This is a genomic window from Serratia sp. ME47 (assembly GCF_903970925.1).
In the GTDB taxonomy this organism is placed as follows: Bacteria; Pseudomonadota; Gammaproteobacteria; order Enterobacterales; family Enterobacteriaceae; genus Serratia; species Serratia ureilytica.
This window is the reverse complement of the sequence record NZ_CAJCKE010000013.1, coordinates 1-112,400: the sequence shown is the minus strand read 5'-3', so window position 1 is coordinate 112,400 and position 112,400 is coordinate 1. Positions and strand designations below refer to the sequence as shown.

Genomic DNA, 112,400 nt, shown 5'->3' with positions numbered 1-112,400 from the left:
CGCCACCATGGTATGGATGTTCCCGGCCGCCAGCGCGGCGAAAATCTGGGTGATCGTGTTGATGACCTACCTGGTGGCGATTTGCGATTTGACGCATATCGTGGTCGGCTCGGTGGAGATCCTGTATCTGGTGTTCAACGGCGCGATGGGATGGCAAGCATTCGTTTATCCGTTCGCCCTGCCGACGCTGGCGGGCAACATCATCGGCGGCACCTTTATCTTTGCGCTGATAAGCCACGCGCAAATCCGCAACGATTTGAGCGCCAAAAATAAGGCGGCGCGCCTGCAAGAGGAAAAACGGCGCCACGGCGGGGAAAAACCGTGATCGCCGTCGGTTAGCCGAGGAAATTTCGGCGCGAACTGGCGAGGTATTGAGCAAACGCGCCGCTAAGCGCTTATTCTGCGGGTAAAAAAAGGTATAATGCCCCGGCAGCTTCGGTTGCCGGTCCGCAGTGTCCCCGTAGTTAAACGGATATAACAAGCCCCTCCTAAGGGCTAGTTACTGGTTCGATTCCAGTCGGGGACGCCATTTTTCCTTATCGAGCCAATGCGCATCGACCGCCCGCGGCCCCTGCTCCAATCCCTTATTCAGCCCTAATTTCATCCCTGCAGGTGCAGGCACGCCATCCAGGTCATTCCTGCCAACACGATTGGCTGATGTTCCCAATTATTGGCCATCGCATTTCCTGAAAACATGAACAGAATAAATGCCAGCATGAATTGAATGGCCCGTTTTCCTAAACCGGCGACGATGATTCGGCCAAAGGCAGACAGCCTTAAATACAGTAGCAGGAGTGCGTGGTGCCGTTTATTCATCGAATCGGGGCGATTTTCTCTATTCATGACGTCTCCTTTTCCATCACTACGTCACAGGAATAAGTATATCGACATTGATAACCTTACTATTTGAACTTTCATCTCTATATAGCTCGATAAAGAAGCTCTCCCTCATTTTGACGTTGATAGCCGGCAAGTAAGCATCATATATCCCCTCAAAAAAATTAACGTACTCAGGCAACTCGCCCATAAAGGGAATAACAATATATTTGCCCATTGGGATATAGAAGTTGAAGATGGAGTGAAAAACCGCCTGCTCCTTGCCGTTGGCATGGCATTTATTCCCCCTGCTTTTCTCTACATTATATGCCCCCCAATTTTTGCTTAGCCGTTTCTCATTAGTCTGCGCAATATCATTGGCATCTCTGTATTTCCTTATAGAATGGAAAATTAATGTTTTGTAATGCTTCAGCATCTCGATGTCATCCGGCATGACCGTATGATAGAAATAGGGTTTATTATCGTTGCCGTACGGGGGGATCTGCGTGGAAAAATCCCATCCCCGGCTGTTTCTAAAGCTGTTGGGCGTTTCGCCAAAGAAACGTTTGAATGCCCGGGTGTAGCATTGCTGAGAGGCAAACCCCGATGCCAAGGCGACATCCAATATGTTCCCTTGATGCTGTTTGAGCAAGACAGCCGATCGGCTCAGCTTTCTATTCCTGATATACGTCCCGAGCGTAATGCCAAAATAATGCTTAAACAACCGCTGTAAATGCCATTTAGAGTAACCCGAGATAATTGAAACCTTCTCAACCGAAAGCCCCTCCACAATATTCTTTTCCATATACTCCAATACTTGTAAAAGAATATCTCTTCTGTAATCCATGTGCGCTCCTTGCATTTATAAAAGCCGTATCCTTTTCATTAAAATCGTTAAGCAAAGAAATTAAGTCATTAAGATTAATCCTAAAAAATCACGCCCTCTTCTTTTTATTCTCACACCCTCCAAGAGGTCATTATATAAATAACTGAAAATGATCATGTTATATAAATCCACCCACAAGAAAATCGAAAAACAAAATTTAACGACACAAAGTGCATCTATTGAAGGAGCACTTGCGCCGCCAGTGAGAATCACACTTTCTGTTAAATTTTTTATCTTAAAGTGTTTTTTATCGCATCAATTGCATGGCCGAATAGGAATTTCATCATCAGAAATGAAATCGCATTTTATAGCCTTGATTGTTGATAACACTTATTGCAGCTAATGGGTAAAGCCTGAGCCGTGGCTAAGGAAGCTGAGAGGAATTAACGCAAAGCCTGAACATCAGGCTTAATAATCACGTGTCGCAACAGTGAGTTTCTTTTTTATCTTTCCCTGCACAGAAAAAGCGGATGCATCAACAAATCATGTTAGAGGTCATATATTGCCTTCCCGTCCCGGGGGCATTGATGCTCCCGCACCGCGCCAGCCTCTCCGCCGTCAAGCGCCAAGCCGATACGCGCCATAGTTTGTTACCGTAACCGCCCGCTCCTCAAAAAAAAGCCCAGCACGCAAAGCTGGGCTTTTCATCCAATGAGCGGATTAGTCCGTCAGGTTGTCGATTTCTGCCGCTCTGTGCTTACGCAACAGATACAGCAGCAAGGACACCCGTCGCTCGGTCCGTTCCGGGGTATCCGGCGGCAAGTTATAGCGCAAGGTGTAACGCTCGTTGTTCTCGTTGCAAAAATCGATGACCAGTACGGGCGCGGACGCTCCCGCCACTTTTCGATAATTCAGCGAGATGCACGACAGGTTTTTGCCCATCTCAACTCACCGCGACGGTACGGCGGGTTGACTCGGCAATTCGCCCCACGCCGGCGCTCAACGCAGCGCCCAGCAACAGTATCAGCAGTGAGCCCCACGCGGCGCGAGAGAGTTGCTTGGCCGCTTCATCAGCCGCTTCACGCGCTTTCTGCTCGGCCTCGGCCTTGAGTTTTTCCACCTTCTGCACCGCCTGCTGATAAGCCTGGGCGTAGTTATCGACGATTTGGCTCGCTTCATCACGGCTCTTGCCGGTACGCGCCGCAACAATATTCACCAGCGCGTCCTTATCGGCGGCGCTCAACGTCGGCTCACCGGACTGCTTAACGCGCTCGAACCACTGCTTAAGCTCGGTGGCGGCCTGCGCCGGATCGGCCGCGGCATCCACGGCCGACTGTTTGCCGTCGGCGGCCGCCCGATTGGCTTTCTGCTCCAACCGAGCCGGATCCAGCTCCGGCTTACCGCTCTGCTTAAGCGTTGCGTTCAACTGGCTTTCCAGGTTTCCCCAGTCCAGGCTGATGCCCTTTTTATCCAACTGTTGCTTCAGGCTGTCGCCCACGCTTGGCGCCGCCGCCAGGCCGCTGCCCGCCAGCGAGAGCCCTTTGCCAACCGCGTTGCCAGCCAGCCCCACCACGCCGCTCGCCAGTGACACCATCAACCAGGTGGTCAGCAAGGTGGTGATCGCCCAGCTCAGCAGGCCATGCAAGCCGCCGCGATTCGGCGCGGTGCGGCCGGCGACGAATGCGCCCGCGGCCAGCGACGCCAGCGTTGAAACCAGCAGCCAGATCCCGGTGCCGGTGCCAAATCCGCTCAGCGGGTTGCCCTTTTGCATCATATCCACGGCCTGGGCGCCGATCGCCGTCCCCAGCACGCTGAATATCAGATAAGTCACCAGCGCCACGGCACTCCCGGCCAATATAGAGCCCCATGACACCTGAAACGCAAAGCGATTTGATTCATAGACAGTGGTCATCGTTGTTCCTTATATTTTCTGGACAAGTGATTGCACGCACGGCAGAAAACCGCGCAGACAAATTCAGTCTGCCGCGCGGCATCATCGGCCGTCCCGGTTCATTTGCGCCAGAACGCCTGGTGCATTCACACCCTGCGAATACGCACGTTATGCACTAAGCTGCTCAGCGAGTAGCGTAACCCGCGGCCCCTAAAGCGGCCGCTCCCCTTCTGTCTAGCGGAGAACACATGAGCCAATCCGTCTTGGCCAGCGAAACCAACCGCGGCCACCTGCAGCAAATCATCTCCGGCTTGTCCGACGGCGTGATCCTGACGGATACCGATCAAACCCTGCTATGGGCCAACGAGGCCGCGTTAGCCATGCATGGCGTGAGCCACCAGCAAGCCCTGGGGGCCAATGCCGGCGAGTACGCGGCGCGTTTTGCCCTGCGCTATCGCAACAACCATCCGCTGGCTTTGGAGCAGTACCCTTTGAACCGGGTTGCCGATGGCGAGACCTTTACCGATGTGGTGGTGGAAGTTCGCCAGGTCGACGATCCGGACAGTTTCTGGGTGCACCGCCTGCGGAGCCTGATCGTCACCGATCCGCAGGGGCAGCCGGAGCTGCTGGCGCTGATCATGAGCGACGCGACGGAGTGGGCCAGCGCCGAACAGCGCTTTGAAAAAACCTTTAACGCCAATCCGGCGCCGGCGGTCATCTGTCGGCTCAGCGATCTGCGCTACGTCAAGGTCAATCAAGGGTTCCTTGATATGACCGGTTACCAACGTGAACAGGTCTTGGGGCGTTCGGTTTATGAACTGGACGTCCTGCAACAGGCCGAGCATAAAGAGCTGGCCGTGCAGCGCCTGGGGGAAGGCGCCACCATTCCGCAGATGGAGGCCGAGCTGAAACTGCCCGACGGAGGCAGCAAGCTGGTGGTGGTTGCCGGTCAGCCGTTGGACATCAATGAAGACGACTGCATGCTGTTCACATTTACCGATCTCGAACCCCGGCGCCAGGCTGAATCGGCGCTGCGAGAAAGTGAAGAGCGGTTCGCCAAATCTTTCCGCCTGAGCCCGGTGCCAACGCTGGTGTGCACCGCAGACGGGCGGCGCGTGCTGGATGTTAACGAAGCCTTCGTCCGCGCCATCGAATGCGACGCCGAAGCCTTAGTCGGCAAATCGGTCGACGAGATCCCGGTTTTTGACGATCCCGAGGCGGGCAGCCGTTTGTTTGCCGCCCTGGAAAAAACCGGCAATGTCGAAGGGATGGACATCCGGGTGCGCAAGAAAGGGAGCGAGTTAATCGACTGCGTGGCCTCAGCGGATGCCGTCAGCATCCATAATGCGCCCTGCTATCTGTTGGTGCTCATGGACATTACCGAACGCAAGCGCTCGGAGCTGGAGCTGGTGAACGCCATCGAGGAAGTGATGCAGGACGCCTCGTGGTTTAGCCAAACCCTGATCGAAAAACTGGCTAATGTGAAAAGCATCAATCGGTCCAACCAGGCCGGGTTTGCCGCCAGCGATCTCACCCCGCGCGAGCGCGATGTGCTGGGTTTGATCTGCGAGGGACTGCCGGACAAGAAAATCGCGGCGCGCCTCAATCTGGCGCTCAACACCATTCGCAATCATGTCGCGACGGTCTATTCCAAACTCGGCGTGCACAGCCGCAGCGAAGCCATCGTATGGGCCAGAGAACGCGGGCTGTTTACCGGCGGACCGGCCTCGATGAATGGCAAGTAGCCTGCAAATGCACTAGCCATACCGATGCAAACGCCCCTTATGAGCACCGAGTGAAGTGCATAACATGGCGGTGCAAATGCAGGCTTTCGCCCTGTGCGAACGCCAAACGGATCGAACCTAAGGAGCGCATCATAATGAACAGCGAAAAAGCCAATGGCATGATGGAAAAAGTGGCGGGCAAAGCGCAGGAAATCGCGGGCGACGTCAGCGGCAACGAACGTTGGCAGGCCGAAGGCGTCACGCGCCAGGCAGTGGGCGCGCTGCAAGAAAAATACGGCGACGCCCTGAGCTGCGCCGGCAGCATGATGAAGAAAAACCCCCTCGCTGCATTAGCCCTCATTGCCGGCGCTGGCCTGTTGGCCGGCCTGCTGCTGCGCCGCCGTTGATGCGCGCCGACCAGCACACCGTTTTTCCCTGAATGCCGCGCCCGGAGGGTCACACCGGGCGCGGTTCTTTTCGGCGATGCAATAAAGCCGGGCGAGATGAGCGACCTTATCGATTTATTCAATCAATATTCATAGAAATCCATGGCTCGCCTTTATTTCAATACAGGAAAAAGTTCTTCCATATCCTATCTATCACAGCGTCCGAAAATTATGACCTCGGCCATTTCACCCCACGTTCGATCATCATTTTTTTGATGGTCAGACATTCGTCATTATACTCCCCGCCTTCTTTGCTGCTTTTTATTTCTTTACTGACCATCTCAACTAAGGAAACGCCTTTCTTATTTATGGGGTTAGGATTAGCGCCGTTATTAAGAAGATACTTAACATTATCAAATGATGAATACCTAAAAGCATCCATCACCACGGTTTGGCCAAGAATATCTCTTGCTTCTAAGTTCGCACCATGTGCAACCAGAACCTTCAGGGTTTCTGAGTTACTGGCTTTTGACGTTTGAAATATGATAGGTAACTCGTCTACCTTGCCCCGAGCATCTGGAGACAATCCCCCATCAAGCAATGCCTTTAACCAAATACCGTTGTCTAATTTTGCCATCCATTCAGCAGGACTGGCACCGCCATTGGGGCGAGGTTGCAGTGGATCGGCTCCGGCCTTTACCAACTCAGTCGCAATCTGCAGCCGTTCCGGCGTGGCATTGTCATGAGTCGACGTCGCCAGAGCATAAAACAATAATGTCATATCGTGTTCACCGGGGCTGTTCATATCCGTCTCTTTCGCCAGCCGTTTGATGTCGCCGATATTCCCATCGCGGATAGCCTTAGCCAACACAAGCTGTTGACCTGTAAAGTAACCTTCTGGCGGCAAGTCCATTCCTTTCTCCTTACATCCGGTTGTAAGCATCAATCCAATCGCGATGAACAGCGCTGCGAACACGTTAAAAACTTGTCTCATTAAGCTTCTATATCCTGTGACCGATTGTGGCGATATCATCGTCTTTTTCCTGTTCGATACAGTCTATCACTTGTTGGATGCCATGTCGGTCACCCATATTGCCCACACCGCCATCAAGCGTGTGTTTAACACCAACGGCATCTGGCAAATGCGACGATAATTTTTCCTTCGCGGCCAATAACGCAAGGTTGCCATTAACGTCGATAAAATCTTGCCTGAGATCGACTTCCTGTAACCTCGTCAAAACTTCGCCCCTCACCCGGTAGGCGTTGATAATATCTTCACGGCCCACCAAGGAACCGCCATATTTTTCCACGGTACTCGAATTCAACCCCGCAGCATTAAATGTCCACCCTGGCTTACCACTAGCAATGGATGCAGCAGAAGCCAAACCGCCCCCCAGAGAATGCCCTGAAATATCGATTTTTGTTGTAGAGCCATCTAACCTTTTACCTATAGCAACAGCCTTTTTATAATATTCAGAGTCAGCCCCCCGACCTTGATTGAAATTATTCGTCCAGTCTTCCAGATTTTTTATCTCCGGCAGTTCACGATCGATAAATAGCTTCTTCGCCGCATTCAATTTGCCATTAGGGAGCTCAGGCATTCTTGAACCGCGGAAGACGACTGTCGGATTCATATCATCGCCAAACACGGCTCTATCAGGTGCATAAATTCTCGACAAAAAGTTTGCTTCGATCTCATTATCAAAAAGCATGTCCCTGCGAAGTTCCAATTTTTCCAAAAAACCGCCGTCATTACTCACATCCCGCCATCCTTCCGGCACGCCAGGCGTAGCCGCCAACGGATTGGTCGTGTTATAGACATTCTGCGCCAGCTTGGCCTTTTCCACCGCGACGTTATTTTGCGCCAGGCGTTGCGCCGCAATCCGCGCATCCGGATAGATACTTCGCTCCCCCCGACCAATCAGATATTTTCTCGCCTGCCAACGCTCCTGTTTGCTCATTGGGCGAGCGACCTCTTTGATAACGGTAAGGCTTGAGCCAACGGCGGCGGCCACCGCCTGCATCAGCGGCGGATTTTTAGCGGTGTTTTGTCTCGGGGGCAAGGACGTTGGTTTAGGCCTGGCGGCATATCGGCTGATCATCTCTTCATAACGTTGAATTATACGTTCGACTGGGTACTGCGGCGGCAATACACTGCCGGGATAGCGCTGCAGGCGCCCTTGCGCATTGATGAAAAACGGATATTTGACGGGGCTCCAGGCGCCGATACTTGCATCGACGGCCAGCAAACTGCCGCGTTTTAGTTCGTCAAACACGCCGCGCTTCATGCCGCTATCTTCCCGGTAACTCGATACGCCAATACCGGACTGCGTATTGCGCGTGATAGTGTGCCTGCTCGATATCGACGACATGGACGAACCGCCGAACAGGTAATGTCGCTCCAGCTCATAACGCGCATCGGCGGGATTGAGGATGCGGGCGAATTTCTCCGGCGCCAACGATTCCGACATAAAATAAATCAACTGCACAATGGCCTCCCTTCGGCTTGCTACTGGCTTTCCCTTCGTCTGTCAGTGAACGTCACTGGACGAGCCAGTTTTTCATCATACCTACAGCTCTACTTGACCGATACGTGCGTAAGAAATAACGGCCTTATTTTTCACCGTTTCTCCTTCTACGTCACATTTATCTTTAACAGATTTATGTCAGACCTCGTCAATTTCTAATTTCAGTCTGCCAGCAGACAAGTCATTTACCGATTCATGTTATCTCATCATCTTAATCCTTAAAATCTATGACGGTAATCAGTAAACAGGGTCCTGATATATAACCTGAACATATTAATCAACTTGGGTTTATCACTCATGCCATTAAGTGTTAATATTGGCGCATTGCGCGCACGGAGAAATAGCATGTTCCCCAGTAAAAAACATTCACAGCGGGCCACCCCGCTGACCAGCTATCAATTTTCCCGGCTGCATACTTTCGAATGCGTCGCCCGTCATTTATCTTTTGCGCTGGCGGCACAAGAATTGTCGATCACCCCCAGCGCCGTGAGCCACCGCATTAATTTGCTCGAAAAGGAATTGGGGTTTCTGCTATTCCAACGCTTTCATCGCAGAATTACGCTGACGCCGGAGGGCGAACGCATGCAATGGGCGCTGGACAGCTCCTTCAACACCTTGAATCAGGAAATTCTGGACATTAAAAATCGCGAGTTGACGGGAACATTGACCCTCTACTCGCACCCGTCCCTGGTGCAATGTCTGCTGCTGCCGCGCATCGGCGACTTTATCGCCCAGCACCCCACCATTCACCTCAACATTTTGACCGGGCAGGAAATCATCAACCTGGCCAACCGCGGCGTGGACCTGGCGATGTACTTCGGCAAACTGCCCTCGGGGCGGCATCTGGACGAGGCCTTTATGCAGGAATCGATGGTGCCGATTTGCACGCCGCAGTACGCCGCTGCACATAACCTGTACGATGCGCCGGAAAACCTGGCTCACTGTACGCTGCTGCACGATCGCTACAACTCCGGCGAAGATGAGTGGCAAACCTGGTCACAACACTTTGCGTTGGGGCTGGATACCGACAGTAAAAGCATGGAGTTCGACCGTTCCGATCTCGCGGTACTGGCCGCCACACGGCACCTTGGCGTCGCCATGGGGCGGCTTAATCTGGTGCAGGACTGGATAAAAAGCGGCGAACTGATCATTCCGTTCACCAACATGACCGTGCCCTGTGAGCACTGCTATTTTACCTCGACCATTTCCGAACGGCAGTGGCCCAAGATCCTCGCGTTTAAGCAGTGGATCATGAAAATCTCCCCTCTGGTCTGATGGCCAGAGGGTTAGCGCTCTACTTTGGGGGAATAAGAAAAATGCAGCGCGCAGGCGTAGAGCCGGCCGGCCTTTGAATAAGAAATATATTTTCGACTTTTATCCCAGGTCAGCAGGGAATTATTGGCAAAATAATAAACCTCCAATCGCATCCCATTCGCCAACCTCGACCAGCCTCGGCTTCTTATCACGGTAAAATCACCGTTATCGCTGAGCGTAATCAGCGGCACGCCCCAAGCATAGCGGGATATTTGCAACTGAATAATGAATTGGCTTTCGCAGCTTATTTGGTAATTCTGTACATCAACATCCATAATTTATATTTTTGGTGCCACCCTACGGTCAAAATAAATAAGATATGAACAACTCACCACGATTAACCCCAGCACGATCAGCACGGCACCCAATACAAACTCAATTTGCAGCGGCTCGCCGAGCATGACGACGCCGGCCAGGATGCCGAATACCGGCGTCATAAAGGTGAGAATGCCCAGCGAGGACGCCTGATAACGACGCAACAGTGAAAACCAGATCAGGTAACTGAAAAACGACACGATCACCGTTTGGAACAGCAGGCTACTCCAGGCCACCCGGCTCAGAACGACGTGCAAATTGCCCGACGCTATCGCCAGCAACGACAGCAGCACGCAGGCGCCCGTCAACTGGAACAGCAGCGTCTGTTTAGCCGGACACTCTGCCAGACGCGAGGTACGGATCACCAGCGTAGAACCGCCCCAGGCGATCCCCGCCAGCAGGCCGTAGAGATCGCCCTTCAACCGAGCTGCGTCGCCGCTGCCCTCAGCCATGCCCGATATGGCCAACACCACGCCGCCAAAGGCGATGAGCATGCCAAGCCACTGCACCGACGACAGGCGTTCCTGGCGAATCAGAAAATGCAGGCCGAGAGCGGAAAACAGCGGCGCGGTGTACAAAAACACCGCCATATGCGAAGCGCTGGTATAGCGCAGCCCTTCGGAGACAAAAAAGAACTCCAGCGCGAACAATGCCCCTACGCTCAAACCGGCGCTCAGCGTGGCACGATCCCAGGTGAAGCACTCGCCGCGGCAGCGCGCCAGCAGGTAAACCCCCAGCGCGGCAAGACCAGAGCGAATGGCAATTTGCAGCACCGCCGACACATCCGGCTCGGCGGCCTTGATCGCCACCTGCTGCATTCCCCAAATGGCGCATAGCATCACCATGGCGGCGGCAGCCCTGCCGTCGATACCGATTCTTGCATTCATAATAGGGTTCCCGCCGCCGTTGAAATAATCACAGGCTGCCGTCGCGTTATTCTTTATACACCACGATTTCCTGATAAAGCTTAATAACTTCGCCATCGCTGTCGACGGAGTCGGTATATTCAGTTTGCTGCGCCAGGTGAATCACCTTCCAGCCTTTTCGCGCCAATTCCGGGATCGTCAGGCGCCCCACGCCGCGGCAGAAAAACAGAGTGTCGTCAGACAACCTTAGCTTACTAACCTCTGCATAATCATAAGCTTGAGAATGGCAGACGTGCGACTCCGCCGCCATCGCCGGTAATGAAAACAGCCCCACCAACAACATTAACAGGTTTCTCATGGCGACCTCCCAATCGCTTATTCCTGCCAACCGATTACGCAAAAATGCCTCACGTTAATACGGCGGTGACAGGCTGGAATTAATTATCTCTTGCATGGCTGAAATTACAGGCTGGGGTTGGTGACTGACAAATGAAAAATATAAACCTTGGCGTTAAATGAATTCATCCGAGTGGAGAGAGAGGCAGAGCGGCCACTTTCACCGCACGAAATGGTCAAAAACCGGCCAATAATTAGCAAGAAAAGTAATTATTTATTTCACCGTTTATGCTACAAATGCCGCCCGCCGCTAAAACACCAAAAAAACCGTCAAAATGCGCAAAAACGCAGCTTTCTGCGCAAAACATCGGCATGGCGGCGCTGATGAGGGCGGTCATACCTAAAACAGGGATAACACATGGCAATGAAATTGCGCGTAATGACTCAAGCGGTGGCGCTGGGTCTGGCGATCGGCAGCGCGTCGTTCGCCGCTCAGGCGGAAATCACCCTGCTGAAGCAAGATCCACAGGCCGGCGATCCGCTCAGCCGCCTGAACTTCACCGTTGGCGGCAGTATTCGTCCGCAGTTCAACAACATGACGGGCGACGGTGACAAGGGCTCGTACAAGCGTAACGGCTTCGACGGCGGCACCCGCTTCCGTTTCGCGGCGGACTACTATCTGTTCGACGATATCAGCTGGATCAGCTACTACGAGCTGGGCGTGAACATTCCGGCGCTGTTTGACTGGGATCATCACTATGCCGACGGCGCGAGAAACACCAGCCGCCGCATGCTGTACACCGGCCTGAAAAGCAACACCTGGGGCCAGATGACCTTCGGTCAACAGAACAGCGTTTATTATGACGTGGTGGGCGCCAAGACTGATATTTGGGACTACGACATGCTGGCCCAGGCGCCGGGCAACGGCATTAACGGCGACTACGACGGCTCTTACCGTTCACGCAAAATGCTGAAGTACAAGAACCGCTTCGGCGATGCAGACGTTTACGCTTCGTATCTGTTCAGCGACAGCGACTATCTGCCGGGCAACGGCCTGCGCTACAAGCGCAAAGGCGGCGGCTCTCTGGGTGTGGATTACCATATTACGCCGGATCTGACCTGGGGCACCGCCTGGAACTACACCCGCGCCGAAATGCGCAACCCGTCCACCAGCGGCAGCAAAAGCTACGATCAGAACATTTTCGGCACCGCCATCAGTTGGAAACCGGACAACTGGACCCTGACCTTCGGCGGCGGTTACTACAACGACTTCCTGACCACCAAGAAAGCCGACGTCAATAATTACTTCGCAGGCGATGCGTGGGGTATCGAATACCTGGCCGGTTATACCGTGCCGGTAGGTCAGTACGCGGTGAAATCGGTGATGCCGTACTTCATGGGCGACCGCCTGGAATACATCACCGGCCGCAACTACCAGCGCATCGATAACGGCCTCGGGGTAACCGTACAGTTTGACTACGGTTTCCGCGTTGACGTGGAGCACGTGCTGACATCGAGCACCGACAACCTCGGCGATATGACCGTGGTGCGTCTGCGCTACGATTTCTGATTGCTCAGAATGCAAAAAAGGCCGCGCAAGCGGCCTTTTTCGTTTATTGACGCAGCGTCAGAAGCCGCCGCGCGCCGAGCGCCCGACCGCTTCGCCCAGTTGCCATACCGCCATGGCGTAATGGGTGCTGTGGTTATAGCGCGTGATGACGTAGAAGTTCGGCAGACCGTACCAATACTGGTAGCCGGTGCCGACATCCAGCCGCAGCAGGCTGGCCTCTTGGTTATCACCAAGCGAACCCTGCGGGCTCAGGCCGGCTTCGGCCAGCGCGGCGACCGAGTAGCGCGTCTTGAAGCCGTTTTCCAACCCCGGCGCCTGGCCGTTGGCCTGAATGGCGACCGGCTCGCCTTTGGACCAGCCGTGCGCTTTGAAGTAATTGGCCACGCTGCCGATGGCATCGACCGGATCCCACAGGTTGATATGCCCATCGCCGTTGAAATCGACCGCATAGCTTTTGAAGGAAGAAGGCATGAACTGCCCGTAGCCCATCGCACCGGCGAAGGAACCGCGCAACTCGAGCGGATCGTCGCCTTCGGTGCGCGACATCAGCAAGAAGGTTTCCAGCTCACCGGCGAAGTAATCGGCGCGGCGCGGGTAGTCGAAGGCCAGCGTCGCCAGCGCATCGATAATGCGGGTTTTACCCATTACGCGGCCCCAACGGGTTTCCACGCCGATAATCCCCACGATAATCTCCGGCGGCACGCCGTACACCTGCCAGGCGCGCTGCAGCGCATCCTGATATTGATTCCAGAACACTACGCCGTTTTGCACGTTATCCGGGGTGATGAACTTGTTGCGGTAGCGCAGCCAGGAGCCATTCGGCCCGGTTGGCCCCTGGGTAGACGGCGTCGGCGCCTGCCTGTCCATCAGCCGCAGCACCGAATCCAATCGCCGAGCCTGCGCCAGCACGTCGTGCAGCTGCTGCCGGTCAAAACCGTGTTCCTGCACCATCTTCTCGATAAAGCGCGCGGTATTCGGGTTATTGGCGAAATCCCCACCCAGCGGCGCGCCGCTGTGCGCCGGGCTCAGCAAAAAGCCGCCCTTTACCGGGGCGCTCTGCGGCGTAGCGGTGGTACTGGGTTTCGGCGTGCTGCTACAGGCAGCAAGCAAGGTAATCAGCGGTAAAAGCGCAACCAGGTGACGCATCGGATATCCATATAGCCATGCAAGAGATAAGTGGGAGTTATGTTAATGCATTGTTCAACGCGAACAAACAGGATTATGCCGCCAATGACCGCGTCAGGTAGCCAAACGTGCCAAATTGTGACGTTTTGCACGGGCAAAGAACGCCCGGTGCGGCCGCGCTGAATCTCAACCGCAACTAAATGAGAAAAGTTATCACCTTGACGCCCACGTTTGCCCCGATAAAATGCCCGACTGCTTGCCACCCGGCTATCGCCGCAATGATCACGACAATGGACTGTGATGGAATCTCTCGGACAACTCGCCAAAGACCTGTACCGTGGGCGCATCTCGCGCAAACCGTTTATTTTCTCGCTGGCGATCTTCGCCATCGGTATCGTGCTGCTGTCGTTTCTGTCGACCTATCTGGATAAAAACCATTTTCGCGCCTACGCGCACGGCGACGGCGCCGAATTCGTCTCGGTGCTGCTGTATCTGCTGTGCATTATGGTGTGGGCGTTGTTCTATTTCGGCCTGGTCACGTGGTTCATGGCCAAAACCGCGTTCCGACTCAACGATATCGGCCTGCCCGGTTGGGCGTTGGCCGTCGCGTGCTATGTTTGCTCGGTGCTCAACAACTACTCCCCCGGCCCGGTAGCGCGCTGGCTGCCGCTGTTCAGTCTGGCAGTCATGCTCTGCGCCCTGCTGTTGCCGCCCGACGGGCTGCGACGCAAGCCGCGTGAACAGACTGATTGAGCGCCATTCCGCTCAAGGCTATGGCTATCCGCCGGCCGTGCCGTCACAATAGCGCCTCATTCAGGTTTTAATCAGGGATCGCCATGTTCAGCCATTACTTCGCCCATTACGCCTTCGATCGCGACAGCGACGCCTGGCAGATCGGTTTTCGCGACTTCCCCGAGTGGCAAACCGCCTGCTATAAACGCGAAGACATCGAACTGGAGGCACAGGAAAGCCTGTTGGCCGCCATCGCCGCCACGATGGATGAAGGTTTGCCCCTGCCCGCCCCTTCCCCTCTGCAAGCCGATGAGTTGAGGGTACACCTGCCGGCGCTGGTGGCGCTGAAAATCGAACTGCACAACGCCATGCTGCGCAAAAACACCGGTAAAGCGGCGCTGGCGCGCAAGCTGGGTTTCAACGGCGGGCAAATGGAGCGGTTGCTGGATATCGGTTACGCCTCGAAGGTGGAAGCGTTGGAGCAGGCGCTGTATCTGTTGGGCTACGACGTGCGCGTGACAATAAGTGAAGTTTGCCAATAAGTTAGCAACAGGTAAGCAAAATATTATCCGCAGGGGCTAAATTTTCCTCCATTCGCGCCGATGTGATCGTTACCTAATCCTCTGTCGCAACAACGAAGGCTAAAAATGGAGTGGAGTCGCCGTCATATTTGGGCCGTTATTCTGCTGTCTTGTCTCGTTTTTTGGGTCATTCTGGCGACCGGCATCAACGCCGTCGCCTGAGCGCCTGCCGCTGCATTGCAACACATAACGCTTAACATCGCCTATGACTGAAGGATTTCAGCCATTGGCGATTAAACAGAAACTCATGCAGACCCCAAAGACTAAACCGCTGTGTTAAGTGAGGGTAAAATATAAAAATATTTTTATATCAATAAACTAATTACCTCAACCTTCTTTCAATAACACGAATGACTAATGGGCTGACTATAAGCGTAATAACCAAACAGCCAATAAGTAGCGCTATACCTACAAATCCCTCAATATCGCGTTCACCGAACAGGTTTGCTGCTTTTATCCAAAATTCACGCTCTCCCTGCGTCGAAGGGTCTGAAGGCCTCGCAAGCAGAAATGTCAGTATATAAATGCCAGCCCCTATCAGGAGTTTAATTCCCATCGGGACACGTCTGCTTTCCATTAAGAATGACCTCAATCGTTCCATAAGACATCAGGTCGTTAACTAACCTGACTGGCCGGGTGGAGAGTAATGCCTGACGAATAGCTAAAAAGTCAGTCCGATGCTGCAATGTAATACAGCCCAAAGAGATACCTAAAGGGCCTGATGGATGCAAACGGAAATTTCCCCGTTTTACCCCATTAATCCATGTATAGTCGTCAATTTTCCCATCTTCACGATAAAGGGCAAACCACTCATATTTGATAACCGGCGTCGATGTCGGCCACGAATAGAAATCATGAAGATCGGTTCTCAGCATTCCTTTCCAGCCACCCGTTATCCTGTTGACGATGTGATAGCGGCCTTGAGGGATTGGGCCACTGTCTGGAACAGCCACGCAACCGGCTTGATTACGATATATTCCATTGCCCGAGTAAGCCAGAAAAGTGCCAACACCGTATATGAGCAAAGGGGAAAACTGTGCATCATTAACGATAAACTCTCCATGTAGCGGCATAGGTAAAACTCCTTTTTACCGTTCGTTAGTATAAAATTAACACTAACACAAAAATCATTTATCGAAAAAGAGTACCTGCGGCTATCGTGGGTCAGAGAGTTGGTCTATCCCGACTTAAAAAGCGTTATAAAACAGCGCGCACTGTTCAAAAAACAGCCGAAAATTGTGATCAAAAACACAGTATTGAAATCAGACCAGTATTGAGAGTACATTAGCGCCGATCCTGTCGCGGTTCGGATTTTACCTCACGGAGCATGAGGCGCGACAACCGGACAACCCGCGCGCGAGGACGTTGTTCTTTCGTTTGGAAGAACCCGCCCGACAAACAGGTTGCCCATAAAACACTCAGCACAACAATCGGGATCATTGCTGGCGAGGACTCCAGACAGGAGTTGTTCAGTGAAATATTTTTTGATGGGCGTGTCATTCATGCTGGTTGCCTGGGTTGGCACCTTCATGTTGATGGTTGCCTGACCGGGAACACAGCCAAAGGGACGCGCGAGCGTCCCTTTGTCGTTTCCGTCGTTCGCCGTTATTTGCCCGGCATCATGCGGCGCAGGGTGTCGTCCTTGCGCAGGTAGTGGTGATACAGCGCCGCCAGCGCATGCGCGCCAATAATAAAGTAGCCGATATTCGCCAGCGTCTCATGAACCGTTTTAACCAGCTTGCGCATCACCGGATCCGGCGTCACCCATTGCGGTACCGGCCACCCCAGTAAAGTCCACGATTTCCCGCCGTAGGCCAGGGTTAACACGCCCAGCAGCGGCAACATCAGGAATACCACGTACAGCAGCCAATGGAAGATCTTGGCGCCCACTTCCTGCCATTCCTCCAGCGGCGGCGTGGTCGGCGGCGTCGCGTGGAGGGTGCGCACCGCCAGCCGAATCAGCATCAGGGCAAAAACCGAAGCCCCAAAATTAAAGTGCAGATTTTTGACCAGCGGCGCCCACGCCTCCGGCACCGAATCCTTCAGCAACATCGCCGCGTAGGTGAGGATCACCATCAGCAGCGTCAACCAATGTAAAACGATTTGCGATCGCGCGTAGCGGTTGCTCATACACTCTATCCAAAAAATAAAATTCAGCGTAGTCGAGCATAATGGGGAAATAATGAAGAAAACCTTGGGACGGGAAAAAATAAGGCCGGACAAACGTCCGGCCTGACAGGATTATTTGGCGCCGCCGCCTTTGCCCGACATCAGCAACCCGTCCGCGCGGAACATGGCCTTGATGCCGCGCACCGCCTGGCGAATACGGTCCTGATTTTCGATCAGCGCGAAGCGCACATGGGTATCGCCATAGTCGCCGAAGCCGATGCCCGGCGAAACGCAAACCTTGGCTTCCGCCAGCAGGCGTTTGGCGAACTCCAGCGAACCGAGATGGGCATAAGGTTCGGGAATTTTCGCCCAGACGTACATCGACGCCTTCGGGTTTTCCACCATCCAGCCGGCCTCATGCAGCCCTTTCACCAACACGTTGCGGCGCTGCCGATACTGCTCGGCGATATCGCGCACGCACTGCTGATCGCCTTCCAGCGCGGCGATGGCCGCCACCTGCAGCGGCGTAAAGGTCCCGTAGTCGTGGTAGCTCTTGATGCGCGCCAACGCGCTGACCAGTTCGGGATTGCCGACCATGAAACCGATGCGCCAGCCGGCCATGTTGTAGCTTTTCGACAGGGTGAAGAACTCCACCGCAATGTCTTTCGCCCCCGGCACCTGCATGATCGACGGCGCTTTCCAGCCGTCATAGACGATATCGGCATAGGCCAGATCGTGGATCACCAGCACGTTGTACTGCTTAGCCAGCGCCACCACCCGTTCGAAGAAATCCAGCTCCACGCACTGCGCGGTCGGGTTGGACGGGAAGCCGAGGATCATCATTTTCGGGCGCGGAATGGTTTCCCGAATGGCGCGCTCCAGCTCGCCGAAGAAATCCACGCCGTCCACCAGCGGCACCGAGCGCACCTGAGCGCCGGCGATCACCGCGCCGTAAATGTGGATCGGGTAACTGGGGTTCGGCACCAGCACGGTATCGCCGTGATCGAGGGTCGCCAGCATCAGGTGCGCCAGCCCCTCTTTCGAACCGATAGTGACGATGGCTTCGCTTTCCGGATCGATATCCACCTGATAACGATCGGCATACCAGCGCGAAATGGCGCGGCGCAGGCGCGGAATGCCGCGCGAGGTGGAATAACCGTGGGTGTCGTCGCGCTGGGCGACGGCGCACAGTTTTTCCACGATGTGCGGCGGCGTCGGGCCGTCGGGGTTACCCATGCTGAAGTCGATAATATCCTCGCCGCGACGGCGTGCGGCCATCTTCAGTTCGGCGGTGATGTTGAATACGTAAGGGGGAAGGCGTTCAATGCGCGTGAAACGGCGCTGTGGACTGTTATCAGCCATAGGGGATTCCTCGATAGACGTTAGCGCCCGGACCGTCCGAGCGACGCTGGCCAGCGAACTGACCGAATATCGAACATAGCGCAGCGCCGACGAGCTTGTCGATACCCTGCGCGATATTTTTATTTAGCGCCCTGAAACTCTGCCGCCAGCAGCCCGAACAGCCAGTCGTCGCACCACTGATCCGCCAGACGGTAGTTGTCGCGCAGCGTGCCCTCCAGCTGGAAACCGCACGACTCCAGCAGGCCGCGCGAGGCGAGGTTGCCGGCGGTCACGGTAGCGGTCAGCTTGTGAAAACCGCAGACGTTCACCGCAAAATCCAGCACCGCCCGCAGCGACTCCTTGCCATAGCCCTTGCCCTGCCCGGAAGGCAAACTCCCATATCCCACTTCCGCCTGCCGATACGGCGCCCAGTGCGGGCGAAAGCCGGTAATGCCCACCGCCTCTCCGCTGTGCTTCTCACGCATCACCAGGCACAGCCACTGGTCGCCGTGTTTGTCCCAGACCGGCAGGCGCTCCTCGAACCGTGCGCGGATCTCCGCTTCGCTGCGCGGATCGGAGATGTAACGGATCACCTCGGGATCTTGGTACAGGCGCAGAAACAGCGGCCAATCCTCGGCGGTTACCGACTGTAACTGCAGACGTTCAGTGACCAGCTTCATAAAATCTCCGAAAAACGAAAAAGAGGAACTTACGAATGAAAGATATCTCTTTATTTTCCCCGATTGGTTGCCGATAATCATTTACGTTAAAACCACAAAACCATAACGTCTTGCCCGATTCCCTACAACTGCCCGCCGCCGTTACCCACGCGGCATCAGGAGAACACCATGGCCTCTTTAGTCATCGACGATATTCCGCTGGCGATCGTTAACGTCAAGCGTCAGCTGCGCCAGGCATTGCCCAACTATCGCGACGTATTCCAGGCGCTGGAAGAGAACATCCGCGGCCAGGTCGAACAGATTCGCCGCGAACTGGCCGCCGGCCACAACCCGGTGCCGCAAATTGACGCGGAAGATATCCTGCAGCAGCGCGTCACTGAACAACAAAAAGCGCTGATCAAACAGCGCGGCGCCTGCGCTATTCGCGGGGTGTTTCCGCGCGCCAAAGCCGAGGGCTGGAACCGCGAAATCGGCGATTACCTCGATCGCAACAACTTCGTCGAGCGATTGAAGAACGCCGCCGAAGACAACTATTTCGGCAAGCTGGCCGCCAGCAAGCCACAGATCTACGGCATCTATTGGTCAAAACCGCAGGTTGAAGCGCGGCAGGACGCGCGCATGCATGCGGTGCAGGTGTTCCTCAACAGCCTGTGGGCCACCGAAAGCAACGGCAAACAGCATTTCGATCCGACTCGCGTCGCCACCTACGCCGATCGCACCCGCCGCCGCCCGCCGAACTCCTCGTCGCTGGGCCTGTCGCCGCACGTCGACAGCGGCACCATCGAGCGCTGGCTGGACGAGAACTTCCGCTATGTGTATCGCCACGTCTTCTCCGGCGACTGGCAGCAGTACGATCCCTTCGCCGCCGACGGCCGCACCGAAGTGCGCGAGATAGCCTCTCCGGCGGTCTGCTCGATGTTCCGCACCTTCCAGGGCTGGACGGCGCTGACGCCGCAGCGCACCAACGCCGGCACGCTGAACCTGGTGCCGATCGCCAACGCCATGGCCTATGTGCTGCTGCGCGCGCTGCAGGACGACGTCGCCGATGACGATCTGTGCGATGCGGCGCCGGGTCGCGCGCTGTCGATCTCGGAAAAATGGCATCCCCTTTTATTAAGCGGGATTTCCCCTATTCCCGATTTGGAGCCGGGCGACACGGTCTTTTGGCACTGCGATGTGATCCACGCGGTGGAGAACGAACATAACGGCGAGTTCGACAGCAACGTGATGTACATCGCCGCCGCGCCGGGCTGCGAGAAAAACGACGCCTATCTGCAGCGCCAGCTGCCGAGCTTTATCGACGGCAGAACGCCGCCGGACTTCGCCCCCGACGACTTCGAGGTGGATTTCGACGGCCGCGCCACCGTCGAGCTGCTGACGCCGCTGGGCAAAGCGCAGCTCGGCATGCGCTGACCGCCGCCTCCAGCCACGGGCCTCTCTCGCTGTGGTATACTGCCGTCATCCGTAGGCCGCAGCGAGAACCCGTCGTGCACCCTTTTTTTGAAATGCTGTTGGCGGTGTTTGATCGCGCCGCGCTGATGTTGATCTGTCTGTTTTTCCTGACCCGCACCCGGCTGTTCCGCCAACTGCTGCAAAAAGAAGACCATACGCCGCTTGAGCTCGGCATCGTCACGGCAATCTTCTCGCTGTTCGCGCTGTTCAGCACCTACTCCGGCATCAACGTTGAGGGCTCGCTGGTCAACGTGCGCGTCATCGCCATCATGGCCGGCGGCATCCTGTTCGGCCCCTGGGTGGGGATCGTCACCGGCATCATCGCCGGGGTGCACCGCTATCTGATCGACATCGGCGGCATCACCTCGGTGCCCTGCCTTATCACCAGCATCATCGCCGGCATCAGCGCCGGTTACATCAACCTCAAGGTCAAAAAAGAGCAGCGCTGGCGCGCCGGCATCGTCGGCGGCATGCTGTGCGAATCCCTCACCATGCTGCTGATCGTGCTGTGGGCCAAGCCGACCGAGCTTGGGCTGGACATCGTGTCGCAGATCGCCCTGCCGATGATCCTCGGCACGGTGTGCATCGGCCTGATCGTGCTGCTGGTGCAGAGCGTCGAAGATGAAAAAGAAGTGATCGCCGCGCGCCAGGCCAAGCTGGCGCTGGATATCGCCCACAAGACGCTGCCCTATTTCCGCAACATCAACAGCGAATCGCTGGCCACCATCTGCGATATCATCCGCCAGGATATCCGCGCCGACGCGGTGGCGATCACCGATACCCATCAGGTGCTGGCTTACGTCGGCGTAGGGCGCGAAGCCTACCCGATCGGCCGCGAAGGGCTGAGCCGCGTCACTCGCGAAAGCATTCGCCACGGCAAAATCATCATCAAAAACAACCTGGAAAACCCGGCCGCGCCGCAGATCCATTCGCAGCTGGTGGTGCCGCTGTGGGAAAAAGGCGAAGTGACCGGCGCGCTGAAAATTTACTACTGCCACGCTCACCAGATCACCAACACGCTGAAGGTGATGGCGGTCGGGCTGTCGCAGATCATCTCCACCCAGATGGAGGTTTCGCGCATCGAGCACCTGCGTCAGATGGCGGATAAAGCCGAAATGCGCGCGCTGCAGAGCAAGATTAACCCGCACTTCCTGTTCAACGCGCTGAACGCCATCTCTTCCTCCATCCGCCTGAATCCGGACACCGCGCGCCAGCTGATCATCAACCTGTCGCGCTACCTGCGCTACAACCTGGAGCTGAACGACGAACTGATCGATATCCGCAAGGAACTGCATCAGATCCAGGACTATATCGCCATCGAACAGGCGCGTTTCGGCGCCAAGCTGACGGTGATTTACGACATCGACGACGACGTCTCGGTGCGCATTCCGAGCCTGCTGATCCAGCCGCTGGTGGAGAACGCCATCGTGCACGGCATCCAGCCCTGCAAGGGCAAAGGGGTAGTGGTGATCGCAGTGAAAGATCAGGGCGACCGGGTGAAAATATCGGTGAAGGATACCGGCCACGGCATCAATCAGGAAACCATCGATCGGGTGGCGCGCAACGAGATGCCGGGCCACAATATCGGCCTGCTCAACGTACACCACCGCGTGTCGCTGTTGTACGGTGAAGGGCTGCATATCCGCCGCCTGGAGCCGGGCACCGAAATCGCGTTCTACATCAGCAAAAACGGCGGCAAGCTGCATCAGGAGCCGAGCGCGCCGCCGGTCGGGGAGGCCTCATGAAAGCCATTATCGTGGAAGACGAATTCCTCGCGCAGGAAGAACTCAGCTACCTGATCAAGAAACACAGCAATATCGATATCGTCGCCACCTTCGAGGATGGCCTCGACGTCCTCAAATACCTGCAGACTCACCAGGTCGACGCCATTTTCCTCGACATCAACATCCCGTCGCTGGACGGCGTGTTGCTGGCGCAAAACATCAGCAAATTCGCGCATCGCCCGTCTATCGTGTTCATCACCGCCTATAAAGAGCACGCGGTGGAAGCGTTCGAGATCGAAGCGTTCGACTATATCCTCAAGCCCTATCACGAGGCGCGCATCGTCACCATGCTGCAAAAGCTGGAGGCGCTGCATCATCGCCCCGCCGGCGCGACGGAGCCGGCCAGCGCGCCGAGCCGCGGCAGCCACAGCATCAACCTGATCAAAGACGAGCGGATTATCGTTACCGACATCAACGACATCTATTACGCCGCCGCCGATGAAAAGGTGACGCGGGTCTATACCCGCCGGGAAGAGTTCGTGATGCCGATGAACATCACCGAGTTTTACGGCCGGCTGCCGGAAGAGCATTTCTTCCGCTGCCACCGCTCTTACTGCGTTAACCTGGCGAAGATCCGCGAGATCGTGCCCTGGTTCAACAATACCTACATTCTGCGGCTGAGCGATCTCGAGTTTGAAGTGCCGGTCAGCCGCAGCAAGGTGAAAGAGTTCCGCAAGCTGATGCGCCTGTAAGCGCTTACCAGCGCGGGCCCGGACGGTAGTAATACCCCGGCGGCGGCGGTGGCGGCATGCGGTAATGCGGCCGGTCGCGCCAGTCGCGCCGCGGCGGCCCGTAGTAAATCACCCGGGGCGGCGGCCCGTAGTAAATCACCCGGGGCGGCGGGCCGTAATAGTACCCGCGCGGGCGTTCATACCGGCGGTGATCGGCCCACCAGCGCGGATCGCGCCAGCGATAGCCGTCCCAGTAATGGCCGCGATTGTCGCGATCGCCGATATGCAACGACAGGCCAGGCACGTTCACGCCGATGGAGACGTCGGCCTGGCTCGCCAGCGGCAGCGCCAGCAGCGCAGCCAGTAACAACAGCGTTTTTTTCATTTCATGGCTCCTGCTGAGCGGACCTTGTCCGATCGCAGATAACATAGCCCCGCGCTCACCGCCGCTCTATAGGCGCAATGCCGATTTACGCCTTTCAGACGCATCCTTCACAATTCCACCACAATCGTTCACCGGCGATTAACAACAAATCGTTGATATCTTTGATGTAGATCACGTGTCACCCCCGGCATTTCACGGGCTTTCAGGCGCAAAAACGGCAACTCACGCCGCATAAAATGCATTTCATTCCTTCCGTCGTGCAACTCATTCCCGATCCGCCGCCCGCCGCAGGGGCCGGCCATATAATAAGCCCATACCGCGGGAACGCTGATTCACCCCGCAAATTTCAGCCAACGGCTCACGCCCGGCAACGCACACACAGGAAGGAGACCGGCCATGAACACCAAACCGGCAAATCGCAGCTTAATCGTTCTCGGCACCATCATCTGTCAGATGGGTCTGGGCACCATCTACACCTGGAGCCTGTTCAACCAGCCGCTGGTCGACAAGTTCCACTGGGGGCTGGCGGACGTCGCCACCACCTTCTCCATCACCAGCTTCTTCCTGGCCTTCGCCACGCTGTTCGCCGGTAAGCTGCAAGAACGCTTCGGCATCCGCAACCTGACGCTGTGCTCCGGCATCCTGGTCGGCCTGGGCCTTATCGCCAGCGCCCACGTCAGCTCGCTCGACATGATCTACCTGCTGGCCGGCGTGGTGGTGGGCTTTGCGGTCGGTATCGCCTACATCTCCACCCTGTCCAACCTGATCAAATGGTTCCCGGCCAACAAAGGCCTGATTTCCGGCATCTCCGTCGGCGCCTTCGGCAGCGGCAGCCTGCTGTTCAAATACGTCAACGCCGCCCTGATCGCCGACGTCGGCGTTTCCGGTGCCTTCTTCTACTGGGGTGCCATCGTGATGGGCCTGATCGTCGTCGGCTCCCTGCTGCTGAAAGAGCCGGTGCTGGCGACCAACGCCGCACAGCCAGGCGCCAACGGTCTGGGCAACGACTTCAGCGTGCGCCAGATGCTGGCCACCAAAGAAGCCTACCTGCTGTTCACCATCTTCTTTGCCGCCTGCATGAGCGGTCTGTATCTGATTGGCATCGTGAAAGACATGGGCGTTCAACTGGCCGGGATGGACTTGGCCACCGCCGCCAACACCGTGTCCGCCGTCGCCATCTTCAACACCGCCGGCCGCATCATCCTGGGGACACTGTCCGATAAAGTGGGCCGTATGCGCGTCATCAGCTTCACCATGCTGGTTACCGTACTGGCGATTGTCGCCCTGAGCTTCATGACCCTGAACCACACGCTGTTCTTCATCTGCGTCGGCGCAGTGGCCTTCTGCTTCGGCGGCAACATCACCGTGTTCCCGGCGATTGTCGGCGACTTCTTCGGTCTGAAAAACCACAGCAAGAACTACGGCATCATCTACCAGGGCTTCGGCCTGGGCGCGCTGGCCGGTTCGTTCGTCGCCAAATACTTCGGCGGCTTCCACGCCACCTTCATGGTGATTGGCGTCCTGTCCGCCGCCTCCTTGCTGATTACGCTGTTCATCAAAGCGCCGAAAGCCGTGGAAGTGGAAAGCGAAGAAACAGCACAGGCGGCAGAGCTGGCCAAAGCCTGATACCCCGCGAAAACGACAAGGGGCGCAACCTGCGGGTTGCGCCCCTTTTTTTTATCGTGCCGCCGCGTTGCTTACAGCTGCATGCCCAGCGTCTGGCGCAGATGCGCGCCGGCTCCCAGCAGGCCCGGTTGGCCATGGGTTATCATGAACACCGGAATGTCTCGCACATAGTCACGGAAACGCCCTTTATCTTCGAAGGCGGCGCGGAAGCCCGAGGCCTTGAAGAATTCCATAAAGCGCGGCACGATGCCGCCGGCGATGTACACGCCGCCAAAGGTGCCCAGATTCAGCGCCAGGTTGCCGCCGAAGCGCCCCATGATCACGCAAAACAGCGACAGCGCACGGCGGCAGTCGATGCAGCTGTCGGCCAGCGCCCGCTCGGTAATGTCCTTCGGCTCCAGTTTCTCCGGCAGGCGGTTGTCCGCCTTGACGATGGCGCGATACAGGTTGACCAGGCCCGGCCCGGACAGCACGCGCTCGGCGGAAACGTGCCCCACTTCACCGCGCAGCACCTCCAGAATAATGTCTTCTTCTTCGCTGTTCGGTGCGAAATCGACATGGCCGCCCTCGCCCGGCAGGCTGACCCAGCGGCGATCGACCTGCACCAGGTGGGCAACACCCAGCCCGGTGCCGGCGCCGTACACCGCGATCGGTTTGCCCGGCTGCGCATCGCCGCCGCCAAACTGCAGCACGTCGTCCGGCGAGAGCATCGGGATCGCCATCGAGACGGCGGTGAAATCGTTGATCACTTCCAGATGACTCAACCCCAGGTTGGCCTTCATTTCTTTGATAGAGAACGCCCAGCTGTGGTTGGTCATCGCGACCCAGTCTTCCGTCACCGGGCAGGCGATCGCGATACAGGCGTCCTGCACCTCGATATCGCACGCTTTCAGATAGTGGCGGATCACCGCCTCCAGGCTGTCGAACTCCAGGCCGGAATAGGTTTTCGCCTGGGTAATCTCACCCGTCGCAACAGTGCACAACGCCAGGCGGGCATTGGTGCCGCCAACATCACCTACGAGGGCATAGGTCATTGATTTCGTCTCCGCAAAATGAAAAATAAAAAGCTGCCCACACTGTAAAATCCTGCTGCGAAAACAACAATCACCCGACTCGGATCTGCGCCCCAATAGCGATCCGGATCACAAAAAACGTTTCAGCTGGCCCGCCAAGCCGCGATTTGAAACAAATTGCGGCAAAAAACGCGCCGCCGCGACTGTTAACCGTCATCGACGCCGGGCAATATCAATGCGTGCCTGCTCGCCGATAGTCTGGCAAGCTGTGGTCACTGTCCAACCACCTGCTCTCCCTGCCCTGCATGGAGGCATCGACAAGGGATTATCCATGCTGCATCCGCGCGCCAATGCCATGTTGGCCTTTGCTTTGCCTGCGCTGATTATCGGTTCCGCCTCCAGTCTGGTGCTGCTGTTGATGATGAAAGTCGCCGCTACGCTGCAGCAATGGCTGTGGGTGACGCTGCCCGACGCGCTGAGCCTGGACGCCCAGGCACCCTGGTGGCCGCTCGGCATGCTGACGCTGACCGGCGTGGCGGTCGGCCTGATCGTGCGCTATATGCCGGGCCATGCCGGGCCGGATCCGGCGACGGAATCGCTGATCGGCATGCCGCTGCCGCTCTCCGCCCTGCCGGGGCTGGGATTGGCGCTGATCGTCGGCCTGGCCGGCGGCGTCAGCCTGGGGCCGGAGAACCCGATCACCGCCATCAATATCGCGCTGGCGGCGGCGGCGGGGGCGCGCCTGCTGCCTAAGGTGCCGCGCATGGACTGGATCATCCTGGCGGCCGCGGGCACCATCGGCGCGATGTTCGGCACGCCGGTCGCCGCCGCGCTGATCTTCTCGCAAACCCTGGCGGGCAATAACGAAACGCCGCTGTGGGATCGGCTGTTCGCCCCGCTGGTGGCCGCCGCCGCCGGCGCGGTCACCACCCAGCTGTTCTTCGTGCCCAATTTCGCCCTGCAGCTCGACGCCTACGACGTAACGCGACTGCCGGACATCTTCAGCGGCGCCATCGTGGCGCTGATCGCCATCGCGCTCGGCATGGTGGCGCTGTGGTGCTTCCCGCACGTTCACCGCCTGTTCCATTCGATGAAGAATCCGGTGTTGATGCTAGGACTGGGGGGCTTTGTGCTGGGCCTGCTGGCGCTGGTGGGCGGTGAGATTACCCTGTTCAAAGGGCTGGATGAAATGAAGCGCCTCGCGGCAGACGGCAACTATTCGGTGCCGGCGCTGTTGGCCGTTACCCTGACCAAGCTGGCGGCGCTGGTGATCGCCGCCGCCTGCGGCTTTCGCGGCGGGCGCATCTTCCCGGCGGTGTTCGTCGGCGTGGCGCTGGGGCTGATGCTGCATCAGCACGTTCCGGCGGTGCCGGCGGCGATCACCGTCTCCTGCGCCATCATGGGGCTGGTGCTGGTGGTCACGCGCGACGGCTGGCTCAGCCTGTTTATGGCAGTGGCGGTGGTGCCGGATCTGCACCTGTTGCCGATCTTGTGCATCGTGATGCTGCCCGCCTGGCTGGCGCTGGCGGGCAAACCCTTGATGCTGGTGAACCGCCGGCAACCGCCGCACGACGATTAGGCCAGCGCGAACGCCGCGGCGGCGCGAGCGTGGATCGCGGTGGTGTCGAACACCGGCACCGAGGCATCCCGCTCGCTCACCAGCAACCCTATCTCGGTGCAGCCGAAAATAATCCCCTGCGCGCCCTGTTGTTCCAGATCGCTGATGATCCGGCGATACTCGTCGCGCGAGGCGTCGCGAATTTTGCCGAGGCAGAGTTCGTCATAGATGATGCGGTGCACGATGTCACGATCGGCGCTGACCGGCGTCACCACATCGATGCCGTGCAATTCCTGCAGGCGGCCGCGGTAGAAGGTCTGCTCCATGGTAAAACGCGTGCCCAGCAGCCCGACGCGGCGAATGTTTTTCTCCCGCACCTGCAGCGCCGTGGCATCGGCGATGTGAATCAGCGGCAGGCCGCTGGCCTGCTCGACCGCCTCCGCCACCTTGTGCATGGTGTTGGTGCAGATCACGATAGCTTCGGCGCCGGCGGCGCGCAAAGCCACGGCGGCGGCGGCCAGCAGCCGGCCGGCGCCATCCCAATCGCCCTGGTGCTGCAAGCGTTCAACCTCCTGAAAATCGACGCTGTAGAGCACGATTTTGGCCGAATGCAGCCCGCCGAGGCGCGCCTTTACCTGCTCGTTGATGGTGCGGTAATACGGAATGGTGGATTCCCAACTCATGCCGCCCAGCAGACCCAACACTTTCATCCTTCATTCCTCAGCATTTTCCGACGATCCTCTGACCTTACCTGAGAATCGCCGGGCTGACGACGCCTTATTTGGCGCCGGAATTGATCGGCTGGCGCGCTTCGAACCAGCGCTGGCGCAGCGTGTCGTACAGCCAGTTGTAGGCCATGGTGTACGGCAGGAAGAACAGGAAGAAACCGATTTCCAGCATAAACGCCTGCGCCCAGGAAATGCTCAGCATCCAGGCGGCGATCGGCACGCCGATCAGAATAAAACCGGCTTCAAAGCCGACGGCGTGCAGCGCACGCACCTTCAGGTTACGCACCACCCGGCTGACCGGCCACAGGCGGTCGAACACCGTGTTGTAAACCATGTTCCACAGCATCGCGACGGTGGACAGCATCACCGCCAACGCACCGACCTGCACCATTGAGCGGTTCAGCAGCCACGCGCCCAGCGGGGCGCAAACCATCACGGCGATGGCCTCGAAACCGACGGCGTGGACGATACGTTCAATGAGAGACTTGTTTTGCAGTTGCATACATCACCTTTTTTTCAACAGTTGTTGCGAAAGCCAGGTGATTATCATCGCTTTTTTGGGTAGATTAAAAATAGGTTCCATCTATAAAGTAGATATATGCACTATTCACCGGAAGCGTTACAGGCGTTCGTTGAAGCCGCCGCCCTCGGCTCATTTTCCGCCGCCGCGCGCAAGCTGCGCAAAAGCCAATCCACCGTCAGCACCGCCATCGCCAATCTGGAAGCCGACCTGGCATTGACGCTGTTCGATCGCAGCGCGCGCCAACCGGTGCTCACCGCTGCCGGCCGCAAGGTGCTGGGGCACGTGCAGGAGATCCTCGCCGCCAGCGAGCGGCTCGACGCGCTGAGCATTCAGCTGGCGGGCAATGTCGAACCGCGCCTGAGCATGGTATTTTCCGATACCTACCAACCGAAGCATCACGACAGCCTGATGCAGCGGTTTGAACAACGTTACCCGGAGATTGAGCTGGAATGGATGATCGCCGAGGAAGGCGACGTCATCGATCTGCTGCAAAGCGGCCGCGCACAGCTGGGCATGGTGGAAGTGCAAAAAACCTATCCGCCGGATATCGCCTTCTCCCGCCTGCCTGAGCAGACCGAAATGGGGTTGTTCGTCGCCCATCAGCATCCGCTGGCGCAGGTCGCCGCGCCGACCCCGGAGCAATTATCCAGCACCCGTCAGCTGATCCTGAACACTTACACCGGCGCCGAAGCGGCCAGACAAGGCGGGCTGGTCTGGTCGGCGCCCAGCTATCTGCTGTTGCTGGAGATGGCGGAACAGGGATTCGGTTGGGCGGTGCTGCCGCACTGGCTGGTGCAACAATACGGCCACGGCAGGCTCACCCAGCTGCGCCCGCGCGGCTGGCCCAAACTGATTTCGGTGGATGCGGTATGGTCCAAACTGACCCCGCCGGGCCCGGCGGGGTACTGGATGCTGGAGCGATTGCTGGAAGACGACGCGGCTCAGGCGGCGGCGTTGCGCGACTGAATAACGCGCGAGATCGTATCGAGCAGTTCGGGAATATCCATCTTCGGCAGCATCACTTCGATGAAAGCCAGCCGGTCGCCCTGCGCCGCCTCACTCAGCGCCTGGCGCAGCGCCTCCGGCTGACTGACCCGCAACGCCGTCACCGGCCGCCCACCGGCCAATGCCGTTGGCAGCTGCGTCCAGTTCCACCGGGCGATGTCGTTGTAACTCTGCTCCGGCCCGTGGATAGCGCGTTCAATCGTGTAGCCCTGATTATTCAGCACGAAGATCACCGGTTTAAGCCCGTCGCGCAGCATCGATCCCAGCTCCTGCACGGTCAATTGCGCGGCGCCGTCGCCGATCAACAGCACCACCCGGCGCTGTGGTTCGGCGGTTTGCACCCCGAAAGTCGCCGGTAAGGTATAGCCGATCGAGCCCCAGAGCGACTGCACGATCATCCGGCTGCCGCGCGGCAGCGTCAAGGTCGCGGCGCCGAAACAGGCCGTGCCCTGCTCGGCCAGCACGATATCCCCCGGCCGCAGGAAATCCTGTATCTGCCGCCAGAAGGCGTGCTGATCCAACCCTTCCCCATCGCCTTCCAGCAGCGCCGGACGGCCGATCGTCGGCAACGGCCAGCGCGACGCCAGCGACAGAGTCAGGCGGTGCAGCGCCTGCACGGCGGCGCACATCGGGATGCGGCTGAACCGTTGACGACCGACCCAGGCTTCGAACGGTTGGATATCGATGCATTTTTCCGCCGGCAGATGATGCGTGAATCCTCCGGTAATGGTGTCGGTGAGACGCACGCCAACGGTGATCACGACATCGGCATTTTCAATCAGCGCTTTGGTCGCCGCAGCGCTGGCGCCGCCGCTGTAGGTGCCGACAAAACCGTCGCGGTTCTCATCCAGCACGCCCTTGCCGAGCAGCAGCGTGGCGTGCGGGATAGCCACCTCCTGCATCCAGTTATCCAGCGCCGTTTCAACACCAAAGCGGTCCGCCAGAAAGTCCGCCAACAATGACACTTGCCGCGCCGATTGCAGCTTTTCACGCGCTGCGGCGATAAACGCCTGCAATGCGCTCCGCGACAGCCTGGCCTGGCGCAGCATCAGCGGCGCCGGTTTGGCCGGCAGCGGCGCTTCCGCTACGTCGCTGGGCAGCATCAGATAAACCGGACGATGCTCCAGCAAGGCGGCATCGATCAGGCGGTCAATCTCCCTGGCGGCGTTGTCGGCGGTCAGGTTGGCCTGTGCGACGCTGACTTCTTTGGCTATCCGCGCAAAGTGAGTGAAGTCGCCATCGCCCAGCGAATGGTGCAGCAAATCGCCGGCGCGCTGGGCACGCTGCGCCGGTGTGCCCACCACGTGGATCACCGGCAGGTATTCGGCATAACTGCCGGCCACGCCGTTCAGCGCGCTCAGCTCCCCGACGCCGAAGGTGGTGAGCAGCGCCGCGGCCGGTTTGCAACGCGCATAGCCGTCGGCGGCGTAGGCGGCGTTCAGTTCGTTGGCGCAGCCTACCCAGGTGATTTGCGGATGAGCGATGACGTGATCGAGGAATTGCAGGTTGTAATCCCCCGGCACGCCGAAGACGTGGCGGATGCCAATCTGGGCCAGACGATCGAGCAGATAATCGGCCACCGTGTAGATCTGAGTCATGATCATCACCTGTCTGCAGCTGAAGCGATTATCTTTAAGTATCGAAGATGCCGGTTAATTTTCGAACAGCGCTTTCCGTGTCGAGCGGCAACCTGGCGTTACATGCCGGCCTTGTGATCGCCCCCTCGACGGCACGTTGTGAAAACGCATACACTCAAAACACGCCACTTCTTCGCCGACAAAGGATCACGATGTCCTACTCAGCCTCCCCCTCGCGTTATCAAGATATGGAATACCGGCGCTGCGGCCGCAGCGGATTGAAGCTGCCCGCCGTCTCGCTCGGGCTATGGCACAACTTTGGCGACGCCACGCGGTACGACAACGCCCGCGCCCTGATCCGCTGCGCCTTCGATCGCGGCATAACCCACTTCGATCTGGCCAACAACTACGGCCCGCCGCCCGGCGCCGCCGAGGAAAACTTTGGCCGCATTCTCAACGCCGATCTGCGGGCCTGGCGCGACGAGCTGATCGTCTCATCCAAAGCCGGTTACACCATGTGGCCCGGCCCCTACGGCGATTGGGGCTCGAAAAAGTACCTGGTCGCCAGCCTCGATCAGAGCCTCAGGCGCATGGGATTGGAGTATGTGGATATCTTTTATCACCATCGGCCGGACCCGGACACGCCGCTGGAAGAAACCATGGCGGCGCTGGATCTGTTGGTGCGCCAGGGCAAAGCGCTGTATGTCGGTTTGTCCAACTACCCGGCCGAGCGCGCGCGCCAGGCGTTCGACATCCTGCAGCGGCTCGGTACGCCGTGCGTGATCCACCAGCCCAAGTATTCGATGTTTGAACGCGGGCCGGAGGCGGAATTGCTGGATACGCTGGCGGATCATGGCGTCGGCGCGATCGCCTTCTCCCCGCTGGCGGGCGGCCTGCTGACCGATCGTTATCTGCACGGCGTCCCGCAAGATTCCCGTGCCGCCAGCGGCAGCCGTTTCCTGCAGCCGGAACAGCTGACCGCCGACCGACTGGACAAGGTGCGCCGCCTCGATGCGCTGGCGCGGCAACGCGGGCAGAAGCTGTCGCAGATGGCGCTGGCCTGGGTGCTGCGCGGCGATCGCGTCACCTCGGTGCTGATCGGCGCCAGCAAGACTGCGCAGATAGAAGACGCGGTGGGCATGCTGGCCAATCGTCACTTCACTGAAGAAGAGCTTGCGCAGATCGAGAACATTTTATTGTAATCGCTTACAAATTCCGCCGCTCAATTGAGCGGCGATGCCCCAGAAAAATCTCAAATCTCGACCTCCGGCGCCCTTTTCAGAGTGGCTCTCAGATTCAACCCCATGCGCCGGCGCTATGATGCCGATATTGCAGTAAAAATAACGATAAGGCCGTTTTTTAAACTGATGAACGCGCTTCATAAAGTGATCAACGGCCAGGCCGCGCAAGCGGAAAGGAGAAGTCATGTTTAAACCTCTGCTCTTGGCCGCCATCTTGGCGGCGACGGTACTGCCCGCCGCACAGCAGGCGCACGCCGAAGGGATCAGCATCGATCTGATGCCGGGCGTTTCATTGCGCATCGGCGATCAGGACAATCGCGGCCGTTACTGGGACGGTTACGACTGGCGCGATCGCGACTGGTGGCAAGGCCATCAGGGACGCTATCTCGGCGATCGCAGCCCGCGCGGCTATTACTGGGATGGCTATCGCTGGCGCGACCGCGACTACTGGCGCAAATATTACTACTCGCGCGACGGGCGCTATTACAAATGCGACCATCATTGCGACAAGCATTACTGGAAGAAAGAGAAAAAACACCACCACGATCATGACCGCGATCGCTGGCGCCGCCACGGCGATGACGACCGCGATTAACGACAACGGGCCGGCGCAACGCCGGCCCGCACTGTTTTCGCCTACAGCACACTGCCGATCAGCAAGTAGCCATTCAACCCCACCACCACCAACACGATCAGCTTGCCCAGGTTTTGCACCACGGGGCCGTTAACCATCTCCCCCATCAGCGCCCGATTGCCGGTGAAAGCCAGCAGCGGCACCAGCGCCAGCGCAATGCCGAAGCTGAGCAGCACCTGGCTCAGCACCAGAATGCGCGTGGCGTCCACTCCCAGCATGATGACGATAAACGACGGCAGCATGGTCACCGCTCGGCGCAGCCACAGCGGGATATGGAAATGCACGAACCCTTGCATCACCACCTGCCCCGCCAGCGTGCCCACCACGGTGGAAGAAAGACCGGCGGCCACCAGGCTCAGGCCAAACACGGTGGCGGCGGCTTGCCCGAGCAGCGGTTGCAGCGTCAGATAGGCCACGTCAAGATCGGCGATGCCGCTGTGGCCGCTGAAATGAAACGCGGCGGCGGCAGTGGCCATCATCGCCAGGTTAACGAAACCGGCGATGGTCATGGCGACGGCGACGTCGACTTTGGTGGCGGCATAGCGCTCCGCCTTATCGTGCTCACCGCCAACTTGGGTGAGCGACGAATGCAGATAGATCACGTGCGGCATGATGGTGGCACCCAATACCCCGGCGGCCAGGAATACCGCGTCGCCGTTGGGCAAATCGGGCAACGCCATGCCTTTCAGCAGCGGCGCAAGCTGCGGCTGGGAAAACGCCAGCTCGACGATGTAAGCGGCGGCGACGAACAGCAGCAGGCCGCCGATCACCCATTCCAGCGGCTTTTGTCCACGCTTTTGCAGCATCAGAATTAAAAAGGTGGCGATGCCGGTCAGCACCGCGCCCTGCAACAAGGAGACGCCGAGCAGCAGTTTGAAGCCGATCGCCGCGCCGATGAATTCGGCCAGATCGGTCGCCATGGCGATAATCTCCGCCTGAACCCAATAGGCCCATACCGCCGGCCGCGGAAAGCGATCGCGAATATGCTCGGCCAGGTTTTTTCCGGTGGCGATCCCCAGCTTGGCGGACAACAGCTGGATCAGCATCGCCATCACGTTGGCCCAGACCACGACCCACAACAGGCTATAGCCGAACGAGGCGCCGGCCTGGATATTGGTGGCGAAGTTGCCGGGGTCGATGTAGCCGATAGCGGCGATGAAGGCGGGCCCCATCAGCGAGAGTTTGATTTTTCTGGCGGAGCGACCGGAGGTGGTTTCAACCACGCGACTGTTCAGCATATGTTGAACCCTTACTGAAATTACGTTTATCTCCACTCTATATAAATGATAATAATTATCAAGCGCATTTAGAGTGGTAAAACTTATCTCTGCAATAGCCAACATTAACGGTTTTATCGAAGGGTTCGACACCGTACTTGCCGATTTCCGTGCTTTTGGGTTGGGATTTTGGCTGCAATACCCCTGAAAGACAGGTTAGCACAAGAATACGAATTTCCTATGTCTGAGTTAACATCTTGATTTTTTATGCTTTTGCGCAACACTTTAGGAGAACTCCCACTATGATTTTCCATATTTGCAATAGAAGTCTCGTTTTTAAACGTAGCGTTACATAAAATGACAGCCGAAATTCAGCCTGCCTCAAATTTGGAGCAAACATGTCCCATATTGCGCACTTTGCGTTGGCGATAGTGGTGGTGGCGATCCTGGCCCTGTTGGTGTGCCGCGATCGCAAAAGCATCCGCATTCGCTATGTTATTCAATTATTGGTTATCGAAGTACTGCTGGCCTACTTTTTCCTGCATTCGGAAGCGGGTTTGGGCTTCGTAAAAGGATTCGCCGCGCTGTTTGACAAACTGCTCGGGTTTGCGGGACAAGGGACTGATTTCGTGTTCGGCGGCATGGGCGACAAAGGCCTGGCGTTCTTCTTCCTGAAGGTGCTGTGCCCGATCGTCTTCATTTCGGCGCTGATCGGTATTCTGCAGTACATCAAAGTGCTGCCTTTCATCATCCGCATTATCGGTACCGTGCTGTCGAAAGTGAACGGCATGGGCAAGCTGGAGTCGTTCAACGCCGTCAGCTCGCTGATCCTGGGCCAATCCGAAAACTTCATCGCCTACAAGGATATCCTGGGCAAGATGTCGGAAAAGCGCATGTACACCATGGCGGCTACCGCGATGTCTACGGTGTCCATGTCCATCGTCGGCGCCTACATGACCATGCTGGACGCCAAGTTCGTGGTGGCGGCGCTGGTACTGAACATGTTCAGCACCTTTATCGTGCTGTCGTTGGTCAACCCGTACGACACCAATAAAGAAGAAGAGCTGCACCTCGGCAACCTGCACGAAGGCCAGAGCTTCTTTGAAATGCTGGGCGAATACATCCTGGCCGGCTTCAAAGTAGCGATTATCGTCGCCGCGATGCTGATTGGTTTCATCGCCCTGATCGCCGCGCTTAACGGCGTGTTCAGCGCCATCTTCGGCCTGAGCTTCCAGGAAATCCTCGGCTACTTCTTCTATCCGTTCGCCTGGATCATGGGTATTCCTAAGCACGAAGCCCTGCAGGTCGGCAGCATCATGGCCACCAAGCTGGTTTCCAACGAATTCGTGGCCATGATGGAACTGCAGAAAGTCTCTGCCGAGCTGTCGCCGCGCAGTCTGGGGATCCTGTCGGTGTTCCTGGTGTCCTTCGCCAACTTCTCTTCCATCGGCATCGTGGCCGGCGCGATCAAGGGCCTGAACGAACACCAGGGCAACGTAGTGTCCCGCTTCGGTCTGAAGCTGGTCTACGGCTCTACGCTGGTCAGCATCCTGTCCGCTTCCATCGCGGGTCTGGTGCTGGGCTAAGCCTGAAATTTACAGCAATGATAAGGCGCCTGCAGGCGCCTTTTTTATTATTCTTCAGCCCTTAGTAACTCGTCCTTCCGCAAAGCGGAAGTCAATCTCAAAATCGGTTAGCGCCAAGCCATAACGCCGCTTATGCCGGTTTATATACAAAGGCAACGCGTTGAAAGAATCGCTTCTCCCGTTAATTTAGAGCCTGCGCGTTCCCATATCGCAATGAGATAAACGCTATATCATTGCAATGGCGATGAGCACATCCTTTCGGCTATGGACAAGGCGTGTCTTTATTCTGAGTTGATTTTATGAAATAACGTTAGTTGAAGGAATTCGCTAACAGCGTTGTAATTTCCTCAGAAATAATTGGCGACGCGTTGTAATAAGAATCTACACTTTCAACAACCACGATTTTTTTATTATCCTCACTCGCCGTCCAACAGGGTACGACCGCCAAGGTTCCTTCCGCATAGGAAAAGGAAGAGATAATGGTAAACAATGATTCGGATATAATGTCCAACTTCCTGCGATCACAATAAGCATCAATATCTAAACTTCGCATCAGCAAGTCAGCGGATTGCGGGACATGCACATCAGCCCCCACTCTAATGACAGTCCCATCAACAGAAGGGACAACCCATAGATTGTACTCTTTTTCCGTTATCAGTATCGGCGAGAGAAGATTTCCCACCGAGTGGGAAAGATAATAATCTCTAAATACCCGATTCACGGCAGGGCAAACTTGATAAATTGAACTTATCTCATTGATCTTATAGCCATTTGTGAATTTTATAATAGTGTCATATATACGCTTGTTTTCATCAAAAAAAATCACACCACTTTCAATGCTGTTTAAGTCTCCAATGTTTTTGTTTCTAAAAACATTGACACTGGTAAAGAACGCCAGCTCATCCTGAAAGTAGGAAAAAATCTCTGCCGTGTTTAGCAGAATGGAGTCATAACTCACAAAAACAGATTTGTTTTTGCAGTTAATGAAAGAGGGAAAATTGATGGCCCCATCATCACCACAATTCTGCACCTCATAGGGCAAGTCATGCTGTTCGTAAAGGCGGGCAAGATGAGCGACTTCTGATCTTTCGATAATACGAATCATTTTCTCTTTTCTGCCAAACTCTCCGCTGGAGGACAGAATAAACTTTTCCCACATCCATTGTGACTGCGTGGAAAAACGGCTGAGGCGTTGATTATTCTCGTGAATGCGTCGCCACAGACAATGATTTCCAAAGGAGGTTTTAAAGTCATCATAATCACTGTCATCAAGGAAGAAATCGACGGAAATTCCTTTTCTGGCGCAAGCCAGGGCCGTCATTACCGCAGTTACCCCGCCGCCACCCACAATTGCGATATTTTTATTTTTTTTCATGGATAACCTCATCCAATAGTAACGAAACACTAACAATAGTTTCTTCAAGAAAACAACATCAATGTCAATAGATACAAACAGTCAACATTAATTAGCATATTAACTATCACGCAGTTAATCAGAATATAAAACTATTCACGTTGCTGAAATTTGAGATGAATTCGCAATCACTTAGCATAAAAAACCATATGTGTAGAATTATACTCTAAAAATATCGATATTGGCGCACATTAAGACTGCTGATTTTTTTTTCATGTAGACTGAATTTCATTAACAAATCACACCCGCAAGGAGGTCTAGTGACAGAATAAAAATCCAATAAAAAAACAAAAACAAGAATGTTATAAGAACTTAACATGTTAATGATGGCATCAATCACCTGAAAAGAGGGGGTTTATCACCCATTTACATATGATAGCGTGATGGTTGAAAATTTATAATTTACGCGCAGTTACTATACAAGGATATTTATATGAATAAGCATATGCAGAGATCCCTACTGCTTGCCGGCATTCCTTTGGCAATGTCCGTCATTGCCACAGCTACCGCAGCAGACGGCACCATAAACTTTACCGGTAATGTCACCGACCAAACCTGCACAGTTGAAGCAGGCAGTGCCAACCAAACCATTCCAATGGGCAACATCAGCGCTAAGGCATTCAAGACCGCTGGCGATACCGCTCTGCCGACAAAATTCAGCATTGCCTTAGCCGGCTGCCCTGAATCGGTAACAAAAGCGTCGGTAAAATTCGACGGCGCATACGCACAAGGCAATTCGACATTGTTGTCACTCAATGCGGAGAAAGGCGTGGCCACGGGTCTTGGCGTAGCCATCTATGAGGCCGATGGCACCACGCAAATTCCAATGGCTTCATTTTCTACAGCGCAGAGTGTGCAAAAAGATATCAGCAATGTCTTTACCTATGTCGCGAAATACATGGCGACATCAGACACCGTCACCGTCGGACCGGCGAATGCCACGACACAATTCAGCATCTCTTATAACTGATCATCTTAGTCTATCAGGTCAGCAAATATTGCCGGCCTGATAGCACGCGCCATCAAGGACGGCTTGCTTATGAAACAGAGTAAATATTATTTGCTGGCAATATTATTTTTTTCATACGGCGCCTCGGCAAGCGTAACGCTAGGCGGTACTCGTATCGTATACGAAGAAAGTAAAAAAGAAGCGAACATTTCAGTCAGTAATCAAGATAAAAATAGCCCCGTACTTATTCAAACATGGGTAGAAAGTTTCTCATCTGACGATAAAAAAGAGGTTCCATTTATTGTTACGCCCCCCTTATTCAGGTTGGAGGCAGAGCAAGAGAACATCCTTAGAATTATTTATTCTGGAGATAACCTGCCGCAGCATAAAGAATCAATATATTGGTTAAGCGTAAGATCGATACCATCAACCCAAAAATCAAAAGAGAACAAGTTACTCATTACCGTTCAAAACAGAATAAAAATATTTTACAGGCCTAAACATCTATCAAAAGATGAAGCCATTGACGCCTACAAAAAAATTCGTTTCTCACTGAAAGGAAAAACCTTAGAGGCAAAAAACCCAACGCCATTCCACGTCTCTTTTTACTCTGTAAGCATCGATGGTAAAGAAGTGAAAGAGGCCGACATGATTGCGCCGCAGAGCACTAAGAAGTGGTTATTGCCAAAAGAAATTCATGGTAAAGAAATAAGATGGCAAGCGATCAATGATTATGGGGGAATAACTCAGGCGATAAGCGCACCACTATAGTAAATTTGCAAGGGGATGCAAAAATGATGATAAGAAATAATACCACTCATAAAACATCGGTGTTGTTCTTTTGTGTTCTTTCTTCACCTGCGGCTCTCGCTGAAGATTATTTTGACCCCTCGGCATTAAACAGGAATCATCAGACTATTGTTGACTTATCCAAATTTAATAACGCGAGTCATCAACTGCCGGGCGATTACTGGGTAGATATCTATGTGAACAACGTGTTTTTTGCCAATCAAAAAGTGTCTTTCTATCATGCAGAAGGCATTTTGCAGCCCCGCATCCATCGCAGCGATCTCGATTCTTGGGGGGTTCGCATGGATAAAATAAAAACAGTCAATGACAGTGAACTGGCGGCATCCCCCATCAGTGAAATTATTCCTGGCAGCCAGGCTGTTTTTGATTTTAACAAACAAAGATTGGATTTAAATATCCCACAGGCATACATTGAAAATCATCCCAGGGACTGGGTTAACCCTGCACTTTGGGATGATGGCATCCGCGCCTTTTTGTTAGATTACAGTTTTAGCGGTACCGAGACGCGGAAAGCGAAAAATAAAGATAATCAATACTTAAATTTGCGCAGCGGTTTCAACTATGATGCCTGGCGCTTTAGAAACTATGCCACCTACTCAAGCCAAAACAGCGCCAAGTGGAAAAGCATTAACACCTATGCCGAACGCAGCTTTAGGGACAGTAAAAACACGCTGACCATTGGCGATAGTTCAACATCCGGCGACGTTTTTGACAGTTTCCAATTTCGCGGAGTGAAACTGGCAAGCGATCCGAGCATGTTGCCCGATAGCCAGAGAGGGTTTGCCCCGACGGTGAGAGGCATAGCGCAAAGCAATGCAGAGATCACTATAAAACAAAATGGCTATATGATTTATCAAACATATGTGCCTGCGGGGAGTTTTGAGATAACTGATATTTACCCTACCACTTCCAGCGGTGGGTTACAGGTGATCATCAAAGAAGCGGATGGTTCAGAAAGGAGTTTCTTTCAGCCTTTTTCCTCCGTTCCCATTATGCTCAGGGAGGACATGAAAAAAAATGAACTCACAATCGGAGAATATCGCTCTGCACGGGACGATAGCCAAAATGCTAAGTTCCTGCAGTCATCCGTAATTTATGGTCTTAAAGATGATAAAACACTCTATGGCGGTGCCATTATTTCAGAAAAACACCAGGGAATCTCTTTCGGCATTGGCAGCAGTCTGGGGTTGCTGGGCTCCCTCTCTGCAGATGTCACGCATAGCAAAAGCCGGTTGGTCACCGGGCAGGATCGTAATGGGCAACAATATCGTATCCAGTATGCAAAAAATATTGAAACAACGGGTACCAACTTTACGCTGGCCGGCTATCAATACTCAACGTCAGGCTACTTAAGCTTTTCGCAACTAAATGATATGAATGCCAATCTTAAAAGAAAGTGGCTGACACGCGGCGTAAAAAGAAACAAGTTGGTTATCAATATTAATCAGCCTATACGAGACTTTGGCAGTTTATATATCAATGGTTACCAACAGAGCTATTGGCACAGCGACGCCGTTGAACGAAACGTTCTAATGGGATTCTCCACGAACCAATTTGGGGTGAGCTGCAATATTGGGTTCGGCTACAATAGCAGCCGCTATACGGACAGGCCCGACAAGATCGCCACGCTCAATGTTCAGATCCCACTGAACAAATGGCAATCAAACAGCTGGGTAAATTATACCTCGAGCAAGAGCAGCAAAGGAAAACTCAATCAACAACTGGGGTTAAGCGGAACCGCGCTGGAAAATAATCAGCTCAGTTATAACGTTTCTGCATCCCAAAGCAGCAATCGCCCCGGCAACGCTGGCAACAGCTCTGTTAATTATCGCAGCAGATATGGCGAAATTGGTGCCGGATACAGCTTTGATAAAGATATGCAGCGAATAAACTACAGTCTGCGAGGCGGCGCGGTGGCTCATCGCAACGGCATTACATTGTCCCAATCGCTGGGTGACACTATTGCTTTAGTTGAGGTGCCAAATGCACGCGATGTTGAAGTCATCAACAGTACCGGTGTAACGACTGATTGGCGAGGTTACGCCGTGGTGCCCTATATCAGCAGCTATCATAAGAATCGAATTAATTTAAATCCGCAATCCTTTGATGACTCTGTTGAAATAGAAAAAAATAGCCAAACGGTCATCCCGACGAAAGGTGCGATTGTTGTTGCCAACTTTGCCTCTCAAATCGGCAATCGCATTATTTTTAACGTTGCCCACCAGAGTACAGCGATTCCTTTCGGCGCCGTTGCGACATTGCTTACCGACCGAGGAAAGACGGGCATCGTCGGCAATAACAACACGGTTTATATGAGCGGCATGCCCGACTCAGGAACAATAGCGTTGAGCTGGGGAGCAGAAAGAGGTTGCCAGGGTAATTACAATATTGCCCCTAACACCCCTACCTCAAGAATTAAGCGTATTAACTTGCAGTGTGAATAAGACAAACACGATAAACCACTATCGCTTGCCATATTAAATTTTAGAACATGGTAGCCAGTAACAAGCAGACTGATAAATCATCTGCGAGAGAACATCGCCAAAGGACATCAGCATGACGACATCAAGGCTAATCACAGCCGCACAGATCGCCAAAACCGTAAGCATTCTGGTCTTGTTATTTTCTTTTTCAGCCAAGGGAGACGGTGATTGCCGTGCAATATGGCACAATCCACTACGCATCGAGCAATCCGGCATTACCGTCCCGGCTGGCGCCCAAATAGGCGATCTTATCGGCCAGGGAGAATCTTACTTTTCAGTAAAATTACTGGAAAATAACACGGGCTTCTCCTTGGGTGAGCGTGGCGACTTGGTTATGCAGCCCTTCTCCGACCTGACTGCGACAGACTTAAAGTACAATGGCATCACTGTCTATCAAACGAGTTGGAAGGGCGTCGGCATTGCCATGTCGCTTAATGACAAACCGGGCCTCATCGAGTTCTATGGCCCCCGTGAGACGCCTGTCGGCTATATCCTGGGCGCTAACTTTAAACATTATCTGATCAAGACAGGCGATATACAGCCTGGCACCATGCCCTCGTTCGCGCCTTTCTTTTTCAACTATGCCTGCTTAAGAGCCTCAAATGCCAGGAGATTGGGTCACGTTTATTATCCTGCCGTCAATATTGCCGTCGAGGGCTGTCGCCTGAACACGCCGTCGAAACAGGTTATTTTAGACAAGGTTAATCGGCGGGTATTTTCCGGTCCCGGCAGCGTGGCCGGGAATACTCCCTTTAACATCGCTCTAGAGTGCAATGCCAACACAAAAGTTGATTTGGAAATACGCGGGGAAACGGTTAATGGCCATCATCAAGTCTTGGCGATTACGCCCTCCACAGAGTCCGCCACCGGCGTGGGCCTACAGATTCTGCACAACGGCGTTCCCTTTGAACTGGGTTCCGCAACCAACGTATTAAACGAAACATTAATAGGGATGAATGAAATCCCACTCAGTGTGCAATATTACCAAACTGAAGAGAAAATCACGCCGGGAGAAGTCAATGGCATCGCGCATTTCACCGTCTCATATCGCTGATTTTAGTATTGTTATGACGTGCCAAGACAAAAGCGGACGGAATAGTGGCAACGTCTAGCGAGGGTATCAAGGAAAAATTTTGCGTAAAAGTAGCGGACAAAGGCAGCTAAAAGGATATAAAGCAAAAAGCCGACCCTAAGGTCGGCTTTTCAAATGGTGGTGGAGCTAGACGGGATCGAACCGTCGACCTCTTGCATGCCATGCAAGCGCTCTCCCAGCTGAGCTATAGCCCCACAAAAGTGGTACGCGTTGACCGGCGTTACGGTATTCCCCAACCTCTCTGAGAAGAAGGTTGGTGGAGCTAGACGGGATCGAACCGTCGACCTCTTGCATGCCATGCAAGCGCTCTCCCAGCTGAGCTATAGCCCCGTTCCACAATCACTTTGTGCTGTGAACGGGGCGCATAATATGAAACCCGCTCAAAGCTGTCAACGGCTAAATTGAATTACTGAATCAAGCGTTGAAAAAGCCGCCAAATCAGCATCTTTGGCGCCAAAAAATCATCACTTTGCGCAGAGTTCATCCATTTTGCGCGCTACTTCTCAAAATGGCAAAAGACCCTGCATATCACGTTGATTTTTAATTAACGGAATGTTAGCGAAATGCGCTTGAGTCGGGCTCCCGAGCGGCATAGACTGCCCGCGCCATAAACTTTATTACTATAAACCGAGTCCGTCATGTCTTTGCATTCACCAAAAGAAATCGCCGCCCTCGCCGTTCAGGCCGGGGTAAACAAAAGCCGCGCCCCTCTCGCTAATCTGCTGATTCTGGGCTTTCTCGCCGGCGCCTTTATCGCCACCGGCTTCCTGCTGGATATTCACGTCATCGGCACCCTGCCGGCCGAATGGGGCTCTTTCGGCGCGCTGTTGGGCGCCGCGGTCTTCCCTATCGGTTTGATCCTGACCATTCTGGCCGGCGGCGAACTGCTGACCGGCAACATGATGACCTTGCCAATGGCCTGGTTCGCCCGTGAAATTCCCGCCATCGCCGTGCTGCGCAACTGGTTTTGGGTCACCCTGGCCAACTTCGCCGGCAGCGTGGCCGTCGCCTACTTCTTCGGCCACCTGCTGGGCCTGACCGAAGGCGCGTTTTCACATAAGACGCTGGCGATCGCGCAGGCCAAAGTGGATGCGGACTTCCTGCACGCCTTCATTTCCGGCGTCGGCTGCAACTGGCTGGTATGCCTGGCGGTGTGGTTAGCCTTCGCCAGCAAAGATGTGCCGGGCAAAGTGATCGGCATGTGGTTCCCGGTCATGGCTTTTGTCGCCATCGGCTTCCAGCACGTGGTGGCGAATATGTTCATCATCCCGGCGGCCATCTTTGCCGGCGGCATGGGCTGGGAGCAGTATCTGCCTAATTTCGTCGCGGTATTTCTCGGCAATGCGCTGGGCGGCGCCGGCTTTGTCGGGTTGATGTATTTCCTCGCCTACCGTCCGGGTTTGCCGGCTAGCGAACAAGCCTGACAAAGCGCAATAAAAAAGCCCCGGGATCGCTCCACGGGGCTTTTTCTTTAAGGCGTATCAGCCTAATCAGGCTTGGGCTTCACGCTCGGCGATGTAAGCCAGCGCCATATCGATACGCTGCAGCGAACGCTTCTGGCCGATCGCATGCACGGTCACGTCCATGCCCGGCGACTGGCCGGCGCCGGTCACCGCGACACGCAGCGGCATGCCGACTTTACCCATGCCGACGCCCAGCTCATCCGCCGTGCCCTGAATGGCGTCGTGCACGTTTTCCGGCGTCCAGACGGTGATGGCGGCCAGCTTGGCGCGCACCGCTTCCAGCGGCTGACGCGCGACCGGACGCAGGTGCTTCTTGGCGGCGTCGGCGTCGAACTCGCTGAAGTCTTCGTAGAAGTAACGGCAAGACTCCGCCATCTCTTTCAGCGTCTTGCAGCGCTCGCCCAGCAGCTTGACGATGTCCTTCAGTTCCGGCCCGTTGCGGGTTTCAATGCCCAGTTGCTCAACGTGCCATGCCAGATGCACCGCCACTTCTTCCGCCGGCATATGGTTGATGTAGTGGTGGTTCAGCCACTGCAGCTTCTCGGTGTTGAACGCGCTGGCGGATTTGTTGATCGCTTCCAGCGTGAAGAACTCTTTCATCTCGTCGATGGAGAAGATCTCCTGATCGCCGTGGGACCAGCCCAGACGCACCAGGTAGTTCAGCAGCGCCTGCGGCAGATAGCCGTCGTCGCGGTACTGCATCACGCCCACGGCGCCGTGACGTTTGGACAGCTTTTTACCGTCGTCGCCGAGGATCATCGACACGTGCGCGTATTCCGGCACCGGCGCGCCCAGCGCTTTCAGAATGTTGATCTGGCGCGGGGTGTTGTTGATGTGGTCTTCGCCACGGATCACGTGGGTGATTTCCATGTCCCAGTCATCGACAACGACGCAGAAGTTATAGGTTGGCGAACCGTCGGTGCGGCGGATGATCAGATCGTCCAGCTCCTGGTTGCTGAATTCGATCGGGCCGCGAATTTTATCGTCGAAGATCACCGACCCTTCCTGCGGGTTGCGGAAGCGCACCACGTGCGGCTCGTCGTCGGTGTGGCTGCACTGGCTGTCGCGGCAGTGGCCGTCGTAACGCGGCTTCTCGCCGTTTTCCATCTGCTTCTCGCGCAGCGCTTCCAGGCGTTCCTTGGAGCAATAGCATTTATAGGCCGTGCCCTGCTCCAGCATTTCGTCGATGACCGCGTTGTAGCGATCGAAACGCTTGGTCTGGAAGTACGGGCCTTCATCCCAATCCAGGTTCAACCAGTTCATGCCATCCATAATTGCGTCGATCGCGTCCTGGGTAGAGCGTTCCAGATCGGTATCTTCGATACGCAGAACGAACTCACCGCCCGCATGGCGGCTGAACAACCAGGAATAAAGTGCGGTACGCGCGCCGCCGACGTGAAGATAGCCGGTCGGGCTCGGTGCAAAACGGGTTTTGATTTTCATTGGGTTCACTGCCTTATTACGCAACGCGTGTCGGCGATGGCCGACGATTGCTCGGAATTGAAAAAAGAGTGGACGACATTGTATCACCACGCGCTAATTCCTCAACGCCGACACGATATTGCGCCGGTCGATTTCGCGCGTTTTGCGGCGAGTTTCGCATAGCGTTGCGCAAAGAATCGGCGCCGTTGGCGATAATTATCGCGCCCTGCCTAAATTTGCGGCGAACGATTGAAATCATTTTAAAAACCGTTGACTCACTTTGAACTATCCCTATAATGCGACTCCAACAAGACGGGGCGATTAGCTCAGTTGGTAGAGCATCTCCTTTACACGGAGGGGGTCGGCGGTTCGAGCCCGTCATCGCCCACCATCTTGTTGAGAAAAATGAGAACGAATGAGGGTGATTAGCTCAGTTGGTAGAGCATCTCCTTTACACGGAGGGGGTCGGCGGTTCGAGCCCGTCATCACCCACCATCATTCTCTCGTTTAGCAGTGCCTGGAAGTCCTGAAGTGGGTGATTAGCTCAGTTGGTAGAGCATCTCCTTTACACGGAGGGGGTCGGCGGTTCGAGCCCGTCATCACCCACCACTTCTGCGGGTCGTTAGCTCAGTTGGTAGAGCAGTTGACTTTTAATCAATTGGTCGCAGGTTCGAATCCTGCACGACCCACCAATTCAGAAAAAAGCGCCTTTTGGCGCTTTTTTCGTTTCTGCGCCATCTGAATCTGCTTTTATCTTCTTACTGACATGGCCCACTGAGTCGTGCGGGTGAGATCCTGCGTTCAGGTTCGAGCATCGCGCAGCGATACGACAACGCGCAGCGTTGCCCGCAGGGTGAGGCCACAGGCCGAATCAATCCTGCACGACCCACCAATTCAGAAAAAAGCGCCTTTTGGCGCTTTTTTCGTTTCTAAAGACCGTATTATACAGCCCTCTTTATCTCTCGTCAGTGAACGCTCATCCGCCATGGCCCTTTGTCAGATCAATTAAACCTGCAGCGGTAGGGCGAAAACCGCACCCGCAATAAAAACCGGTCAGATGGGGTTCGTAATCGACGTGCAGCCAGCTTGCTCCACGCATTTTTGCGATCGCTATCGCCGCTTGAACCAGCCCGGTCGCCACCCCCTGCCGTTGATAATGACGATGGACGCAGGTATCTAAAATAAACGCGTGCTTGCCACCGTCCCAAGCCACATTCACAAATCCAATCATCACATCTTCTGCGTAAGCGCCGATATGGGCCAAACTGCGGGATAATATCGCCGGCATGTCAGCCGGTAGCGGTTCTCCCCAAGCGGATAACCATAGCTCGTTCAACACAGGAAAAGCCGGATGAGGATCCGTTCGAAACTCAACATCCCGAACCATACGCCCCCTCTTAATCGATTAAGTCGAAACAGGAAACTTCTATCATCTCTCTATTATGGACAGGCCTCGTTAAAGCTGCCTGCGGTTGCCTGGGAAACACGAGATACGAATGGTTATCATTTTGACGGCTTGAATGGTAAATTAGCGGGCAAACACTCCCCAGCGATCCGCACGCGGATTGATACGCCTTTGTGCAAGGAAAGAAAGAGCCCGCTCATGACCCTATCCTTACGTCAGCTGTTAATTGCATTCATCGCCACTTCCAGCCTGTTGCTCAGCGGCTGCGGCCCGGACGACAAGAGCGACGGGCAGAAACCGTCCGCCCCCGCTGCCGACAGCAGTTGGCCGCGCACCATCGATAGCGCCAAAGGGAAGTTCACGCTGGAAAAACCGCCGCAGCGCATCGTATCCACCAGCGTCACCATCACCGGCACGTTACTGGCTATCGACGCCCCGGTGGTCGCCAGCGCCGCCACCAGCCCAAATCCCCTGGTGGCCGATCAACAAGGCTTCTTTACCCAATGGAGCGAAGTGGCCAAACAGCGCCACGTCGAACGGCTGTATCAGGTGGAACCCAATGCCGAAGCCGTCGCCGCCGCTGCGCCGGATTTGATCGTCGTCGCCGCGACCGGCGGTGATTCGGCGCTGAAGCTGTACGATCAGCTGTCCGCCATTGCGCCGACGCTGGTGCTCGATTACGGCGACAAAAGCTGGCAACAGCTGGCCAGCGAGCTCGGTGAGATCACCGGTCACGAAGCCGGCGCCAAACAGGCGGAAGATCGTTTCGAGCAGCGCGTGGAACAAGTGAAGCAGGCGATTACCCTGCCGCCGCAGCCGACCACGCCGCTGGTGTATGCCGACAACGGCCGCGAAGCCATGCTGTGGACGCCGGGCTCCGCCCAAGGCAAGCTGCTGACCCAGCTCGGTTTCCAGCTGGCTACCCCGCCGGAAAGCGCCAAAGGCAACGCCAGCATGGGTAAACGCCATGACATCATCCAGATCTCCGGCGAAAAAATGGCCGAAGGCCTGAACGGCAAAACCCTGATCCTGTTCGCCACCAATGAGCGCAAAGTGCAAGAGGTGCTGGCCAACCCGTTCCTCAAACATCTGGAGCCGGTGGAACAGCGGCACGTCTACGCCGTCGGCAACGATACCTTCCGCCTCGATTACTACAGCGCCACCAACATGCTGAACCAAATCGAACGGCTGTTCAAAAAGCCCTGAATCACGCCGTCGGCAGGCCAGTCCCCTGCCGACGCTTTTCGCAAACGGGGCAACCATTCACATTCAATCAATTGAAATATCAATAGTTATTAACATCGTCCACGCGCCTTCGCCACCAACCGGCGGGTGCATGCGGGCGTAAACTCGTGTTACTATTGGCGCCCTTCACGAACGCAAATAACAATGAGAATAAAAATCATAAAGGAGTTACCGGTGTGAACGTACCCACTCCGACTGAGCGGACGCTTTCGTCCGCACCGCACGCAGCTTACGCCAGTGGCTTCAAACGCATCGCCGGGTTCGGTATCGGCTTGGCGTTGTTGTTGCTGTGCATCATTGCCAGCCTGATGCTGGGTTCCAAAGCCATCCCCTTCCATACCGTCTGGCTCAGCCTACAGGGCGCCGCGAGCGGCTCCGACAGCACCATCATTCTCAACGCCCGGGTGCCCCGTACGCTGGCGGGCATTTTGGCCGGCATGGCGCTCGGCGCCGCCGGCGCGCTGATTCAGGCGCTGACGCGCAACCCGCTGGCCGATCCCGGCGTGCTCGGCATCAACGCCGGCGCCAGCTTCGCCGTGGTGATCGGCATCATGTTTTTCGGCGCCGCCACCACCGAAAGCTATATGGCCTATGCCTTTGTCGGCGCCGCCCTCACCACCCTGCTGGTCTACCTGATCGGCACGCTGGCGGGCGGGCGCATCAACCCGGTGCGGCTGACGCTGGCCGGCGTGGCGATCGGCGCGGTGTTGCTCGGCATCACCACCGGGCTGTCGCTGATCGATCCGCAAACCTTCGACCAACTGCGCTTCTGGCAGGCCGGCACGCTGGATATCCGCACGCTGGCCACCCTGCCGGTGACCGCCCCCGCCATTTTGCTCGGCTGCCTGCTGACGCTACTCATCGCCCGGCCGCTGAATACCATCGGCATGGGGGAAGATCTGGCTATCGCGCTCGGCGCGCGCGTAGTGCTGACTCAGGCGATCGCAGTGCTCGCCATTACGCTGCTGTGCGGCGCGGCGACCGCCACCGTCGGCCCGATCAGTTTCATCGGCCTGATGGTGCCGCATATCGCCCGCTGGTGGGTCGGCCCCGACCAACGCTGGATCCTGCCCTACTCCATGCTGCTGGCGCCGATTTTACTGCTGTGCGCCGACGTGGTCGGCCGCTTGCTGGCGGCCGGTGAGCTGCGGGTTTCCATCGTGGCGGCCTTCATCGGCGCGCCGGTGCTGATCTGGCTGGTGCGCCGCAAGAAAACGCTGGGGGGTCTGTGATGAGTCTGCCGCACACGCTGCATATCGGCCGCCCGGACGGCGTCATCAACGGGCGCCTGCCGCTGCGCCTGCTGCTGGTCAACCTTTCACTGTTGGCGCTGTGTCTGGCGATGGCCGTCGCCGCCCTGTGCTACGGCACGCTGCCACTTTCGCTGGAGCAGGTTTTTGCCGCGCTGACCGGCGAGGCGCCGAAAAACCTGGTCACCGTGGTCACCCAATGGCGCTTGCCGCGCATCGCCATGGCGCTGCTGTTAGGCGCCGCGCTCGGCATGAGCGGCGCCATCTTCCAGTCGATTATCCGCAACCCGCTCGGCAGCCCGGACGTGATTGGCTTTAACATGGGGGCTTACACCGGCGCGCTGATCGCCATCACCCTGTTCAACGGCGGCTATTACTACATCGCCGGCGGCGCGTTGGCCGGCGGCATTCTCGCCGCGCTGGCCATCTACCTGCTGGCCTGGCGGCAAGGCATCGCCGGCTTCCGGCTGATCATCGTCGGCATCGCCATCAGCGCGGTGCTGGTCTCCACCAATACCTGGCTGATCATCACCGCCTCGCTCGAGCGCGCCATGGACGCCGCCATGTGGCAGGCCGGCTCGCTCAACGGCATGACCTGGCAGAAAGCCCAGCCCGCCACGGCGTTCATCCTGCTGGCGGCCGCGGCCGCGCTGTTGATGGGCAAACGGCTGCAGCTGCTGGAAATGGGCGACGACACGGCGCGCGCGCTGGGCGTGAACGCCGAAGGCAGCCGGCTGTGGCTGATGCTGTTCGGCGTCACCCTCACCGCCGCCGTCACCGCCACCGCCGGGCCGATTTCCTTTATCGCGCTGGCGGCGCCGCAAATCGCCCGCCGCTTGGCCGGGCAATCCTCGGTCACCCTGACGTCCTCGGCGCTGATGGGCGCGGCGCTGCTGCTCGGCGCCGACGTGGTGTCCCAACATCTTTTCGCGCCGATCCAACTGCCGGTCGGGATCGTGACCGTCTGCATCGGCGGCCTGTACCTGATTTGGCTGCTCATCCGTGAGGCCCGCAGATAGATAATGAAGAGTGATAATGCCATGAGCCACCGCCTGCACGCCTCGCACCTGAAGCTGGGCTACGACAATAAAATCATCGCTGACGATCTGAGCGTGGCGATCCCCGACGGCGCCTTTACGGTGATCGTCGGGCCGAACGCCTGCGGCAAATCGACGCTGTTGCGCGCCCTGTGCCGCCTGCTGAAACCCAGCGCCGGCGAGGTGATGCTGGACGGCAAGAACATCAGCAGTTTCGCCACCAAGGCGCTGGCGCGCGAGCTTGGCCTGCTGCCGCAAACCTCGATCGCACCGGACAGCATCACCGTGGCGGACCTGGTGTCGCGCGGCCGCTATCCGCACCAGAGCCTGCTGAAACAGTGGACACAGGCCGACAAACAGGCGGTGGAAGCCGCCATGGCGGCCACCAACGTCAGCCAACTGGCGGATCGCAGCGTCGACGAGCTGTCCGGCGGGCAGCGTCAGCGCGTCTGGGTAGCGATGGCGTTGGCGCAGCAAACGCCGCTGCTGCTGCTGGATGAACCGACGACGTATCTGGACATCGCGCACCAGATCGAGCTGCTGGATCTGTTCCGCCAGCTCAACCGCGAGCGCGGTCAAACCTTGATCGCGGTGCTGCACGATCTCAACCACGCCTGCCGCTATGCCGATCACATCATTGCCATGCGCGATGGCAAGATCGTGGCGGAAGGGAAACCGGCGGAGATCATTACCGCCGAACTGGTGGAGCGGGTGTTCGGCATGCCGTGCATGATCATCGACGATCCGCTGTCCCACACGCCGCTGGTGATCCCGCGCGGCCGCTATCACTGCGACGCGCCGCAGGCATGAAAAAGGCCGGGTTAACCCGGCCTTGTCGTTACTTCTCCAGCGACACCTGTTTGAAAATGTGTTTGCCGAACGGGTCTATCTCGTAGCCTTTCACTTCCTTGCGCACCGGTTCGAAGATAGTCGAGTGCGCAATCATCAACGCCGGCATCTGATCGTGCATCATCACCTGCGCCTGCTGATACATCGCCACCCGTTTGGCGTGATCGTTCTCCTCACGCGCCTGCAGGATCAGCTGGTCGAACGGTTTATAGCACCATTTCGCCGAGTTGGAGCCGCCGAGCGAAGCGCAGGTGAACAGCGGGCCGAAGAAGTTGTCCGGATCGCCGTTGGCGGTGGTCCAGCCCATCAGCGCGGTCTGGTGTTCGCCGTTTTTAATCCGCTGTAAATACTCGCCCCACTCGAAGGTGACGATTTTGGCGCGCACGCCGATTTTGGCCCAGTCGGCCTGGATCATCTCCGCCATGCGCTTGGCGTTGGGGTTATAGGGCCGCTGCACCGGCATCGCCCACAGATCGATGTCGAAGCCCTGCCCCAGCCCGGCCTCCTGCAACAGCTGCTTCGCCCGCTCCGGTGAATACGGGTAGTCTTCAAGCTGCGCGTTGCTGCCCCATTGAGCCGGCGGCAGTAGGTTCTTGGCCGGCTGACCGGCGCCGTGGAACACCGCGTCGATGATCGCCGGCTTGTTGACCGCCAGCGCCAACGCCTGGCGCACCTTAACGTTATCCAACGGTTTCTTCTGGGTGTTGAACGCCAGGAAGCCGATATTCAAGCCGGATTTTTCCATCACCTGGATGTTGCCGTCCTGCCGCATGCGCGCCAGATCCGCCGGATTGGGGAACGGCATCACCTGGCATTCGTTCTTTTGCAGCTTGGCGTAACGCACCGCCGCATCCGGCGTGATCGAGAACACCAGCCGATCAAGCTTCGGCTTGCCTTCCCAGTAGCGGTCGAACGCCTTATAGAGGATTTTCGCGTCCTTCTGGTACTGCACCAGCTGGAACGGCCCGGTGCCGATCGGATCGTTGTCCACCCGCTGCGGCGTGCCGGCCTTCAGCATCGCGTCGGCATATTCCGCCGATAAAATGGTGGCGAAATACATGCCCAGATCGGCGACGAACGGCGCCTCGGCGCGGGAGAGCTCAAAGCGCACGGTGTGGTCATCCACCTTGACGATCCGGTCAATCAGCGTGCCGAACTCCATCGACTCGAAGTTGGTGTAGGCGCCATTGGAGACCTTGTGATACGGGTTGTTGGCGTCCTTCTGGCGCATAAACGAGAAGATGACGTCATCGGCGTTGAAATCGCGGGTGGGCGTAAAATATTTATTGCTCTGGAATGCCACGCCCTTGCGCAGATGGAAGGTATAGCGCTTGCCGTCTTCGCTCACCTCCCAGCTTTCCGCCAGGCTGGGTTGCAGCTCGACGGTGCCGGGTTTGAAATCCACCAGCCGGTTGTAGATCGCCGCCGAACTGGCGTCTACCGTGGTGCCGGAGGTGAACAGCTGCGGGTTGAAGCCTTCCGGCGAGCCTTCGGAACAGTAGACCAGCGTATTGGCCCGCGCGCCGCCGGCAATCGCCAACGCCAGCATCCCGATCGTTATTGCTTTTCTTTTCATTGCGCTATCCCCAGTGGTGAAAAAACAGCCGAATGGATAGCAATAAATCATGCAATTAGCGATGTAAAGGACAAATTCCGCGCATAAAAACGGGCAGGCGCGCAAGCGGCCTGCCCCGGTGAAACGGCGCGAGGATGATGAAATTAAATCATCTGGCTGAAGTTCATCTGCGCCATCAGCTTATAGTTATCGGCGTAGTCGACCGGAATGGCCACCACCACCGGCCCCTGGATCTCCATCGCCTTGCGCAGCATCGGCCGCAGATCTTCCACCGACTGCACGGCGAAACCGACCGCGCCGCAGGATTCCGCGTAGGCCTTGAAGTCGATCGGCCCGAACTCCACGCCGGATTTGCGCTGGTATTTGTTCACTTCCTGCATTTCCACCATGTTGTAAGCGTTATCGACCCAGATCACGTGCACGATGTTGTTTTTCAGCCGCACCGCGGTCTCCAGCTCCATGCTCGACTGCATGAAGCCGCCGTCGCCGGAGATTGACACCACCTTATCGCCGGGGCGCACCAGCGCCGCGCCAATGGCCCACGGCAGCGCTACCCCCATGGTTTGCTGGCCGTTGGAGATCAACAGCTGGCGAGCGCGGAAGCTGTAAAGATAGCGGGCTATCCAGATGTGGAAACTGCCCATGTCCACGCACAGCGTCACGTCGTCGCTGACGATGTCCTGCAGCTCCTTGACGATGCGCAACGGATGGATCGGCATGCCGCCGCGGCGCGCGGCGCGTTCCGCCAATTCGGCGCGCTGGCGGCCGAGATCGGTCAGGATCAGTTCCACCTCCGCCGGGACGCAGACCGCCTCATTGAACGCTTCGGTCATCATGTTCAGCGTGGCGCTGATGTTGCCCACCAGCTCGACGTCCGGCCGATAGCAGGTATCGATGTCCGCCGGCAGCACGTCGATATGCACCAGCTTCAGCCGCCCGTGGCTGTTCCACATGCACGGATCGTATTCGATCGGATCGTAGCCGACGCTGACCACCAGATCGGCCTTTTGCAACAGCTGATCGGCCGGCTGGTTGTTGAACAGGCCGACGCGGCCGGCGAAACGGGCAAAGTGATTGACGTCAATCACCCCCGCCGCCTGATAGGTGCCGACCACCGGCATATGGGTGCGGTACAGCAGATGGCGCACCGCCTCGCTGTTCTCCGGCCGGCTGGCCTGCAAACCCAGCAGCAGCACCGGGCATTTGGCCTGGCGGATCAGTTTCACCGCCGCCTGAATGTCGTCCGCCGCCGCGGCCCCCATGCGCGGCAAGCGGCAGCCCGCCAGCACCGGCGCCGTGACCGGCTCATTGACGATATCCATCGGCAGGCTGACGAACGACGCCCCCGGCCGGCCGAACTCGGCGCGGCGGAAGGCGTTGGCGATCACCTCGGAAATCGCCGAACCGGCATGCACTTCGGCGCAGTACTTGGTCACCGGCCGGAACATGCTGACGGTATCCATGCTCTGGTGCGTCTGCTTCAGGCTGTCGGCGCGCTTCACCGCGCCGCCGAAGGCCACCACCGCATCCCCTTCCGAGGTGGCGGTTGCCAGCCCGGTGATCAGGTTGGAGCTGCCCGGCCCGGAGGTGACCAGCGCCACCCCCGCCTTGCCGGTCAGGCGGCCGACCGCCGCCGCCATAAAGGCCGCGTTGGCCTCATGGCGCACCACTACCGTTTCGATCGACGGCGCATCTTCCAGCGAATCGAACACCCGGTCAATCTTGGCGCCCGGAATGCCGAAAACGTGTTTGACGCCCTGCGCTTCCAGGTTTTTCACCACCAAGTCGGCGCCGCATTGCCAGTCATTGCCTGTTTTTTCCTGTGCCATGGTTCCACCTCCTAAGAAAACGATCGCCGGGATTAGCCCTCGGCGGAACGAATCGCGCGATCCAAATCCTCTGGACAGAGGTTGGCGCGCAAGAAATCCGCATCATGCGGCAACTGAAGATTGAGACGGGTGATGACGCCGAACTGCAGGCGGCCATGATCGAGCTGGTAATCCAGCACGTGGCCGCCGCCGCTGCGGTCGTCGGTAACGAAGTGTTCGTGATAGCCGGCCACGCCGATGCCCTGCATGTAATCGGGCGAGCGGAAGCCGACCAGCGTGCCGCGCCGCTGATGGAACGAGAAGGTCGGCTGCTCTTCTATCGCTTCCAGCATTGGGCGGTAAGGCCGTTCCTGACGCGGCACGGTGCGGGTTTCGACATGGCTGAACTCACCGTCGACCCGCACCGCGCAGAACAGGTTCGGCGAGGCGACCTGTTCATTGATGCATTGGTGCAGTTGCGCCTTGGTGATCGGCCGATCGAATTGCTGGCTGACGCTGGGCTGGAAAAAGGTGACGACGGCGAAAGGGGTTTTCTGTTGCAAACCGGCCGGGCGGGCGCTGCCGTCGGCGCGCAGCTGGTGTATTTCCTGATCGAACGCGATCAGTTCGCCATCCAGATGATTGAAGGTGCCGAGGCCGAAATCGCCGTGTTTCAGCAATTCGGCGATGGTGGTCTCCCCTTCATAAACCCCGTCGATGAGCGCGCTCATCAGCGAGATTTGATAGATTTCGCCCTCCCCGGCGTTGATCGACTGCCTGGCGAAACCCTGCGCCAAATGGCGCGCACAGGAACACCCGTGTTTTTCGTTCATGCTGACTCCTCCACCAGCGCGGAACTGCGGTTCCACGCGTTCAAAAGACCCGCCGACGGCGGGCCAAGATGCCCCTCAGGCGCGTTCATCAGTTGGAACGATTCAGCCTGAGGTGACAAAAAAACCGGCACGGCTGGCCGGCCGATATCCAGAAACAACAAGAAGATAAGTGAAAGTAAAGACTCACTAATCATTAAGGTTGAGTCGGATATCAAATTGAACGGTTAATCTGGTGTTGGAGCGACAATCAACGCCACAGGCGGCTCACGCAGCCTGGGAAAAACATCTGCTATTTGGTGCTAAACGCCGCGAGGTTTATGCGTTTTCTCTCTATACGGCCGGGATGCGGCGGCGCTGAAGCCCGTCGTCAACCCGCAATCAGAGTAGCCGCAGCATCGCCAACAGAGAAGCGGGTATTCATAAGAAACGCTTTTGCATATAATGCAAAAATGAATGACGCCCGCTATGTAGAACATCTGCCAATCTTTCTCGACGTGGCCCGCCTGGGCAGCTTTTCCGCCGCCGCGCGCCAGCTGGGTATGGTGCCTTCTTCGCTGGTGCGCCATATCGATGCGTTGGAAAGCGCGCTCGGCGCGACGCTGTTCGTGCGCTCCACCCGCGGCCTGTTGCTGACCGACGCCGGCGAGCTGCTGCTGGCACGCGCCGCCGCGCTGATGACGGACATTACCGGCATTCGCGCCGAGCTGAACGCGCTGAACGAAACGCCGCAGGGCACGCTGCGCATCAGCTGCCTGCCGACCTTCGGCAAAACCTATGTGCTGCCGCTGCTGCCGACGCTGGCGGAACGTTACCCTCAGCTGTGGGTCGATCTCGATCTGACCGAACGCCAGACCGATCCGACCCAGGAACGGCTGGACGCCGCCATCCGCATCGGCGAGCAGAAGGACAGCGCGCTGTACGCCAGCCGCATCGCCACCCAACGCTGGGTGATGTGCGCCAGCCCCGGCTACGTCGCCCGCTATGGCCTGCCGAGCGATCTGGAGGCGCTGCCGCAGCACCGGCTGATCGCCCGCTACCACAAACAACAGCCGGCCTGCTGGGCGCAGATCCTCGACGCGGCGTTGATGAACCGCTGCACCATGGCGCTGCGTTGCGATGACTTCACCGCGCAGCGTCAGGCGGCGCTGCTCGGCCTCGGCATCGCCTTTCTGCCCAACTGGGTGGTGGGGCCGGACGTGCAACATGGGCGGCTGGTGCAGATGCTGGAAGATCCGCGCCATGAACAGCAAGGCATCTATCTGCTGCGGCCGGTGGCGAAAGTGTCCGCCCGCCTGGCGGCCTTCACCGCCCTGCTGCAGCAAACCATCGGTCAACCGCCCAACTGGGCGTAAAGCGGGGTGACGCGGCCGCGCAGCGCCGGGTTGTCGCTCTCGTCTTTCAGTTCGACGCCGGTCAGCCTTCGCCGGCACGCCTGTTCCAGCAGCCAGGCCAATTTGAACGCCGCCTGCGGATAATCCAGCCCCTCCGGCCGCACATTGGAGATGCAGTTGCGCTCTGAGTCCCTTCTGCGCGCGTTCGGCTCCCAGGTCAGATAAACCCCCAGGCTGTCCGGCGACGACAGCCCCGGCCGTTCGCCGATCAGCACCGCCACCGCCCGGGCCTGCAGGCACTCGCCGATCTCATCCCCCAGCGCCACTCGCGCCTGATGCGCCAACACCACCGGCGCGATCGCCAGCCCCAACGTATCGAGATAGGGCCGCAGCGCCTGCAGCAGCGGCAATGCCTGGCGGTGCACCGCCTTGGAAGAGAGGCCATCCGCCACCACCAGCAGCAGATCGGTCCGGCGCGGCGGCACGCCGAGCAGCAGGCGGCGGCTGTCCGGCGCCAATCGCCGCCCCAGATCCGGACGGCGCAGATAGGCGGCGCGGTCAACGGCCTGGCTGTGCACCGCCAGCGTGGGCCAACCGGCATCGTGCAGATCCGCCGCCAGCCGTTCGCTCTCGAATGGCTGATGCACCGCGTCGCGCGCCTGGGCATGGGCCAGGCCGAAGCGCAGCAGCTCGTCGGTCGGCAGACTGGCGCCGGTGCGCCCCAGCGCGATGCGCGCGTCGGTAAAGGCGCGCAGCGCGTCCCAACTGTTGACGTGAACCGGTTTGCTCATGTCCGTTCTCCCTGCAGCGCCAGCAACAGCGGGTGATTGGCGGCGGCGTCGCGCAGCCGTCCGCGTTCATCGGTGATGTTCATCGCCGCCAGCCAGGCGGCGAACTCCGGCGCGTGCTTCAGCCCCAGCAGCTCGCGGATATAGAGCGCGTCGTGGAACGAGGTGCTTTGGTAATTGAGCATGATGTCGTCCGCGCCCGGCACGCCGATCAGGAACGTCAGCCCGGCAGCGGCCAACAGCGTCAGCAGCGTGTCCATATCATCCTGATCGGCCTCGGCATGGTTGGTGTAGCAGACATCGCAGCCCAGCGGCAGGCCGAGCAGCTTGCCGCAGAAGTGATCCTCCAGCCCGGCGCGGATAATTTGTTTGCCGTCATACAGGTATTCAGGGCCGATAAACCCCACCACGGTGTTGATCAGCAGCGGTGAGAAATGCCGCGCCACCGCATAGGCGCGCGCCTCGCAGGTCTGCTGATCGACGCCGTGATGCGCGTTAGCCGACAGGCAACTGCCCTGCCCGGTTTCGAAGTACATCACGTTATCGCCCAACGTGCCGCGCTTGAGGCTCAGCGCCGCCTGCTGCGCCTCCGCCAGCAGCGCCAGACTGATGCCGAAACCGCGATTGGCCGCTTCGGTACCGGCGATCGACTGAAACACCAGATCCACCGGCGCGCCTCGCTCCATCAGCCGCAGCGTGTTGGTCACGTGGGTCAGCACGCAGGATTGGGTGGGTATGGCGAAGCGCTGGATCACATCGTCCAGCATGTAGTTGAGTTTTTCCAGCAGCGGCAGGCTGTCGCTGGCCGGATTGATGCCGACCACCGCGTCGCCGCTGCCGTACAGCAAACCGTCCAGCATGCTGGCGGCGATGCCTTGCAGGCTGTCGGTCGGGTGATTGGGCTGCAGCCGCACGCTGAGGTGGCCCGGCAGGCCAATCGTATTGCGAAAGCGCGTCACTACCCGGCATTTCTTCGCCACCAGGATCAGATCCTGATTGCGCATGATCTTGCTTACTGCCGCCGCCATCTCCGGCGTAATGCCGGCGGCCACCTGCGCCAGCATGGCGCTGTCCGCCTGCTCGCTCAGCAACCAGTCGCGAAAATCGCCGATCGTGAGGTGCGAGATGGGCTCAAAGGCGGCGGCGTCGTGGCTATCGATGATCAAGCGCGTCACCTCGTCCTGCTCGTACGGCACCAGCGGCTGCTGCAGGAACGCCTTGAGCGGCACATCCGCCAGCGCGATGCGCGCCGCCATGCGCTCTTCGGCGCTTTCCGCCGCCACCTCCGCCAGATAATCGCCGGAACGCGCCGGCGAAGCTTTCGCCATCAGCTGGCGCAGGCCGCCGAAACGATAGCCGCGTTGGCCCAACGTTGCCTGATACATAGCCCCCTCCCTTGCCCTGAGTGACGAGATAAAAGCCCTGCACCAAGTGTAGTCAGTGAAGCAAGAAAATTAATTTGCCTGCTATCGCCGCCATCGCGCATCTCCCCATTTCACCCGCCGCCGCTTCGGGTTACAGTAGCCGCGAAAACAGGAGGGGTGATGGATCCGCAACGGCAAATTATCGACTGGCTGCAACAAGATAGCGCGCGCATGGCCGCCCTGCGCACCGTGCGCCGGCTCGGCCTGAATGACTGGTGCCTCGGCGCCGGCTTTGTGCGCAACCTGGTGTGGGATCGGCGCCACGGCTATGCGGAGCCCACGCCGCTCAACGATATCGACGTGATCCACTTCGATGCGGAGCGGGCGGACGCCGAACGCGATCGCATGCTGGAGGCGCGGCTGCAGCAGTGGCTGCCGCAGCCGTGGTCGGTCAAGAACCAGGCGCGCATGCACCTGCGCAGCGGCCGCGCGCCCTACCGCAACAGCGAAGAGGCCATCAGCTTCTGGACCGAAGTGGAAACGGCGATCGGCGCGCGCCTGAACGCCGACGACAGCATCACGCTGGTCGCCCCTTTCGGGCTCGCGGCGCTGTTCAACGACACCATTACCTTCAACGTGAAAAATGGCGATCGCACGGCCTATGCCCAGCGCGTGGTCGACAAAGGCTGGCTGCTGCGCTGGCCGCGTCTGCGGCAGGTAAAGATTTAGCCGCCGCTGCCGATACCCTGAACAGCGAGATCCAGACTCAGGGAGAGCAACCATGTCGACCACCATCACCATGATCGTACCGATCAAGAATACCGTCCCCGGCGTCAGCAACGTCTTCAGCGCGCCGGGCCATCAGGGCGAATTGCTGATGGCCAAACCGGTCAACAACCAGCCGCAAGGCGGCAAGATGGAGAAAAACGAACGCGCCAACGGCAATGACGAACCGGTTAACCTCAATGAAAGCCGCGCTTCGGCGCGCATCAAGGCGCTGAACCGGCAGATTCAGGCGCTGCAGCAAAAGCTGGTGGAACTGAAGGATTCCGACGCCGATCCCAAAGAGATCGAAAAGCAGAAACAGCTGATCGAAGCGCAGATCAAGATGTTGCAGGCCGAGATCGCGCGCATCCAGAAAGAAGAAATGGAAAAGCAGCAGCAGGAGCAAATGGAAAAAGCCGCGGCGAAATCCGGCGACGGCGTAAACCGCCCAACGCCGCTCAACGCGGTGGACGTCTATATCTGAGTCAATATGCCGCGTTTTCCCGTCGGCGCTGTTGCAGCAGCGCCGCCTGCTGACGCGCCACCTGCCAGATGGCCTCCGCCGCCGGCGTCAGTGAGCGGTTCTTGCGCCGCACCAGCATCAGCGCGCGGTTAATTTCCGGCACCAGCCGCCGCACCCTAAGCCGTCCCCCTTCCGGCAATGGCAGCGCCAACGCCGGGAAAATGCTGATGCCAATCCCCTCCGCCACCATCGGGAACAGCGTGGCCGGATGGCCGATTTCCTGCACCACCTGCGCCTCTACGCCCTGCTGTCTCAGCGCACTGTCGATCAGCGGTCGGCTGCCCGACGCATAATCCTGCAACACCAGGCGGCAACCGTTCAACGCCGACCAACGCACCGCCTGCTGCGCAGCAAACGGGTGATCGTCGCGGCACAGCAACAGGAAAGGCTCGTGCAGCACCGCTTCGCACTCCAGATCTACCGCCTGTACCGGATCGACCACGATGCCGAAATCCACCTCGGCGTTGCGCACGCTGTGCAGCACCTGCTGCTGCGCCTGATCGCGCAGCATGATGCGGATCTCCGGGTATTCACGCTCGCCGGCGGCGATGCACTGCGGCATCAGATGGGCGGAAATGGTTTGGCTCGTCGCCACCCGCACCGTGCCGCTGCGCTGTACGCCAAAGCTGCGCGCATCCAGCAAAGCGGACTGCAGTTCATCCAGCAGCCGCTCGACCCGGTTGGCCAACCGCAGACCGGCGTCGGTCAGCACCACTTCACGCGTGGTGCGATCCAGCAGCCGCACGCCGACCTCCGCTTCCAGCTCTTTCACGCTGTGGCTGACCGCCGATTGCGTCAGGCCGATCGCCTCACCGGCGCGGCTGAAGCTGCCGTGGCGGGCGATGGCGACGAACACCCGCAGCTGTTTGAGTGAGTAATTCATGTGTTTTATTCATATATGAATTAAATAAATCAATTTAATTATTATATGTCCGCGCGGGAGAATAGCCCTATCGATTTTCGACCCTGAGCGCACCGCCATGAGATTTCTGCCCGATCGTTTTACCCTGACGCTGATCGCTACCGTGCTGCTGGCGTCGTTCCTGCCGGCGCGCGGCGAGTTCGTCGGCTGGCTCAACGCCCTGACCATCGCCGCCATCGCCCTGCTGTTCTTCATGCACGGCGCCAAGCTGTCGCGCGAGGCCATCCTGGCCGGCAGCAACAACTGGCGGCTGCATCTGTGGGTGATGTGCAGCACCTTCATCATTTTTCCGGCGCTGGGCGTGCTGTTTGCCTGGTGGGCGCCGATCGACGTCAGCCCCGAGCTGTACGCCGGTTTCATCTACCTGTGCATCCTGCCGGCCACCGTGCAATCGGCCATCGCCTTCACCTCGCTGGCGGGCGGCAACGTCGCGGCGGCGGTATGCAGCGCTTCCGCCTCCAGCCTGCTCGGGATCTTCGTGTCGCCACTGCTTGTCGGCTTGTTGATGAATGTGCACGGCGATACCGGCGGCCTGCGGCAGGTCGGTTCGATCGTGCTGCAGCTGCTGGTGCCGTTCGTCGCCGGTCACCTGCTGCGGCCGCTGATCGGCGGCTGGATCGAGCGCCATCGGCCGCTTATCGGAAAAACCGATCAGACTTCGATTCTGCTGGTGGTGTACGCCGCCTTCAGCGAGGCGGTGACGCACGGCATCTGGCATCAGGTAGGGATGGGCTCACTGGCGTTTATCGTCAGTGGCAGCATCGTGCTGCTGGCGATCGTGCTGGTGGTGAACACTTACATGGCGCGCTGGCTGGGGTTCAGCAAAGCGGACGAGATCACCATCGTATTCTGCGGTTCGAAGAAGAGCCTGGCGAACGGCATTCCGATGGCCAATATCCTGTTCCCGGCGGCGACGGTGGGGATCATGGTGCTGCCGCTGATGGTGTTCCATCAGGTGCAGCTGATGACCTGTGCGGTATTGGCGAAAAGGTATCAGCGCAAGCAGCAGGCGCAACAGGCGGTGCCCAACGCGCAGGCGTCGCGCGGGTAAAAAAAGACGGGCCGAGGCCCGTCAGTTCAGCTTTTCTTCAGCGGCTTGACCAGGTGGTCAAGCCCTTCGATTTTAATCGCCAGCGTCATCTCCATCAGCATGCCGAGCTTGCCTTTGGGGAATTCACCCTTGCGGGCGAACCACAGCAGGTACTCTTCGGGCAGATCGATCAGCACCCGCCCCTGGTACTTGCCGAACGGCATCACGGTATTGGCGATCTCCAGCAGGTTTTCTTTTTCCATCACTCACCCAGCAAGCGGATCATCTCCGCTTCGTCGATCACGGCGATACCCAGCTCCTGAGCCTTCGCCAGCTTGGAGCCGGCCGCCTCGCCGGCGATCACCAGATCGGTTTTCTTCGACACGCTGCCGCTGACCTTGGCGCCCAGCGCCGTCAGGCGATCTTTGGCTTCGTCGCGCGACAGCTGGCTCAGCGAGCCGGTCAGCACCACGGTTTTGCCGGCGAACGGGCTATCTATCTCTTCCGCCGCCACCACCACCGGCGCCGGCCAGCGGATGCCGATCTCGGCGCCCACCAGCTCGTTGATCACCTGCTGATTGAGCGCTTCATCGAGGAAGTTGCGCGTGTGTTTGGCCACCACTTCGCCGACGTCCGGCACCTCTTTCAGCGCCTCGATGTCGGCGGCGAACAGCTTCTCGAGCGATCCGAAATGCGCCGCCAGGTTGGCGGCGGTCGCTTCGCCGACCTCGCGAATGCCGAGCGCATACAGGAAGCGAGCGAAGGTGGTCTGCTTGGATTTCTCCAGCGCGTTGACCAGATTCTGCGCCGATTTCGGCCCCATGCGATCCAGGCCGGTCAGAATGCCGGCGGAGAGCCGGAACAGGTCGGCCGGGTTCTTCACGTACTCCTTGTCCACCAGCTGCTCGATGATCTTGTCGCCCATGCCTTCAACGTCCAGCGCGCGGCGGGAAACGAAATGCTTCAACGCCTCTTTGCGCTGCGCGCCGCAGATAAGACCGCCGGTGCAACGCGCCACGGCCTCGCCTTCCACGCGCTCAACGTCGGAACCGCACACCGGGCAGTGCAGCGGGAACACCACTTCGCGCGCATCCTGCGGCCGACGGTCTTCCAGCACGCCCACCACCTGCGGGATCACGTCGCCGGCGCGGCGCACGATCACCGTATCGCCGATGCGCAGCCCCAACCGCTCAATTTCATCGGCGTTGTGCAAGGTGGCGTTGCTGACGGTCACCCCGGCCACCAGCACCGGCTCAAGGCGCGCCACCGGCGTAATCGCGCCGGTGCGGCCAACCTGAAACTCCACTTCGCGCACCACGGTGATCTGCTCCTGCGCCGGGAATTTGAACGCCGTCGCCCAGCGCGGCGCACGCGCCACGAAGCCCAGCGTTTCCTGCAGATCGATGTCGTCAATCTTGATCACCACGCCGTCAATATCGAAACCGAGCTGTGCGCGGTCCCGCTCGACCTGGCGATAGAACGCCAGCACTTCCTCGCTGCCGGTGCGGCGCTGGGCGCGATCGCTGACCGGCAGGCCCCAGGCCTTGAACTGCATCAGGCGTTCAAAGTGGCTGCGCGGCAGCTCGCCGCCTTCCAGCAGCCCGACGCCATAGCAGAAGAAGGTCAGCGGGCGTTTGGCGGTAATGCGCGGATCGAGCTGGCGCAGCGAACCGGCGGCGGCGTTGCGCGGATTGGCGAACACCTTGCCGTCTTTGCGCCGCGCCTCTTCGTTCATCTGTTCAAACCCGGCCTGCGGCATGAACACTTCGCCGCGCACTTCCAGCCGGCGCGGGATGTTGTCGCCGGTCAGGCGCAGCGGGATGGCGCGAATGGTGCGCACGTTGGAGGTGATGTTCTCGCCGGTGGTGCCGTCGCCGCGCGTCGCCGCACGCACCAGCTCGCCGTCTTCGTACAGCAGGCTGACCGCCAGGCCGTCCAGCTTCAGCTCGCAGCAGAAGGTCAGCGGATCGCTGCTCTTGAGCCTGTCCTGCACGCGCTTGTAAAACGCCAGGAAGCTCTCTTCGTCGAACACGTTGTCCAGCGACAGCATCGGCACTTCGTGACGCACCTGATCAAACGCCGCCAGCGGCGCCGCGCCCACGCGCTGGGTCGGCGAATCGGCGGTGATCAGCTCCGGATGCGCGCTCTCGAGCTCGCGCAGCTCGCGCATCAGGCGGTCATATTCCGCATCCGGCACTTCGGGCGCATCCAGCACATGATACTGGTATTCATGATGGCGCAATGTGGCTCGTAGTTGATTGATTTGTTGGATTATCGATTCCATGGCTCACCATCAAAGATAAAAAACCCCCGGCTAGCGGGGGCTTTGTTGTTACGGATGTTCAGTGCGCGCGGCAACCCGGTCAGGCGTTGTTTTCCAACACTTCACGGATACGCGCTTTGTAGGTTTCCAGCTTCTGCGGCGTCATCATGCGGCGCTCGTCGTCCAGCACCACACCGCCCACGTCGTCGGCGATGCGCTGCGCCGACTGCAGCATCAGCTTGAAGTTCTGATTGGCGTCGCCGTAAGACGGCACCATCATGAACATCGACACGCCCGGCGTGGAGAAATCGGACATCATGTCAGGATCGAACGACCCCGGCTTGACCATGTTCGCCAGGCTGAACAGCACCGGGCCACTGCCGGCCGGGCTGATATGGCGGTGGAAGATGCCCATCTCGCCAAACTGGAAGCCCGCCTGCAACACGCTCTGCAGCAGCACTTCGCCGCCGATCACGCCGCCCTGATGGGCCGCGACGTGCAGCACCAGCACGGTCTCTTTCAGTTTAGCCTGTACTGGCGCAGCGACCGGCTGTTGCGGCTGCGGTGCAGGTTCCGACGCTGGCTTCACTTCCGGCGCTTGCTGCACCGGGGCGGGTTCGGCGTGGAATGCCGGTTCCGCCGCCAGCGGCGCCTCATGTTCATGCGGCAGATCGTCAACGCGCGGCTCGCGGCGCACGGCCGGTTGCGGTTGCTGCGGCTCGGCCGGTTCTTCGTCCGGCGCGTAGTTGTTCAGCAGGATGTCATCGTACTCCGGCCGCTGAGACAGCGGAGGCGGCGTCTGATGAGCAGCCGGCTGAACGGCGCGGGGCGCAGGCGCAGCCGCCGGAGCGGGCTTCGGCGCGGCCACGGGTTCTTCGCGTGCGGCATCGAAATGGCCGAATGACGGCTCGTCTTGCGGGTGAGCGGCGCGTACGCGCACCTCACCGACGCCTTCTTCGAGATCGTCGATCGGAGTTTGTTCACGTTCCTTTTGGGAACGTTTGGCTGGGCGATCGCGGAAGAGCGCTGACCGTTCTTTGCGACTGGTCCACAGACCGTGCAATAACAGCGCTATTATGGCGATCGCGCCAACAACGATTAATATCAGACGCAAATCCTGCATCATTGCTATCTCTGTTGTTCCAATACATTGCCACCGCGGCAAACATTCACTCTTTAACTCTATTTGCCCGCGCACACAAGTGCAAGTCCGTGCTGAACTTTATGCCAATAAAGATGATTATACTGCCTTTTTCTGCTGGTTTTTCAGCCAACCCTACCCTAGCCAGTGGAAAATCATCCCTATATGATAATGATGCCTGTTCAGACAACGAGATAACTTAAGATATGTCCTATACGCAGCCCCCTTCCCGTTCCACCAGCGGCATTCATTATTTCGCCGAAGGCTGGCGCCTGATTTCGCGCCCGGGGATTAAACGCTATGTGGTCCTGCCGTTGCTGGTCAACGTGCTGCTGATGGGCTCCGCTTTCTGGTGGCTGTTCAGCCGCCTCGGCGACTGGATCCCGGCGATGATGAGCCACGTTCCCGATTGGCTGCAATGGTTGAGCTACCTGCTGTGGCCGCTGGCGGTCATTTCGGTGCTGCTGGTGTTCAGCTATCTGTTCAGCACCCTCACCAACCTGATCGCCGCCCCGTTCTGCGGCCTGCTGGCCGAACAGCTCGAAGGCAGCCTGACCGGCAAACCGCTGCCGGACACCGGCCTGCTCGGCATCGCCAAAGACCTGCCGCGCATCATGGCGCGCGAATGGCGCAAGCTGATGTATTACCTGCCGCGCGCGCTGCTGCTGCTGGCGCTGTACTTCGTGCCCGGCATCGGCCAGACGGTGGCGCCGGTGCTGTGGTTCCTGTTCAGCGCCTGGATGCTGGCGATCCAGTATTGCGACTATCCGTTCGACAACCACAAGGTGAGCTTTGCCGATATGCGCCGCGCACTGCGCCAGCACAAAACCGACAATCTGCAGTTCGGCGCGCTGGTCAGCCTCTTCACCATGATCCCCATCCTCAACCTGGTGATCCTGCCGGTCGCCGTCTGCGGCGCCACCGCGATGTGGGTCGATCGTTATCGCACGCAATTCGTCCGATAATCGCCGTTTTTTACCGCCGACAGCGCGGGAATTTTCGACAGGGCGCGCATTTCGCGCCCTTATCATTGTGCTTAAAACTTATTTCCTAATAACATATAGATATACCAATTCTTTACTTCCCTGCCGGTACTGTTAGCGTATGCTTTCGATGTTCCCCACATTTTCATAGAGTTAAAGGACGGGCTATGAGCAAGATATATGAAGACAACTCATTAACAATCGGCCATACGCCGCTGGTTCGTCTGAACCGTATCGGCAACGGACGCATTCTGGCCAAGGTTGAATCACGCAACCCGAGCTTCAGCGTCAAATGCCGCATCGGTGCCAATATGATTTGGGATGCGGAACAACGCGGCGTGCTGACCGCCGGCAAGGAACTGGTGGAGCCGACCAGCGGCAACACCGGCATCGCGCTGGCCTTCGTGGCCGCCGCGCGCGGCTACAAGCTGACGCTGACCATGCCGGAAACCATGAGCATCGAGCGCCGCAAGCTGCTCAAGGCGCTGGGCGCCAATCTGGTGCTGACCGAAGGGGCGAAAGGCATGAAAGGCGCCATCGCCAAAGCGGAAGAGATCGTCGCTACCGATCCGAACCGCTACCTGATCCTGCAGCAGTTCAGCAACCCGGCCAACCCGGCCATCCATGAAAAAACCACCGGTCCGGAAATCTGGGAAGACACTGACGGGGAAGTCGACGTGTTTATCTCCGGCGTCGGCACAGGCGGCACGCTGACCGGCGTCAGCCGCTACATCAAGAACACCAAAGGCAAAGCCATCACCACCGTGGCGGTCGAGCCGACCGACTCGCCGGTCATCAGCCAGGCGCTGGCCGGTGAAGAGCTGAAGCCGGGCCCGCACAAAATTCAGGGCATCGGCGCCGGCTTCATTCCAGGCAACCTCGATCTGGACCTGGTGGATCGCGTCGAAAAAATCTCCAACGACGAAGCCATCAGCATGGCGCGCCGTCTGATGGACGAAGAAGGCATCCTGGCGGGCATCTCCTCCGGCGCAGCGGTCGCGGCGGCGGTAAAACTGGCCGAAGAACCGGCGTTCGCCGACAAGACCATTGTGGTTATCCTGCCCTCTTCCGGCGAACGTTATCTCAGCACCGCGCTGTTTGCCGATCTGTTCACCGAGCAGGAATTGCAGCAGTAATTCCGGCACTGCACAAATCGCTAAAAAAGCACCCCGCGGGGTGCTTTTTTGTGGACTGGATCAAACTTTATAGCAGTCCAAGATTGCTTTTGCCCGTCGCCTTTAGTATTTAACGGTGCATTATTTCGATGCGCAAAATTAATCACTCTCCGAGCCCGGTCAAGGCTGAATCGATTTACTCATCTGTCGCCGACGCGGCGAATCGGGCATAATGGGGAGCGGATTGGAACGACGTCAAAAGCCGAGTTTTTTGATCTGAAGTGCCTAACGCGTCGTTTTCTGTTGCATCAACGTTCGCCCCTGTCCATAGTCAGGCGCTATAACCAGACAAGCTAAAGTCAGGCCCCTGGGCTAAACTTTAGCTCCACAACATTAATCCAATAAGTTGGGGAAACATCAATGTTCCAGCAAGAAGTTACTATTACCGCTCCGAATGGTCTGCATACTCGCCCTGCCGCTCAGTTCGTTAAAGAAGCAAAAGGCTTCACGTCTGACATCACCGTAACCTCCAACGGCAAAAGCGCCAGCGCCAAAAGCCTGTTCAAACTGCAAACTCTGGGGCTGACTCAAGGGACCGTAGTGACCATCTCCGCTGAAGGTGAAGACGAGCAGAAAGCCGTTGAGCACTTGGTAAAACTGATGGCAGAGCTTGAGTAATCGGCCCGTCTTTTTAGTTAACACCAGTCAAGAGTAAGGTAGGGTTATGATTTCAGGCATTTTAGTATCACCGGGCATCGCTTTTGGTAAGGCTCTCTTGCTGAAAGAAGACGACATTGTCATCAACCGGAAGAAAATCTCTGCTGATCAAGTAGAGCAGGAAGTCTCGCGTTTTCTGGCCGGCCGCGCGAAAGCGTCCGAACAGCTGGAAGCGATCAAGACCAAAGCTGGCGAAACCTTCGGCGAAGAGAAGGAAGCTATCTTCGAAGGCCACATCATGTTGCTGGAAGACGAAGAGCTTGAGCAGGAAATCATAGCCCTAATCAAAGACGATCTGGCCTCCGCAGACGCCGCCGCCTACACCGTAATCGAAGGCCAGGCGAAAGCGTTGGAAGAGCTGGACGACGAATACCTGAAAGAACGCGCCGCCGACGTGCGCGACATCGGCAAACGCCTGCTGCAGAACATTCTGGGCATGCCTATCGTCGATCTGGGCTCCATTCAGGACGAAGTGATCCTGGTGGCCACCGATCTGACCCCGTCCGAGACCGCGCAGCTGAACCTGGACAAAGTGCTGGGCTTCATTACCGATCTCGGCGGCCGCACTTCCCACACCTCTATCATGGCGCGCTCCCTGGAGCTGCCGGCGATCGTCGGCACCAGCGACGTGACCAAGCAGGTGAAGAACGACGACTATCTGATTCTGGACGCGGTTAACAACCAGATTTACGTTAACCCGACCGCTGACGTTATCGATCAGCTGAAAGCCGCCCAGAACCAATACATCACCGAGAAAAACGATCTGGCCAAGCTGAAGGACCTGCCGGCGATTACGCTGGACGGCCATCAGGTTGAAGTCTGCGCCAACATCGGCACCGTGCGCGACGTCGCGGGTGCAGAGCGCAACGGCGCGGAAGGCGTCGGCCTGTATCGTACCGAATTCCTGTTCATGGATCGCGACTCGCTGCCAACCGAAGACGAGCAGTTCCAGGCTTATAAAGCCGTGGCGGAAGCCATGGGCTCGCAGGCCGTGATCGTCCGCACCATGGACATCGGCGGCGACAAAGACCTGCCGTACATGAACCTGCCGAAGGAAGAGAACCCGTTCCTCGGCTGGCGCGCCATCCGCATCGCGATGGACCGCCGTGAAATCCTGCACGCCCAGCTGCGCGCCATCCTGCGCGCCTCGGCGTTCGGCAAACTGCGCATCATGTTCCCGATGATCATCTCCGTGGAAGAAGTGCGCGATCTGAAAGGCGAAATCGAGACGCTGAAGGCGCAGCTGCGCGAAGAAGGCAAGGCGTTTGACGAGAGCATCGAAGTGGGCGTGATGGTGGAAACACCGGCTGCGGCGGTCATCGCTCACCACCTGGCGAAAGAAGTCGACTTCTTTAGTATTGGGACAAACGATCTAACCCAGTATACTCTGGCGGTAGATCGCGGCAACGAGCTGATTTCTCATCTCTATAACCCGATGTCCCCATCAGTGCTTGGCCTGATCAAACAGGTTATTGATGCATCTCACGCGGAAGGCAAGTGGACCGGCATGTGCGGCGAACTGGCTGGCGATGAGCGTGCTACACTGTTGTTATTGGGCATGGGGCTGGATGAGTTCAGCATGAGTGCGATTTCAATCCCGCGCATCAAGAAAATTATTCGCAACACGAATTTCGAAGATGTGAAGGCGTTGGCAGCGCAAGCCTTGGCACAGCCAACGGCACAAGACCTGATGAATTGCGTCAATAAATTCATCGAAGAAAAAACGCTCTGCTAAACTTCCACGACACTGGAACGCCGCCCAATTTAATGCTTAGGAGAAGATCATGGGTTTGTTCGATAAACTGAAATCTCTGGTTTCTGATGACAAGAAAGACACGGGCACTATCGAGATCGTCGCTCCCCTTTCTGGCGAAATCGTCAATATCGAAGATGTGCCGGACGTAGTGTTCGCTGAAAAAATCGTTGGCGACGGTATCGCCATCAAACCGGCCGGCAACAAAATGGTTGCTCCGGTTGACGGCACCATCGGTAAGATTTTCGAAACCAACCATGCATTCTCTATCGAATCCGACAGCGGCATTGAGCTGTTCGTCCACTTCGGCATCGATACCGTAGAACTGAAAGGCGAAGGCTTCAAACGCATCGCCGAAGAAGGTCAGCGCGTCAAGAAAGGTGACGTCGTTATCGAGTTCAACTTGCCACTGCTGGAAGAGAAAGCCAAGTCTACCCTGACGCCGGTCGTTATCTCCAACATGGACGAGATCAAAGAGCTGATCAAACTGTCCGGCAGCGTGACCGTTGGCGAAACCCCGATCATCCGCATCAAGAAGTAATCGCGAATGAGCAAGATAAACGGCGCCCTCGGCGCCGTTTTTTTTTATCCCCTTCGTCGTATCCCAATCTCGCTACGTTATGACGACCAGCGCGGGATACGCAGGGTAATGACCAGCCCCTCTCTGTCGCCGTTGCGCGCCTCAACCTGGCCGCCGTGCGCCAATACCACCTTGCGGGTAATCGCCAGCCCCAGGCCGTAGCCCTTGCCCGACTGCGCCGACTTCACGCGCACGAATGGATCGAAGATGCTCGACAGTTTCGACTCCTCTACGCCCGGCCCCTGATCGCTGACGGCGAGCTGGAACTGGTTGTCGATGCGCGACAGCGCCACCGTCACCCGCTGGCCCTGGCTGGAAAAGCGCAGCGCATTGCGCACGATGTTGTCCACCGCGCGCCGCATCAGCTCCGCATTGCCCTTGACGGTATACTCCACGTCCGACTCGGCCTGCAGCACGATCTCCACGCCGGGCACCTGCGCCTCGTAGCGCGCATCGCTCACCACCGCATCCACCAGGCCGTACAGATCGAAGTACTCCTCGTCCGGCAGGCTGCTGTGTTCGGTGCGCGACAGCGCCAGCAGCTCGCCGATCATTTTATCCAGCCGCCCCGACTCATGTTCGATGCGCTTGAGCGAGGTTTCGACGTTGCCGGCATTCTGCCGCGCCAGGCCGATCGCCAACTGCAGGCGAGCCAGCGGCGAACGCAGTTCGTGCGAGACATCGTGCAACAGCTGCTCGCGGGCGCTGACCAGCAGTTCCAGCCGCTCGGCCATGGTGTCGAAATCGCGCGCCACGTCGGACAGCTCGTCATGACGGCGCCGCATTTTCGGGAACAGCCGCACCGACAGATCGCCCTGCGCCACCCGATCCAGGCCGCCGCGCAGCTGACGCATCGGCCGGGTCAGGTTCCAGGCCAATACGGCGCTGAACAGCAAACCGCCCAGCCCGCCGACCCACAACATCGGCGCAGGAATGTTGAAGAAATGGGAACGCCGCTCCGGCCGATACTCTTCCCGCAGCCCGCGCACGTTATAACTCAGCCAGTATCCCTGCCCTTCCCCGGTCTGCACCCAGGCGGAAATCGCTTTCGGCATCCGCCGCCCTTCAAACAGCGGTTCTTCCGGCGCGGGCGGTGGCGGTTGGGTCATCGGCGTTACCGACAGCAGACGCCTGTCGTCCTCGGGCCAGTCGCGCATCAGCGCTTCCAGCGCCGGCATGCCGCCGCTGCGCAATTGGGTGGCGGCGGAGGTCAGCTGCAGGCCAATCGCCCGCCGCGCCATGGCGTTCTCCGGCGGCACATAGCGATCGCCATAAAGAGAAAACGCCACCCACAGGGCCTGCGTCATGATGAGAAAGGTCAGCCAAAAGCCGAGCAAAATTTTCCAGAACAGTCTTCCGCGCATGTCAGGTTACCGGATGCGATAGCCGATGCTGCGCACCGTTTCGATGCTCAGCGTATTGCCGGCCAACGCGCTCAGCTTCTGGCGGATATTGCTGATATGCACATCCACGCTGCGGTCATAGGCTTCACGCGGGCGCCCCAGCCCCTTCTCGGACAATTCGTCCTTCGACACCACACGGTCCGGCGCGCGCAGCAACAGCTCCAACAGATTGAATTCCGAAGCGGTCAGATCGAACGCCTTGCCGCGCCATTCGCTGCTGCGGGTTGAAGGGTTTAACGTCAGCTCGCCAACGCTGATGGCGGCCTCGTCGTCCGCTTCTTGCGGCCGTTCTTCGAAACGGCGCAGCACCGCGCGCAAACGCGCCACCAATTCGCGCGGATAGCAGGGTTTGGGCATGTAATCGTCGGCGCCCATCTCCAGACCAATCACCCGATCGATGTTGTCACCTTTGGCGGTCAGCATGATGATCGGCAGCCGGCTCTTTTTGCGCACGTCGCGCAGCACGTCGATGCCGCTCATATCCGGCAGCATGATGTCGAGGATCATCGCGGTATAGTCGCCCGACAGCGCGCCCTCTACCCCCGCCTTGCCGGTCAGCACCAGCGTAGCGTCGAAACCTTCGCCCGTCAGGTATTCGCTCAGCATGGTGCCAAGCTCCAGGTCATCGTCGACCAGTAAAATTTTCATGCCTTGCTCCTTCACCGATTTTCGTTATTTTCCCGCCAATTTCGCCGGTCCGCAGCCGGTTTTACTCAATCCTTACACATCGCTCTTGGCGTCTCGTCACCGTTATTGTGGCCGCTGTCGCGCGATTTCTCTACTTCAGTCATGGCATTGGCGCACGGGCAAGCGGCAGCCGCCGCAAGCGGGGCTGCCGTCTGTCGAAAGGAAAGGAGGAAAGGTGTTCCCGACGGAACACACCGCCGGGAGGGCGCGCTCAGCCGAACACGCCGGTTGAAAGGTAGCGATCGCCGCGGTCGCAGACGATCGCCACCACCACGCTGCCGGGGTGAGCCGCGGCGACGCGCAAGGCGCCGACCACCGCGCCGCCGGAGCTGACGCCGCAGAAGATGCCTTCACGCTGCGCCAGCTGGCGCATGGTCTGCTCGGCATCGCCCTGTTCAATATCCAGCACCTGATCCACCAGCTCCGGGCGGAAAATACCCGGCAGGTAAGCGGGCGCCCAGCGGCGAATGCCGGGGATGCTGCTGCCCTCCGCCGGCTGCAGGCCGATGATCTGCACCTGCGGATTCTGGCTTTTCAGGTAACCGCCCACGCCGGTAATGGTGCCGGTGGTGCCCATGCTGGAAACGAAATGCGTGATGCGCCCTTCGGTTTGGCGCCAAATCTCCGGGCCGGTGGTAGTGAAATGGGCGTAGGGATTGTCCAGGTTGTTGAACTGATCCAGTACCTTGCCCTGCCCCTGACGCTGCATCTCCAGCGCCAGATCGCGCGCCCCTTCCATGCCCTGCTCACGGCTGACCAGGATCAGCTCGGCGCCGTAGGCGCGCATCGCCGCCTGCCGCTCCAGGCTCATGTTCTCCGGCATCAGCAGCTTCAGCGTATAGCCTTTCAATGCAGCGATCATCGCCAGCGCAATGCCGGTGTTGCCGCTGGTGGCCTCAATCAGCACGTCGCCGGGCCTGATCTCACCGCGCAGCTCCGCCTGCTGGATCATCGCCAACGCGGCGCGATCCTTCACCGATCCCGCCGGGTTGTTGCCTTCCAGTTTGACCCATACCTCGCTGCCCGCCTGGGCGGCCAGCCGTTGCAGTTTTACCAACGGGGTATTCCCGATGCATTGTTCGAGCGTTGTCACGATCTTTGCCTGTGTGTTGGTGTGCGTAAAGTAAAAAGGCAACCCTGGGGTTGCCTTGAATAAAGGGCTGCTAAAACCTATCAGGCGCTTTTGGCTAACGCAACAGGTTGCAACAGTTGATCGCCGGCATACAGCCGCGCATTGAGGCTGCCGACGTAATAACGGCCGCCGCGCACCGGCGTGGCGTTGCCTTCCGGCAGCACCACGCTGATCGGTTCCTGGTGCCAGCCGATCGGCTGCACCGTCAGCTGCCAGAAATGGCCGCGCGGACTGACTTCCAGCACCTGAACCGGCAGCGGGCAACGTTCGCTGCTTTCGGTCGCCACTTCCATTTCCCACGGGCGCAGGAACAGGTCGACGCTGCCCTGGTGCATCGGCTGGAACGACAACGGCCACTGATGCGCGCCGACGAACAGCTGGGAGCCGCGAATTTCGCCGTTCAGGCGGTTCACTTCCCCCATGAATTCCAGCACAAAGCGGCTCGCCGGTTCGCGCATGATGTCGACCGGCGACCCGACCTGTTCGATATTGCCCTGGCTCATCACCACGATGCGGTCGGCCACTTCCATCGCCTCTTCCTGATCGTGGGTGACGAACACGCTGGTGAATTTCAGCTCTTCATGCAGCTGACGCAGCCAGCGGCGCAGCTCTTTGCGCACCTGCGCATCCAGCGCACCGAACGGTTCATCCAGCAGCAGAATCTGCGGTTCCACCGCCAGGGCGCGCGCCAGCGCCACGCGCTGTTTCTGGCCGCCGGACAGCTGCGACGGATAGCGGGTAGCCAGGTGGCCCAGCTGCACCATTTCCAGCAGCTGAGTGACTTTCTGTTTGATCGCCGCGGCGTTCGGGCGCTCGCGGCGCGGCAGCACGGTCAGGCCGAAGGCGATGTTATCGAACACCGTCATGTGGCGGAACAGCGCATAGTGCTGAAATACGAAGCCCACGCGCCTGTCGCGCGCGTGCATGTGGCTGACGTCGGTGCCGTGGAAGCCCAGCTTGCCGCCGCTCTGGCTTTCCAGCCCGGCGATGATGCGCAGCAGCGTGGTCTTGCCGGAACCGGATGGCCCAAGCAGCGCCACCATTTCGCCGGAAGCAATATCGAGCGAGATATCGTTCAATACCTTGGTGCGACCGAAGGACTTGTTGATGCCGTTAATCTCAATGCTCATGATTTTCCTCCCGCTCGAGACGCGCGTTTTGACGTTCCAGACGCCACTGCAGCGCGCTCTTCAAAAATAGGGTAACGATCGCCATCAGGGTCAACAGGGCGGCGGCGGTAAAGGCCCCGACGGTGTTGTAATCCTGCTGCAACAGCTCGACCTGCAGCGGCAGGCTGTAGGTTTCGCCGCGAATCGAACCGGACACCACCGACACCGCGCCGAACTCACCGATGGCGCGCGCGTTGGTCAGCACCACGCCGTACAGCAGCGCCCAGCGAATGTTGGGCAGCGTCACGCAGCGGAACATTTGCCAGCCGGACGCTCCCAGCAGAATGGCGGCCTCATCTTCCTGGCTGCCCTGGCTGAGCATCATCGGCACCAGCTCGCGCACCACGAAGGGACAGGTGACGAAAATGGTCACCAGCACCATGCCCGGCCAGGAGAACATCACCTGAATGTTATGCGCATCCAGCCAGCCGCCCAGCAGGCCGTTGCTGCCGTAAAACAGCAGATAAATCAGCCCCGCCACCACCGGTGAAACGGCGAACGGGATATCGATCAGCGTCAGCAGCAGCTGGCGGCCGGGGAAGGTAAAACGCGTCACCAGCCACGCCAGCAACGTGCCGAACACCAGGTTGAACGGCACGGTGATCAGCGCGATCAGGACCGTCAGCCAAATGGCGTGCAGCATGTCCGGATCGAGCAAATTGCTCCACATCGCGCCGAATCCTTTGGAGAAGGCCTCGGCGAAAATCGATATCATCGGCACCACCAGCAGCAGCGCCGAAAACAGCGTACCGATGCCGATCAGCGTCCACTTGCCCCAGTTGACGCGCGGGCGCTCGGCGCCGTTGAAGGCGGAAATATCAGCCATCAGTGCCCTCCTCCCAAACGTCTGCCGAAGCGGCTTTGCAATACGTTAATGCTGAACAGCAGCAGCAGCGACGCCGCCAGGATCACCGAGGCGATGGCGCTGGCCGCCGGGTAATCGAACTCCTGCAAACGCACAAAAATCATCAGCGAGGTCACTTCCGTCTTCCAGGCGATGTTGCCGGCGATGAAAATCACCGCCCCGAACTCGCCCAGACTGCGGGTAAAGGAAATGGCGGTGCCGGCCAGCAGCGCCGGCGCCACTTCAGGCAGCACGACGCGACGAAAACTCTGCCAGCGCGTGGCGCCCAGCGTCTCGGCCGCCTCTTCGTACTCCGGCCCTAACTCTTCCAGCACCGGCTGCACGGTACGCACCACAAACGGCAGACTGGTGAACGCCATCGCCACCGCGATCCCAAGCCAGGTGAAGGTGACTTTGATGTCGAAGTGCGCCAGCCACTGCCCGTACCAGCCCGTGGTGGAAAACAGACCGGCCAGCGTCAGGCCGGCTACCGCCGTCGGCAGCGCGAACGGCAGGTCGATCAGGCCATCCAGCAGCGAACGGCCGGGAAAGCGGTAGCGCGTCAGGATCCAGGCCATCAGCATGCCGAACACCGCATTGAACAGGCTGGCGACAGCGGCCGCCAGCAGCGTCACTTTATACGCCGCCACCACCTGCGGGTTGGAAATCACTTCCCAATATTGCGCCAGGCTCATCTGCGCCAGCTGCATCACCAGCGCACTGAGCGGCAGCAGCAGGATCAAACAGGTATAAAACAGGCTGCTGCCGAGGCTGAGGCCAAATCCGGGCAGCACCCGCTTACTGGACGACAACGCCAACATTTACTTGCGCCCTGCCGCTAACAGCTGATCCAGCTCGCCGCCGGTGGCGAAGTGGGTTTTCATCACCTGCGGCCAGCCGCCGAATTGCTCTTCCACGCGGAACAGTTGGGTGTCCGGGAATTGCCCCTTGGCCGCCGCCATCGCTTTCTGGTCATACACGCGGTAGTAGAAACTGGTGATCACCTGCTGCGCCGCCGGGCTGTAGAGATAGTTCAGATAGGCTTTGGCCGCCTGTTCGGTGCCGTTGCGCGCGACGTTTTTGTCGACCCAGGCCACCGGGAACTCCGCCAGAATATCGACCGGCGGCACGATCACTTCGTACTTGTCTTCACCGTATTGCTTGCGGATGTTGTTCACTTCGGACTCGAAGCTGATCAGCACGTCGCCCAAACCGCGCTCGACGAAGGTGGTGGTCGCGCCGCGGCCGCCGGTATCGAACACCAACACGTTTTTCAGGAAACGGGTCATGAAGGCGCGGGTCTTGGCCGCATCGTTGCCGTCGGCCTGGCTGGCGGCGCCCCAGGCGGCCAGATAGGTGTAACGGCCGTTGCCGGAGGTTTTCGGGTTCGGGAACACCAGTTTCACATCGTCACGCACCAGATCGTTCCAGGTGTGGATGCCCTTCGGGTTGTCCTTGCGCACCAGAAACGCCATGGTGGAATAGAACGGCGAGCTGTTGTTCGGCAGACGCGACTGCCAGTCCGCCGGGATCAGCTGCCCGCGATCGTGCAGGATCTGCACGTCGGTGACCTGGTTGTAGGTCACCACGTCGGCGCGCAGGCCCTGCAGGATCGCCAACGCCTGCTTCGACGAGCCGGCGTGCGATTGTTTGATGGTCAGCTTGTCATTCGGATGCTGCTGATTCCATTGCTGTTCAAAGCCGGGATTCAGCGCGACGAACAGTTCACGGGAAACGTCATAAGAGCTGTTCAGCAATTCCGCCGCCGACGCGGCGCCGCTCGCCAACAGCGCAGCCGCCAGCCAACCTTTCAGCACGAGATTTTTAACCCGGTTTTGTTTCATTCTGCACCTTATCACTGAGTCATTCCTTCAGGCTTTCGCCTTATTGACGACCAGTGTATTTATAACTCGGTGCGGAGCTGTAACGCTTTTATATACCGTTTAGTGATTTACAAGCATCAAACGCTATAAGGCAGGCAATGCGAGGCGTTTTGGGGCGGGAAAACAGACCGAAGCCGGACGCGCCGGCTTCGGCAACGGCGTCAAAGTGACAGCAAGCGCGTCAGCGATGGCGCAAAGTAGTAGCTGCCGGTGACCGCACGGCTGAAACGCAGCATCGCGTCGCGTTTGCCGTCCAGATCGCCGAACATGCTCAACAGTTGCTGCTCGATATTGTGCAGGCGCGCGCAATAGGCGATGAAGAACAGGCCGTGCTTGCCGCTGGCGGTGCCGTAAGGCAGGCTCTGGCGCAGAATTTTCAGGCCTTTGCCGTTCTCTTTCAGATCGACGCGGCTGACGTGGGAGGTATCCGGGCGCCGATCCGCCGGCAGCTCTTCGCTGTCGTGCTTGGTGCGGCCGATGATCTGCTCCTGTTGCTCGGTGGTAAAGCGCTGCCACTGGCGCAGGTTGTGCTCGTAGCGTTGCACCAGCACGTAGCTGCCGCCAGCGTCCTCTTCACCTTCGGCGATCGTCGCCACTGCCGGGCGTTGGTCGCCCTGCGGGTTTTCGGTGCCGTCGATGAAGCCGCTCAGATCGCGCTCTTCCACCCAACGGAAACCGTGGGTTTCTTCCTCAATCTTGATGACGTTGCCGAACGCCGCCAGCGCGGCCTGCGCCAGCGTGAAGTTGACGTCGTGGCGCAGCGACTGGATGTGGATCAGCATATCGCGCTGGGTGGCCGGCGCCAGCCCTTTGCCAAGCGGCGTGAACGGCTTCAGCTCTTTCGCGCCCTGGCCGCTGGAGAGATCGTGCCAGACGTCGTAGCCGAAAGCGATCACCGCGCCGAGGCGCGCATCGGGGAACTGCTGCTGCAGCTCGCTCAGCGTCTGACAAAACTGTTTGCAGCCCTGGCGCAAATCGGCGAATTCGCCCTGTACGCTGGCTTCCATAAAAATGGCGAAACGGCAGTGCTCCAGCAGAATGCCGCTCTGAACCTGTGTCATGTTGTTATCCTCAATACCAGAATCCGGCAACAGGTAAGGTATGGCGGTTGACGCGCGGGGTCCCTGTTACAAACGCGCGCTATCATACCGCAAGCACAAGCGATTGCCTTGCAGCAGCGCAAAGAAAATAGGGGTAATGATTTGGACAAGCAGGCGCCGGGAACCGGCGCCCGTTGAACGCGTTACTGCTGCGGCTTGGCGTGCCAAATGATTTTGCTGACCGTCCAGCTTTTCAGGGTGTCGTCCGGCGGGATGATATCCTGCGCTCCGGCCCACTTGCCGCTGAAGATGTAGGTGACGTATTTGCTCTGCTCCGCCACGCACTCCACTTTACCGGCGTCTTCGCCGCTGCCCGGCTTACAGGAGCCAAACGCCTTGCTGTACATGTCGCCGAACGGCGTGCCGAGCTTGTTGCCCCACTCCGTCGCCACTTTCGGATCCAGCACGTCCACCCGCTGCAGGCGCCCTTTCGGTTCGCCGGTGATCACCAGCTTCACTTCGTCGCCGGACAGCGCCTGATAATAAGAGACGATCTGGCCGTTGTTGGTCGCCATGCCGCCGCGCAGGCGGTAGTTGCCGTCCAGCCCGTCGTTGATGGCGCTTTCCGACATCGGCGTGCCGGCGTTGAGCTTGCCGACGCCCTTGGCGCCGACTTCCAGGCTGCTGCCGAACCAGTTGAACGGCGACAGGCTGGACCAGGAGAAATTGGACATGCTCGAACAGCCGGTCAGTAACAGCGGAAGCCCTAACAACAGGGGGCGAATATTCATCTCTAGCTCCTTAGACATCAATGGCACGGGGCGGGTCACCCGCTCCTGCCGCATTCGGCGTTTTGCTGCGTGCCAGCCTCTCACAACGGCCCGCACTACGCCAACGGTTGCCAGCTTGGAGTGCGGAAAATGCGAAAAGTGCCGCACTTCTCGGCAATTAGTCGGCGCGCTCCGCCGGCGCGAAACAGGCTTTCAGACGCGCGTTCAGCAGCAGATAGCTCAGCGCCAGCGCGTCGAGCAGCGCCAACGTCAGCTCCAGCCCCGGCGCATCGCCGTCCTGGCGCCACAGGCTGAACAGCGAGCCGCCGAACGACGCCAGCAGCGAGACAGCCAGCCCCCAGCGCCAACCGCGCCACAGCCGCGGCCATTGGTGGCGACGGCCGCTCAGCAAAAACGCCAGCGCCGCCGGCAGACCGAGCAGCATGCCGTACCAAAAGCGTTGGGTATCCGGATAAAACAACGCCAACAAGCTTTCGCCCTGCTCGCGCGAAGCGCCGGCCATCACGAACAACAGCCAGGTGCGCGCCTGCAAAATCAGCACGGCCCAAAATCCCAGCGGCAGCCGCAGCGCGCCGTGCTGATCGTAATCGTCCGGGGAAAACCGGGGTGAGAATGGCTTCAACGCTCGTTCCTTGCCAACAGAATAAAGACTATGGCTACAGATGGGCGCCGGCGATGGGAATTTCAATGCGTCGGCTTAAGAAGCTCTTAAGATCGGTGTGTTTTAATCCTTATCACTTAGCAAGCCCCCGATATCAGCGGGATGTGATTTTCGATAACGATAAGGAAGCGCAACATGAAAAAACTGACTCTGGCCGCTCTGATCGCGCTGTGCAGCGCACCGGTACTGGCGCAACAAGGCGGGTTCCTCGATCCGGCCGCGCCGCAGGCTCAAACGCAAACCACCGCACAAGGTGGTTTCTCCGGCCCCAGCGCGGCGCTGACCACCGTGGACAAGGTGAAATCGCTGAGCGACGACACCTGGGTGATGCTGCAAGGCAACATCGAGCAGCGCATCGGCGACGATACCTACACCTTCCGCGACGCCACCGGCACGCTGACGGTCGAGATCGATCGCAAGCGCTGGAACGGCCAAACCGTCACGCCGAAAGACAAGGTGCAGTTGGAAGGCAAAGTGGATAAAGACTGGAGCAGCGTCGAAGTGGACGTGAAAACCGTCAAAAAGCTGCCGTAATGCGTTGCGGCGGGCGGGGCAACCCCGCCGCCCGCCGCTCGATCAATATTCCTGATCTTCGATCAGCCGCTTGCCCAGGCTGGTGATGCCCTGGATCTCGTAGCCGAGCTTCTCGTACATCTCGACCACCGTGTCGTTGTCTTCGCGCACCATAATCTGGATCTTCGGGCAGCCGCGAGCGATCAGCTTCTTCTCCAGACGATTGATCAACGCATTGGCGATGCCGCGCCCACGATAGTCGGGATGCACCCCGAGGTAATACGCCGAGCCGCGGTGGCCGTCATAGCCGCCCATCACCGAACCGACCACTTCGCCGCCGACTTCCGCCACCAGGAACAGCTCAGGATCGTGGTTCAGCTTGCGCTCGATGTCCATTTCCGGATCGTTCCAGGGCCGCAGCAGATCGCAGCGCTCCCACAGGGTAATGACTTCTTCAAAGTCGTCTTGTCGAAATACGCGAATTTCCATCGATGTTGGCCGCTGTTAATTAAGGTGTTTATCTGATTATCGCGTGATTATTCACTTACGCAATATCAAACTGCGATTTACCGCGCTATTTGCCCCGAAATCGCCGGTAACAGGCGTAATAAATGGAAATAGTTATCGGGTCGATTAATGATTATCAATACGATATAACGTCGCGAAATAGAATCGTCGATGGAGCGTTGCGTAATGAAAAAGCAGGGTAAACAATTCCTCAATTTTAAGCCGCTTGCCGTTTCCCCGACGCGACGCCAACTGTTGCTTTCCGGCCTGGCGGTAGCGCTGTTCGGCGTGAAAAACCCAAGCGCCAAGGCGGAAGGCATGCTGCGCAATCAGCACAGCAAACCGGCGGCGAAACCGGCCGGCGGCAAAAAGCGGGTGATGATCGATCCCGGCCACGGCGGAATCGACTCCGGCGCGGTCGGCCACGAAGGTTCGCAGGAAAAACACATTGTGCTGGAAATCGCCAACCACGTGCGCCGTTTCCTGCATGAGCACGATCACATCGAGGCGCGCCTGACGCGCGAAGAAGACGAATTCATTCCGCTGTTCCAGCGGGTGGAGATCGCCCACCAGCACCAGGCCGATCTGTTCATTTCCATTCACGCCGACGGTTTTACCAGCCCGTCGGCCTCCGGCGCTTCGGTATTCGCCCTCTCCAACCGCGGCGCCAGCAGCGCCATGGCGCGCTACCTGTCCAACCGTGAAAACGCCGCCGACGACGTAGCGGGCGGCAAATACAAGGATCAGGACAACTACCTGCAGCAGGTGCTGTTCGATCTGGTGCAAACCGACACCATCAACAACAGCCTGACGCTCGGCCGCCACGTGCTCGGCCAAATTCGTCCGGTACACCATCTGCACAGCGACAGCACCGAACAGGCGGCGTTCGCGGTGCTGAAATCCCCGTCCATCCCCTCGGTGCTGGTAGAAACCTCGTTCATCACCAACCCGAACGAAGAACGACTGCTGGGCACCACCGCGTTTCGCGAGAAAATCGCCCGCGCCATCGCGGACGGCATCGTCAACTTCTTCGACTACTTCGACGCACACCAACGCAAACCCCGCTGATGCCGCGGGCGGCGAATAAGAGTATACTCAGCGCCTTGTTCAGCCAGACGCTATAAAGACCCCGCATGAGTTTACCTAACATCGCTGAAGTAAAATCCTTCCTGCTGGCGCTGCAGGATCATATCTGCGCGCAGCTCGCCCAGGCCGATGGCGGCGCCGTGTTCACCGAAGACCAATGGACGCGTGAAGAAGGCGGCGGTGGCCGCAGCCGCGTGCTGACCAACGGCGCGGTGTTCGAACAGGCGGGGGTCAACTTCTCGCACGTCTCCGGCGCCACCCTGCCGGCCTCGGCGACCGCGCACCGTCCGGAACTGGCCGGGCGCAGCTTCCAGGCGATGGGCGTCTCCCTGGTTATCCATCCGCTCAGCCCCTACGTGCCCACCAGCCACGCCAACGTACGCTTTTTCATCGCTGAAAAGCCGGGCGAAGCGCCGGTGTGGTGGTTCGGCGGCGGTTTTGACCTGACGCCGTTCTACGGTTTCGCAGAGGATGCCGTGCACTGGCACCGCACCGCGGCCGAGCTGTGCGCGCCGTTCGGCGACGAGGTCTACCCCAAATATAAACAGTGGTGCGACGATTACTTTTTCATCAAGCATCGCAACGAAGCGCGCGGCATCGGCGGCCTGTTCTACGACGATCTTAACACCCCGGATTTCGACCATTGTTTCGCCTTCACCCGCGCGGTGGGCCAGGGCTTCCTCGACGCCTACCTGCCGATTGTCGAAAAACGCAAGGCCTTGACCTGGGGCGAGCGCGAGCGCCAGTTCCAGCTGTATCGCCGCGGCCGCTATGTGGAGTTCAACCTGGTGTGGGATCGCGGCACGCTGTTCGGGCTACAAACCGGCGGGCGCACCGAGTCCATCCTGATGTCGATGCCGCCGTTGGTGCGTTGGGAATATAACTACCAGCCGGACGCCGACAGCCCGGAAGCGGCGCTGGCGCGCGATTTCCTGCCGGTGCGCGACTGGCTGCGGGAGACGAAATGATGCAGATTTGGGTCGATGCGGACGCCTGTCCGAACGTGATCAAGGAAGTGCTGTTCCGCGCCGCCGATCGCACCGCCATCACCGTGACGCTGGTGGCGAACCAACCGCTGCGCACGCCGCCGTCGAAGTACATCCGTTCGCTGCAGGTGGCGGCCGGCTTCGACGTGGCCGATAACGAGATCGTGCGCCGCTGCGAAGCGGGCGATCTGGTGATCACCGCCGACATTCCGCTGGCGGCGGAGGTGATTGAGAAAGGCGCGGTGGCGCTGAACCCGCGCGGCGAACGCTATACGCCGGACACCATTCGCGAGCGCCTCAACATGCGCGATTTTATGGATACCCTGCGCGCCAGCGGCATTCAGACCGGCGGCCCGAACGCCCTGAACCAGCGCGACCGCCAGCAGTTCGCCAACGAGCTGGACAAATGGCTGCTGCAGGCGAAACGGGCGCAGTGACTGCGCCCTGCTCTGCTGCGGTTTAGAAGCGCACCTCCCCGCCGAAGATATAAGTCCGCCCACGGGCGGTGTTGGTCGGCGTCTCATACTGCGACTGCGACGGCAGCGAGTTCATTTTGTTCAGCGCGTCCGAATAGTCTCTGTCCATCAGGTTTTGCACGCTGAGCTTCAGCAGCAGATTGCGATTCACCTGATAGGTGCCGTACAGATCGATAATGGTCGGAATATGCGGCGCCGGCTCCTTCAGCAACTGCTCATTCTCATCGTAATCAGAGTCCGGCGACAGGCGCACCGACTTGCCGGTGTATTTCACCACCCCGCCCAGCGTCAGTTTTTCGTCCAGCAGGCGCACCCCGCTGTCCAGCGTGAAGTAGAATTCCGGCAGCTCGCTGATATCGCCCGCGCCGAATACGTTGCTGGCCTGGTTGGTCGGCTGGGAGGTATGCTCCTTGCTTAACGACAGTTTGGTGAAGGCGAAACCGGCGTCGTACAGCGCTTCAAGCTCCACCCCGCGCGTTTTGACCGGATCGGGAGCATTGCTGTACATGGTCATGCTGACGTTGATGTCCGCGTTATCCCACTCTTCCTGCGTCGCCTGCGAACGGTTGCACTTCTGACGGTTTTTACACACCAGGTAGGTTTGGCTGGATATGTAGTTTTTGATCTTGGTTTCGAAATAGACCGCTTTCAGTTGGAAGCTGTCCTGCTTGAACAACAGATCGTGGGCATTGGCGTTGAACCCGCCCTGCCAGGTCTCCGCTTTTTCACCCTTCAGGAACGGGTTCATCGACTGGCCGCCGCTGTTGGCGAAGAACACTTCCTGGATATTCGGCCCGCGCATCGACTTGCTGTAGCTGACGAACGGCTGCAGCCACGGCGTCACCTGCGCCGACAGCATGACCGACGGGTTGAAGCCGTGTTCGTTGCGGTTGATAGTGCCGGCGCCCTGAGGGAAGCACTCTACGCGCTCATCACAGGCCGGCTTGTAGCCGGAGAGGCGATAGGCGGTGTAGTTCAGGTCGAAATTTCCCTGCCAAATGCCGTAGTTGGCCTGCAACCCACTGTACAGGCTGGAGATATCTTGTTTGCCGGCAATGCCCACCGGCATGCTTTCCGCCTGATCCTGATCCGTCACCAGCCCGGATGCCTTTTTCTTATACTCGTTGCGCACCAGCTTGCCGCCGTAGCTGAAGGCGAAATCAATATCCCGCAGGCTGAAACGGCTGGTGTTGTTGATATCCAGCGCATCGGAAATGTTTTTCGCCGTGCTGTCGCTGAACCCCGCCATGTTGTTGGACATGAACTTCTGCTCACCGCGACTGGTGCTGGCGGTCAATTTGAAATCGATCAGTTCCGAGAACGGCGCGTAGTGGTATTTGAGGTAAAAATCGTCGCTGTCGATGTGGCGGCGGGTGATTTTATTCTGGTAGCTGCGCGCCGACAGTTCGATGCTGTTGAAGGCATCCGGCTTGATGTCCACTTTGAACAGCTGGGATTTCGGGTTCTGGCGGTAGGTTTTATCGACGTTGAACATCTCGCTGTCGAAACCGGCGCCGTTTTTGTAGTTAGAGGTGATGGAGCTGCCGCTGATCGCCGCCATCGCCCCCAGGCTGCCGCCGTCGGCAAAGGCGGCAGTTTTGGCGCCCACGGCGATCATGCCGCTGCGGCCGATGCCGTTATTGCCCACCGAGAACTTGGTGCGTACGCCGAACGGGTTATCGGAAAACACCACGTCATCCACGCCGATGGTGCGGAAATTGGCGCTGCCCGCCAAGGCATTCACCCCGTCGGAACCGGTGGCGTTGCCGCGCACCACATCGACGCCGACGATAAAGTTAGGATCGATCAGCGCCCCGAACTGGCTGGTGGGCATGCCGCCGTGCGCTGCATCGCTCGGGGAGTTGCCGTAGTAGTTTTGCGTGATGCCGTCGACCATGGTGTTGACCCGGCCGAAGCCGCTCAGGCCGCGAATATTGACGCTGACCGATCCCTGGCCGGGGTCGATCTGGGTATAGGTGCCCGGCATGCTGCGCAGAATGCTGTCCACCGACTCCAGATTTTGGTTCTCGTCGCGCGAGCTGAACGCGCCCGGCCTCGCCAACGCCTCTTTTTCGCTGCTTTTGCCGCCGTCGGCGGCCGAGACGTTGAGCGGGCTGAACGCCACGCTGCCTTTATTGTTTTCCGCCTGTTCCTGCGCGGCCACAGCCTGCCCGTGCAGCACCAGTCCCGCGCCGATCAGGCTCGCTATCATTTTAATTTTCATATATCCCCAGAAATAGCCAATAAGGTTTGATGGCCGACAATGCCCAGCAAAAAGCCCGCCGAAAGCGCGGTAAAAGATTGTTATTGTTTTATTGCGCCGCAGCGTGCCGCGGCGCTGAAGGTTATTTCTGCGCCTGCCGATCCGCCGCCAAAATAAAGGCGTACTCCAGCGCGCCGTTTTCCAGCCGCGCCAGGCGGCCCGATTTGCCACCGTGGCCGGCGGTCATGTCGGTGGAAAGCAGCAGCAGCGAATCGCCCTGTTTGAAACGCCGCAGCTTCGCCACCCATTTGGCCGGTTCCCAATACTGCACCTGCGAATCGTATAAACCGCTGGTGACCAGCAGGTTCGGGTAACGCTGTTTGCGCACGTTGTCATACGGGCTGTAGGACTTCATCAGCGCATAGGCGGCCGGCTGGTGCGGGTTGCCCCACTCCTCGTATTCGCCGGTAGTGAGCGGAATGCTGTCGTCCAGCATGGTGGTCACCACGTCGACGAACGGCACCTGCGCCACCACCGCGTTGTACAGCTGCGGCGCCTGATTGATCACCGCCCCCATCAGCAAACCGCCGGCGCTGCCGCCCATGGCGTAGATGCGCCCCGGCTGGCCGTAGCCGCCGTTGATCAGCGCCTGGGTGGCGTCGATGAAATCGTTGAAGCTGTTCGGTTTGTGCGTCAGCTTGCCCTGTTTGTACCAGCTCTGCCCCAGTTCGCCGCCGCCGCGCACGTGGATCAGCGCATAGACGAAGCCGCGATCCAGCAGGCTGATGCGGTTGGCGCTGAACGCCGGATCCATGCTCATGCCGTAAGCGCCATAGCCGTACACCAACAGCGGGTTATGCCCGTTTTTGAACAGCGACTTGCGATACACCAGCGAGACCGGCACCTTCACGCCGTCGCGCGCCGTGACCCAGATGCGCTCGCTGTGATACAGGCTCGGATCGACGCCTTTCACTTCCTGCTGCTTGAGCAGAGTGCGCTCGCCCTTGTTCAGATCCCACTCATAGGTGCGGGTCGGCGTGGTCATCGCCGAATAGCCGTAACGCAAACGATCGCTGTCCGGCTCCGGGTTATAGCCCAGCCAGGCCATGTAGCTGGCGTCGTCGAACGGGATGGCGCGCTCGGTTTTGTCGTCCCAGCTGATTTGCCGCAGCTGCACCAGCCCGTTGGCGCGTTCCTGCACCACCAGCCAGTCGCGGAACAGGCTGAAGCTTTCCACCTCATGCTGTGCCTGCGGCGCAATCAGCGTCTGCCAGGGGTTGCCCGCCGCCGCCGTGCGGTACAGGCCGAAGTTCGGATCCTGATGGTTGGAACGCAGATAGAACTCGCCGCGGTAGTGATCGAGATAATACTCGCGGCCGTTTTGCCGGGCGGCGAACAGCTGAGGCTCGCGCTGCGGCTGGTTGGCGTCGATCAGGCGCACTTCGGACGTGGTGTTGCCGCTGATGGTCAGAATCAGGTAATCGCGCGAAGAAGAACGGCCGAGGCTGAGGTAGAAAGCCGGATCGTTTTCCTGATACACCAGTTTATCTTCCGCCGGCGGCGTACCGTACTGATGGCGGTAGACCTGGTACGGCAGCAGCGTTTGCGGGTGGTTGCGCACGTAGAACAGGGTTTGGCTGTCGTTGGCCCACACCATGTTGCCGGAGGTGTTTTCCAGCGTTTCCGGCGACCAGCGTTCGCTGTCTATCTCGCGCAGGGAGATGCGGTATTGGCGGCGGCCCTGCAGATCTTCGGCCACCGCCAGGCGGCGGTTGTCCAGGCTCACGTCCAGCGCCCCCAGGCGATAATAGGCATGGCCGGCCGCGCGCTGATTGGCGTCCAGTAAGGTTTGCCACGGCGCGTCGGCGGTGAGCGCCTGGCGCTGATACCGCGCGAAATCTTTACCGGCGGCGTAGCTTTCCTGATAGCGATAGCCGTTGAGCTGATACGGCACCGAACGTTCGTCAGGGTTCATGCGGCCCAGCATCTCCTGATACAGCGTGGCGCGCAGCTTCTGGTACGGCGCCATCATCTGCTCGGTGTAGCGGTTTTCCGCCTTCAGGTAGTCCAGCACCTTCTGATCTTTTCGGCTGTCGTCGCGCAGCCAGTAGTAATCGTCGGTACGCGTCTCGCCGTGGGCCGTCAGCGCTTTCGGCGCCCGTTCCGCCAACGGCGGCTGCGGTTGCGCCAGCGCGGCGCCGGCGATGCCTAAAGAAAGCCAGAGCGCGGCCGCGATGCGACGGCGCGGGGTAAATAACAGCGGATTCATAATCCCTCACGAAGTTTGAAGAGCCGGACGGCGGCGCTGCCGCGTCTGCGGGCATTAACGGCGGGCATTCAGCTCCGCCAGATTGAAATCGATCGGCATCCTTACCCTGACGGCCCCCTGCTGCAGCATCTCCGGCGGCGGCGGCGGCAACGGCTGCGCGCGCGACACCACCGCCACCGCTTCCCGATCCAGCGACGCGGTGCCGGAACGGATCTGCAGGGTCACGTTCGACACCCGCCCCTGCGCATCGACGCTAAAACTGACCTGCGGCATGCCGCTGCGCCGGCGGTTGCGGGCATCCAGGGGATACTCTTTGATGCGGTTCAGTTTGCCTTTCACCAGGCTCTCCCACGACAGCTTGGCCTGCGCGTTGCTGTTGGCGTCGCTGTTGATCGGGGCGGCGGTTTGGTGAGAGAGCATCTGCGCCTGCGGCGCGGCGGCGCTGGACGCGGCGGCGTTGCGTGTCTCTTTCGCCTGTTCCTGCGGCTTCGGCTGCGCTTTTTGCGGGGGACGGTGCTCGGCGCGCTTCTTGTCCGCCGTCACGATCTTCGCTTTATCGGCGCGCGCCAGCTTGGGCAGATCCGGCTGTTGCTGCTGCTCCGCCGGCTGCGCCGCAGCGGATTCCGCCTGCTGCACGCCCAGCGGCAAGGGTTTGCTTTCCGGCGCTTCAATCTGCGCCGCCCAGCTCATCATCACCGCCGGCGGCGGCAGCTCGACCGGCTCGAGCGCCGTCTGCGGCCAATAAAACAGCAGCACCAACGCCGCGTGCGCCGCCAGGGCGAGCAGCAAGCCGCGCGCCCAGCGCGGCTGCGGCAGCGCAAAGGCCGGAGGGGGATAAGACTGACTTAACATAGGGGCATTAGCTTACTTAATTGCGAATGATTGCAGATCACATTTACTAATGATAATCATTTGCAACTATAATTAACACCCCTTTTCACTGTCTTAACGTATTCATTTCACTGATGGTGTGATCCACAGGTAGTCCGCCGTGTGCGCGTCAACCTGTACGCCCGGCTCCGCCAGCATCAGCACCGTCGGCGCCGCCGCCGGTTGCAGATCCCGCACGTGCAGCGGCACGCCCACCGATTTGGCGGCGTGATAACCGCCGGCGATCAACAGCGCGGGCGTCGGCGCCGCCAGCAGGCGCTCCGCCATGCGCCTATCGCGCTGCTGCTGGATCGCCAGCATCGCATGCAGCTGCGCGGCCTCAATCTGGCCGCCGTGCGAAATGCGGATAGTCTCTTCCAGCGCCTTGCGCACCGCCGGCTGCGACGAGAGCTGCCCCGCCGGGAACTGCGGCTGCTGATAGAACGCCGCGATCTCGCTGCGATCCAGGTTGGCCGACCACAGCGGGTAAGGCGCGCGCATCGCCGCCATCGTCACCCCGCCATACAGCGCCCATTCCCAGCCCGGCTGCCAGGCGATCAGCTCCGCCACGCGGCCGTCACGCACCGTGGGATCGCTCTGCAGCCACTGCTTGACTTTGTCGACCTGCGCCTGCTGGTTCGGGTTGATCATCTCCATCAGCACGCTGCCCTGCGGCCGCCGTTGCGGCAGCTGCTGCACCAGCCATTGCTCAATCTGATGGTGGTAAGGATTGTCATGCTTTTCCCCGACGATCACCCGCGGCTGCTGCGCCAACCGCGTCAACAGCTGCTCGGGCGTCAGGGTCGCGCCGCTGTGCAGATCGGTGATATTCCCCAGGCTCGCGACGTCGCTGGCCGGCGTCTTCACCGGCGTTTGGCTGCAGGCGCCGAGCGCCAACGCCGCCAATAAAATCAGATATCTCATCATGTTGCCCCATTAGCGAAAATGGCGACATTATAGATAATAATTATCATTTGCATATAGATCTGGCCTGACGATTTTTTTACGCGGCGATCGCCGGTGACGCATTGCGTTGAAACGGCATTGCGGGTATAACCAATAGCCATTCAGATATTTAGACGTCTATACGGATAGATTATTATGCACTCATCGGCGCCCGCCGCAGGGCAGTTCAAACGCAGCATGAAGGCCCGGCATCTGGTGATGCTGTCGCTGGGCGGCGTGATCGGCACCGGGCTGTTTTTCAATACCGGCTACATCATCTCCACCACCGGGGCGCTCGGCACGCTGCTGGCCTACCTGATCGGTGCGCTGGTGGTGTATCTGGTGATGCTGTGCCTGGGCGAGCTGTCGGTGGCGATGCCGGAAACCGGCGCCTTTCACGTCTATGCTTCGCGCTATCTGGGGCCGGCCACCGGCTATGCCGTCGCCTGGCTGTATTGGCTCACCTGGACGGTGGCACTGGGCTCCAGCCTGACCGCCGCCGGATTCTGCATGCAGTACTGGTTCCCGCAGTCGCCGGTGTGGCTGTGGTGCCTGATTTTCTGCGCGGCCATTTTCCTGCTTAACGTGGTGACCACCCGTTTTTTCGCCGAAAGCGAATTCTGGTTTTCGCTGATCAAAGTGGTGACCATTCTGGCGTTTATCATTCTGGGCGGCGCCGCCATGTTCGGCCTGCTGCCGATGAAAGACGGCACGCCGGCGCCGTTCCTACATAATCTGACCGCTTCCGGCTGGCTGCCGCACGGCACGCTGCCGATCCTGATGACCATGGTAGCGGTGAACTTCGCCTTCTCCGGCACGGAGCTGATCGGCATCGCCGCCGGTGAAACCGAGAACCCGGAAAAAGTCGTGCCGCTGGCAATCCGCACCACGGTGATCCGCCTGATGCTGTTCTTTATCGGCACGGTCTTCGTGCTGGCGGCGCTGATCCCCATGGATCAGGCGGGGATCGTCAAAAGCCCGTTCGTGCTGGTGTTTGAACGCATCGGCGTGCCTTACGCCGCCGATATCTTCAACTTCGTGATCCTGACCGCCATCCTGTCGGCGGCCAACTCCGGCCTGTACGCCTCGGGGCGCATGCTGTGGTCGCTGGCCCACCAGCGCACCCTGCCGGCCTACTTTGCGCGCGTCAATGCGCGCGGCATTCCGATCAACGCCCTGACCTTCAGCATGCTCGGCGGCGTGCTGGCGCTGCTGACCAGCGTGATCGCGCCGGATACGGTGTTCGTCGCCCTGTCGGCGATCTCCGGCTTTGCGGTGGTGGCGGTGTGGCTGAGCATCTGCGCCGCCCACTATGCTTTCCGCCGCGCCTATCTGCGCAGCGGCCAGCCGATAAGCGGCCTGAAATACCGCGCGCCCGGCTATCCATTGACGCCGATCCTCGGCTTTGCGCTGTGCCTGCTGGCCTGCATCGGGCTGGCGTTCGATCCGGAGCAGCGCATCGCGCTCTACTGCGGCCTGCCGTTCGTCGCCCTGTGCTATCTCACCTATTTCCTGACCCGGCGCGCCGGGCAAAAAAACGCTTTGGGAGAACAACATGTCGGTTAACAACCCCGTCGCTCGTTTGCTGGCCGAACGGCCGACGCTGATCCTGGACGGCGCGCTGGCCACCGAGCTGGAAGCGCGCGGCTGCGATCTGACCGATCCGCTGTGGTCGGCCAAGGTGCTGATTGAAAATCCCGAGCTTATCTATCAGGTACACCTCGATTATTTCAACGCCGGCGCCCAGTGCGCTATCACCGCCAGCTATCAGGCCACGCCGCAGGGCTTCTCGCGCCGCGGCCTGGATCAGGCTCAGTCGCTGGCGTTGATCGCCAAAAGCGTGCAGCTGGCGCAGCGCGCGCGCCGCGATTATCTGGCCGCGCACCCGCAGGCGGCGCCGCTGTTGATCGCCGGTTCGGTGGGCCCGTACGGCGCCTATCTGGCCGACGGCTCGGAATACCGCGGCGACTACCGGCTGGCGCAGGATGACTTCATTGCCTTCCACCGCCCGCGCATCGCCGCGCTGGCCGCCGCCGGCGTCGATCTGCTGGCCTGCGAAACGCTGCCGTCGTTTGCTGAACTGCAGGCGCTGCTGACGCTGCTGCAGGAGTTCCCGACGCTCGGCGCCTGGTTCGCCTTCACCCTGCGCGACAGCCAACACCTCAGCGACGGCACGTCGCTGACGGAGGTCCTGTCCGCGCTGCGCGGTAACCCGCAGGTGCTGGCCATCGGCATCAACTGCATCGCGCTGGACAAGGTCGCCCCGGCGCTGCGTCAGCTGAGCGCGCTGGCCGACAAACCTCTGCTGGTCTACCCGAACTCCGGCGAGCACTACGATGCGGTGAGCAAAACCTGGCACGCCTGCGGCGGCGAGCACGGCAGCCTGGCCGATCAGGCGACGGCGTGGCGCGCGCTCGGCGCACAATTGATTGGCGGCTGTTGCCGCACCACCCCGCAGGATATTCGCGCCATCGCCGCGCGCTGCAAGGCATGAGAAAGGGAGTTATTCGGTTAGCCGGCACAGTTGCTCCGCGGCTTGTTCAACGTTGAGGCGGCCTTGGGTGGCCTCGACAGTATAGTACAGGCAATAAATTAAACATCGAATCAGTTTGGATGTCTAAACCGCATAACAAAACGCTCGACAATACTTAAATTGTCGAGCGGAGTAGATGCTAATGATATTTTTCTATTACCATTTATCTCTATAATTGAATGAAAGGAAGTAGTCAAATTTCTCGGTCGATATCTTACTTGTGAAATAGGGTTGAATCAAAGCTACCCAGCTCTCCTTTACATCAAACTCACCATTATTCATTGTATCGTCCAAGGGGAGGCCTAAAGCATCGATGAGAGAGTCATCGTCCCCAAAATCTTTTGAATACTCTTCTCCCTTAAAATCATCATTATTTTTGTCAAACCATGTAAGACGTAATTTTAATCCCATGACACTATCTCCCCTATAAATACTTTTTGATATTTCGTTTTGGATCTGGACTTTTCAACTGCTTACCCGTTTTGGGATCAAAAGCCCCCAGATGTTCGCCGTCGCTGGCACGATATCCTTCCAACTCACCATGCTGTGAGTCCCACTCATAAATTTTACGCCCCTTGTCGCCATACCACCGAGCCCGGCGGCCCCCTCCTGACTGCTTGGGAGTTTTTGGTCTACCTACTTTAAGCTCCCCCAACCCCTTAATTTCATCAGTTTTTGGGGCAGGATGATATTTGTGCCCGCGCTCCTGAGTTCCTTCTCGAGGTTTAATAAGCTCTGGCTTGTCTTCTCGAGCCGGTTTTTTCCGTGGTTTGTTGAACATGACATAAATCGGCTCAAGACCACTTTCAACCGGTGGAACCAAAATATAGTCATGGATCTGCTGAACGTCGCCATTAGGCAATGCAACCAGCGTTCCTTTCCCTGACACATCGACACGGCCTCCTGTCGAAAGTTTGCCTGCAGGCGCACCAACCGGCGTGACGGTAATAATATAACCGGATACGCCCTTATCATCCGCCGGTGTCCAGGTCAGAGAGATTGCACCGTCGTCAGTGGTAAATCGCAACTCCCTTTTCACCGTATCCCATGATAGTGGCCGCAGTGGCACCGCACCTTTTACGTTCCGCTCATCAGGGCGAACGATATTGATGTGGATTTTCTCTTCCCCGACATCCCCCGTATCACGAGAAACAAGTCGATAAGGTAACCGCACAGAATTATAGTTGCCGAGCGCATTCCTCACATCGTCTCGCGTCAATCCGAACCGACCGATCCCCAGGGATGACATGACACTCAATGCCGGCACGTCCAAACTCTCGGAAAAGACAAAAGAGAGTTGAGCAAACTCAGCCGTGGTGACTTGCCCGTTATTATACAGTTTTTCCGCAGGTGTCTTCGTCAATGCCGCCGAGGCCCGGGCAAACGCGCCACGGATACCGGTTTCCAGTGTCTCCGTCGCCGCCACCGAATTATAGTTGCTGATAGCAAACCCGCTTTCACGCCAGAAGTAGGCAGGCTGCTCCAGAAACAGCGGACTGGGTTTGCTACCCATGACCGGCGGATATTTTGGCAAATCGCCATCGCCAACCGTAAGAACGAATTCTTTCTTCGCCTGGTTGCGCCAGAACGCCGCTTGCGCTTGCGGTGACAACGAAGCAATATCCTTATCAGTCGGCTGCCGCGCACGAATTTTGCTCATATTGTCTTTGGCAATGCGATCGAATTCAGCAACCTGAGCCGATAGATCCTTTTCTTCCTGACGCAGCCGGGAAAGATCTTCGTTTAATGCAGCAATGGTGCCATTGGTTCTTTCCACGTCACGATGAAATTGTTCGGCACGTCCCGCCTGACGGCGAGCACGCGCATTGGCTTCCTGGATGGTTTGACGTTCAGCAATTCGTTGATTGAGGGCAATGTGAGACTGCTTTTCCTCAATTTGTCGCTGGTTGATAGTCAGTTCAGGCAGTAGCCATTGATAACTGTGTGACTTTCGATACTCATCCGTTTGAACTGATTCACGACGTTGGCGCGCATCCTGATAAGTCAGAAGTGCCTTGCGTTCGGCTTCACGTGCATTGACTTCATTTTGCGGAATGATCTCCACCACGGCAACATAAGCCGGCGGCAGATTACTGCCTGGAGGGAACACCACGATACCATCGTGCGTGTTGCCACCCGGTTGCGTCGCAGGCAACGGTTTGGCTTCAGCATTATTTATCTCGGTAACACCGTCCACAGGTTTCGCCGTGGTTGGCGGCGCCGGCGCATTGACGCGAATATGAATATCAGGCATGCCCGGTACAATTCCTACCGTATAGACGTCCGGTCGCTTGGTGGGCTTTGCCTCCACAACCGGAACGCTCATCGGTAACGACGGTGAACGAACAACGGCTACTTTTTGCTGCCCCTCGTCAACGAGGTCAGCAATACGGGCGCTGACCAGGGTTGCCGGTTGAGTGGGCAGTTGGCCCGGCGGTGTCTGAGTGACCAAATCTGCGGGGAGCGTCGTCGTGATATGTCGTACCATCGACATATCATCAGGAGCGATCTTGGTTGGCGTAATGCCTTCCACGACCAATCCCCAGAGACTAGTCCGCCACAACGTGCCTACCGTGGGAATACCGAGCGTTTTCACTTTGGCTATCGATTTCGTGATAAACGATTGCACCGTTTGGGATTTCAGTAGGCTGAATCCCCACGCACCGTCGATCAACGAAAGATTGAATTGTGCCCCCACCGCGACAGACGCTTGTGCTTCTGGAAACAGACTCAGGTTAACATTGCCGCCACTGTTGGCGGGATCCCTGTCCCCACCATTGTTGCCACCGCCAGTATGCCCGCCAGTGTCCTTATCCTTACCTCCCCATGGATTATTTTCCGAACTCCAGCCGGAGTGATCGGATGCATCCACACCACCACCCAGGCCTGTCGGGCCACCATTCACTCCACCGCCAGGACCGCGGCTGTCTTTACCATCACCACCACTCATAACTCATCTCCTATTGAAATTGCACACAAATACTGTATGCATGAACAGTAATTTAGAAGAATTTAAGAGGAGGAGCAATTCATTAACCCAGCAAGCTGTTGTGCTGTATATCAGACAAAACAGAGAGGGGATTTGCGTGAGTAAGTTCGTCGTCATATGGACGAACAATGCAGATAATATGTGGCGGCTAGGCACTACGCGAAGGAATTAAGCGAAGTCAATGAGCTGAAGTTTAACGGGCAAAATATGAGCTTAACGTACAATAACTACCAATATTGACACTCTCCCCTAAGCACACGATTGGCTACGGCCTCAACTTTGCTGCCTTCCTGGCGGCCGTGAGGCACAATTTCAGCGTTGAATTCCGCAATATCCTCTGCGGTCAAAAAGATCATCTATTCGCCAGCGCCTTAATCGTATCCGCGTGTTTAGCCTGAATGCGCGCTTTCACCTTGGCTTTGACCAAAACCTCATAGTCGGCCTTACTGATGATGTAAACCTCATCGTGCCCGCGGCGCGTCACTTCCACCGGTTGTTTTTGCGCTTCCAGAAGCACCTCAGCCAAATTGTTTCTCGCCGCTGTGTAGCTTATCGTGGTCATTTTCTTTACCTGTACATGTACATATTTGACCACTATTTGTACCATGTCAGATGAAGATAAAAAAGCCCCCGGCGCCAACGGCGCAGGGGGCCAGTCATTCAACCCGGGCTTACAGCGGTTCGGTCTGGGCTTCCACCACCGCCAGCGCCACCATGTTGACGATGCGGCGCACCGAGGCGATCGGCGTCAGGATGTGCACCGGCTTGGCGACCCCCATCAGCACCGGCCCGACGGTCACCCCTTCCGAGCAGGAGACGCGCAGCAGGTTGTAGCTGATGCGCGCCGCTTCCATGTTCGGCATGATCAGCAGGTTGGCCGAGCCTTTCAGCGGGCTGTCCGGCATCAGATCGTGACGGATGCTTTCCACCAGCGCGGCGTCGCCGTGCATTTCACCGTCGATCTCCAGCTCCGGCGCCAGCTCGTTCACCAGCTCCAGCGTTTTACGCATCTTGCGCGCCGCCGGGCAGTCAGACGAGCCGAAGCTGGAGTGAGACAGCAGCGCCACCTTCGGTTCGATACCGAAACGGCGCACGGTTTCCGCCGCCATCAGGGTGATCTCCGCCAGCTGTTCCGGCGTCGGATCGTCGTTGACGTAGGTGTCGGCGATGAAGGTGTTGCCGCTCGGCAGCAGCAGCGCGTTCATCGCGCCCGCGACGTGCGCGCCTTCACGGAAGCCGAACACGTTCTTCACCACGTCGTAATGCTCGTGGTAGCTGCCGATGGTGCCGCAGATCATCGCATCCGCTTCACCGCGGTGCAGCATGATGGCGGCGATCAGCGTCGGGTTGCCGATCACCGCGCGACGCGCCTGTTCTTGCGAAACGCCGCGGCGTTTCATGATCTGGTAGTACTCGCCCCAGTATTCGTTGAAGCGCGGATCCGACTCGTTGTTCACCACTTCGAAATCTTTGCCCGGCGTCAGTTGCAGGCCCAGCTTTTTCAGGCGCATCTCGATCACGCTCGGACGGCCGACCAGGATCGGGAAAGCCAGCCCCTGCGACACCAGCTCTTGCGTGGCATGCAGCACGCGCTCTTCCTCGCCTTCCGCCAGCACCACCCGCTTCACCTCTTTGCGCGCCTGCGAGAAGATCGGTTTCATGAACAGATTGGTTTTGTAGACGAACTCCGCCAGCTTCTCCACGTAGGCGTCGAAGTCTTCGATCGGGCGCGTCGCCACGCCGGAGTCCATCGCCGCCTTGGCCACCGCCGGCGCGATCTTGACGATCAGCCGCGGATCGAACGGTTTCGGAATGATGTATTCCGGCCCGAAGGAGAGATCCTGATCGTCATACGCGGAGGCCACCACGTCGCTCTGTTCCGCCAGCGCCAGATCGGCGATGGCATGCACGCAGGCCAGCTTCATCTCTTCGTTGATGGTGGTGGCGCCCACGTCCAGCGCGCCGCGGAAAATGAACGGGAAGCACAGGACGTTGTTCACCTGGTTCGGGTAGTCGGAACGGCCGGTACAGATGATGGCGTCCGGGCGCACCGCTTTGGCCAGCGGCGGCAGAATTTCCGGTTCCGGGTTGGCCAGCGCCATGATCAGCGGATCGCGCGCCATGGTTTTCACCATATCCTGCGTCAGCACGCCCGGGCCGGAGCAGCCGAGGAAGATGTCGGCGTTCGGGATGGCGTCGCCCAACGTGCGCTGGCCGTTATCCTCGATGGCGTAGGCGGCTTTGGTCTGTTCCATATTGGCGTCGCGGCCTTTATAGATGACGCCCTTGGAGTCGCAGACGGTGATGTTCTGTTGACGCAGCCCCAGCGCCACCAGCAAGTTCAGGCAGGCGATGGACGCCGCGCCGGCGCCGGACACCACCAGCCGCACGTCGGAGATGTTCTTCTTCACCACGCGCAGGCCGTTGAGCACCGCGGCGGTGGTAATGATCGCCGTGCCGTGCTGGTCGTCGTGGAACACCGGGATCTTCATGCGCTCACGCAGTTTCTGTTCGATGTAGAAACACTCCGGCGCCTTGATGTCTTCCAGGTTGATGCCGCCGAAGGTCGGTTCCAGCGCGGCGATAATGTCGATTAATTTGTCAGGGTTATGCTCATCCACTTCGATATCAAATACATCGATACCGGAAAACTTCTTGAACAAAACGCCCTTGCCTTCCATCACCGGCTTACCGGCCAACGCGCCGATATTGCCCAGACCCAGTACCGCCGTGCCGTTGGAAATCACCGCCACCAGGTTGCCGCGCGCGGTGTATTTGTAGGCCGCCAGCGGATCTTCGGCGATCTCGAGGCAAGGCGCGGCGACGCCCGGCGAATAGGCCAGCGCCAGATCGCGCTGGGTCGCCAACGGTTTGGTTGGGGAAACCTGGATCTTCCCTGGGACAGGAAACTGATGGAAATCAAGGGCACTCTGTTTGAGCTGTTCGTCCATTATGGATTCCTTTGTTTTTTGCTTTTATGTTGAGGTAAGGCTTTGAGGCTGCGCCCTGCCGTGGGCCATGGCGCCCAGGTACAATGACAGGGCACAGCCTTGAAGTATAGTGAGAGAAACATCACAAACTTTGAAGCGCGCCATAACCTTGGTCGAAAGACCGTTTTAAAAGTAAAAAAAGAAGGCCTGCGGGACAAGTCAGACAAGTGCCGCCGTCAGCGCGGCGGCAGCGTGGCGCGCCAGGCGTTGAGCGTCTCCACCTGACCGGCGCAAATGTGTAACGAGGTTTGTAACGCCAGGGCATAGCTTACCGCATCGCCCCAGGTCTCCCCCTGCAGCTGCGGCTGCTCACAGGGAGCGAATACCGACTCAGGGGGCAACAGCGGCACGGCCTGCGGCGCCGGCGGCCGGGCGCAGGAGCTCAAACACAGCGCCAGGCAGAGGCTGAGCGGCGCAGGGATCGTTTTTAATCGCTTCACGGTATTTCCTCTGATAAGCCTCGTGTTGTTGGCGCAGCTGCTGTTCCTGCCGCTGCTGCGCCGCCATCAGCGCACGATTTTGCGCATCCTGGGTCTGCAGGGTGGCGATTAGCCCGGCCTGCTGCGCCAGGCTTTTTTGCAATTCCGCCGCCAGTTGCCGCGCGGACACCAACTGGTGCGACAGCAACGCGCTGTAGCCGCCGAGGCAGATGGCCGCCAGCAACAGCAGCAGCAACCCGCCCTGCATCAGTTTTTGCAGCCAGCCGCTCATGCCGGATAGTCCCGAAACGGCAGCTGGAAGTGCGGGCCGTCCTTGAGGGTCTTCCATTCGCCGCCCCATTCGACGTTGATGCCGTATTCACGCGCCGCGCGCCGCACCGCCACCGCAATTTGCGCGTAGTAATCCCACTCCCAGGAGACCACGCCCGCCGGCATCGCCACCACGTCCACCGCGTGCCCGGTCAGATGGCGGCTGCGCAGCGTTTGGCTGTTGCCGGCGCGCACCATTTCCCGCTGGCGCGCCATGCTGCGCAGCCCCTCGCTAACGGAAAACGGCACCAGGGAATAGCGCAGCGCCAGACGAATAACGCGCACCAGATCCGGATGCACGCCGCGCAGGTTCTCTTCGCTGCGGGCGGTAAAGCGAATCTCTTCGATGTCATTTAACATTTTTAAACCCCGTTTTTTTGCCGATGAATTTTTTAATTAAGGCGTTGATGTAATCCGCCCCCATAAAGCCAATCAATACGCTGGCCAAATTCGCCCAGTTTAATTCCAGGCCCATCAGCGCCAGCGCATCGCGCACCGTCCAGGCCAATAACGCGCACATCGCCGCATTCAATAAACGTCGCCGAATACCCACGTTGCGATAGGCGCCGTGTAATAGCGCCATCACGCCGGCCAGAATGGCGTTCAATACCGGCTGAAGATATTCACATACTCGCTGGACTATTAAGCCAACAGCGTCAGGCTCTATGCTGGACATAGCTCATCTCCTTTTTTATTTTTAATTAAATGCCAATCACGGCCGGTGGGACATCGGATACTCAGAATCTAGTTAAGGATGCTATTACAAAGCAAATGAATAAACACAGGCCCTATGGTCGAATTCATTCATGCTGAATGCTGGCACAACACATAAACGCCAAGGCAGGCGGCAGTGAATAAAAAATTCATTCTTATCGTGATTTGTTTCGACTGTTATTTCTGCGAAAAATAAACATTAATGGCAACGGGAAATATTTCCCCATCGAAAAACATCCACTCTGGAGAAATGCCATGTCCACACGTAAAGCCGTTATTGGGTATTATTTTATTCCGACCAACCAAATCAATAATTACACCGAGACCGATACGTCTGTCGTGCCGTTCCCGGTTTCCAACATCACGCCGGCCAAAGCCAAACAGCTGACGCACATTAACTTCTCGTTCCTGGATATCAACAGCAATCTGGAATGCGCCTGGGATCCGGCCACCAACGACGCCAAGGCGCGCGATGTGGTCAACCGTCTGACCGCGCTCAAAGCGCACAACCCCAGCCTGCGCATCATGTTCTCCATCGGCGGCTGGTATTACTCCAACGATCTGGGCGTGTCGCACGCCAACTACGTCAACGCGGTGAAAACCCCGGCGTCGCGCGCCAAGTTCGCCCAATCCTGCGTGCGCATCATGAAGGATTACGGCTTCGACGGCGTGGACATCGACTGGGAGTACCCGCAAGCCTCGGAAGTGGACGGTTTCATCGCCGCGCTGCAAGAGATCCGCACCCTGCTGAACCAGCAAACCGTCGCCGACGGCCGCCAGGCGTTGCCGTACCAGTTGACCATCGCCGGCGCCGGCGGCGCCTTCTTCCTGTCGCGCTATTACAGCAAGCTGGCGCAGATCGTCGCGCCGCTCGATTACATCAACCTGATGACCTACGATCTGGCCGGCCCCTGGGAGAAGGTAACCAACCACCAGGCGGCGCTGTTCGGCGATGCGGCCGGGCCGACCTTCTACAATGCGCTGCGCGAAGCCAACCTGGGCTGGAGCTGGGAAGAGCTGACCCGCGCCTTCCCCAGCCCGTTCAGCCTGACGGTCGACGCCGCGGTGCAGCAACACCTGATGATGGAAGGCGTGCCGAGCGCCAAAATCGTGATGGGCGTGCCCTTCTACGGCCGCGCCTTCAAGGGCGTCAGCGGCGGCAACAGCGGGCAATACAGCAGCCACAGCACGCCGGGCGAAGATCCGTACCCGAACACCGATTACTGGCTGGTGGGCTGCGAAGAGTGCGTGCGCGACAAGGATCCGCGCATCGCCTCCTATCGCCAGCTGGAGCAGATGCTGCTGGGCAACTACGGCTATCAGCGGCTGTGGAACGACAAGACCAAAACGCCTTACCTGTATCATGCGCAGAAAGGGCTGTTTGTCACCTATGACGATGCCGAGAGCTTCAAATACAAAGCGAAATACATCAAGCAGCAGCAGTTGGGCGGCGTGATGTTCTGGCATCTGGGGCAAGACAACCGCAACGGCGATCTGCTGGCCTCGCTGGATCGCTATTTCAACGCCGCGGACTACGACGACAGCCAGCTGGATATGGGCACCGGGCTGCGCTACACCGGCGTCGGCCCCGGCAACCTGCCGATCATGACCGCGCCGGCTTATGTGCCGGGCACCACTTACGCGCAGGGCGCGCTGGTGTCCTACCAGGGTTACGTCTGGCAAACCAAATGGGGTTACATCACCTCGGCGCCCGGTTCTGACGGCGCCTGGCTGAAGGTGGGCCGCGTGGCGTAAGCCGTAAAAAAACCCCGTAGCCGAATGCTGCGGGGTTTTCATTGAGTTAACCGTTTGATTTTCGCGTCCCTTCGTCTCTATTCCTTCAGTTGTGGCACCAAGGATAACCGCCATCCCGCACCACTTCGCGGCCCATCAGGCTGTAGACATCGCTTTTGCGCGTCAGCCGCTCATGCCACCAGTTAAACCCGGCGCCCTTGCTGGCCGGGTGCCACGCCAGCCAAATCATTTCGTCGCCCTTTTGCATCTCTACCGGCACCGTCACCAGTTCGCCGCTGGCCAATTCCTTTTCGATCAAAGCAGGCGGCAGAAAAGCGTGGCCGATGCCGCGTTTGAGCAGCGCCAGGTTGCTTTCCACGTCGCATACCACCAACTGACGCTGCAAGGGCAGCGTGCCGTGATTGCGCTTGGGCAGCTCATGGCTGCTGTCGGCGATCACCACCACGATGTCGTTCAACCGCTGTTTCTTGCACACCGGCTTTCTCTGCGCCGCGAACGGGTGCGAAGGCGACACGCACAGCACAAAGTTGAGCTTGCCGAGCATCAGGGTTTTAGCCTGCACGCTGTCGGGAATTTGGCCGATGGCGATGATCAGATCCGCCCGGTTGTTCTTCAGCGCATCCCAGGTGCCGTTCAACGCTTCTCGCTGCACCGAGATACTGGCGTTCGGGCAATGCTGAATATAGTCGCGGATATCCTGCGTCAGGGTTTCCAACGGGAAGAAGGTGTCTACCGCCAGGCGGATATTATTGTCCAGCTTGGGGATGTTGCGCACCCGGCTTTCCAGATCCTGCACCGCATTTAATATCCAGCTGCCTTCCTGCAGGAGAAATTCCCCTTCATCCGTCAGGGTAATCATGGGGCCATTGCGATGAAAAAGTTTCACGCAGAGTTTGCTTTCAATATTGGAAACCCGATAAGAGATCGCCGAAGGCGTTTTATGCAGCGCCTCCGCCGCCATAGAGAAAGAACCGGTGCTCTTGATGGTACTGATTATTTTAATCGCGTCCAGGGATAATCTAGTCATACAAATTCCTCTTTAAAATAAAATAAGAAAAATGACACTAAATTCCCAAGGTGGTGGCGCACAAAAATCGATCAAATCGAACAAGGGTACTCATAGCAACAAGCAATATACTTCATAAATGAGAGCGCTATCTTAAATACTATTCATCACGACCTGATATAAAATTCATCATAGCGCCCTACTTTTACACAGCGACAGTTAAATAAATTCAGCCTAACGATCAAAGATCGTCATCATAATAATTTTCGTTAATAGCCGTTAAAACATTCCGCTCTATCGCACGACCAGAATGATAAAAATAAAACAAGCCGACAAGAAGAGTTATTTCTAATTGCGTTATTGGTCTCTCATTTTGTCGGTGAAATACGCTCAACTTACAACATAATTTCAGTCAGGAGTGACTTATGAACAAAACTTCCCGTACCCTGCTCTCTCTGGGCCTGCTGAGCGCGGCCATGTTCGGCGTTTCGCAACAGGCGAATGCTCACGGTTATGTCGAGTCGCCGGCCAGCCGCGCCTACCAGTGCAAACTGCAGCTCAACACTCAGTGCGGCAGCGTGCAGTACGAACCGCAGAGCGTCGAGGGCCTGAAAGGCTTCCCGCAGGCTGGCCCGGTTGACGGCCATATCGCCAGCGCCAACAAGTCCACCTTCTTCGAACTGGATCAGCAAACGCCGACGCGCTGGAACAAGCTCAACCTGAAAACCGGCCCGAACTCCTTTACCTGGAAGCTGACCGCGCGTCACAGCACCACCAGCTGGCGCTATTTCATCACCAAGCCGAACTGGGACGCTTCTCAACCGCTGACCCGCGCTTCCTTTGACCTGACGCCGTTCTGCCAGTTCAACGACGGCGGCGCCATCCCTGCCGCGCAGGTCACCCACCAGTGCAACATACCGGCAGATCGCAGCGGTTCGCACGTGATCCTTGCCGTGTGGGACATAGCCGACACCGCCAACGCCTTCTATCAGGCGATCGACGTCAACCTCAGCCACTGATCCGTCAAAAGGGGGATGTCTCTGGAGGGTTCAGCATGGCGCTGAACCCTTTTTTGCGGGTGCCGCTATTGCGACATGTTGAGGATAGTGCGCACATTGAGCGCGCTGGTGGCGATAATGTCGATGGCGCCGGTGCGCAACGCGCCCAAAATCGCCAGCGCCTTGGTATTCTCGGAGGCAATGGCGATCACGCACGGAATTTTGCGCAGCTCATCAATGCTCAGCCCAATCACACGGTCATTCATCACCGTATCGACATGCTGCCCCTGGGCATTGAAAAAGTCATAGCCGGCGATGTCGCCGATCACGCCCTGATTAAGGCTGGCGTCGATAATCTCGTGCGGCGTAAACCACCCCAATTTCACCATATAACTGTTTTCATTCATGTCGCCAATGCCGACTAACGCCACATCGGCCTTACGCGCGCGATCCAACGTTTCCTTGATCGTGCCGTTCTGCATGAAGGCGTCTTTCAACGCGCGATTTTCGACGTAGGCCGGCGCATAGAGCGTCTCGCTGCTGCCGCCGAACTTCTTCGCCAAGCGCCGGCTGATATGGTCGGCGTTGATCGCATCGCCCGGACGGTGGGTGCCGCCGATGCCGCAGATGAACTTGCAGTTGCGCTCCGTCACGCTGCCGACGTGATCGGCGATCGCCGCCACGTTGCGTCCCTGCCCGACCGCCAACACCATATCGTCTTTCAGCGACATCGCCAGGTAGTTGGACACCAGCGCCGCCACTTGCCGACGCTGTTCCTCTTCGTCCTGATGATCGAGCGCGATCAGCGCGCGGCTGATGGGAAAACGTTCCATCATCTGCTGTTCCAGCCGGGTGCTGAACACCGGGTGATAACGCACGTTGATCTCGACGATGCCTTCTTCCTTGGCGCGCTTGAGCAAACGACCGACTTTGATCCGTGAGATGCCGAACTTTTTGGCGATCTCTTCCTGCGTGATCTCATCCTGATAATAAGCAACGGCGATTTCGGTCAGCAGTTCGTTATCCTGGGACACAGTTTGTTTTTCCATCCGTTAGACGTTTCCCCACGGCAGGCCGGTTAATCATGGCGGAGGGACGATACACGCCCCTCCGACAATGCTGAATGCCCGCTAGTATAACGCGTTCAGGCGGCAACGGTATTCAGTCGTTGCTCCACCTCGTCCGCCAATCGGGTCAAGAGCAGGCAGCAAGATACCGCGCCGGCGTCCAGTACGCCGCGCGAACGCTCGCCCAGACGGCTGGCGCGGCCGATTTTCGCCACCAGCTCGCGCGTGGAATCGCGCCCGCGCGCCGCGGCGATCCTCATCTGTTCCAGCGCAGCGGCGAAGTCGTCACCGCGCCCCGCCGCCTGCTCAAACGCCGCTACCGCCGGTATCAGCGTATCCATCAGACACTTGTCCCCCACGCCTGCGCTGCTGATGTCCTGCAGTTCGCGCAAACCGCCGTGCAACATCGCCAAAAATGCCTGCTTATCCAGCACGCTGCGCTCGCGCACGCTCTCCGCCATGCCCATGAACAGGCTGCCGTACAGCGGCCCCATCGAACCGCCGATGCCCTCCATCAGCGCATCGGAAACCGCATCGAACGCCTGCGCCAACGTAAGCTCGCGGCCGCGAATGGCATCGCCGCACATCGCGAATCCCTTCGACATGTTAATGCCGTGGTCGCCGTCGCCGATGGCACCGTCGATTTCGCTCAGGTATTCGCGGTTGCCGACAATGGTTTCTATCAGCCCCGTAACGATCTCACTGCCGTACCGGGTTGAAATTTGTTCCGTCATGATTCACTCCACCTGGGTTAAGCCTAAAGATTGCGCCGGCATGTCCAGCAGCGTTTTCAGTTCGTCATCCAGCGTCAGCGTCACGCCCATCATTTCCAGCGACGTGAAGTAATTGCCGACGTAGCGCCGATGCACCCGCACGCCTTTCGCCGTCAACCGACGCTCTATTTCGGCATAATAGATATACAGCTCCATCACCGGCGTGGCGCCAAGCCCGGAGATCAGCAACGCTACCTCCTGCCCCTGTTCCAGCGGCATGTCGTTGAGCACGAAATCGAGCATGGTGCCGGCCATCGCCGACGCCGACTGGATCGGCGACACCTCAATGCCCGGTTCGCCGTGATGGCCAATGCCGATCTCCATCTTGCCGTCTTCGATATGAAAATTGGGTTTGCCGACCGCGGGAATGGTGCAGGAACTGAGGCCGACGCCGATCGAACGACACCGGTCGATGGCTTTTTGCGCCGCGCCGATCACGCCGTCCAGATCGTATCCCTTGGCCGCCGCCGCCGCGCCGACCTTCCACATCAGAATTTCTCCGGCCACGCCGCGCCGTTTATCGATCTCACTGGCCGGCGCCGAGGCGACGTCATCGTTGGCCACCACGGTTTTCACCCGTATGCCGGCCGCCGTGGCCTTCTTGATCGCCATCTTGACGTTCATGTTGTCGCCGGCGTAGTTGCCGTACAGGCAAGCGACGCCCGCACCGCTGTCCGCCGCCTTGAACGCGTCGAGAAAAGCCCCCGCCGTAGGCGATGAAAAAATCTCGCCAATTGCGACGGCATCCAGCATGTTTTTGCCGACATAGCCCAGGAACGCCGGCTCATGGCCGGAACCGCCGCCGGTGACGATGCCCACTTTGCCGGCGATCGGCGCCGGCGGATATTTCAACACCCGCGCATTGTCGGTGGCGGCGTAATAGTCCGGGTGGGCCAGCCTATAGCCCTGAATGGCGTCTTCCACTACGTGATCGGGATCGTTAATGATTCTGTTCATCGCGGCCTCTCTGTCGCCTGAATAAGAAATTATTGAATGGTGTAACCGCCGTCGACCACCAGGTTGGCGCCGGTGATCATCGCCGCCGCGTCACCGGCCAAAAACAGGGCGCTGGCGGCGATATCTTGCGGCTCAGCAAAGCGCCGCAGCGGAATTTTCTGCTTCATTTGTTCCGCTACCTCGCCAGACCAGGCTTTGCGCCCCAGCTCCGTCAAAACCACGGTGGGTGAAATGGCGTTGACCCGCACGTTGTGTGGCCCCCACTCCAGCGCCAGCACCTGGGTCAACCCGATAACGCCCGCTTTGCTGGCGCAATAGGCCAGGTGATTCGGCAATGCCACCACCCCGGCCTGCGAGGCGAGATTGATGATGCTGCCGCCGCGCTGGCGAATGAAACGGCGGCCCACCGCCTGGCAGGTGAGAAACACGCCTTTCAGATTGACCGCCAGGGTTGCATCCCACGCCGCTTCAGGCAGTTCCTCAGCGGGATGCAGCGCGACGATGCCGGCGCTGTTGACCAGCACGTCCAGCCGCCCGAAATGCGCCTCAATCTGCGCCACCGCCCGCTCCACCGACGCGGCATCGGTGACGTCGGCCACGACGCCCAGCGCCGCCTCGGCGTCCAGCTGTCGCGCCACTTCAGCAACCTGCGGCGCCCGATCGAGCAGCGCCACGCGCGCGCCGTTTTGCAGATAGCGTTCGGCGATAGCGAGGCCGATCCCCGCAGCGCCGCCGGTAATCAGCGCCACCTTGCCCTGTAGCGAGAGCTCGCGCGGCGCCGTAGTTTGATGATTAATCATAAATTTCCCCTTAAAACTGTGAACTTCACCCTCGGTCAGGATATTTTCGCCAAACTCGCGCCGCGTTCTTCCTGCGCCGTCGCGCTTTCTTTCGGCAGCGTAACAAATTTCATCAGCACGCCGCTGAACAGGTACAAACCGGTAAAGATCCAGATCACGCCAACGGTGCCGAGGCTGCCGATAAACAGCCCCACCACCGCCGGGCCGACAAAGGTGCTCAGGCCGGCGCCCAGATTGAGAATCGACATCGCCGCGCCCTTATTGTCCGGCGCCAGCGACGGCATGATGGCCGACAGCGGCACGAACGCCGCCAGGCAGGCGCCGAACAAACCGGCGGCGCAAACGGTCAGCAGGTAATTGGCGCCGAAGAATTGCGGCACGTAGTAGAACATCAGCGTGGTCAAGGCGCAGCCGACGCAGCCGAACCACATCACCACATTGCGCCAGCCGAGACCGTCGCTGATCACGCCGAAAATCAGGTTGAAAATGATGTTGACCGTCCACAGCGCGGCGTACATCTGCAGCCAATGCGTGCGGGTGAATCCCATATCCATCATGTACATGGGCATGAATACGACGAAGCCGTATGCCGCAGAGGTATTAATGGTGCGCACGATGCCGCCCAGGCCGATCTTCGGGTTTTCAAACGCGATGGTGATGCCTTTCAAGACGTAACCCAGCGACGCTTTTTCCCGGTTGCCGCTCTGTGCCGCGCCGTCGTCGCGATTGAGCATCAGCGCAATCACCGCGCCCAGCACGACGAAAATCAGCGCGCTCCACAGCGTGTGGATCTCGCCGAGATAAGGCAGCATGATGCTGGAATACAGCACGCCCAGCACGCTGAGCCCGCCGCTGTAGACGAACCAGAAAATCCCCACCGCCGACCCCAGCCTTTCCGGCGGCGCCTCATACGCCACCCACACCAGAAAACCGTAGGCGAATAACGGATAACCCAAGCCGCGCAGCGCATAGGTCGGCACCATGATCGCCAGGTTGTTGCTCGGCAGGCCGAACGTCAAAAAGCACACCGAACCGAACAGAAACAGCAGCAGGCCGGCCAACATCACCCGCCGGGCGGTAAAGATTTCCGCCAGCACGCCGGAAAACCAGGCGGCGATCGCGGCCGCAAAGCCATAAACGCTGAACAGCAGCGCCGATTCCTGAATGCTCAGCCCCTTGCCGATCAAATAAGGCGACAGCCATCCTTGTTCCAGCCCTTCGCCCATCATGAACACCAACACGCCGGCATAGCCCAGCAGCAGTTTCGGTGACAGACCAATGCGATGAATCAGTCCATGCAACATAGAACACCCCAGCACATGTGATTATGGAGGCGCAGGCTCGCCCGCACCCGAAGAACGATGCAGGTTTCAGAGGTTTGGATTAAGCACCACTTTGATTGAACCGATGCCGCGCTTCATCAGCTCGAAGCCCTCGGCGAACTGTTCCAGCGGCAGCGTATGCGTCACCACGCCTTCGGTCGGCAGATCGCCATTGGCGATGCCTTCGATCACCAGCGGGTAGCAGTAAGGGCCGAGGTGCGAACCGAGCACGTCCAGCTCTTTGCGGTCGCTGATGATGCTCCAGTCGACGGTCACCGGATCCTTGAACACGGAAAATTCCACGAAGGTGCCGAGTTTGCGGATCAGCGTCAGGCCCTGTTCCACGGACTTTTGGGCGCCGGTCGCCTCGATGTAGATGTCGCAGCCGTAGCCGTCGGTCATCGCTTTAACCGCCGCGGGCACGTCGTCACGGGTCGGGTTCAGCGTCACATCCGCGCCGAAGCGCTTCGCCAGCGCCAGACGCTCGTCGGACAGATCCAGCACCACCAGCTTCGAGGGCCCGGACTTTTTGATCGCCCCGATCATGCCCAGCCCCAGGGTGCCGGCGCCGGCCAGCACCACGACATCGCCCAGTTTGATATTGGCGCGTTGCACCGCATGGAAGGAGCAAGCATAGGGTTCGATCAGAATGGCTTTTTCGATCGGCAGATCGGCCGGCACGTGATAGTTAATCGCCTCTTTGGTGAACTTCATGTACTCGGCCATGCCGCCATTGACGTTTTTCTGGAAACCGTACAGGTCATGCTTTTCGCACATCCAATACTGGCCGCGGTTGCAGAAGCGGCATTGCCAACAGGGAACGATCTGTTCTGATATCACCCGATCGCCGAGATTGAAGCCCTCGACGCCTTCGCCGTATCCCACCACGTGGCCGATAAACTCATGACCGGGGATCATCGGCGCCTTGATGTATGCCGGTTGTTTTTCATCGCCCCAGAAGCTGGGCGCCCCTTCGAACGCTTTAACATCGCCGGCGCAGATGCCGCAGGCCTCGATCTTCACCAGGATCTCTTTCGGGCCGATCTTCGGTACCGGCACCTGTTCCAGGCGGTAATCTTTCGGGGCGTACGCCACAACCGCCTTCATGATCTCGGGGATACCGTCCGCCATTTTCGCCTCTGTCATGCAGGTCTGACACATAGCACTCTCCTCTGGTAGGGTGACTCTTTATGATCAATAACACAAACAAAGAACAAATGAACACTAACGTCACGCGTTCAATTTGCCCACAGAGAACTTGTCAAACTGTGATATCGCTCAAAAACCCGTCTATATGAGGATAAATAACGATTAAAACCCCTTTTTTAGTGACAGTCGTCACCTTTTAAAGGGAGGAACAGAAAAATCAGGCAAAAAACAAAAGAACATCAATTGAACATTTGATTAAACAGGGATACGGTAATGAACGTGGCGCCACCGAGGATCGCCGCCCTTTTCGTTACCAATCAGGAGACCGCTATGCTGCCTATCGCCATCGGCGCCGACGATGCCGCCATTGAATTGAAGGATCTGATCGTCACCCACCTGCAACGACGGGACATTCCCGTCATTGACTACACGACGGATCGCACCGCAGAAACGGGGATCTATCCCGATATCGCCTATCGCGTCGCGCAGGCGATACGGGAGGAAAAACATCGGCGGGGGATCCTGCTGTGCGGCACAGGCATCGGTATGAGCATCGTGGCCAATAAAGTGCCCGGCATTCGCGCGGCGCAATGTCACGATACCTACTCCGCCCAACGGGCGCGCAAAAGCAATGATGCGCAGATCATCACGCTGGGCGCGCGGGTCATCGGCGCCGAACTGGCGAAAACCATCGTCGATGCCTGGCTGGAATCGGAGTTTGAAGGGGGAGGATCGGCGCCGAAAGTCGAGCGGATCGGCTATTACGAAAACGCGGTCGGTCGGCGTTAAACCGCCTGCAGTCTCGATGGCGGTCGCGCGCAAGCCGCGCTCCGCCTGGGTTTATTCGTCATTCATTGTTATTATCCATCGCAACAATCAGAAAAAGCGCATTTTCATTCTCGATCCGATGATGCAGTGTGTTCCCCCTATGATGAAAAAGGTTCTCATTTCCCTACGTTGAGCTTGGTCAAGGAGCTTATCAATGAATCAATTAGACGCACTCAAGCAGCTGACCACGGTGGTCGCCGACAGCGGCGATATCGAATCCATCCGCCAGTTCGAACCCCAGGACGCCACCACCAACCCTTCGCTGATCCTGAAAGCCGCCGCGCTGCCGCAGTACAAAGCGCTGATCACCGAAGCGCTGGAGTATGCCCGCCGCCAGGGCGGCAGCAAGGAAACCCAGCTGATCAACGCCAGCGATAAACTGGCGGTCAACATCGGCGTCGAGATCCTCAAAAGCGTGCCGGGCCGCATCTCCACCGAAGTGGACGCCCGCCTGTCGTTCGACCGCGGCATGTGCGTCGCCAAAGCGCGCAAACTGATCGGCATGTATCAGGAACAGGGCATCGACAAATCGCGCATCCTGATCAAGCTGGCTTCCACCTGGGAAGGCATCAAAGCCGCCGAAGAGCTGGAAAAAGAAGGTATCAACACTAACCTGACGCTGCTGTTCTCCTTCGCTCAGGCCCGCGCCTGCGCCGAAGCCGGCGTGTATCTGATCTCGCCGTTCGTCGGCCGCATCTATGACTGGTACCAGGCTAAACAGCCTGCCGCCGACTACGACGCCGATCAGGATCCGGGCGTGAAATCGGTGCGCACCATCTATGAATACTACAAGCGTCATCGTTACCAGACGGTGATCATGGGCGCCAGCTTCCGCAAAGTTGAGCAGATCCTGGCGCTGGCCGGCTGCGATCGCCTGACCATCGCGCCAAACCTGCTGGAGCAGCTGAAAAACAGCGAACAGCCGGTCGAGCGCAAGCTGACCCCGTCGACCGAGGGCTTCCACCAACCCGCTCCGCTGGCCGAAGCGGAATTCCGCTGGCTGCACAATCAGGACGCCATGGCGGTGGAAAAACTCGCCGAAGGCATCCGCCTGTTCGCCGTCGACCAGCAGAAGCTGGAAGACATGTTGGCCGCTCAACTGTAATCGCACTGGAGTTTCGTTATGTCTTCTCGTAAAGAGCTTGCCAACGCCATCCGCGCACTCAGCATGGACGCCGTACAAAAAGCAAATTCCGGCCACCCGGGGGCCCCTATGGGCATGGCGGACATCGCCGAAGTCCTGTGGCGTGACT

109 protein-coding genes, 7 tRNA genes and 1 other RNA gene (1 of these 117 running past the window's edge) are annotated in these 112,400 nt (G+C 58.4%); 52 read left to right on the top strand and 65 right to left on the bottom strand.

The annotated features are described in order from the left end of the window. Positions 1-325, top strand: the final stretch of a protein-coding gene (locus H7A77_RS14685) for a formate/nitrite transporter family protein (protein WP_033643919.1). The gene continues 602 nt to the left of window position 1, outside the view; the window shows 325 of its 927 coding nt (coding positions 603-927); the start codon falls outside the window, past its left edge; it ends in the stop codon at positions 323-325. 129 nt (positions 326-454) lie between these two features. After that, positions 455-529: transfer RNA gene (locus tag H7A77_RS14680), tRNA-Arg, on the top strand. Positions 530-600: 71 nt separating this feature from the next. Here the strand turns inward: H7A77_RS14680 and H7A77_RS14675 are convergent. The 4 genes from H7A77_RS14675 to H7A77_RS14660 all read right to left on the bottom strand — a co-directional run bounded on the left by H7A77_RS14675 (position 601) and on the right by H7A77_RS14660 (position 3,554). Further along, positions 601-843 carry a hypothetical protein gene (locus H7A77_RS14675; protein WP_072627250.1) on the bottom strand — a complete coding sequence of 81 codons (243 nt, stop codon included), beginning with the start codon at positions 841-843 and terminating at the stop codon, positions 601-603. Positions 844-862: 19 nt separating this feature from the next. Then, entirely contained in the window at positions 863-1,663 is an 801-nt protein-coding gene (locus tag H7A77_RS14670) for a helix-turn-helix domain-containing protein (RefSeq protein WP_047574208.1), read from the bottom strand. Between the two features lie 699 nt (positions 1,664-2,362). Beyond that, a complete protein-coding gene (locus H7A77_RS14665; RefSeq protein WP_033643922.1) occupies positions 2,363-2,584 on the bottom strand; it encodes a hypothetical protein in 222 nt (73 codons plus the stop codon). Position 2,585: 1 nt separating this feature from the next. Beyond that, on the bottom strand, positions 2,586-3,554 hold the full coding sequence (locus H7A77_RS14660; protein WP_164107083.1) for a hypothetical protein: 969 nt from the start codon (positions 3,552-3,554) through the stop codon (positions 2,586-2,588). 227 nt (positions 3,555-3,781) lie between these two features. On the opposite strand from H7A77_RS14660, the gene H7A77_RS14655 reads away from it, so the two are divergent. Both H7A77_RS14655 and H7A77_RS14650 read left to right on the top strand, forming a co-directional pair. Further along, positions 3,782-5,278, top strand: a complete 1,497-nt coding sequence (locus H7A77_RS14655; RefSeq protein ID WP_182074352.1) for a PAS domain S-box protein — start codon at positions 3,782-3,784, stop codon at positions 5,276-5,278. 134 nt (positions 5,279-5,412) lie between these two features. After that, positions 5,413-5,664 carry a CsbD family protein gene (locus H7A77_RS14650; RefSeq protein WP_046896277.1) on the top strand — a complete coding sequence of 84 codons (252 nt, stop codon included), beginning with the start codon at positions 5,413-5,415 and terminating at the stop codon, positions 5,662-5,664. Positions 5,665-5,872: 208 nt separating this feature from the next. Here H7A77_RS14650 and H7A77_RS14645 read toward each other — a convergent pair whose 3' ends face one another. Beyond that, complete coding sequence (locus H7A77_RS14645; protein ID WP_255443876.1) at positions 5,873-6,637, bottom strand: ankyrin repeat domain-containing protein; 765 nt, start codon at positions 6,635-6,637, stop codon at positions 5,873-5,875. A gap of 7 nt (positions 6,638-6,644) precedes the next feature. Then, a complete protein-coding gene (locus H7A77_RS14640; protein WP_182074351.1) occupies positions 6,645-8,132 on the bottom strand; it encodes a phospholipase in 1,488 nt (495 codons plus the stop codon). 384 nt (positions 8,133-8,516) lie between these two features. Between H7A77_RS14640 and dsdC the strand changes: the two genes are divergently transcribed. Next, positions 8,517-9,446, top strand: a complete 930-nt coding sequence (dsdC, locus tag H7A77_RS14635) for a DNA-binding transcriptional regulator DsdC (RefSeq protein ID WP_025303739.1) — start codon at positions 8,517-8,519, stop codon at positions 9,444-9,446. Between the two features lie 11 nt (positions 9,447-9,457). On the opposite strand, the gene H7A77_RS14630 is transcribed toward dsdC, so the two are convergent. From H7A77_RS14630 to H7A77_RS14620, 3 genes are read right to left on the bottom strand one after another with little or no spacing between them, the layout of a single operon-like run. Then, complete coding sequence (locus tag H7A77_RS14630) at positions 9,458-9,760, bottom strand: hypothetical protein (RefSeq protein ID WP_049294901.1); 303 nt, start codon at positions 9,758-9,760, stop codon at positions 9,458-9,460. A gap of 3 nt (positions 9,761-9,763) precedes the next feature. Beyond that, a complete protein-coding gene (locus H7A77_RS14625) occupies positions 9,764-10,687 on the bottom strand; it encodes a DMT family transporter (protein WP_042785133.1) in 924 nt (307 codons plus the stop codon). Between the two features lie 46 nt (positions 10,688-10,733). After that, complete coding sequence (locus tag H7A77_RS14620) at positions 10,734-11,024, bottom strand: hypothetical protein (RefSeq protein ID WP_033643929.1); 291 nt, start codon at positions 11,022-11,024, stop codon at positions 10,734-10,736. A gap of 396 nt (positions 11,025-11,420) precedes the next feature. Between H7A77_RS14620 and H7A77_RS14615 the strand changes: the two genes are divergently transcribed. Then, positions 11,421-12,572, top strand: a complete 1,152-nt coding sequence (locus tag H7A77_RS14615) for a porin (RefSeq protein ID WP_033632458.1) — start codon at positions 11,421-11,423, stop codon at positions 12,570-12,572. A gap of 57 nt (positions 12,573-12,629) precedes the next feature. Here the strand turns inward: H7A77_RS14615 and mltB are convergent, their stop codons facing one another. After that, on the bottom strand, positions 12,630-13,718 hold the full coding sequence (gene mltB / locus H7A77_RS14610) for a lytic murein transglycosylase B (RefSeq protein WP_033632457.1): 1,089 nt from the start codon (positions 13,716-13,718) through the stop codon (positions 12,630-12,632). Positions 13,719-13,997: 279 nt separating this feature from the next. On the opposite strand from mltB, the gene H7A77_RS14605 reads away from it, so the two are divergent. Both H7A77_RS14605 and H7A77_RS14600 read left to right on the top strand, forming a co-directional pair. After that, the gene (locus H7A77_RS14605; protein ID WP_182074350.1) at positions 13,998-14,450 is read left to right on the top strand and encodes a DUF805 domain-containing protein; all 453 of its coding nucleotides are present in this window, start codon (positions 13,998-14,000) and stop codon (positions 14,448-14,450) included. Positions 14,451-14,533: 83 nt separating this feature from the next. After that, the gene (locus tag H7A77_RS14600; RefSeq protein WP_033651988.1) at positions 14,534-14,971 is read left to right on the top strand and encodes an antitoxin HicB; all 438 of its coding nucleotides are present in this window, start codon (positions 14,534-14,536) and stop codon (positions 14,969-14,971) included. Between the two features lie 584 nt (positions 14,972-15,555). Here H7A77_RS14600 and H7A77_RS14595 read toward each other — a convergent pair. Next, positions 15,556-16,083: a DUF2778 domain-containing protein gene (locus H7A77_RS14595; protein ID WP_089192088.1), complete on the bottom strand. Its 528-nt coding sequence runs from the start codon at positions 16,081-16,083 to the stop codon at positions 15,556-15,558. 399 nt (positions 16,084-16,482) lie between these two features. Here H7A77_RS14595 and ypdK point away from each other — a divergent pair, with 399 nt between their 5' ends. Then, positions 16,483-16,557, top strand: a complete 75-nt coding sequence (gene ypdK / locus H7A77_RS14590; protein WP_099782600.1) for a membrane protein YpdK — start codon at positions 16,483-16,485, stop codon at positions 16,555-16,557. Positions 16,558-16,615: 58 nt separating this feature from the next. On the opposite strand, the gene H7A77_RS14585 is transcribed toward ypdK, so the two are convergent. The 3 genes from H7A77_RS14585 to H7A77_RS14575 form a co-directional block, all read right to left on the bottom strand. After that, positions 16,616-17,140: a cytochrome b gene (locus H7A77_RS14585; protein ID WP_033643933.1), complete on the bottom strand. Its 525-nt coding sequence runs from the start codon at positions 17,138-17,140 to the stop codon at positions 16,616-16,618. A 111-nt stretch (positions 17,141-17,251) separates the two neighbouring features. Next, complete coding sequence (gene alaC, locus H7A77_RS14580; protein WP_042785136.1) at positions 17,252-18,481, bottom strand: alanine transaminase; 1,230 nt, start codon at positions 18,479-18,481, stop codon at positions 17,252-17,254. 119 nt (positions 18,482-18,600) lie between these two features. Then, positions 18,601-19,140: a GNAT family N-acetyltransferase gene (locus H7A77_RS14575; protein ID WP_182074349.1), complete on the bottom strand. Its 540-nt coding sequence runs from the start codon at positions 19,138-19,140 to the stop codon at positions 18,601-18,603. 168 nt (positions 19,141-19,308) lie between these two features. On the opposite strand from H7A77_RS14575, the gene H7A77_RS14570 reads away from it, so the two are divergent. The 3 genes from H7A77_RS14570 to H7A77_RS14560 all read left to right on the top strand — a co-directional run bounded on the left by H7A77_RS14570 (position 19,309) and on the right by H7A77_RS14560 (position 23,068). After that, a complete protein-coding gene (locus tag H7A77_RS14570; RefSeq protein WP_182074348.1) occupies positions 19,309-20,553 on the top strand; it encodes a DUF1479 domain-containing protein in 1,245 nt (414 codons plus the stop codon). Positions 20,554-20,645: 92 nt separating this feature from the next. Next, complete coding sequence (locus H7A77_RS14565) at positions 20,646-22,337, top strand: sensor histidine kinase (RefSeq protein ID WP_025303750.1); 1,692 nt, start codon at positions 20,646-20,648, stop codon at positions 22,335-22,337. Next, positions 22,334-23,068, top strand: a complete 735-nt coding sequence (locus H7A77_RS14560; protein ID WP_025303751.1) for a LytTR family DNA-binding domain-containing protein — start codon at positions 22,334-22,336, stop codon at positions 23,066-23,068. The genes H7A77_RS14565 and H7A77_RS14560 overlap by 4 nt, the downstream gene beginning before the upstream one ends. Positions 23,069-23,072: 4 nt before the next feature. Here the strand turns inward: H7A77_RS14560 and H7A77_RS14555 are convergent, their stop codons facing one another. Then, positions 23,073-23,432, bottom strand: coding sequence for a DUF2502 domain-containing protein (locus H7A77_RS14555; protein WP_182074347.1), 360 nt, complete (start codon positions 23,430-23,432; stop codon positions 23,073-23,075). A 396-nt stretch (positions 23,433-23,828) separates the two neighbouring features. Here H7A77_RS14555 and H7A77_RS14550 point away from each other — a divergent pair, with 396 nt between their 5' ends. Continuing rightward, on the top strand, positions 23,829-25,058 hold the full coding sequence (locus H7A77_RS14550; protein WP_033643939.1) for an OFA family MFS transporter: 1,230 nt from the start codon (positions 23,829-23,831) through the stop codon (positions 25,056-25,058). Positions 25,059-25,129: 71 nt separating this feature from the next. Here the strand turns inward: H7A77_RS14550 and glk are convergent, their stop codons facing one another. Next, a complete protein-coding gene (gene glk, locus H7A77_RS14545; RefSeq protein WP_025303754.1) occupies positions 25,130-26,092 on the bottom strand; it encodes a glucokinase in 963 nt (320 codons plus the stop codon). Between the two features lie 310 nt (positions 26,093-26,402). Here glk and H7A77_RS14540 point away from each other — a divergent pair, with 310 nt between their 5' ends. Continuing rightward, entirely contained in the window at positions 26,403-27,650 is a 1,248-nt protein-coding gene (locus tag H7A77_RS14540; RefSeq protein ID WP_047025275.1) for an ion channel protein, read from the top strand. Here H7A77_RS14540 and H7A77_RS14535 read toward each other — a convergent pair. Beyond that, positions 27,647-28,339, bottom strand: a complete 693-nt coding sequence (locus tag H7A77_RS14535) for an aspartate/glutamate racemase family protein (protein ID WP_019453821.1) — start codon at positions 28,337-28,339, stop codon at positions 27,647-27,649. The genes H7A77_RS14540 and H7A77_RS14535 overlap by 4 nt on opposite strands. Positions 28,340-28,406: 67 nt before the next feature. After that, positions 28,407-28,859, bottom strand: coding sequence for a multidrug/biocide efflux PACE transporter (locus tag H7A77_RS14530; RefSeq protein WP_016926809.1), 453 nt, complete (start codon positions 28,857-28,859; stop codon positions 28,407-28,409). Between the two features lie 96 nt (positions 28,860-28,955). On the opposite strand from H7A77_RS14530, the gene H7A77_RS14525 reads away from it, so the two are divergent. Then, complete coding sequence (locus H7A77_RS14525) at positions 28,956-29,846, top strand: LysR family transcriptional regulator (RefSeq protein ID WP_108681663.1); 891 nt, start codon at positions 28,956-28,958, stop codon at positions 29,844-29,846. Here H7A77_RS14525 and H7A77_RS14520 read toward each other — a convergent pair. Continuing rightward, positions 29,822-31,483, bottom strand: coding sequence for an alpha-keto acid decarboxylase family protein (locus H7A77_RS14520; protein ID WP_182074346.1), 1,662 nt, complete (start codon positions 31,481-31,483; stop codon positions 29,822-29,824). The genes H7A77_RS14525 and H7A77_RS14520 overlap by 25 nt on opposite strands. 191 nt (positions 31,484-31,674) lie before the next feature. On the opposite strand from H7A77_RS14520, the gene mgrA reads away from it, so the two are divergent. Further along, positions 31,675-32,664 (top strand): L-glyceraldehyde 3-phosphate reductase, encoded by a 990-nt coding sequence (gene mgrA / locus H7A77_RS14515; RefSeq protein WP_108681667.1) that lies wholly within the window; start codon positions 31,675-31,677, stop codon positions 32,662-32,664. On the opposite strand, the gene H7A77_RS14510 is transcribed toward mgrA, so the two are convergent. Then, positions 32,656-32,889 (bottom strand): hypothetical protein, encoded by a 234-nt coding sequence (locus H7A77_RS14510; RefSeq protein ID WP_127897177.1) that lies wholly within the window; start codon positions 32,887-32,889, stop codon positions 32,656-32,658. The two genes, mgrA and H7A77_RS14510, sit on opposite strands and share 9 nt — an antisense overlap. On the opposite strand from H7A77_RS14510, the gene H7A77_RS14505 reads away from it, so the two are divergent. Beyond that, positions 32,888-33,298 carry a DUF2502 domain-containing protein gene (locus H7A77_RS14505; protein WP_046896266.1) on the top strand — a complete coding sequence of 137 codons (411 nt, stop codon included), beginning with the start codon at positions 32,888-32,890 and terminating at the stop codon, positions 33,296-33,298. The two genes, H7A77_RS14510 and H7A77_RS14505, sit on opposite strands and share 2 nt — an antisense overlap. A gap of 41 nt (positions 33,299-33,339) precedes the next feature. On the opposite strand, the gene H7A77_RS14500 is transcribed toward H7A77_RS14505, so the two are convergent. Beyond that, a complete protein-coding gene (locus H7A77_RS14500; RefSeq protein WP_042785141.1) occupies positions 33,340-34,575 on the bottom strand; it encodes an Nramp family divalent metal transporter in 1,236 nt (411 codons plus the stop codon). A 377-nt stretch (positions 34,576-34,952) separates the two neighbouring features. Here H7A77_RS14500 and H7A77_RS14495 point away from each other — a divergent pair, with 377 nt between their 5' ends. After that, positions 34,953-36,140: a NupC/NupG family nucleoside CNT transporter gene (locus tag H7A77_RS14495; protein WP_004936373.1), complete on the top strand. Its 1,188-nt coding sequence runs from the start codon at positions 34,953-34,955 to the stop codon at positions 36,138-36,140. Positions 36,141-36,450: 310 nt separating this feature from the next. Here the strand turns inward: H7A77_RS14495 and H7A77_RS14490 are convergent, their stop codons facing one another. Then, the gene (locus H7A77_RS14490; RefSeq protein WP_046896264.1) at positions 36,451-37,515 is read right to left on the bottom strand and encodes a hypothetical protein; all 1,065 of its coding nucleotides are present in this window, start codon (positions 37,513-37,515) and stop codon (positions 36,451-36,453) included. A 472-nt stretch (positions 37,516-37,987) separates the two neighbouring features. Here H7A77_RS14490 and H7A77_RS14485 point away from each other — a divergent pair, with 472 nt between their 5' ends. The 4 genes from H7A77_RS14485 to H7A77_RS14470 all read left to right on the top strand — a co-directional run bounded on the left by H7A77_RS14485 (position 37,988) and on the right by H7A77_RS14470 (position 42,850). Continuing rightward, the gene (locus H7A77_RS14485; protein WP_049866699.1) at positions 37,988-38,524 is read left to right on the top strand and encodes a fimbrial protein; all 537 of its coding nucleotides are present in this window, start codon (positions 37,988-37,990) and stop codon (positions 38,522-38,524) included. 69 nt (positions 38,525-38,593) lie between these two features. After that, on the top strand, positions 38,594-39,274 hold the full coding sequence (locus tag H7A77_RS14480) for a molecular chaperone (RefSeq protein ID WP_046896263.1): 681 nt from the start codon (positions 38,594-38,596) through the stop codon (positions 39,272-39,274). A gap of 23 nt (positions 39,275-39,297) precedes the next feature. Continuing rightward, a complete protein-coding gene (locus H7A77_RS14475) occupies positions 39,298-41,757 on the top strand; it encodes a fimbria/pilus outer membrane usher protein (RefSeq protein ID WP_182074345.1) in 2,460 nt (819 codons plus the stop codon). Positions 41,758-41,869: 112 nt separating this feature from the next. Continuing rightward, positions 41,870-42,850, top strand: coding sequence for a fimbrial protein (locus H7A77_RS14470; RefSeq protein WP_147838357.1), 981 nt, complete (start codon positions 41,870-41,872; stop codon positions 42,848-42,850). A 157-nt stretch (positions 42,851-43,007) separates the two neighbouring features. Here H7A77_RS14470 and H7A77_RS14465 read toward each other — a convergent pair. Both H7A77_RS14465 and H7A77_RS14460 read right to left on the bottom strand, forming a co-directional pair. Beyond that, positions 43,008-43,083 (bottom strand) — tRNA-Ala (locus H7A77_RS14465). Positions 43,084-43,143: 60 nt separating this feature from the next. Next, positions 43,144-43,219 (bottom strand) — tRNA-Ala (locus H7A77_RS14460). 308 nt (positions 43,220-43,527) lie between these two features. Between H7A77_RS14460 and H7A77_RS14455 the strand changes: the two genes are divergently transcribed. Beyond that, complete coding sequence (locus H7A77_RS14455) at positions 43,528-44,313, top strand: formate/nitrite transporter family protein (protein WP_182074344.1); 786 nt, start codon at positions 43,528-43,530, stop codon at positions 44,311-44,313. A gap of 66 nt (positions 44,314-44,379) precedes the next feature. Here H7A77_RS14455 and gltX read toward each other — a convergent pair whose 3' ends face one another. Then, positions 44,380-45,795: a glutamate--tRNA ligase gene (gltX, locus tag H7A77_RS14450; protein WP_033643946.1), complete on the bottom strand. Its 1,416-nt coding sequence runs from the start codon at positions 45,793-45,795 to the stop codon at positions 44,380-44,382. A gap of 294 nt (positions 45,796-46,089) precedes the next feature. Here gltX and H7A77_RS14445 point away from each other — a divergent pair. The 5 genes from H7A77_RS14445 to H7A77_RS14425 all read left to right on the top strand — a co-directional run bounded on the left by H7A77_RS14445 (position 46,090) and on the right by H7A77_RS14425 (position 46,666). Next, a tRNA-Val gene (locus H7A77_RS14445) sits at positions 46,090-46,165 on the top strand. A 28-nt stretch (positions 46,166-46,193) separates the two neighbouring features. Continuing rightward, a tRNA-Val gene (locus H7A77_RS14440) sits at positions 46,194-46,269 on the top strand. Positions 46,270-46,307: 38 nt separating this feature from the next. Beyond that, positions 46,308-46,383, top strand: a tRNA-Val gene (locus tag H7A77_RS14435). Positions 46,384-46,390: 7 nt separating this feature from the next. Then, positions 46,391-46,466 (top strand) — tRNA-Lys (locus H7A77_RS14430). 75 nt (positions 46,467-46,541) lie between these two features. Further along, positions 46,542-46,666: non-coding RNA, RtT sRNA (locus H7A77_RS14425), on the top strand. Positions 46,667-46,750: 84 nt separating this feature from the next. On the opposite strand, the gene H7A77_RS14420 is transcribed toward H7A77_RS14425, so the two are convergent. Continuing rightward, positions 46,751-47,161: a GNAT family N-acetyltransferase gene (locus tag H7A77_RS14420; protein ID WP_071883572.1), complete on the bottom strand. Its 411-nt coding sequence runs from the start codon at positions 47,159-47,161 to the stop codon at positions 46,751-46,753. Between the two features lie 216 nt (positions 47,162-47,377). Between H7A77_RS14420 and fepB the strand changes: the two genes are divergently transcribed. The 4 genes from fepB (at position 47,378) to H7A77_RS14400 (ending at position 51,521) form a co-directional block, all read left to right on the top strand. After that, positions 47,378-48,385 (top strand): Fe2+-enterobactin ABC transporter substrate-binding protein, encoded by a 1,008-nt coding sequence (gene fepB, locus H7A77_RS14415; protein ID WP_182074343.1) that lies wholly within the window; start codon positions 47,378-47,380, stop codon positions 48,383-48,385. Positions 48,386-48,600: 215 nt separating this feature from the next. Then, positions 48,601-49,656, top strand: coding sequence for a Fe(3+)-siderophore ABC transporter permease (gene fepD, locus H7A77_RS14410; protein WP_072627226.1), 1,056 nt, complete (start codon positions 48,601-48,603; stop codon positions 49,654-49,656). Next, positions 49,656-50,693 (top strand): iron-enterobactin ABC transporter permease, encoded by a 1,038-nt coding sequence (fepG, locus tag H7A77_RS14405; protein ID WP_182074342.1) that lies wholly within the window; start codon positions 49,656-49,658, stop codon positions 50,691-50,693. Before fepD ends, fepG begins: the two co-directional genes overlap by 1 nt. Positions 50,694-50,714: 21 nt before the next feature. Further along, positions 50,715-51,521, top strand: a complete 807-nt coding sequence (locus H7A77_RS14400) for an ABC transporter ATP-binding protein (protein ID WP_004936408.1) — start codon at positions 50,715-50,717, stop codon at positions 51,519-51,521. 28 nt (positions 51,522-51,549) lie between these two features. Here H7A77_RS14400 and H7A77_RS14395 read toward each other — a convergent pair whose 3' ends face one another. The 3 genes from H7A77_RS14395 to budA form a co-directional block, all read right to left on the bottom strand. Continuing rightward, positions 51,550-53,136, bottom strand: coding sequence for an ABC transporter substrate-binding protein (locus tag H7A77_RS14395; protein WP_182074341.1), 1,587 nt, complete (start codon positions 53,134-53,136; stop codon positions 51,550-51,552). Between the two features lie 143 nt (positions 53,137-53,279). Further along, positions 53,280-54,965: an acetolactate synthase AlsS gene (alsS, locus tag H7A77_RS14390; protein WP_033643950.1), complete on the bottom strand. Its 1,686-nt coding sequence runs from the start codon at positions 54,963-54,965 to the stop codon at positions 53,280-53,282. Positions 54,966-54,997: 32 nt separating this feature from the next. After that, positions 54,998-55,777, bottom strand: a complete 780-nt coding sequence (budA, locus tag H7A77_RS14385; protein WP_182074340.1) for an acetolactate decarboxylase — start codon at positions 55,775-55,777, stop codon at positions 54,998-55,000. A gap of 449 nt (positions 55,778-56,226) precedes the next feature. Here budA and H7A77_RS14380 point away from each other — a divergent pair, with 449 nt between their 5' ends. Further along, on the top strand, positions 56,227-57,129 hold the full coding sequence (locus H7A77_RS14380; protein ID WP_033652550.1) for a LysR family transcriptional regulator: 903 nt from the start codon (positions 56,227-56,229) through the stop codon (positions 57,127-57,129). On the opposite strand, the gene eutC is transcribed toward H7A77_RS14380, so the two are convergent. After that, a complete protein-coding gene (gene eutC, locus H7A77_RS14375; protein WP_072627220.1) occupies positions 57,108-57,899 on the bottom strand; it encodes an ethanolamine ammonia-lyase subunit EutC in 792 nt (263 codons plus the stop codon). The two genes, H7A77_RS14380 and eutC, sit on opposite strands and share 22 nt — an antisense overlap. After that, complete coding sequence (locus H7A77_RS14370) at positions 57,896-59,281, bottom strand: ethanolamine ammonia-lyase subunit EutB (protein ID WP_033643955.1); 1,386 nt, start codon at positions 59,279-59,281, stop codon at positions 57,896-57,898. The genes eutC and H7A77_RS14370 overlap by 4 nt, the downstream gene beginning before the upstream one ends. Before the next feature lie 159 nt (positions 59,282-59,440). Here H7A77_RS14370 and H7A77_RS14365 point away from each other — a divergent pair, with 159 nt between their 5' ends. Beyond that, positions 59,441-59,989 (top strand): nucleotidyltransferase family protein, encoded by a 549-nt coding sequence (locus tag H7A77_RS14365; RefSeq protein ID WP_072627219.1) that lies wholly within the window; start codon positions 59,441-59,443, stop codon positions 59,987-59,989. A gap of 52 nt (positions 59,990-60,041) precedes the next feature. After that, a complete protein-coding gene (locus tag H7A77_RS14360; protein ID WP_021505617.1) occupies positions 60,042-60,509 on the top strand; it encodes a FlxA-like family protein in 468 nt (155 codons plus the stop codon). Between the two features lies 1 nt (position 60,510). On the opposite strand, the gene H7A77_RS14355 is transcribed toward H7A77_RS14360, so the two are convergent. Then, positions 60,511-61,431: a LysR family transcriptional regulator gene (locus tag H7A77_RS14355; RefSeq protein ID WP_182074339.1), complete on the bottom strand. Its 921-nt coding sequence runs from the start codon at positions 61,429-61,431 to the stop codon at positions 60,511-60,513. Positions 61,432-61,528: 97 nt separating this feature from the next. Here H7A77_RS14355 and H7A77_RS14350 point away from each other — a divergent pair, with 97 nt between their 5' ends. Then, a complete protein-coding gene (locus H7A77_RS14350) occupies positions 61,529-62,521 on the top strand; it encodes a bile acid:sodium symporter family protein (protein ID WP_182074338.1) in 993 nt (330 codons plus the stop codon). A 26-nt stretch (positions 62,522-62,547) separates the two neighbouring features. On the opposite strand, the gene H7A77_RS14345 is transcribed toward H7A77_RS14350, so the two are convergent. The 3 genes from H7A77_RS14345 to zipA form a co-directional block, all read right to left on the bottom strand. After that, positions 62,548-62,763, bottom strand: a complete 216-nt coding sequence (locus H7A77_RS14345; RefSeq protein ID WP_004936441.1) for a DUF3820 family protein — start codon at positions 62,761-62,763, stop codon at positions 62,548-62,550. Further along, complete coding sequence (gene ligA, locus H7A77_RS14340) at positions 62,763-64,784, bottom strand: NAD-dependent DNA ligase LigA (RefSeq protein WP_072627217.1); 2,022 nt, start codon at positions 64,782-64,784, stop codon at positions 62,763-62,765. Before ligA ends, H7A77_RS14345 begins: the two co-directional genes overlap by 1 nt. 79 nt (positions 64,785-64,863) lie before the next feature. Next, positions 64,864-65,889, bottom strand: a complete 1,026-nt coding sequence (gene zipA / locus H7A77_RS14335) for a cell division protein ZipA (protein ID WP_182074337.1) — start codon at positions 65,887-65,889, stop codon at positions 64,864-64,866. Positions 65,890-66,110: 221 nt separating this feature from the next. On the opposite strand from zipA, the gene cysZ reads away from it, so the two are divergent. The 5 genes from cysZ to crr all read left to right on the top strand — a co-directional run bounded on the left by cysZ (position 66,111) and on the right by crr (position 71,013). Next, positions 66,111-66,869, top strand: a complete 759-nt coding sequence (cysZ, locus tag H7A77_RS14330) for a sulfate transporter CysZ (RefSeq protein ID WP_047574154.1) — start codon at positions 66,111-66,113, stop codon at positions 66,867-66,869. A 185-nt stretch (positions 66,870-67,054) separates the two neighbouring features. Next, entirely contained in the window at positions 67,055-68,023 is a 969-nt protein-coding gene (cysK, locus tag H7A77_RS14325) for a cysteine synthase A (protein WP_016926786.1), read from the top strand. Between the two features lie 399 nt (positions 68,024-68,422). Beyond that, entirely contained in the window at positions 68,423-68,680 is a 258-nt protein-coding gene (gene ptsH, locus H7A77_RS14320) for a phosphocarrier protein Hpr (RefSeq protein ID WP_004936458.1), read from the top strand. A 46-nt stretch (positions 68,681-68,726) separates the two neighbouring features. After that, positions 68,727-70,454: a phosphoenolpyruvate-protein phosphotransferase PtsI gene (gene ptsI, locus H7A77_RS14315; RefSeq protein WP_004936461.1), complete on the top strand. Its 1,728-nt coding sequence runs from the start codon at positions 68,727-68,729 to the stop codon at positions 70,452-70,454. Between the two features lie 49 nt (positions 70,455-70,503). Beyond that, positions 70,504-71,013 carry a PTS glucose transporter subunit IIA gene (crr, locus tag H7A77_RS14310; RefSeq protein WP_004936467.1) on the top strand — a complete coding sequence of 170 codons (510 nt, stop codon included), beginning with the start codon at positions 70,504-70,506 and terminating at the stop codon, positions 71,011-71,013. 77 nt (positions 71,014-71,090) lie between these two features. Here crr and H7A77_RS14305 read toward each other — a convergent pair whose 3' ends face one another. The 10 genes from H7A77_RS14305 to H7A77_RS14260 form a co-directional block, all read right to left on the bottom strand. Then, positions 71,091-72,416 carry an ATP-binding protein gene (locus H7A77_RS14305; protein ID WP_042785155.1) on the bottom strand — a complete coding sequence of 442 codons (1,326 nt, stop codon included), beginning with the start codon at positions 72,414-72,416 and terminating at the stop codon, positions 71,091-71,093. A 6-nt stretch (positions 72,417-72,422) separates the two neighbouring features. Beyond that, positions 72,423-73,103: a response regulator transcription factor gene (locus H7A77_RS14300; protein ID WP_033652557.1), complete on the bottom strand. Its 681-nt coding sequence runs from the start codon at positions 73,101-73,103 to the stop codon at positions 72,423-72,425. Positions 73,104-73,353: 250 nt separating this feature from the next. After that, a complete protein-coding gene (cysM, locus tag H7A77_RS14295) occupies positions 73,354-74,235 on the bottom strand; it encodes a cysteine synthase CysM (protein ID WP_033644334.1) in 882 nt (293 codons plus the stop codon). An 80-nt stretch (positions 74,236-74,315) separates the two neighbouring features. Next, the gene (gene cysA / locus H7A77_RS14290) at positions 74,316-75,404 is read right to left on the bottom strand and encodes a sulfate/thiosulfate ABC transporter ATP-binding protein CysA (protein WP_033643965.1); all 1,089 of its coding nucleotides are present in this window, start codon (positions 75,402-75,404) and stop codon (positions 74,316-74,318) included. Beyond that, positions 75,394-76,269, bottom strand: a complete 876-nt coding sequence (gene cysW / locus H7A77_RS14285) for a sulfate/thiosulfate ABC transporter permease CysW (protein WP_182074336.1) — start codon at positions 76,267-76,269, stop codon at positions 75,394-75,396. Before cysW ends, cysA begins: the two co-directional genes overlap by 11 nt. After that, positions 76,269-77,108 (bottom strand): sulfate/thiosulfate ABC transporter permease CysT, encoded by an 840-nt coding sequence (gene cysT / locus H7A77_RS14280; RefSeq protein ID WP_033652561.1) that lies wholly within the window; start codon positions 77,106-77,108, stop codon positions 76,269-76,271. The genes cysW and cysT overlap by 1 nt, the downstream gene beginning before the upstream one ends. Then, positions 77,109-78,131: a sulfate ABC transporter substrate-binding protein gene (locus H7A77_RS14275; protein ID WP_182074335.1), complete on the bottom strand. Its 1,023-nt coding sequence runs from the start codon at positions 78,129-78,131 to the stop codon at positions 77,109-77,111. A 200-nt stretch (positions 78,132-78,331) separates the two neighbouring features. Further along, on the bottom strand, positions 78,332-79,231 hold the full coding sequence (locus tag H7A77_RS14270) for a Dyp-type peroxidase (RefSeq protein ID WP_033643968.1): 900 nt from the start codon (positions 79,229-79,231) through the stop codon (positions 78,332-78,334). Positions 79,232-79,413: 182 nt separating this feature from the next. Continuing rightward, positions 79,414-80,001: an RpoE-regulated lipoprotein gene (locus H7A77_RS14265; RefSeq protein ID WP_004936494.1), complete on the bottom strand. Its 588-nt coding sequence runs from the start codon at positions 79,999-80,001 to the stop codon at positions 79,414-79,416. 157 nt (positions 80,002-80,158) lie between these two features. Further along, positions 80,159-80,623 carry a DUF2919 domain-containing protein gene (locus H7A77_RS14260; protein ID WP_033652563.1) on the bottom strand — a complete coding sequence of 155 codons (465 nt, stop codon included), beginning with the start codon at positions 80,621-80,623 and terminating at the stop codon, positions 80,159-80,161. Between the two features lie 174 nt (positions 80,624-80,797). Between H7A77_RS14260 and H7A77_RS14255 the strand changes: the two genes are divergently transcribed. Further along, positions 80,798-81,196, top strand: coding sequence for a YgiW/YdeI family stress tolerance OB fold protein (locus H7A77_RS14255; protein ID WP_016926776.1), 399 nt, complete (start codon positions 80,798-80,800; stop codon positions 81,194-81,196). A 42-nt stretch (positions 81,197-81,238) separates the two neighbouring features. Here H7A77_RS14255 and H7A77_RS14250 read toward each other — a convergent pair whose 3' ends face one another. Then, positions 81,239-81,664, bottom strand: coding sequence for a GNAT family acetyltransferase (locus H7A77_RS14250; RefSeq protein WP_004936504.1), 426 nt, complete (start codon positions 81,662-81,664; stop codon positions 81,239-81,241). Positions 81,665-81,868: 204 nt separating this feature from the next. Between H7A77_RS14250 and amiA the strand changes: the two genes are divergently transcribed. The 3 genes from amiA to H7A77_RS14235 all read left to right on the top strand — a co-directional run bounded on the left by amiA (position 81,869) and on the right by H7A77_RS14235 (position 84,191). Next, a complete protein-coding gene (gene amiA, locus H7A77_RS14245) occupies positions 81,869-82,750 on the top strand; it encodes an N-acetylmuramoyl-L-alanine amidase AmiA (protein ID WP_033652564.1) in 882 nt (293 codons plus the stop codon). A gap of 65 nt (positions 82,751-82,815) precedes the next feature. After that, positions 82,816-83,736, top strand: a complete 921-nt coding sequence (gene hemF, locus H7A77_RS14240; protein ID WP_069100654.1) for an oxygen-dependent coproporphyrinogen oxidase — start codon at positions 82,816-82,818, stop codon at positions 83,734-83,736. Next, entirely contained in the window at positions 83,736-84,191 is a 456-nt protein-coding gene (locus H7A77_RS14235; protein ID WP_004936514.1) for a YaiI/YqxD family protein, read from the top strand. Before hemF ends, H7A77_RS14235 begins: the two co-directional genes overlap by 1 nt. A 22-nt stretch (positions 84,192-84,213) precedes the next feature. Here the strand turns inward: H7A77_RS14235 and H7A77_RS14230 are convergent, their stop codons facing one another. The 4 genes from H7A77_RS14230 to H7A77_RS14215 all read right to left on the bottom strand — a co-directional run bounded on the left by H7A77_RS14230 (position 84,214) and on the right by H7A77_RS14215 (position 90,496). Continuing rightward, positions 84,214-86,454, bottom strand: coding sequence for a TonB-dependent receptor domain-containing protein (locus H7A77_RS14230; RefSeq protein WP_182074334.1), 2,241 nt, complete (start codon positions 86,452-86,454; stop codon positions 84,214-84,216). 121 nt (positions 86,455-86,575) lie between these two features. Next, positions 86,576-88,702 (bottom strand): S9 family peptidase, encoded by a 2,127-nt coding sequence (locus H7A77_RS14225; RefSeq protein ID WP_147838363.1) that lies wholly within the window; start codon positions 88,700-88,702, stop codon positions 86,576-86,578. A gap of 54 nt (positions 88,703-88,756) precedes the next feature. Continuing rightward, positions 88,757-89,554, bottom strand: a complete 798-nt coding sequence (locus H7A77_RS14220; protein WP_182074333.1) for an energy transducer TonB — start codon at positions 89,552-89,554, stop codon at positions 88,757-88,759. 102 nt (positions 89,555-89,656) lie between these two features. Beyond that, on the bottom strand, positions 89,657-90,496 hold the full coding sequence (locus H7A77_RS14215; RefSeq protein ID WP_182074358.1) for a ChaN family lipoprotein: 840 nt from the start codon (positions 90,494-90,496) through the stop codon (positions 89,657-89,659). 177 nt (positions 90,497-90,673) lie between these two features. Here H7A77_RS14215 and mmuP point away from each other — a divergent pair, with 177 nt between their 5' ends. Then, positions 90,674-92,083: an S-methylmethionine permease gene (gene mmuP, locus H7A77_RS14210; protein WP_046896238.1), complete on the top strand. Its 1,410-nt coding sequence runs from the start codon at positions 90,674-90,676 to the stop codon at positions 92,081-92,083. Beyond that, positions 92,073-93,011, top strand: a complete 939-nt coding sequence (gene mmuM / locus H7A77_RS14205) for a homocysteine S-methyltransferase (RefSeq protein ID WP_072627206.1) — start codon at positions 92,073-92,075, stop codon at positions 93,009-93,011. Before mmuP ends, mmuM begins: the two co-directional genes overlap by 11 nt. Before the next feature lie 195 nt (positions 93,012-93,206). On the opposite strand, the gene H7A77_RS14200 is transcribed toward mmuM, so the two are convergent. The 8 genes from H7A77_RS14200 to H7A77_RS14165 all read right to left on the bottom strand — a co-directional run bounded on the left by H7A77_RS14200 (position 93,207) and on the right by H7A77_RS14165 (position 100,454). Then, positions 93,207-93,461, bottom strand: coding sequence for a colicin E3-like toxin immunity protein (locus H7A77_RS14200; RefSeq protein ID WP_047571055.1), 255 nt, complete (start codon positions 93,459-93,461; stop codon positions 93,207-93,209). Between the two features lie 13 nt (positions 93,462-93,474). Next, the gene (locus H7A77_RS14195; RefSeq protein ID WP_164107363.1) at positions 93,475-96,000 is read right to left on the bottom strand and encodes a colicin-like bacteriocin tRNase domain-containing protein; all 2,526 of its coding nucleotides are present in this window, start codon (positions 95,998-96,000) and stop codon (positions 93,475-93,477) included. 391 nt (positions 96,001-96,391) lie between these two features. Further along, the gene (locus tag H7A77_RS14190) at positions 96,392-96,601 is read right to left on the bottom strand and encodes a type II toxin-antitoxin system Phd/YefM family antitoxin (RefSeq protein WP_004936539.1); all 210 of its coding nucleotides are present in this window, start codon (positions 96,599-96,601) and stop codon (positions 96,392-96,394) included. A 109-nt stretch (positions 96,602-96,710) separates the two neighbouring features. Further along, positions 96,711-98,990, bottom strand: a complete 2,280-nt coding sequence (maeB, locus tag H7A77_RS14185) for an NADP-dependent oxaloacetate-decarboxylating malate dehydrogenase (RefSeq protein ID WP_016926766.1) — start codon at positions 98,988-98,990, stop codon at positions 96,711-96,713. A 215-nt stretch (positions 98,991-99,205) separates the two neighbouring features. After that, positions 99,206-99,379, bottom strand: coding sequence for a hypothetical protein (locus tag H7A77_RS14180; RefSeq protein WP_004936544.1), 174 nt, complete (start codon positions 99,377-99,379; stop codon positions 99,206-99,208). After that, positions 99,360-99,740, bottom strand: coding sequence for a DUF2570 family protein (locus H7A77_RS14175; protein WP_182074332.1), 381 nt, complete (start codon positions 99,738-99,740; stop codon positions 99,360-99,362). Before H7A77_RS14175 ends, H7A77_RS14180 begins: the two co-directional genes overlap by 20 nt. Beyond that, positions 99,737-100,138: a M15 family metallopeptidase gene (locus H7A77_RS14170; RefSeq protein WP_046896235.1), complete on the bottom strand. Its 402-nt coding sequence runs from the start codon at positions 100,136-100,138 to the stop codon at positions 99,737-99,739. The genes H7A77_RS14175 and H7A77_RS14170 overlap by 4 nt, the downstream gene beginning before the upstream one ends. Beyond that, positions 100,128-100,454 carry a phage holin, lambda family gene (locus H7A77_RS14165; protein ID WP_033643982.1) on the bottom strand — a complete coding sequence of 109 codons (327 nt, stop codon included), beginning with the start codon at positions 100,452-100,454 and terminating at the stop codon, positions 100,128-100,130. The genes H7A77_RS14170 and H7A77_RS14165 overlap by 11 nt, the downstream gene beginning before the upstream one ends. Before the next feature lie 293 nt (positions 100,455-100,747). Here H7A77_RS14165 and H7A77_RS14160 point away from each other — a divergent pair, with 293 nt between their 5' ends. Continuing rightward, entirely contained in the window at positions 100,748-102,247 is a 1,500-nt protein-coding gene (locus H7A77_RS14160; RefSeq protein ID WP_089195049.1) for a glycosyl hydrolase family 18 protein, read from the top strand. A gap of 85 nt (positions 102,248-102,332) precedes the next feature. On the opposite strand, the gene H7A77_RS14155 is transcribed toward H7A77_RS14160, so the two are convergent. After that, a complete protein-coding gene (locus H7A77_RS14155; protein ID WP_025303805.1) occupies positions 102,333-103,274 on the bottom strand; it encodes a LysR family transcriptional regulator in 942 nt (313 codons plus the stop codon). Between the two features lie 404 nt (positions 103,275-103,678). Between H7A77_RS14155 and H7A77_RS14150 the strand changes: the two genes are divergently transcribed. Continuing rightward, the gene (locus tag H7A77_RS14150; RefSeq protein ID WP_033643984.1) at positions 103,679-104,272 is read left to right on the top strand and encodes a lytic polysaccharide monooxygenase; all 594 of its coding nucleotides are present in this window, start codon (positions 103,679-103,681) and stop codon (positions 104,270-104,272) included. Between the two features lie 65 nt (positions 104,273-104,337). On the opposite strand, the gene H7A77_RS14145 is transcribed toward H7A77_RS14150, so the two are convergent. The 6 genes from H7A77_RS14145 to H7A77_RS14120 form a co-directional block, all read right to left on the bottom strand. Then, a complete protein-coding gene (locus H7A77_RS14145; RefSeq protein WP_004936575.1) occupies positions 104,338-105,300 on the bottom strand; it encodes a sugar-binding transcriptional regulator in 963 nt (320 codons plus the stop codon). Between the two features lie 95 nt (positions 105,301-105,395). Beyond that, positions 105,396-106,052: a dihydroxyacetone kinase subunit DhaL gene (dhaL, locus tag H7A77_RS14140; RefSeq protein WP_033652574.1), complete on the bottom strand. Its 657-nt coding sequence runs from the start codon at positions 106,050-106,052 to the stop codon at positions 105,396-105,398. 3 nt (positions 106,053-106,055) lie between these two features. Further along, complete coding sequence (locus tag H7A77_RS14135) at positions 106,056-107,048, bottom strand: dihydroxyacetone kinase subunit DhaK (protein ID WP_182074331.1); 993 nt, start codon at positions 107,046-107,048, stop codon at positions 106,056-106,058. Between the two features lie 29 nt (positions 107,049-107,077). Beyond that, positions 107,078-107,848 carry an SDR family oxidoreductase gene (locus tag H7A77_RS14130; protein ID WP_046687601.1) on the bottom strand — a complete coding sequence of 257 codons (771 nt, stop codon included), beginning with the start codon at positions 107,846-107,848 and terminating at the stop codon, positions 107,078-107,080. Positions 107,849-107,883: 35 nt separating this feature from the next. Continuing rightward, positions 107,884-109,152, bottom strand: a complete 1,269-nt coding sequence (locus H7A77_RS14125; RefSeq protein ID WP_004936588.1) for an MFS transporter — start codon at positions 109,150-109,152, stop codon at positions 107,884-107,886. 66 nt (positions 109,153-109,218) lie between these two features. Next, on the bottom strand, positions 109,219-110,331 hold the full coding sequence (locus tag H7A77_RS14120; protein ID WP_033643987.1) for an alcohol dehydrogenase catalytic domain-containing protein: 1,113 nt from the start codon (positions 110,329-110,331) through the stop codon (positions 109,219-109,221). A gap of 318 nt (positions 110,332-110,649) precedes the next feature. Here H7A77_RS14120 and rpiB point away from each other — a divergent pair, with 318 nt between their 5' ends. From rpiB to H7A77_RS14105, 3 genes are all read left to right on the top strand, one after another. Next, a complete protein-coding gene (gene rpiB / locus H7A77_RS14115; RefSeq protein WP_182074330.1) occupies positions 110,650-111,108 on the top strand; it encodes a ribose 5-phosphate isomerase B in 459 nt (152 codons plus the stop codon). Positions 111,109-111,301: 193 nt separating this feature from the next. Continuing rightward, the gene (gene tal / locus H7A77_RS14110) at positions 111,302-112,252 is read left to right on the top strand and encodes a transaldolase (RefSeq protein WP_016926754.1); all 951 of its coding nucleotides are present in this window, start codon (positions 111,302-111,304) and stop codon (positions 112,250-112,252) included. A gap of 18 nt (positions 112,253-112,270) precedes the next feature. Next, on the top strand, positions 112,271-112,400 hold a 130-nt coding region (locus tag H7A77_RS14105; protein ID WP_139285563.1), incomplete at its 3' end, for a hypothetical protein.

Bases quoted from the DNA above. Each gene is read 5' to 3' on its own strand.
- H7A77_RS14200 (WP_047571055.1), bottom strand. From the start codon at position 93,461: ATGGGATTAAAATTACGTCTTACATGGTTTGACAAAAATAATGATGAT.
- tal (WP_016926754.1), top strand. From the start codon at position 111,302: ATGAATCAATTAGACGCACTCAAGCAGCTGACCACGGTGGTCGCCGAC.
- H7A77_RS14135 (WP_182074331.1), bottom strand. From the start codon at position 107,048: ATGAACAGAATCATTAACGATCCCGATCACGTAGTGGAAGACGCCATT.
- dhaL (WP_033652574.1), bottom strand. From the start codon at position 106,052: ATGACGGAACAAATTTCAACCCGGTACGGCAGTGAGATCGTTACGGGG.
- H7A77_RS14420 (WP_071883572.1), bottom strand. From the start codon at position 47,161: ATGGTTCGGGATGTTGAGTTTCGAACGGATCCTCATCCGGCTTTTCCT.
- crr (WP_004936467.1), top strand. From the start codon at position 70,504: ATGGGTTTGTTCGATAAACTGAAATCTCTGGTTTCTGATGACAAGAAA.
- H7A77_RS14255 (WP_016926776.1), top strand. From the start codon at position 80,798: ATGAAAAAACTGACTCTGGCCGCTCTGATCGCGCTGTGCAGCGCACCG.
- budA (WP_182074340.1), bottom strand. From the start codon at position 55,777: ATGAACGAAAAACACGGGTGTTCCTGTGCGCGCCATTTGGCGCAGGGT.
- H7A77_RS14625 (WP_042785133.1), bottom strand. From the start codon at position 10,687: ATGAATGCAAGAATCGGTATCGACGGCAGGGCTGCCGCCGCCATGGTG.
- H7A77_RS14650 (WP_046896277.1), top strand. From the start codon at position 5,413: ATGAACAGCGAAAAAGCCAATGGCATGATGGAAAAAGTGGCGGGCAAA.
- H7A77_RS14495 (WP_004936373.1), top strand. From the start codon at position 34,953: ATGTCCCATATTGCGCACTTTGCGTTGGCGATAGTGGTGGTGGCGATC.
- H7A77_RS14660 (WP_164107083.1), bottom strand. From the start codon at position 3,554: ATGACCACTGTCTATGAATCAAATCGCTTTGCGTTTCAGGTGTCATGG.
- H7A77_RS14485 (WP_049866699.1), top strand. From the start codon at position 37,988: ATGAATAAGCATATGCAGAGATCCCTACTGCTTGCCGGCATTCCTTTG.
- H7A77_RS14195 (WP_164107363.1), bottom strand. From the start codon at position 96,000: ATGAGTGGTGGTGATGGTAAAGACAGCCGCGGTCCTGGCGGTGGAGTG.
- H7A77_RS14555 (WP_182074347.1), bottom strand. From the start codon at position 23,432: ATGAAAAAAACGCTGTTGTTACTGGCTGCGCTGCTGGCGCTGCCGCTG.
- H7A77_RS14565 (WP_025303750.1), top strand. From the start codon at position 20,646: ATGCTGTTGGCGGTGTTTGATCGCGCCGCGCTGATGTTGATCTGTCTG.
- mgrA (WP_108681667.1), top strand. From the start codon at position 31,675: ATGTCCTACTCAGCCTCCCCCTCGCGTTATCAAGATATGGAATACCGG.
- H7A77_RS14585 (WP_033643933.1), bottom strand. From the start codon at position 17,140: ATGAGCAACCGCTACGCGCGATCGCAAATCGTTTTACATTGGTTGACG.
- H7A77_RS14505 (WP_046896266.1), top strand. From the start codon at position 32,888: ATGTTTAAACCTCTGCTCTTGGCCGCCATCTTGGCGGCGACGGTACTG.
- H7A77_RS14345 (WP_004936441.1), bottom strand. From the start codon at position 62,763: ATGGAAAAAGAAAACCTGCTGGAGATCGCCAATACCGTGATGCCGTTC.
- glk (WP_025303754.1), bottom strand. From the start codon at position 26,092: ATGACCTATGCCCTCGTAGGTGATGTTGGCGGCACCAATGCCCGCCTG.
- H7A77_RS14265 (WP_004936494.1), bottom strand. From the start codon at position 80,001: ATGAATATTCGCCCCCTGTTGTTAGGGCTTCCGCTGTTACTGACCGGC.
- H7A77_RS14145 (WP_004936575.1), bottom strand. From the start codon at position 105,300: ATGGAAAAACAAACTGTGTCCCAGGATAACGAACTGCTGACCGAAATC.
- H7A77_RS14520 (WP_182074346.1), bottom strand. From the start codon at position 31,483: ATGACTCAGATCTACACGGTGGCCGATTATCTGCTCGATCGTCTGGCC.
- ptsH (WP_004936458.1), top strand. From the start codon at position 68,423: ATGTTCCAGCAAGAAGTTACTATTACCGCTCCGAATGGTCTGCATACT.
- H7A77_RS14370 (WP_033643955.1), bottom strand. From the start codon at position 59,281: ATGTATCAGGCAACGTTGGGCCAACGCGGCTATCGTTTCGGCGGCCTG.
- H7A77_RS14655 (WP_182074352.1), top strand. From the start codon at position 3,782: ATGAGCCAATCCGTCTTGGCCAGCGAAACCAACCGCGGCCACCTGCAG.
- H7A77_RS14305 (WP_042785155.1), bottom strand. From the start codon at position 72,416: ATGCGCGGAAGACTGTTCTGGAAAATTTTGCTCGGCTTTTGGCTGACC.
- fepG (WP_182074342.1), top strand. From the start codon at position 49,656: ATGAGTCTGCCGCACACGCTGCATATCGGCCGCCCGGACGGCGTCATC.
- H7A77_RS14155 (WP_025303805.1), bottom strand. From the start codon at position 103,274: ATGACTAGATTATCCCTGGACGCGATTAAAATAATCAGTACCATCAAG.
- H7A77_RS14605 (WP_182074350.1), top strand. From the start codon at position 13,998: ATGGAATCTCTCGGACAACTCGCCAAAGACCTGTACCGTGGGCGCATC.
- H7A77_RS14540 (WP_047025275.1), top strand. From the start codon at position 26,403: ATGCTGCATCCGCGCGCCAATGCCATGTTGGCCTTTGCTTTGCCTGCG.
- mmuP (WP_046896238.1), top strand. From the start codon at position 90,674: ATGCACTCATCGGCGCCCGCCGCAGGGCAGTTCAAACGCAGCATGAAG.
- H7A77_RS14175 (WP_182074332.1), bottom strand. From the start codon at position 99,740: ATGAGCGGCTGGCTGCAAAAACTGATGCAGGGCGGGTTGCTGCTGCTG.
- ligA (WP_072627217.1), bottom strand. From the start codon at position 64,784: ATGGAATCGATAATCCAACAAATCAATCAACTACGAGCCACATTGCGC.
- H7A77_RS14355 (WP_182074339.1), bottom strand. From the start codon at position 61,431: ATGAATTACTCACTCAAACAGCTGCGGGTGTTCGTCGCCATCGCCCGC.
- dsdC (WP_025303739.1), top strand. From the start codon at position 8,517: ATGTTCCCCAGTAAAAAACATTCACAGCGGGCCACCCCGCTGACCAGC.
- zipA (WP_182074337.1), bottom strand. From the start codon at position 65,889: ATGATGCAGGATTTGCGTCTGATATTAATCGTTGTTGGCGCGATCGCC.
- H7A77_RS14365 (WP_072627219.1), top strand. From the start codon at position 59,441: ATGGATCCGCAACGGCAAATTATCGACTGGCTGCAACAAGATAGCGCG.
- H7A77_RS14510 (WP_127897177.1), bottom strand. From the start codon at position 32,889: ATGACTTCTCCTTTCCGCTTGCGCGGCCTGGCCGTTGATCACTTTATG.
- H7A77_RS14630 (WP_049294901.1), bottom strand. From the start codon at position 9,760: ATGGATGTTGATGTACAGAATTACCAAATAAGCTGCGAAAGCCAATTC.
- H7A77_RS14620 (WP_033643929.1), bottom strand. From the start codon at position 11,024: ATGAGAAACCTGTTAATGTTGTTGGTGGGGCTGTTTTCATTACCGGCG.
- H7A77_RS14120 (WP_033643987.1), bottom strand. From the start codon at position 110,331: ATGTGTCAGACCTGCATGACAGAGGCGAAAATGGCGGACGGTATCCCC.
- amiA (WP_033652564.1), top strand. From the start codon at position 81,869: ATGAAAAAGCAGGGTAAACAATTCCTCAATTTTAAGCCGCTTGCCGTT.
- H7A77_RS14480 (WP_046896263.1), top strand. From the start codon at position 38,594: ATGAAACAGAGTAAATATTATTTGCTGGCAATATTATTTTTTTCATAC.
- H7A77_RS14235 (WP_004936514.1), top strand. From the start codon at position 83,736: ATGCAGATTTGGGTCGATGCGGACGCCTGTCCGAACGTGATCAAGGAA.
- H7A77_RS14270 (WP_033643968.1), bottom strand. From the start codon at position 79,231: ATGACACAGGTTCAGAGCGGCATTCTGCTGGAGCACTGCCGTTTCGCC.
- H7A77_RS14130 (WP_046687601.1), bottom strand. From the start codon at position 107,848: ATGATTAATCATCAAACTACGGCGCCGCGCGAGCTCTCGCTACAGGGC.
- cysA (WP_033643965.1), bottom strand. From the start codon at position 75,404: ATGAGCATTGAGATTAACGGCATCAACAAGTCCTTCGGTCGCACCAAG.
- H7A77_RS14230 (WP_182074334.1), bottom strand. From the start codon at position 86,454: ATGAAAATTAAAATGATAGCGAGCCTGATCGGCGCGGGACTGGTGCTG.
- H7A77_RS14125 (WP_004936588.1), bottom strand. From the start codon at position 109,152: ATGTTGCATGGACTGATTCATCGCATTGGTCTGTCACCGAAACTGCTG.
- H7A77_RS14275 (WP_182074335.1), bottom strand. From the start codon at position 78,131: ATGAAACAAAACCGGGTTAAAAATCTCGTGCTGAAAGGTTGGCTGGCG.
- H7A77_RS14350 (WP_182074338.1), top strand. From the start codon at position 61,529: ATGAGATTTCTGCCCGATCGTTTTACCCTGACGCTGATCGCTACCGTG.
- alaC (WP_042785136.1), bottom strand. From the start codon at position 18,481: ATGGCTGATAACAGTCCACAGCGCCGTTTCACGCGCATTGAACGCCTT.
- mmuM (WP_072627206.1), top strand. From the start codon at position 92,073: ATGTCGGTTAACAACCCCGTCGCTCGTTTGCTGGCCGAACGGCCGACG.
- H7A77_RS14575 (WP_182074349.1), bottom strand. From the start codon at position 19,140: ATGAAGCTGGTCACTGAACGTCTGCAGTTACAGTCGGTAACCGCCGAG.
- H7A77_RS14560 (WP_025303751.1), top strand. From the start codon at position 22,334: ATGAAAGCCATTATCGTGGAAGACGAATTCCTCGCGCAGGAAGAACTC.
- H7A77_RS14225 (WP_147838363.1), bottom strand. From the start codon at position 88,702: ATGAATCCGCTGTTATTTACCCCGCGCCGTCGCATCGCGGCCGCGCTC.
- H7A77_RS14455 (WP_182074344.1), top strand. From the start codon at position 43,528: ATGTCTTTGCATTCACCAAAAGAAATCGCCGCCCTCGCCGTTCAGGCC.
- cysK (WP_016926786.1), top strand. From the start codon at position 67,055: ATGAGCAAGATATATGAAGACAACTCATTAACAATCGGCCATACGCCG.
- hemF (WP_069100654.1), top strand. From the start codon at position 82,816: ATGAGTTTACCTAACATCGCTGAAGTAAAATCCTTCCTGCTGGCGCTG.
- H7A77_RS14220 (WP_182074333.1), bottom strand. From the start codon at position 89,554: ATGTTAAGTCAGTCTTATCCCCCTCCGGCCTTTGCGCTGCCGCAGCCG.
- maeB (WP_016926766.1), bottom strand. From the start codon at position 98,990: ATGGACGAACAGCTCAAACAGAGTGCCCTTGATTTCCATCAGTTTCCT.
- H7A77_RS14250 (WP_004936504.1), bottom strand. From the start codon at position 81,664: ATGGAAATTCGCGTATTTCGACAAGACGACTTTGAAGAAGTCATTACC.
- H7A77_RS14570 (WP_182074348.1), top strand. From the start codon at position 19,309: ATGGCCTCTTTAGTCATCGACGATATTCCGCTGGCGATCGTTAACGTC.
- mltB (WP_033632457.1), bottom strand. From the start codon at position 13,718: ATGCGTCACCTGGTTGCGCTTTTACCGCTGATTACCTTGCTTGCTGCC.
- H7A77_RS14475 (WP_182074345.1), top strand. From the start codon at position 39,298: ATGATGATAAGAAATAATACCACTCATAAAACATCGGTGTTGTTCTTT.
- H7A77_RS14170 (WP_046896235.1), bottom strand. From the start codon at position 100,138: ATGTTAAATGACATCGAAGAGATTCGCTTTACCGCCCGCAGCGAAGAG.
- gltX (WP_033643946.1), bottom strand. From the start codon at position 45,795: ATGAAAATCAAAACCCGTTTTGCACCGAGCCCGACCGGCTATCTTCAC.
- H7A77_RS14670 (WP_047574208.1), bottom strand. From the start codon at position 1,663: ATGGATTACAGAAGAGATATTCTTTTACAAGTATTGGAGTATATGGAA.
- H7A77_RS14360 (WP_021505617.1), top strand. From the start codon at position 60,042: ATGTCGACCACCATCACCATGATCGTACCGATCAAGAATACCGTCCCC.
- cysZ (WP_047574154.1), top strand. From the start codon at position 66,111: ATGTCCTATACGCAGCCCCCTTCCCGTTCCACCAGCGGCATTCATTAT.
- H7A77_RS14665 (WP_033643922.1), bottom strand. From the start codon at position 2,584: ATGGGCAAAAACCTGTCGTGCATCTCGCTGAATTATCGAAAAGTGGCG.
- H7A77_RS14595 (WP_089192088.1), bottom strand. From the start codon at position 16,083: ATGCCGCTACATGGAGAGTTTATCGTTAATGATGCACAGTTTTCCCCT.
- H7A77_RS14150 (WP_033643984.1), top strand. From the start codon at position 103,679: ATGAACAAAACTTCCCGTACCCTGCTCTCTCTGGGCCTGCTGAGCGCG.
- H7A77_RS14525 (WP_108681663.1), top strand. From the start codon at position 28,956: ATGCACTATTCACCGGAAGCGTTACAGGCGTTCGTTGAAGCCGCCGCC.
- H7A77_RS14490 (WP_046896264.1), bottom strand. From the start codon at position 37,515: ATGAAAAAAAATAAAAATATCGCAATTGTGGGTGGCGGCGGGGTAACT.
- H7A77_RS14530 (WP_016926809.1), bottom strand. From the start codon at position 28,859: ATGCAACTGCAAAACAAGTCTCTCATTGAACGTATCGTCCACGCCGTC.
- cysW (WP_182074336.1), bottom strand. From the start codon at position 76,269: ATGGCTGATATTTCCGCCTTCAACGGCGCCGAGCGCCCGCGCGTCAAC.
- H7A77_RS14400 (WP_004936408.1), top strand. From the start codon at position 50,715: ATGAGCCACCGCCTGCACGCCTCGCACCTGAAGCTGGGCTACGACAAT.
- H7A77_RS14300 (WP_033652557.1), bottom strand. From the start codon at position 73,103: ATGAAAATTTTACTGGTCGACGATGACCTGGAGCTTGGCACCATGCTG.
- H7A77_RS14600 (WP_033651988.1), top strand. From the start codon at position 14,534: ATGTTCAGCCATTACTTCGCCCATTACGCCTTCGATCGCGACAGCGAC.
- H7A77_RS14380 (WP_033652550.1), top strand. From the start codon at position 56,227: ATGAATGACGCCCGCTATGTAGAACATCTGCCAATCTTTCTCGACGTG.
- H7A77_RS14470 (WP_147838357.1), top strand. From the start codon at position 41,870: ATGACGACATCAAGGCTAATCACAGCCGCACAGATCGCCAAAACCGTA.
- eutC (WP_072627220.1), bottom strand. From the start codon at position 57,899: ATGAGCAAACCGGTTCACGTCAACAGTTGGGACGCGCTGCGCGCCTTT.
- H7A77_RS14165 (WP_033643982.1), bottom strand. From the start codon at position 100,454: ATGTCCAGCATAGAGCCTGACGCTGTTGGCTTAATAGTCCAGCGAGTA.
- ptsI (WP_004936461.1), top strand. From the start codon at position 68,727: ATGATTTCAGGCATTTTAGTATCACCGGGCATCGCTTTTGGTAAGGCT.
- H7A77_RS14645 (WP_255443876.1), bottom strand. From the start codon at position 6,637: ATGAGACAAGTTTTTAACGTGTTCGCAGCGCTGTTCATCGCGATTGGA.
- H7A77_RS14190 (WP_004936539.1), bottom strand. From the start codon at position 96,601: ATGACCACGATAAGCTACACAGCGGCGAGAAACAATTTGGCTGAGGTG.
- cysT (WP_033652561.1), bottom strand. From the start codon at position 77,108: ATGTTGGCGTTGTCGTCCAGTAAGCGGGTGCTGCCCGGATTTGGCCTC.
- H7A77_RS14395 (WP_182074341.1), bottom strand. From the start codon at position 53,136: ATGAAAAGAAAAGCAATAACGATCGGGATGCTGGCGTTGGCGATTGCC.
- H7A77_RS14550 (WP_033643939.1), top strand. From the start codon at position 23,829: ATGAACACCAAACCGGCAAATCGCAGCTTAATCGTTCTCGGCACCATC.
- H7A77_RS14500 (WP_042785141.1), bottom strand. From the start codon at position 34,575: ATGCTGAACAGTCGCGTGGTTGAAACCACCTCCGGTCGCTCCGCCAGA.
- fepB (WP_182074343.1), top strand. From the start codon at position 47,378: ATGACCCTATCCTTACGTCAGCTGTTAATTGCATTCATCGCCACTTCC.
- rpiB (WP_182074330.1), top strand. From the start codon at position 110,650: ATGCTGCCTATCGCCATCGGCGCCGACGATGCCGCCATTGAATTGAAG.
- H7A77_RS14675 (WP_072627250.1), bottom strand. From the start codon at position 843: ATGAATAGAGAAAATCGCCCCGATTCGATGAATAAACGGCACCACGCA.
- alsS (WP_033643950.1), bottom strand. From the start codon at position 54,965: ATGGCACAGGAAAAAACAGGCAATGACTGGCAATGCGGCGCCGACTTG.
- H7A77_RS14160 (WP_089195049.1), top strand. From the start codon at position 100,748: ATGTCCACACGTAAAGCCGTTATTGGGTATTATTTTATTCCGACCAAC.
- H7A77_RS14535 (WP_019453821.1), bottom strand. From the start codon at position 28,339: ATGAAAGTGTTGGGTCTGCTGGGCGGCATGAGTTGGGAATCCACCATT.
- H7A77_RS14615 (WP_033632458.1), top strand. From the start codon at position 11,421: ATGGCAATGAAATTGCGCGTAATGACTCAAGCGGTGGCGCTGGGTCTG.
- H7A77_RS14215 (WP_182074358.1), bottom strand. From the start codon at position 90,496: ATGAGATATCTGATTTTATTGGCGGCGTTGGCGCTCGGCGCCTGCAGC.